Origin of the sequence: Sphingobacterium sp. 2149, from assembly GCF_031455655.1 — a bacterium.
Taxonomy (GTDB): Bacteria; Bacteroidota; Bacteroidia; order Sphingobacteriales; family Sphingobacteriaceae; genus Sphingobacterium.
This window is the reverse complement of record NZ_JAVDTD010000004.1, coordinates 1-115,343: the sequence shown is the minus strand read 5'-3', so window position 1 is coordinate 115,343 and position 115,343 is coordinate 1. Positions and strand designations below refer to the sequence as shown.

At 38.8% G+C, this 115,343-nt stretch carries 103 protein-coding genes and 3 tRNA genes (1 of these 106 running past the window's edge); 43 read left to right on the top strand and 63 right to left on the bottom strand.

From position 1 onward, the window contains the following. Positions 1–952, bottom strand: the 5' portion of a protein-coding gene (locus J2X77_RS07020; protein WP_209579216.1) for an MFS transporter. Its footprint begins 233 nt before the window's first position; only the first 952 of its 1,185 coding nucleotides appear in the window; it begins with the start codon at positions 950–952; the stop codon falls past the left edge of the window. Positions 953–1,004: 52 nt separating this feature from the next. Next, positions 1,005–1,256 carry a hypothetical protein gene (locus tag J2X77_RS07015; RefSeq protein WP_209579217.1) on the bottom strand — a complete coding sequence of 84 codons (252 nt, stop codon included), beginning with the start codon at positions 1,254–1,256 and terminating at the stop codon, positions 1,005–1,007. Between the two features lie 179 nt (positions 1,257–1,435). Here J2X77_RS07015 and J2X77_RS07010 point away from each other — a divergent pair, with 179 nt between their 5' ends. Together J2X77_RS07010 and J2X77_RS07005 are read left to right on the top strand one after the other, a co-directional pair. Continuing rightward, positions 1,436–1,846 carry an OsmC family protein gene (locus tag J2X77_RS07010; protein ID WP_209579218.1) on the top strand — a complete coding sequence of 137 codons (411 nt, stop codon included), beginning with the start codon at positions 1,436–1,438 and terminating at the stop codon, positions 1,844–1,846. Positions 1,847–1,959: 113 nt separating this feature from the next. Then, positions 1,960–2,397 carry an FKBP-type peptidyl-prolyl cis-trans isomerase gene (locus tag J2X77_RS07005; protein ID WP_310079858.1) on the top strand — a complete coding sequence of 146 codons (438 nt, stop codon included), beginning with the start codon at positions 1,960–1,962 and terminating at the stop codon, positions 2,395–2,397. Between the two features lie 69 nt (positions 2,398–2,466). Here J2X77_RS07005 and J2X77_RS07000 read toward each other — a convergent pair whose 3' ends face one another. The 4 genes from J2X77_RS07000 to J2X77_RS06985 form a co-directional block, all read right to left on the bottom strand. Further along, on the bottom strand, positions 2,467–3,639 hold the full coding sequence (locus J2X77_RS07000; RefSeq protein WP_310079856.1) for a tetratricopeptide repeat protein: 1,173 nt from the start codon (positions 3,637–3,639) through the stop codon (positions 2,467–2,469). Positions 3,640–3,641: 2 nt separating this feature from the next. Next, positions 3,642–4,742: a tetratricopeptide repeat protein gene (locus J2X77_RS06995; protein WP_310079855.1), complete on the bottom strand. Its 1,101-nt coding sequence runs from the start codon at positions 4,740–4,742 to the stop codon at positions 3,642–3,644. A gap of 7 nt (positions 4,743–4,749) precedes the next feature. Next, a complete protein-coding gene (gyrA, locus tag J2X77_RS06990; protein ID WP_209579221.1) occupies positions 4,750–7,335 on the bottom strand; it encodes a DNA gyrase subunit A in 2,586 nt (861 codons plus the stop codon). A gap of 157 nt (positions 7,336–7,492) precedes the next feature. Beyond that, positions 7,493–9,598 (bottom strand): cation-translocating P-type ATPase, encoded by a 2,106-nt coding sequence (locus tag J2X77_RS06985; RefSeq protein ID WP_310079852.1) that lies wholly within the window; start codon positions 9,596–9,598, stop codon positions 7,493–7,495. A gap of 181 nt (positions 9,599–9,779) precedes the next feature. Between J2X77_RS06985 and J2X77_RS06980 the strand changes: the two genes are divergently transcribed. Next, positions 9,780–10,628, top strand: coding sequence for a mechanosensitive ion channel domain-containing protein (locus J2X77_RS06980; RefSeq protein WP_310079850.1), 849 nt, complete (start codon positions 9,780–9,782; stop codon positions 10,626–10,628). Here J2X77_RS06980 and coaA read toward each other — a convergent pair. From coaA to lysS, 7 genes are all read right to left on the bottom strand, one after another. After that, entirely contained in the window at positions 10,625–11,584 is a 960-nt protein-coding gene (coaA, locus tag J2X77_RS06975) for a type I pantothenate kinase (RefSeq protein ID WP_209579224.1), read from the bottom strand. The genes J2X77_RS06980 and coaA overlap by 4 nt on opposite strands. Positions 11,585–11,715: 131 nt before the next feature. Then, positions 11,716–12,117: an OsmC family protein gene (locus J2X77_RS06970; protein ID WP_209579225.1), complete on the bottom strand. Its 402-nt coding sequence runs from the start codon at positions 12,115–12,117 to the stop codon at positions 11,716–11,718. A gap of 11 nt (positions 12,118–12,128) precedes the next feature. Further along, the gene (locus J2X77_RS06965; protein ID WP_209579226.1) at positions 12,129–12,509 is read right to left on the bottom strand and encodes a methylglyoxal synthase; all 381 of its coding nucleotides are present in this window, start codon (positions 12,507–12,509) and stop codon (positions 12,129–12,131) included. Positions 12,510–12,579: 70 nt separating this feature from the next. Next, entirely contained in the window at positions 12,580–13,812 is a 1,233-nt protein-coding gene (locus tag J2X77_RS06960) for a nucleoside recognition domain-containing protein (RefSeq protein ID WP_293884597.1), read from the bottom strand. 125 nt (positions 13,813–13,937) lie between these two features. Beyond that, positions 13,938–14,648 (bottom strand): patatin-like phospholipase family protein, encoded by a 711-nt coding sequence (locus tag J2X77_RS06955; protein WP_310079847.1) that lies wholly within the window; start codon positions 14,646–14,648, stop codon positions 13,938–13,940. Beyond that, positions 14,581–14,898 carry a patatin-like phospholipase family protein gene (locus J2X77_RS06950; RefSeq protein WP_310079845.1) on the bottom strand — a complete coding sequence of 106 codons (318 nt, stop codon included), beginning with the start codon at positions 14,896–14,898 and terminating at the stop codon, positions 14,581–14,583. The genes J2X77_RS06955 and J2X77_RS06950 overlap by 68 nt, the downstream gene beginning before the upstream one ends. A gap of 447 nt (positions 14,899–15,345) precedes the next feature. Then, the gene (gene lysS / locus J2X77_RS06945; protein WP_293884599.1) at positions 15,346–17,064 is read right to left on the bottom strand and encodes a lysine--tRNA ligase; all 1,719 of its coding nucleotides are present in this window, start codon (positions 17,062–17,064) and stop codon (positions 15,346–15,348) included. A gap of 321 nt (positions 17,065–17,385) precedes the next feature. Here lysS and J2X77_RS06940 point away from each other — a divergent pair, with 321 nt between their 5' ends. Together J2X77_RS06940 and J2X77_RS06935 are read left to right on the top strand one after the other, a co-directional pair. Then, positions 17,386–17,991 carry an RNA polymerase sigma factor gene (locus J2X77_RS06940; protein ID WP_209579230.1) on the top strand — a complete coding sequence of 202 codons (606 nt, stop codon included), beginning with the start codon at positions 17,386–17,388 and terminating at the stop codon, positions 17,989–17,991. A 14-nt stretch (positions 17,992–18,005) separates the two neighbouring features. Then, positions 18,006–19,328, top strand: coding sequence for a hypothetical protein (locus J2X77_RS06935; protein WP_310079840.1), 1,323 nt, complete (start codon positions 18,006–18,008; stop codon positions 19,326–19,328). A gap of 71 nt (positions 19,329–19,399) precedes the next feature. Here the strand turns inward: J2X77_RS06935 and J2X77_RS06930 are convergent, their stop codons facing one another. The 9 genes from J2X77_RS06930 to J2X77_RS06890 all read right to left on the bottom strand — a co-directional run bounded on the left by J2X77_RS06930 (position 19,400) and on the right by J2X77_RS06890 (position 28,867). Continuing rightward, on the bottom strand, positions 19,400–20,011 hold the full coding sequence (locus tag J2X77_RS06930) for an HAD family phosphatase (protein ID WP_209579232.1): 612 nt from the start codon (positions 20,009–20,011) through the stop codon (positions 19,400–19,402). A 133-nt stretch (positions 20,012–20,144) separates the two neighbouring features. Continuing rightward, complete coding sequence (locus J2X77_RS06925) at positions 20,145–23,315, bottom strand: efflux RND transporter permease subunit (protein WP_209579233.1); 3,171 nt, start codon at positions 23,313–23,315, stop codon at positions 20,145–20,147. A 37-nt stretch (positions 23,316–23,352) separates the two neighbouring features. Beyond that, positions 23,353–24,510 (bottom strand): efflux RND transporter periplasmic adaptor subunit, encoded by a 1,158-nt coding sequence (locus J2X77_RS06920; RefSeq protein ID WP_209579234.1) that lies wholly within the window; start codon positions 24,508–24,510, stop codon positions 23,353–23,355. 28 nt (positions 24,511–24,538) lie between these two features. Then, a complete protein-coding gene (locus J2X77_RS06915) occupies positions 24,539–25,864 on the bottom strand; it encodes a TolC family protein (RefSeq protein ID WP_209579235.1) in 1,326 nt (441 codons plus the stop codon). A gap of 8 nt (positions 25,865–25,872) precedes the next feature. Further along, complete coding sequence (locus tag J2X77_RS06910) at positions 25,873–26,460, bottom strand: TetR/AcrR family transcriptional regulator (protein WP_209579236.1); 588 nt, start codon at positions 26,458–26,460, stop codon at positions 25,873–25,875. Between the two features lie 283 nt (positions 26,461–26,743). Continuing rightward, positions 26,744–27,163 carry a cytochrome c gene (locus tag J2X77_RS06905; RefSeq protein ID WP_209579237.1) on the bottom strand — a complete coding sequence of 140 codons (420 nt, stop codon included), beginning with the start codon at positions 27,161–27,163 and terminating at the stop codon, positions 26,744–26,746. Between the two features lies 1 nt (position 27,164). Further along, positions 27,165–27,812 (bottom strand): SCO family protein, encoded by a 648-nt coding sequence (locus tag J2X77_RS06900; RefSeq protein ID WP_209579238.1) that lies wholly within the window; start codon positions 27,810–27,812, stop codon positions 27,165–27,167. A 95-nt stretch (positions 27,813–27,907) separates the two neighbouring features. Further along, the gene (locus J2X77_RS06895) at positions 27,908–28,330 is read right to left on the bottom strand and encodes a transposase (protein ID WP_209579239.1); all 423 of its coding nucleotides are present in this window, start codon (positions 28,328–28,330) and stop codon (positions 27,908–27,910) included. Positions 28,331–28,369: 39 nt separating this feature from the next. Beyond that, entirely contained in the window at positions 28,370–28,867 is a 498-nt protein-coding gene (locus J2X77_RS06890; protein WP_209579240.1) for a PaaI family thioesterase, read from the bottom strand. Between the two features lie 92 nt (positions 28,868–28,959). On the opposite strand from J2X77_RS06890, the gene J2X77_RS06885 reads away from it, so the two are divergent. Further along, entirely contained in the window at positions 28,960–30,192 is a 1,233-nt protein-coding gene (locus tag J2X77_RS06885; RefSeq protein ID WP_209579241.1) for an MFS transporter, read from the top strand. Between the two features lie 245 nt (positions 30,193–30,437). On the opposite strand, the gene purN is transcribed toward J2X77_RS06885, so the two are convergent. Then, a complete protein-coding gene (gene purN, locus J2X77_RS06880; protein WP_209579242.1) occupies positions 30,438–31,010 on the bottom strand; it encodes a phosphoribosylglycinamide formyltransferase in 573 nt (190 codons plus the stop codon). A gap of 158 nt (positions 31,011–31,168) precedes the next feature. On the opposite strand from purN, the gene J2X77_RS06875 reads away from it, so the two are divergent. Then, on the top strand, positions 31,169–31,663 hold the full coding sequence (locus tag J2X77_RS06875; protein WP_209579243.1) for a peroxiredoxin: 495 nt from the start codon (positions 31,169–31,171) through the stop codon (positions 31,661–31,663). A 54-nt stretch (positions 31,664–31,717) separates the two neighbouring features. On the opposite strand, the gene clpB is transcribed toward J2X77_RS06875, so the two are convergent. Continuing rightward, positions 31,718–34,315: an ATP-dependent chaperone ClpB gene (gene clpB / locus J2X77_RS06870; RefSeq protein ID WP_209579244.1), complete on the bottom strand. Its 2,598-nt coding sequence runs from the start codon at positions 34,313–34,315 to the stop codon at positions 31,718–31,720. Between the two features lie 271 nt (positions 34,316–34,586). Here clpB and J2X77_RS06865 point away from each other — a divergent pair. The 3 genes from J2X77_RS06865 to J2X77_RS06855 all read left to right on the top strand — a co-directional run bounded on the left by J2X77_RS06865 (position 34,587) and on the right by J2X77_RS06855 (position 34,875). Further along, a tRNA-Thr gene (locus J2X77_RS06865) sits at positions 34,587–34,659 on the top strand. A gap of 37 nt (positions 34,660–34,696) precedes the next feature. After that, positions 34,697–34,769, top strand: a tRNA-Thr gene (locus tag J2X77_RS06860). A 33-nt stretch (positions 34,770–34,802) separates the two neighbouring features. After that, a tRNA-Thr gene (locus J2X77_RS06855) sits at positions 34,803–34,875 on the top strand. Between the two features lie 96 nt (positions 34,876–34,971). On the opposite strand, the gene J2X77_RS06850 is transcribed toward J2X77_RS06855, so the two are convergent. After that, the gene (locus tag J2X77_RS06850) at positions 34,972–35,628 is read right to left on the bottom strand and encodes a hypothetical protein (protein WP_209579245.1); all 657 of its coding nucleotides are present in this window, start codon (positions 35,626–35,628) and stop codon (positions 34,972–34,974) included. Between the two features lie 79 nt (positions 35,629–35,707). Further along, positions 35,708–35,950, bottom strand: coding sequence for a hypothetical protein (locus tag J2X77_RS06845; RefSeq protein ID WP_209579246.1), 243 nt, complete (start codon positions 35,948–35,950; stop codon positions 35,708–35,710). A gap of 192 nt (positions 35,951–36,142) precedes the next feature. On the opposite strand from J2X77_RS06845, the gene J2X77_RS06840 reads away from it, so the two are divergent. After that, positions 36,143–36,328, top strand: coding sequence for a hypothetical protein (locus tag J2X77_RS06840; protein WP_209579247.1), 186 nt, complete (start codon positions 36,143–36,145; stop codon positions 36,326–36,328). 51 nt (positions 36,329–36,379) lie between these two features. Here J2X77_RS06840 and J2X77_RS06835 read toward each other — a convergent pair whose 3' ends face one another. Next, complete coding sequence (locus J2X77_RS06835; protein WP_209579248.1) at positions 36,380–36,832, bottom strand: Lrp/AsnC family transcriptional regulator; 453 nt, start codon at positions 36,830–36,832, stop codon at positions 36,380–36,382. Between the two features lie 120 nt (positions 36,833–36,952). On the opposite strand from J2X77_RS06835, the gene rocD reads away from it, so the two are divergent. From rocD to J2X77_RS06800, 7 genes are all read left to right on the top strand, one after another. Further along, entirely contained in the window at positions 36,953–38,212 is a 1,260-nt protein-coding gene (gene rocD / locus J2X77_RS06830; RefSeq protein ID WP_209579249.1) for an ornithine--oxo-acid transaminase, read from the top strand. A gap of 3 nt (positions 38,213–38,215) precedes the next feature. Further along, positions 38,216–39,181: an arginase gene (locus J2X77_RS06825; protein ID WP_209579250.1), complete on the top strand. Its 966-nt coding sequence runs from the start codon at positions 38,216–38,218 to the stop codon at positions 39,179–39,181. A 255-nt stretch (positions 39,182–39,436) separates the two neighbouring features. Beyond that, positions 39,437–41,005, top strand: a complete 1,569-nt coding sequence (locus J2X77_RS06820) for a tetratricopeptide repeat protein (protein WP_209579251.1) — start codon at positions 39,437–39,439, stop codon at positions 41,003–41,005. A gap of 205 nt (positions 41,006–41,210) precedes the next feature. Next, positions 41,211–43,997 (top strand): TonB-dependent receptor domain-containing protein, encoded by a 2,787-nt coding sequence (locus J2X77_RS06815; protein ID WP_209579252.1) that lies wholly within the window; start codon positions 41,211–41,213, stop codon positions 43,995–43,997. Between the two features lie 152 nt (positions 43,998–44,149). After that, positions 44,150–45,412 (top strand): right-handed parallel beta-helix repeat-containing protein, encoded by a 1,263-nt coding sequence (locus tag J2X77_RS06810; RefSeq protein WP_209579253.1) that lies wholly within the window; start codon positions 44,150–44,152, stop codon positions 45,410–45,412. A 13-nt stretch (positions 45,413–45,425) separates the two neighbouring features. Continuing rightward, entirely contained in the window at positions 45,426–46,496 is a 1,071-nt protein-coding gene (locus tag J2X77_RS06805; protein ID WP_209579254.1) for a phytase, read from the top strand. 212 nt (positions 46,497–46,708) lie between these two features. Further along, on the top strand, positions 46,709–47,377 hold the full coding sequence (locus J2X77_RS06800; RefSeq protein ID WP_209579255.1) for a response regulator transcription factor: 669 nt from the start codon (positions 46,709–46,711) through the stop codon (positions 47,375–47,377). Between the two features lie 46 nt (positions 47,378–47,423). Here the strand turns inward: J2X77_RS06800 and lgt are convergent, their stop codons facing one another. Next, positions 47,424–48,239, bottom strand: a complete 816-nt coding sequence (gene lgt / locus J2X77_RS06795) for a prolipoprotein diacylglyceryl transferase (protein WP_209579256.1) — start codon at positions 48,237–48,239, stop codon at positions 47,424–47,426. 113 nt (positions 48,240–48,352) lie between these two features. Between lgt and J2X77_RS06790 the strand changes: the two genes are divergently transcribed. The 6 genes from J2X77_RS06790 to J2X77_RS06765 all read left to right on the top strand — a co-directional run bounded on the left by J2X77_RS06790 (position 48,353) and on the right by J2X77_RS06765 (position 56,853). Further along, entirely contained in the window at positions 48,353–50,275 is a 1,923-nt protein-coding gene (locus J2X77_RS06790; RefSeq protein ID WP_209579257.1) for a sensor histidine kinase, read from the top strand. A gap of 13 nt (positions 50,276–50,288) precedes the next feature. Next, complete coding sequence (locus J2X77_RS06785) at positions 50,289–51,026, top strand: LytTR family DNA-binding domain-containing protein (RefSeq protein ID WP_209579258.1); 738 nt, start codon at positions 50,289–50,291, stop codon at positions 51,024–51,026. A gap of 114 nt (positions 51,027–51,140) precedes the next feature. Next, positions 51,141–51,881, top strand: coding sequence for an ImuA family protein (locus J2X77_RS06780; protein WP_209579259.1), 741 nt, complete (start codon positions 51,141–51,143; stop codon positions 51,879–51,881). Positions 51,882–51,883: 2 nt separating this feature from the next. Beyond that, entirely contained in the window at positions 51,884–53,383 is a 1,500-nt protein-coding gene (locus J2X77_RS06775) for a DNA polymerase Y family protein (protein WP_209579260.1), read from the top strand. 2 nt (positions 53,384–53,385) lie between these two features. Then, a complete protein-coding gene (locus J2X77_RS06770; RefSeq protein WP_209579261.1) occupies positions 53,386–56,526 on the top strand; it encodes an error-prone DNA polymerase in 3,141 nt (1,046 codons plus the stop codon). Between the two features lie 87 nt (positions 56,527–56,613). Continuing rightward, positions 56,614–56,853, top strand: a complete 240-nt coding sequence (locus J2X77_RS06765) for a hypothetical protein (protein WP_209579262.1) — start codon at positions 56,614–56,616, stop codon at positions 56,851–56,853. A gap of 103 nt (positions 56,854–56,956) precedes the next feature. Here the strand turns inward: J2X77_RS06765 and J2X77_RS06760 are convergent, their stop codons facing one another. Then, positions 56,957–58,354, bottom strand: coding sequence for an MFS transporter (locus tag J2X77_RS06760; protein ID WP_209579263.1), 1,398 nt, complete (start codon positions 58,352–58,354; stop codon positions 56,957–56,959). A 118-nt stretch (positions 58,355–58,472) separates the two neighbouring features. Here J2X77_RS06760 and J2X77_RS06755 point away from each other — a divergent pair, with 118 nt between their 5' ends. After that, entirely contained in the window at positions 58,473–58,811 is a 339-nt protein-coding gene (locus J2X77_RS06755) for a helix-turn-helix domain-containing protein (RefSeq protein ID WP_209579264.1), read from the top strand. Between the two features lie 91 nt (positions 58,812–58,902). Here J2X77_RS06755 and J2X77_RS06750 read toward each other — a convergent pair whose 3' ends face one another. Further along, entirely contained in the window at positions 58,903–59,895 is a 993-nt protein-coding gene (locus J2X77_RS06750; protein WP_209579265.1) for a 2-hydroxyacid dehydrogenase, read from the bottom strand. Between the two features lie 488 nt (positions 59,896–60,383). Here J2X77_RS06750 and J2X77_RS06745 point away from each other — a divergent pair, with 488 nt between their 5' ends. Both J2X77_RS06745 and J2X77_RS06740 read left to right on the top strand, forming a co-directional pair. Beyond that, positions 60,384–62,600 (top strand): DUF4838 domain-containing protein, encoded by a 2,217-nt coding sequence (locus tag J2X77_RS06745; RefSeq protein ID WP_310079816.1) that lies wholly within the window; start codon positions 60,384–60,386, stop codon positions 62,598–62,600. 125 nt (positions 62,601–62,725) lie between these two features. Next, complete coding sequence (locus J2X77_RS06740; protein WP_209579267.1) at positions 62,726–63,442, top strand: MIP family channel protein; 717 nt, start codon at positions 62,726–62,728, stop codon at positions 63,440–63,442. An 89-nt stretch (positions 63,443–63,531) separates the two neighbouring features. Here J2X77_RS06740 and J2X77_RS06735 read toward each other — a convergent pair whose 3' ends face one another. Beyond that, entirely contained in the window at positions 63,532–64,560 is a 1,029-nt protein-coding gene (locus J2X77_RS06735; protein ID WP_209579268.1) for a low specificity L-threonine aldolase, read from the bottom strand. Between the two features lie 220 nt (positions 64,561–64,780). Here J2X77_RS06735 and J2X77_RS06730 point away from each other — a divergent pair, with 220 nt between their 5' ends. Beyond that, a complete protein-coding gene (locus J2X77_RS06730; protein WP_209579269.1) occupies positions 64,781–65,299 on the top strand; it encodes a VOC family protein in 519 nt (172 codons plus the stop codon). Between the two features lies 1 nt (position 65,300). On the opposite strand, the gene J2X77_RS23695 is transcribed toward J2X77_RS06730, so the two are convergent. The 5 genes from J2X77_RS23695 to J2X77_RS06710 form a co-directional block, all read right to left on the bottom strand. Next, positions 65,301–65,699 (bottom strand): DUF2809 domain-containing protein, encoded by a 399-nt coding sequence (locus J2X77_RS23695; RefSeq protein WP_409050304.1) that lies wholly within the window; start codon positions 65,697–65,699, stop codon positions 65,301–65,303. Between the two features lie 20 nt (positions 65,700–65,719). Then, entirely contained in the window at positions 65,720–66,235 is a 516-nt protein-coding gene (locus tag J2X77_RS06725) for a hypothetical protein (protein ID WP_209579271.1), read from the bottom strand. Between the two features lie 323 nt (positions 66,236–66,558). Beyond that, positions 66,559–67,911: a GH1 family beta-glucosidase gene (locus tag J2X77_RS06720; protein ID WP_209579272.1), complete on the bottom strand. Its 1,353-nt coding sequence runs from the start codon at positions 67,909–67,911 to the stop codon at positions 66,559–66,561. Positions 67,912–68,188: 277 nt separating this feature from the next. Then, positions 68,189–68,911, bottom strand: a complete 723-nt coding sequence (locus J2X77_RS06715) for an SIMPL domain-containing protein (protein ID WP_310079813.1) — start codon at positions 68,909–68,911, stop codon at positions 68,189–68,191. Positions 68,912–69,120: 209 nt separating this feature from the next. After that, a complete protein-coding gene (locus J2X77_RS06710) occupies positions 69,121–69,627 on the bottom strand; it encodes an RNA polymerase sigma factor (protein WP_209579273.1) in 507 nt (168 codons plus the stop codon). A 345-nt stretch (positions 69,628–69,972) separates the two neighbouring features. Between J2X77_RS06710 and J2X77_RS06705 the strand changes: the two genes are divergently transcribed. Together J2X77_RS06705 and J2X77_RS06700 are read left to right on the top strand one after the other, a co-directional pair. Continuing rightward, positions 69,973–70,704, top strand: a complete 732-nt coding sequence (locus tag J2X77_RS06705) for a hypothetical protein (protein WP_310079810.1) — start codon at positions 69,973–69,975, stop codon at positions 70,702–70,704. A 10-nt stretch (positions 70,705–70,714) separates the two neighbouring features. Beyond that, positions 70,715–71,371: a response regulator transcription factor gene (locus J2X77_RS06700; protein WP_209579275.1), complete on the top strand. Its 657-nt coding sequence runs from the start codon at positions 70,715–70,717 to the stop codon at positions 71,369–71,371. 124 nt (positions 71,372–71,495) lie between these two features. Here the strand turns inward: J2X77_RS06700 and J2X77_RS06695 are convergent, their stop codons facing one another. The 7 genes from J2X77_RS06695 to J2X77_RS06665 form a co-directional block, all read right to left on the bottom strand. Continuing rightward, positions 71,496–71,738, bottom strand: a complete 243-nt coding sequence (locus tag J2X77_RS06695; RefSeq protein ID WP_209579276.1) for a hypothetical protein — start codon at positions 71,736–71,738, stop codon at positions 71,496–71,498. A 112-nt stretch (positions 71,739–71,850) separates the two neighbouring features. Continuing rightward, entirely contained in the window at positions 71,851–74,019 is a 2,169-nt protein-coding gene (locus J2X77_RS06690; RefSeq protein WP_310079808.1) for an ATP-binding protein, read from the bottom strand. Positions 74,020–74,171: 152 nt separating this feature from the next. Beyond that, positions 74,172–74,798 (bottom strand): hypothetical protein, encoded by a 627-nt coding sequence (locus J2X77_RS06685; RefSeq protein ID WP_310079806.1) that lies wholly within the window; start codon positions 74,796–74,798, stop codon positions 74,172–74,174. Between the two features lie 173 nt (positions 74,799–74,971). Next, a complete protein-coding gene (locus tag J2X77_RS06680; RefSeq protein WP_209579279.1) occupies positions 74,972–75,727 on the bottom strand; it encodes a Ku protein in 756 nt (251 codons plus the stop codon). Positions 75,728–75,834: 107 nt separating this feature from the next. Further along, positions 75,835–76,818, bottom strand: coding sequence for a hypothetical protein (locus tag J2X77_RS06675; protein ID WP_310079804.1), 984 nt, complete (start codon positions 76,816–76,818; stop codon positions 75,835–75,837). Positions 76,819–77,190: 372 nt separating this feature from the next. Further along, positions 77,191–77,385, bottom strand: coding sequence for a hypothetical protein (locus J2X77_RS06670; RefSeq protein ID WP_209579281.1), 195 nt, complete (start codon positions 77,383–77,385; stop codon positions 77,191–77,193). Positions 77,386–77,486: 101 nt separating this feature from the next. Next, a complete protein-coding gene (locus tag J2X77_RS06665) occupies positions 77,487–77,990 on the bottom strand; it encodes an RNA polymerase sigma factor (protein ID WP_209579282.1) in 504 nt (167 codons plus the stop codon). Positions 77,991–78,383: 393 nt separating this feature from the next. Here J2X77_RS06665 and J2X77_RS06660 point away from each other — a divergent pair, with 393 nt between their 5' ends. After that, a complete protein-coding gene (locus J2X77_RS06660; protein ID WP_209579283.1) occupies positions 78,384–78,623 on the top strand; it encodes a hypothetical protein in 240 nt (79 codons plus the stop codon). A 102-nt stretch (positions 78,624–78,725) separates the two neighbouring features. Here J2X77_RS06660 and J2X77_RS06655 read toward each other — a convergent pair whose 3' ends face one another. Continuing rightward, on the bottom strand, positions 78,726–79,043 hold the full coding sequence (locus J2X77_RS06655) for a hypothetical protein (RefSeq protein WP_310079802.1): 318 nt from the start codon (positions 79,041–79,043) through the stop codon (positions 78,726–78,728). 156 nt (positions 79,044–79,199) lie between these two features. Between J2X77_RS06655 and J2X77_RS06650 the strand changes: the two genes are divergently transcribed. Beyond that, positions 79,200–79,778, top strand: coding sequence for a hypothetical protein (locus J2X77_RS06650; RefSeq protein ID WP_209579285.1), 579 nt, complete (start codon positions 79,200–79,202; stop codon positions 79,776–79,778). Positions 79,779–79,956: 178 nt separating this feature from the next. Further along, complete coding sequence (locus J2X77_RS06645) at positions 79,957–80,226, top strand: hypothetical protein (RefSeq protein WP_209579286.1); 270 nt, start codon at positions 79,957–79,959, stop codon at positions 80,224–80,226. Between the two features lie 122 nt (positions 80,227–80,348). Here the strand turns inward: J2X77_RS06645 and J2X77_RS06640 are convergent, their stop codons facing one another. The 6 genes from J2X77_RS06640 to J2X77_RS06615 all read right to left on the bottom strand — a co-directional run bounded on the left by J2X77_RS06640 (position 80,349) and on the right by J2X77_RS06615 (position 87,203). Next, a complete protein-coding gene (locus J2X77_RS06640; RefSeq protein WP_310079800.1) occupies positions 80,349–82,160 on the bottom strand; it encodes a glycoside hydrolase family 15 protein in 1,812 nt (603 codons plus the stop codon). Then, the gene (locus J2X77_RS06635; protein WP_209579288.1) at positions 82,160–84,343 is read right to left on the bottom strand and encodes a bifunctional alpha,alpha-trehalose-phosphate synthase (UDP-forming)/trehalose-phosphatase; all 2,184 of its coding nucleotides are present in this window, start codon (positions 84,341–84,343) and stop codon (positions 82,160–82,162) included. The genes J2X77_RS06640 and J2X77_RS06635 overlap by 1 nt, the downstream gene beginning before the upstream one ends. A 269-nt stretch (positions 84,344–84,612) precedes the next feature. After that, the gene (locus J2X77_RS06630; protein ID WP_209579289.1) at positions 84,613–85,251 is read right to left on the bottom strand and encodes a hypothetical protein; all 639 of its coding nucleotides are present in this window, start codon (positions 85,249–85,251) and stop codon (positions 84,613–84,615) included. Beyond that, positions 85,252–85,758: an S-ribosylhomocysteine lyase gene (locus J2X77_RS06625; protein WP_209579290.1), complete on the bottom strand. Its 507-nt coding sequence runs from the start codon at positions 85,756–85,758 to the stop codon at positions 85,252–85,254. It abuts the gene before it with no gap. A gap of 109 nt (positions 85,759–85,867) precedes the next feature. Then, positions 85,868–86,158, bottom strand: a complete 291-nt coding sequence (locus tag J2X77_RS06620) for an antibiotic biosynthesis monooxygenase (protein ID WP_293937736.1) — start codon at positions 86,156–86,158, stop codon at positions 85,868–85,870. 145 nt (positions 86,159–86,303) lie between these two features. Then, positions 86,304–87,203: a LysR family transcriptional regulator gene (locus tag J2X77_RS06615; protein WP_209579292.1), complete on the bottom strand. Its 900-nt coding sequence runs from the start codon at positions 87,201–87,203 to the stop codon at positions 86,304–86,306. A 77-nt stretch (positions 87,204–87,280) separates the two neighbouring features. Here J2X77_RS06615 and hutH point away from each other — a divergent pair, with 77 nt between their 5' ends. The 5 genes from hutH (at position 87,281) to J2X77_RS06590 (ending at position 94,730) form a co-directional block, all read left to right on the top strand. Next, positions 87,281–88,840, top strand: coding sequence for a histidine ammonia-lyase (gene hutH, locus J2X77_RS06610; RefSeq protein ID WP_209579293.1), 1,560 nt, complete (start codon positions 87,281–87,283; stop codon positions 88,838–88,840). Between the two features lie 10 nt (positions 88,841–88,850). Beyond that, a complete protein-coding gene (gene hutI, locus J2X77_RS06605) occupies positions 88,851–90,098 on the top strand; it encodes an imidazolonepropionase (RefSeq protein ID WP_310079796.1) in 1,248 nt (415 codons plus the stop codon). A gap of 4 nt (positions 90,099–90,102) precedes the next feature. Next, positions 90,103–92,121, top strand: a complete 2,019-nt coding sequence (locus J2X77_RS06600; protein WP_209579295.1) for a urocanate hydratase — start codon at positions 90,103–90,105, stop codon at positions 92,119–92,121. Beyond that, positions 92,118–93,131, top strand: a complete 1,014-nt coding sequence (gene hutG, locus J2X77_RS06595; protein ID WP_209579296.1) for a formimidoylglutamase — start codon at positions 92,118–92,120, stop codon at positions 93,129–93,131. The genes J2X77_RS06600 and hutG overlap by 4 nt, the downstream gene beginning before the upstream one ends. Positions 93,132–93,269: 138 nt before the next feature. Further along, positions 93,270–94,730 carry an exonuclease domain-containing protein gene (locus tag J2X77_RS06590; protein ID WP_209579297.1) on the top strand — a complete coding sequence of 487 codons (1,461 nt, stop codon included), beginning with the start codon at positions 93,270–93,272 and terminating at the stop codon, positions 94,728–94,730. A 737-nt stretch (positions 94,731–95,467) separates the two neighbouring features. On the opposite strand, the gene J2X77_RS06585 is transcribed toward J2X77_RS06590, so the two are convergent. The 6 genes from J2X77_RS06585 to J2X77_RS06560 all read right to left on the bottom strand — a co-directional run bounded on the left by J2X77_RS06585 (position 95,468) and on the right by J2X77_RS06560 (position 104,220). After that, positions 95,468–96,589 carry an acyltransferase family protein gene (locus J2X77_RS06585; protein WP_209579298.1) on the bottom strand — a complete coding sequence of 374 codons (1,122 nt, stop codon included), beginning with the start codon at positions 96,587–96,589 and terminating at the stop codon, positions 95,468–95,470. A gap of 71 nt (positions 96,590–96,660) precedes the next feature. Beyond that, positions 96,661–98,211 (bottom strand): RagB/SusD family nutrient uptake outer membrane protein, encoded by a 1,551-nt coding sequence (locus J2X77_RS06580; protein ID WP_209579299.1) that lies wholly within the window; start codon positions 98,209–98,211, stop codon positions 96,661–96,663. Positions 98,212–98,229: 18 nt separating this feature from the next. Further along, positions 98,230–101,502, bottom strand: a complete 3,273-nt coding sequence (locus J2X77_RS06575; RefSeq protein WP_209579300.1) for a TonB-dependent receptor — start codon at positions 101,500–101,502, stop codon at positions 98,230–98,232. 35 nt (positions 101,503–101,537) lie between these two features. After that, positions 101,538–102,677 (bottom strand): FecR domain-containing protein, encoded by a 1,140-nt coding sequence (locus J2X77_RS06570; RefSeq protein ID WP_209579301.1) that lies wholly within the window; start codon positions 102,675–102,677, stop codon positions 101,538–101,540. Between the two features lie 67 nt (positions 102,678–102,744). Then, complete coding sequence (locus J2X77_RS06565; RefSeq protein WP_209579302.1) at positions 102,745–103,302, bottom strand: RNA polymerase sigma-70 factor; 558 nt, start codon at positions 103,300–103,302, stop codon at positions 102,745–102,747. Between the two features lie 213 nt (positions 103,303–103,515). Next, positions 103,516–104,220, bottom strand: coding sequence for a TIGR00730 family Rossman fold protein (locus J2X77_RS06560; RefSeq protein ID WP_209579315.1), 705 nt, complete (start codon positions 104,218–104,220; stop codon positions 103,516–103,518). Positions 104,221–104,334: 114 nt separating this feature from the next. Here J2X77_RS06560 and recR point away from each other — a divergent pair, with 114 nt between their 5' ends. Then, a complete protein-coding gene (recR, locus tag J2X77_RS06555; protein WP_209579303.1) occupies positions 104,335–104,949 on the top strand; it encodes a recombination mediator RecR in 615 nt (204 codons plus the stop codon). Here recR and J2X77_RS06550 read toward each other — a convergent pair. Genes J2X77_RS06550 through J2X77_RS06540 form a run of 3 tightly spaced genes read right to left on the bottom strand, consistent with a single transcriptional unit; the run spans position 104,946 to position 107,109 of the window. After that, the gene (locus tag J2X77_RS06550) at positions 104,946–106,121 is read right to left on the bottom strand and encodes an oxygenase MpaB family protein (RefSeq protein WP_209579304.1); all 1,176 of its coding nucleotides are present in this window, start codon (positions 106,119–106,121) and stop codon (positions 104,946–104,948) included. The genes recR and J2X77_RS06550 overlap by 4 nt on opposite strands. 5 nt (positions 106,122–106,126) lie before the next feature. Beyond that, positions 106,127–106,480 carry a hypothetical protein gene (locus J2X77_RS06545; RefSeq protein ID WP_209579305.1) on the bottom strand — a complete coding sequence of 118 codons (354 nt, stop codon included), beginning with the start codon at positions 106,478–106,480 and terminating at the stop codon, positions 106,127–106,129. Continuing rightward, the gene (locus J2X77_RS06540; protein WP_209579306.1) at positions 106,477–107,109 is read right to left on the bottom strand and encodes a DUF45 domain-containing protein; all 633 of its coding nucleotides are present in this window, start codon (positions 107,107–107,109) and stop codon (positions 106,477–106,479) included. Before J2X77_RS06540 ends, J2X77_RS06545 begins: the two co-directional genes overlap by 4 nt. A 424-nt stretch (positions 107,110–107,533) precedes the next feature. On the opposite strand from J2X77_RS06540, the gene J2X77_RS06535 reads away from it, so the two are divergent. After that, positions 107,534–108,775, top strand: coding sequence for an amidohydrolase (locus J2X77_RS06535; RefSeq protein ID WP_209579307.1), 1,242 nt, complete (start codon positions 107,534–107,536; stop codon positions 108,773–108,775). Positions 108,776–108,828: 53 nt separating this feature from the next. Here the strand turns inward: J2X77_RS06535 and J2X77_RS06530 are convergent, their stop codons facing one another. Then, the gene (locus J2X77_RS06530) at positions 108,829–109,416 is read right to left on the bottom strand and encodes a hypothetical protein (RefSeq protein WP_209579308.1); all 588 of its coding nucleotides are present in this window, start codon (positions 109,414–109,416) and stop codon (positions 108,829–108,831) included. 466 nt (positions 109,417–109,882) lie between these two features. Between J2X77_RS06530 and J2X77_RS06525 the strand changes: the two genes are divergently transcribed. Beyond that, positions 109,883–110,011, top strand: a complete 129-nt coding sequence (locus J2X77_RS06525) for a hypothetical protein (protein ID WP_293883173.1) — start codon at positions 109,883–109,885, stop codon at positions 110,009–110,011. Positions 110,012–110,114: 103 nt separating this feature from the next. Beyond that, a complete protein-coding gene (locus J2X77_RS06520) occupies positions 110,115–111,536 on the top strand; it encodes an RtcB family protein (RefSeq protein ID WP_209579309.1) in 1,422 nt (473 codons plus the stop codon). Between the two features lie 81 nt (positions 111,537–111,617). Here the strand turns inward: J2X77_RS06520 and J2X77_RS06515 are convergent, their stop codons facing one another. The 3 genes from J2X77_RS06515 to J2X77_RS06505 form a co-directional block, all read right to left on the bottom strand. After that, the gene (locus tag J2X77_RS06515; protein ID WP_209579310.1) at positions 111,618–112,913 is read right to left on the bottom strand and encodes a chloride channel protein; all 1,296 of its coding nucleotides are present in this window, start codon (positions 112,911–112,913) and stop codon (positions 111,618–111,620) included. A 92-nt stretch (positions 112,914–113,005) separates the two neighbouring features. Further along, a complete protein-coding gene (locus J2X77_RS06510) occupies positions 113,006–113,464 on the bottom strand; it encodes a GyrI-like domain-containing protein (RefSeq protein ID WP_209579311.1) in 459 nt (152 codons plus the stop codon). Positions 113,465–113,629: 165 nt separating this feature from the next. Next, positions 113,630–114,187 carry a DUF4256 domain-containing protein gene (locus J2X77_RS06505; RefSeq protein WP_209579312.1) on the bottom strand — a complete coding sequence of 186 codons (558 nt, stop codon included), beginning with the start codon at positions 114,185–114,187 and terminating at the stop codon, positions 113,630–113,632. Positions 114,188–114,321: 134 nt separating this feature from the next. Between J2X77_RS06505 and J2X77_RS06500 the strand changes: the two genes are divergently transcribed. Beyond that, positions 114,322–115,191: a DUF808 domain-containing protein gene (locus tag J2X77_RS06500; protein WP_209579313.1), complete on the top strand. Its 870-nt coding sequence runs from the start codon at positions 114,322–114,324 to the stop codon at positions 115,189–115,191. Positions 115,192–115,343 lie beyond the last annotated feature (152 nt).

The window sequence follows — 115,343 nt, the reverse complement described above, 5'->3', positions numbered from 1 at the left end:
GAAAGACTAGTGAAAAACCAAGACCGGTCAATGCTGCCCCCAATAAGGTCCAAATAGGGTTAATAACTGTAGCAATCGTTAATAATCCTAATGATTCAACAAAAAGACTCAGCAGTGCAACTTTTAGACCACCATATTGATCAATAACTTTGTTGAATACAAGTCTGGTCAAGATGAAGAAAATTCCAAATACCGTTAAACAGGACGCTCCGTTTTGCCAGTCAAAATGCTCATAATAGAGTGTCATGAAAGTCGAAATGCTTCCGAAGCCAAGTCCACCCAAAGCAAGACAGATTCCAAATGGAGCTACTAAAAGTAATACCCGTTTGAAGCTGACCTTTTCGGTCCTTTTTCGAACAACCCGGTAAGGCGTTTTTGAGCGGCAGTATACATAGCCAAGTATACCAACAACAATTGTTAGCACACCTAAAGCTTCGTAACTGATATGATTTACCATCAGGACACCTAAGGGAGCGCCAATGGCCAATGCGCCATAGCTCGCTATGCCGTTGAACGAGATCGCTTTAGCCGCATGCTCATCACCAAGTTCCATAAGAGCCCAATTTATAGGGCTGGCACCGACCATACCCTCAGCAATTCCGGTCAGTAATCTGGTGATTACCAAAAGTCCTAAACTGATAAAGGGCTGTGATTTAAATAGGAAAACAAGTAGAAGCAGGACACCAGACATGGCAAAAAATAGCATACTGCGCAAAACAGAAACTTTCGGGCCCTTTGTGTCAACTATTTTTCCGGCATAACCGCGAAGTAAAAAAGTAGCAATGTATTGAATGCTAATGACCAATCCGGCGACAATTGTATTAAATCCCAAAGTCTGGTGAATAAAAATGGGTAGGGTAGCAAGTGATAGGCCGATAGTGAAATAACCGAGGAAGGTTAAAGAAACATAGCCTAAAATCTTTTGATTGACCTCCCGAAGAGAAACTGTCATCTTAAAAATTTTAGGCAAAAATACGTCTTTAAGCTTATTTTTTGAAATTAAATCAATAAACAACTGTCTCTTTAATATCACAATTCTTTTCGAGCCATTGTTGATCAAATTGTTTTGGGGAAACTCTTTTACCCTGGTAGATGTAATAAATTTTTTCGACCTCGCCCTTTACTGGGGGGCCAGGGATTTTGTTTACTATTTTTTCTTCGGGGCAGTCTTGTATTAAAACCTGCTGCTCAAGTTGACGAGTTCTGCATGAGAAGAGCATAGATACAACGATAAAAAGAAAGGATAGTTTATTCATGAGTTTAGTTTTTAATAAGATAGTTAACGTATCAATTGCTGGGAGTGCGACACGAATTTGTGAAATGGAATACAACTTTTTGAACAGCCATTTGTTCTATAAAAGTATCTGAAGTGCTAGAACAGCCGACAGGGAAAATTTATGTTATAAAATTAGTTTAAATAATTATCGTAGAAAACATGAAAAGAAAAGCAACAGCCCAATGGAATGGCAATCTTAAAGAAGGAAAAGGTAGCCTGACTACCGATAGTACAGTATTAGATCACACCCAGTATTCATATTCAACGCGGTTTGAAAATGGTGTTGGAACAAATCCTGAAGAGTTATTGGCTGCAGCGCATGCAGGATGTTTTACCATGCAATTGAGCGCCTATCTTTCTGAAGAAGGTTTTGTTCCTGATGAGTTGACAACTGTATCAACAATTGTGATGGAAAATGGCTCGATTGTACGGTCTGAACTGGAGTTGAAAGCGAAAGTTCCTTCAATAGACGAATCTAATTTTCAGACAATAGCGCAGAAGGCTAAAGAGAACTGCCCCGTAAGTAGGGCATTTACGTTTGAAAAAACGTTAAATGCAGAGTTGTTGTAACCGATTTTCTACAATGAACAAAAACGTATTCTTTCTTCGTAAAAAGAACAAAAAGATATTATTTTGGTCGTATAAAGAGTAGGTAATAATATTGAATTTTAATCAATCAAATTTTGGTTCAGAAAAAGAAAAACAAGTTAAATTCCACGGGACTGGCAGAAAGAAATAGTGAGGCGGGAAAGATATTTTTGGAAATGCACGCACATCAAGAAGGTGTCGTTGTATGCGCTTCGGGCTTGCACTATAGGGTATTGACAAAAGGAGGCGGGCAGATACCCAAAAAGTCCGCAAAGGTTATTTGTCATTACAAGGGTGAACTCTTAGACGGAACGGTATTCGATAGTTCCTATAAGCGAAAGCGGCCCGAAACGTTCTACATCAATGAACTGATCGTGGGATGGCAAGAAGCAATTTCAATGATGCCTGTCGGGTCTATTTGGGAGGTATACCTTCCACCAAATTTGGCTTACGGAAAAGAGGAGTTGGTTCCTGGAAAAGGAGGGCAATGTACTTTATTGTTTCAGATTGAGTTAATTGCCATTTTAGCTTAATGCAAATAAACTTTCATAAAAAAAACCCGCATCACATAAGATGCGGGTTTTTTTTATGAAGTTTATTTTTTATTCTACTTCTTTGATTTTAGCATTGATTTCGGCAGTTTTAGCCTCATCCTGCATAAAAATATAATAGTTCTTCAAATTTGTTAATGCATCTACATTTTTAGGCTGCAAAGAAACTGCTTTTTCTAAATAAGGAAGCACTGGCTTTAATTCGGCTTTAATCTTATTTAATTCAGCATCATACTGTGCCTGTGTTAACTTTCTATTATTATTAACAACATTTAATTTTTCACGTGTTTTGTTCATCAGTGTGATGGCCAAATTAGTATTTGCCTCAAAAAAGTTTGGATCAATTTCCAATGCTTTCTTATATGCTGCAACTGCCGCCTCATCATTCTTTGCAGAAGATTGAGCAATACCTAGGTAATAATTTAAGCTTTTATTGTTAGGATCTTTCGCTAACTGCGCTGTAATAGCATCAATTGTTTCCTTTTCATGACCTGTAATTAAATTCAGCTCAATATTCTGGGTCATTGCTGCGTTGTCGTCAGGATAAGCTTCAGCTGCTTTTTTTGCATATTCCAGTGCAGATGTTGTATCCTGCATCGATAGATACAACTTAGGTAAGTCTACCATAATTGTTTTATGCGAAGAGAAATCTTTTCTTGGAATCAATTCTTTGTAGCGTTCAATTGCATTTTTATAATCTTTGTTAGATAATGCCGCAACCCCACTGTAATAGGTCACTAACGTATCGCCAGGAAGATAGGTCAATGCTTTTGTAAAAGAACTATACGAATCAGCATATTTTTGAGCTTGATATTCTTCTGCACCTAAATTGAAGTTATATTGCCCTAAGATTTGTTCTGCAACCGTAATGTTCGCCTTATTGGCACCATCTGTATCCAGTTGTTTTGCTTTAGCAATTCCATCTTCAGCCAATTTTGCCAATTCAGAAGATTTATCAATTGTCGATAGATTAGCATTTACTAACGCATATACTGTCCATGCTTCGGCGTTATCTTTCGTTTTTTCGTTGATTACGGCAGCATCAATAGCTTCCTTTGCAGATTTCAGGTTGGGCAAACCCAACTGCACCGTGCCAGCATCTTTCAATTCCTGAAATTTTGCCAGGCCAGTTTTCGCCTTTTTTATATTACCGGTTTGCGCAAAGGAAACTGAGGTACATACAGTACCCATTGCGGCTAATAATAATAGAGATTTTAAATTCATATCTATTTAACTGTTAATTGATTCAATAATAAATTCACCCTGTCTAATTGCGATGCATCGTCAATGAGCGTATAATATTTAGCCAAGGCTTTGAGCGCATTAACATCATAAGGTTTTATTTCATTTGCTTTCAACAGGTATTCAATAGTTAATTCTTGTATATCCTGATTCGTAGGTTCCTTTAATAAAGTTTCCAGATTGATTAGCCCCAAGGCAAGATTAGACTCGTAATTATTCGGATCCAATCGCAATACGTTATTATAATATTCCTTCGCCTTTTTGATATCATTGGCATTTTCGTAGGAATAGCCGGCGATATAGTTCAATTCCACATTTTCTGGCTCCAAACGGATAGCGTCAGCGATAACATTGAGTATTGCATCATAAGAATGATTAGCCGAGTAGACATCAATCAACCTAAAAAGTATCTGTTTATTTTCAGGAAATGCAACATGTCCTTTTTCAAGAACGTTTAAAACATCCTGTTTAGTACCTCCAAGAGAATAAATATGTGCCAATTCAAGAAAGTAATTGGGCTTAGGTTGTTCACTCTTAATAAGTTCATTATAATACTTGATCGAGTTTATATAATCTTTATTCTTACCCGAGAGTACGGCGAGATTATATTTAAGATCATTATTTTTGAATCCAAGAGAATCTATTCGAAGATATGCTTTATAAGCTTTATCAAATTTACCATCCTTTAAAGCAATGCCCGCTTGATAGGAGATGGCCCCAGCGAGATTTTGACGAATATAGTCCATTTCAGCAGGAAAATTTCGGCGTGCTTTTTTTTGATCCAGAAGCTTAAGTGATTTGATGGATATATCAATAGGATCCATCTTATATTGCTGCTTCCTTGTTGAGTCTGCAACCGCCAAGGAACTATACACCAGTGCTCTTAAGAGATTATTGTTAACAGAAGCAGAATCCTTCCTTGACTGAAAAGCCGCGTCTGCAAATTTCCGTGCGTTTTCAAGATTTTTGAACTCGCCGGTTTTGGTATATAAAGCAAAACTGTTGCTGCCCTCTTTCAAATTGGATTGGGCAACAACAGTTAAACTACTTGCAGATATTAAAAATGATATCAGTAAGTTTTTCATTAGTCAATTATTCTTCGTTTGATTCCGTGCTTTCTTCGGAGTTTGATTCCTTGTTCTCTTCCGAAGTAGAATCGTCGTTATCGGTTAACTCTTCAGTCAAGCCAGACTCTTCTAGTTCTTCTTCACGATCGACTTTAGTAATAGAGGCGATCTCATCGTTATCTTTTAAATTAATGAGCCTTACACCCTGCGTGGCTCGACCCATCACCCTTAATCCTTCAACTGCGATACGGATAACGATGCCAGATTTATTGATAATCATCAAATCTTCAGCGTCTGTTACGCCTTTTATGGCAACGAGCTCGCCTGTTTTATCAGTGACATTGATGGTTTTTACACCTTTACCACCACGATTGGTAACCCGATAATCTTCGATGTCTGTACGTTTTCCATATCCTTTTTCTGAAACGACCAATACAGTTGTTTCAGAATCATTCACACTAATCATGCCAATCACTTCATCACTTTCAGTTGATAATGTGATACCACGTACCCCAGTCGCAGTTCTTCCCATTGGTCGGACGGTAGACTCGTTAAAACGAATGGCTCTACCAGAACGAAGCGCCATAACGATTTCGCTACTTCCAGTAGTTAAACAAGCTTCAATCAACTGGTCTCCTTCATTGATGTTAATTGCGTTTATACCATTCGCTCTTGGACGGGAATAAGCTTCTAACGACGTCTTTTTGATGGTACCTTTCTTAGTACACATAATGATGAAGTTGTTTTCCAGATAATCTTGGTCTTTCAAATTCTTCACTAAAATGAACGCCTTTATTTTCTCCTCTTTTGGAACGTTGATAATATTTTGCAGTGCACGACCTCTCGAGGTGCGGCTTCCTTCCGGAATTTCAAAAGCTCTCAACCAGAAACAACGCCCAGCTTCGGTGAATAGGAGCATATAATTATGTGCAGATGCTGTAATGATGTGCTCCGTAAAATCTTCCTCACGTGTATTCGTACCGATAGATCCACGACCGCCGCGGCCCTGACGCTTGTATTCGGATAGTGGAGTACGTTTGACGTAACTATTGTGGGAGATTGTAATCACGATTTCTTCATCATCGATAAAATCTTCCATACGCATATCTTCAGCAGAGTGTACAATCTGTGATCTACGTTCGTCCCCATATTTTTCTTTGATCTCAATCAACTCATCTTTGATAATCTTCATCCGAAGATCTTCGTCTTCTAAAATTGATTTTAAATAGTCGATTGTTTTCATCAATTCAGCATATTCTTCTTTGATCTTATCCCGTTCCAGACCAGTAAGACGACGTAAAGTCATATCAAGAATTGCACGGGCCTGAAGATCAGAAAGACCAAATTTCTCCATTAATCCAACACGAGCATCTTCAGGTGTTTCGGAGTTACGGATTAATTTGATTACCTCGTCTAAATGATCCAACGCAATCAAATATCCCTCTAAGATATGCGCGCGTTTTTCCGCTTCAGCCAATTCATAGCGTGTACGTCTGACGATGACATCATGCCTATGTTCCACAAATTCATGAATCATATCTTTCAGATTCATGAGGACAGGTCTTCCTTTAACTAAAGCGATGTTATTAACTGAAAAAGAGGTCTGTAGTGCAGTGTATTTAAACAGGTTGTTTAAAACAACGTTTGCGTTTGCATCACGTTTGATATCGTATACAATGCGCATACCTGTCCGATCAGATTCATCACGGATGGCTGATATACCTTCTAATTTCTTTTCGTTCACTAATTCGGCCGTACGCTCGATCATGTTGGCCTTGTTCACTTGATAGGGAATTTCGGTTACGATAATCTGTTCCCGCCCAGATTTAGTTGCTTCTATCTCTGCTTTCGCCCGCATGACAATCCGGCCGCGTCCTGTATTACAGGCATCTTGAACACCCGCATAACCATAGATAAGTGCACCCGTAGGGAAGTCAGGGCCTTTGATATGTTGCATCAGTTCGGCTATCTCGATATCGCGGTTCTCAATGAACGCTACCGTACCATCGATAACCTCGGTAAGGTTATGCGGCGCCATATTCGTAGCCATACCGACTGCAATACCAGATGCCCCATTGACAAGAAGATTGGGAATACGAGTAGGGAGCACGGTCGGCTCTTGTAAAGAGTCATCAAAGTTATTTTGAAAATCAACAGTATCTTTGTTGATATCGGATAGCATTTCTTCAGCAATTTTCTTTAATCTTGCTTCGGTATAACGCATGGCCGCAGGAGGATCACCGTCAATAGAACCGTAGTTACCTTGGCCGTCTACCAACGGATAGCGTAAACTCCAATCTTGAGCCATACGAACCATGGTGTCATAAACGGATGAATCACCATGCGGGTGATACTTACCTAATACGTCACCAACGATACGGGCAGACTTTTTGTAAGGCTTGCCACTGGTAACCCCTAAGTCCAGCATTCCATAAAGAACACGTCTGTGTACTGGTTTCATGCCATCACGTGCATCAGGAAGCGCTCTTGATACAATGACAGACATGGAATAGTCAATGTAAGCAGACTTCATCTGATCCTCGATGTTAATTGGGATAATCCGGTCGTTTGCCGGAACAAGATTGTTGTCGTTTTCTGTTTCTTCAGCCATATGAATTTGGTTTCAATAAAACTAGTAAGCAAGCCCAATAAACTGGCTTGCTACGCATGCGAAGTTACAAAAATTTAACCTCAAAAGCGAAAGATTGAAGCGCTAATATATATAAAAAAGACAATCAACTATGGATTGTCATGGTACTGATGAGCTATCAATTTAATTTCAATTTTTTAAACCGGAGACGGATTGAATTACCGATCACAATTAAGTTTGAAAAGGCCATGCTTAAGGCCGCCACCATAGGGCCAAGAAAACCAAGGGCAGCGAGGGGAATGGCGACAATATTGTAAGCAAAAGCCCAAAAAAGATTTTGTTTTATTGCCAGTAAGGTGTGATGACCGATCTTGAGCAGCTTTTCAATGGACCGGAGATCACTATTCAGTAGGATAACTTTGGCAGACTGAATCGCAACATGAGTTGAATCCCCAAGCGAAATGCCCGCATCCGCTGCAGTAAGTGCGGGCGCATCATTGATACCGTCACCAACCATTGCCGTTGGGCCTTTCTTTTTAAGCTTATACAAGATTTCTAATTTTTCCTCCGGTGATTTATCCCAATATACGTCGGCAATACCAAGCTTCTGCGCTGTGCGCTCACATTTACTTTGACGATCGCCGCTCAACAGAATAGGGCGTATACCCTTATCTTTAAGATATTGGATCAGTTCTTTTGCGTAAGGTTTTAGTTGATCTTCAAGTACAATACCCGCTATAACCACTTCGTTAATTGTTAATGTAAGGTCATAACGGTTCGAATAATCCTTTGATCCAAGTTTGGCATTGCAAATGGAATAACTATTCCCATTAGTATCTGTAGCAAATATTCCCTTTCCTCGTATCTCATTGACTTCCTTAAAGATAATACGGAAGGATTTAATTTCCTTCAGCTGTTTTCGGATCGACTTCGCTATAGGATGGCTAGAATAACTTTCCAACTGTGCTATGATCGATTCGACCTGAGATTGTTCAATACCGAATGTTTGAATTGCTTTGATATTAAAATCGCCAGTTGTTAGGGTGCCAGTTTTGTCAAATACCATTTGTTTGAGTTCGGACATTTCCTCAATAGTGCTTCCACCTCTGATTAGTATACCTTTTTTTGCAGCTCTACCCAAGCCGACCATAACAGCTGTAGGAGTTGCTAGTCCCATTGCACAGGGGCACGATACCACCAGGGTGGATATTGCATTCATCAAAGATTGTTGCAGTGGTAACTGTGCGATAAAATATGTGATAAAAAAAGTGAAGAATGAGATACTGACAACGATCGGTACAAAATATGCGGCTACCTTATCGCCGAATTTTTGAATAGGAGGTTTTTTACTTTGAGCATCTTTGATCAACTGGATGATTTGATAGAGCACACTTTTAGATCCCACTTTGGTTGCGACAATTCTGATATTACCCTCGGTCAGCAATGTACCGCCAATCACAGCATCATGCTTCAGTTTTTCAACGGGCATACTTTCTCCCGTTAACATCGACTCGTCTACCCAGCCTTGCCCTTCCAAAATATCGCCGTCGACCGGGATCTGATTTCCTGTGTTCACTTTTAGAATATCACCAGATTTAATTTCTTTGGCCAATATGGTTATTTCCTGATCCCCATCGATCTTAATTGCATCCACGTTCTGATATTTAATCAGATCTTTGATTGCGGACGTGGTTTTCGTTATAGCCCGTTTTTCCAATACGTTTCCTAAAAAAACCAAAGTAATGATCGTCGCGCAGGTTTCGTAAAATTGATAATCGTGCCCAAGCTTGTAGCATGTGCCAATCAGACTATAGATAAATGCCGCGGTAGATCCGACTAATATGAGCACATCCATATTCGGCATTTTATTCCAAATGGATCGTAACGCACTGATCCCGAAATGGGAAAAGCCAATAAAATATACAGGTATACACAAGCAGAGCTGGATATATGGATCATGGAGTAAAGGATACACCGTAAACATATGGCCCCATAGCGGTACAGTAAAGATCAAACAGCAGAAGAACTTAAATTCAATTGAGTGCCAAAAGCTAGGCTTATCATCCTGATCATCGATTACTTTGTATCCTAAAGACTCAATCCCTTCGACGAGCATTGGTATTTGTTCCTGGGGGATATCGGAAAATTTGACTTCATCAGCGGCAAAATCAACATAGATGTCTTTAGCTCCGTTTTTTTCCAGGTATTTGTGGATTGAAATAGCACAATTTGCGCAGTGCATTCCGGTTACATGTAGTTCAGTATGCACGTTGGATTCCTTCATTTAATCGTAAGTAATGTCTTTACGCAAAGATAGGTATTTCCTGATAATGCTTTTTGCGTAAAGTAAAATTGTTTAGCTTAGCAGGCCGGTTTTATTTCCTTTTTACAAAGATAATCTTGTGTGGAAGGTGTTCAAACGTCAAATTTTGAAGGATTAAAACCGTTTTAAATTTAGGGTAAAAATGAGCAAGTCAATTTCAATTTCTTTTTTTATACGGACGATACTGCTAGTTGCATTGACGGCATCATTCGTTCAATTTGAAAGCTTCTATAAGCAACGGGAGATTATTCGAAATATCGCATACGGATTAAACACATTTTTAACCGCAAGTGTTTTGATCTCAATTGGGCATTTTATACTTGTAAAATTATACAACAGTAGAAATGAACAACAGATTGTCCGTGGTAATTTTGTACTTGGAATTACACGCGTCGCTACTGTCGGTAATGTGTTTTTCATTATCGTCAGCCTAATGATTGCCGTTGGTATTAATCCCAAAGATTTTATTACCAGCATGACAATCGTTGCTATGGCGATCGCTGTTATATTTAGAGAGTATATCACCAATATGATTTCTGGTTTGATCATCATGTTTTCCGATCAATTTTCGGTGGGAGACCGGATAAAAATAGGTGAGTACCAAGGAAAGATTGTCGATATTACATTGGCCAATCTGGTTGTGCGAGATGAAGATGACGACGCAGTAATGATTCCAAATAATTTAGTTTTTACTGCAACGCTGGTCAATAAAACGTCTCAAAAATCAAATAAAATTGTTGTTAAGTTTGAATTACCGATCGATATTGCTGTTGCTGTAGAAGAATTGGAACGCTATTTAACGCCATTATTTCAGCAAAATCCGAATTTGGACCACTCCCAAGGTTTTATTATTAAGGTTGCCGATCTCGCTAAAGATTACATCAAGTACAAAGTTGAAGTTAGTGCAATTTCTTCCAGCAACAAAATACATCAGCAGGTGCAGAGCAGAATTTTGAATGAAATTTTGCAATTTCAGCGCGGCAAAGGTTAAATTTTTCTGACTTTGATATTTTTAACGAAGTGATGGCCCCCTTTTTCCAGAATCAGATCTGCGCGATATCTTGTTGGCAGAATATTCTTAATTAAGTTAGGCTTATTGATTTCATTCCAGATACTTACGGCCATAGACTGGCTTTCTTCAGTGGTCATATTTGCATACTTGTGGAAAAATGACGCTGGATTTTGGAACGCAGTTTCACGAAGGGACTCAAATCGGTTCGTGTACCATTCTATCAAGTTTTTTTCACTGGCGTGCACATAAATCGAGTAATCAAAGAAATCGGAAACGAAGACGCTATGGCCTTTTCTCGGCCGCTGCGAATTGACTTGTAACACATTAATTCCTTCTACAATTAGGATATCGGGCTGTTCGATGATTTGTTGCTCTTCGTCTGGCAACACATCATAGATCAGGTGGCTGTAGACAGGGACTGCTATCCTTGGAGAACCGGACTTCACGGCAGAAAGGAAATGGATCAATCTTTTGGCATCATAACTTTCCGGAAAACCTTTCCGGTTTAGAATCCCGAGTTCAATGAGTTGCTTATTTGGATAAAGAAAGCCGTCTGTGGTCACCAGGTCTACCTTTGGCTTTGAAGGAAGCAGACTGAGTACGCGCTGCAAAACCCTTGCTGTAGTACTTTTCCCCACGGCAACAGATCCGGCAATACCAATGATGTACGGAAGTTTGCTTTCTTCCTTGCCGAAGAAACGATTTGTTCGCTGATGGAGACTTTGGAAACGATCAATATGAATTTCAAGGAAATGACTCAAAGGGACATAGACTTCTTCTATCTCCTGATTTGTGAGGGGTTCATTCAGTGCATGGAGGGTTTCCAAGTCTTCGACACTGAAGTTGTGCAAGACTTTCCCGTTTAAATTTTTCCAGTCTTCACGTTTGATCGATCGAAAAGGCGAGTCTATTGCTATTTGTGGATCCAATTGCATCGTTTGCTTTATTTTTAATACAAATATCTTTATTTCAGCATAAGTAACCTTTCCTATTCGATTTTAACGATTTTAAAGGCCGTTTTTGCGCGGGCAAATATAAATACTGTTATTCGTTATCCCAAGAAACGCTATAAATGATTTGACGTTATTATAATAGGATTTGATAATATTTTATGGACGGGGCACTTCTCAGCAATTTTAAATAGCCGCTGCTTTTGGACTTCGTCTAAATCTCCTTTAAAACTAATATAGCATTGTATATAGGTCGTTTGTTGTTGCTCACTCGTTTGTACTTCATGAGTTAGACGAACCAATACTTCTTCTAGCGGCCAGTCCTTTCTGTCAGCATACATTTTTACGGTAATAGCCTTGCAGCTCCCTAAGGAGGATAGTAGTAAGGGAATGGGATTGATGCCCTCATCTTCACCACCTAAATCTATTGGTTCATCCACTGTTAGCTGATGCTTTCCATAGTGTACTGTAGTTGTATAAGGAATTTTCCCTATTGAAACGATTACTTCATTATCCATACAATTTGAAATTAAGCTTCAACATCTTCCAATAAGCCTTCAATAATCAGGCTTCCTGTTGCCGGATTTGTTGCCAATGGCACATTATAAAGATCACATACACGCATAAGCATCTGAATATCCGGTTCATGTGCGTGTTTTCCTAGTGGATCGCGAAAGAAAATGATTCCATCAACTTTTCCTTCAGCCGCTAATGCCGCAATCTGTGCATCGCCACCCATTGGGCCACTTAGTTTCAATTCTACAGGGAGGCCAGTTTGTCTAACATATGAACCCGTAGTTCCTGTGGCGATGATATCGGCGCGTTCTAATAAATCTTGGTGATCTTTGACAAATGCAACCATTTCTGGTTTCTTGCCGTCATGGGCTATCAATGCAATTGTTTTCTTCATCAGTATGTAATTATGTGTTGAGCGATTGGCTTATATATGGAAAAGAACCGTTCTGATCCTATTTTGCAAGCTATTTAAAAAATATATAGGATATAATTATTGCAGCGATCACTCCGGCCAATTCAGCTAGTAGAGCGCATGGAAGTGCATGTCTAGTGCGTTTAATTCCTACCGCTCCAAAATATACTGCAAGTACATAAAAAGTGGTCTCCGTAGATCCTTGAATAACACACGCAACCCGAGCCGCGAAATCCATTGGACCTTTTGCATTCATCAAATCAACCATCAGTCCACGTGCGCCAGAGCCACTCAAAGGTTTCATAAAAGCAACAGGTAAGGCGTCCACAAAGGACGTATCCAAACCGCATAAGGCAATGCCTTTAGCAATTCCCGCTACCATATAATCCATTGTCCCAGACGCTCTAAAGACGGCAATTCCAACAAGCATGGCAACCAGATAAGGTATTATTTTAACGGAAACCTCAAAGCCTTCTTTGGCTCCTTCAATAAAAGAGTCATAGACATTTACCTTACGGAAAAGAGCCAACCCTATAAAAGAAGTAAATAAGCTAAATAAGATAACATTTCCAAATACTTTGCTGAATATTTCGATCTCCGATTGTTGTAGTCCAGAAAAGTAATAAAGCAGGCCTCCGATAAACAGGCACATCGCACCCAAATAGCCCAAAACTACACGATTCAACAGATTGATTTTTTGATAAATAGCTACAAGTATCAACGCAACCAGAGTGGAGAAGAATGTCGCTATTAAAATCGGTAAGAATACATCTGAAGGATCTGGTGCTCCCGCTTCTTTTCGATAGGCCATGATAGAAATCGGCAAGAGTGTCAAACTTGATGCATTGAGCACAATAAACATGATTTGGGCATTGGATGCAGTTTCTTTGTTTGGATTTAATTCCTGTAGCTCTTTCATCGCTTTAAGTCCCAAAGGCGTTGCAGCATTATCTAAACCAAGCGCATTGGCCGAGAAATTCATAAGAATAGAACCAAGCGCAGGGTGATTTTTTGGTATTTCAGGAAATAATTTATGAAAAAAAGGGCCTACGATTTTCGCGAAAATATTAATCATTCCACCTTTTTCACCAATTTTCATGATGCCAAGGGCAAAACTCATCATGCCGATCAGTCCCAAGGAAATTTCGGCACCTGTTTTCGCACTATCAAAGATTGAGTTTACAATTTGCTGGAAAATTTCAGTATCCCCAAAAAAAATGAGTTTTACAAGGGCTACGGCAAATGTGATTAAAAAAAATGCAACCCAAACGTAGTTTAATGCCATATCGATTTAAAATATGCGTAAAAGTAATCTTTTAGAATTTATTCATCAACCTGCTCCATGGATTTTTCTTCTCATTTTGATTCTTTTCTTTAATTAAATGAGCAACAATATAATCTAGCGTATCTTCATTTTCTAATCATTTTATCCGATAAGGAGATCAATTTCTGTATATTATTAGTCGAGGCCGCGTCCAGTGCTGCATTGATGCTAGAAAGATTAGCAGGTTCTATGCGAAGATAATTTTGCTGCTTGCCGTTACTTCTAAATAATTGCCTTATAAAAAATTCAGTGCTTTCAGATGACGCACTTGTCATAATATCCAATAATGCTGGACCGATTTGAATGGCAAGATTTTTCTTAAAATGCTCGTAGTTATAGGCGGTTTTTGAGACACCTGTTCCCAGAGATAGCATAAACATATCATTTATCTGCGTGCTATTAAATGCCTTTAGGACTTCGAGTAAAGCGCATATGGAAGGATTTTGGGCAAAGACGCCACCGTCAATCAAGGGGTATCTGGTTTTTGAAAGGGAGTAGATCTCAGCGACAGGGAAAAATGTGGGCGCGGCAGAAGTCGCTCTACAGACATCCTTGAGGTAGAAATCTCTCGCTTCACCATGTGTAATTGCTTTCTGTTGTCTGAAAAAATGATTTTTTCGTAATTCGATATTATATGCTGTGATAATACAAGGCTTGATTAAATGGCTCAATCTCGCATTTTGAAAATATTTTTCCAGTACGTTTGATAAAGGAATGGGGGAATATAGTTCACTGACCAATCCAAAACCACCTAAAAAAATGCCGCCATTTGGAAGCATTGAAAATTTCAGTACCATGATTGACAAATAAATTTAACGCGTCTCGCGCAGAGAATTTTGGTTGGGCCGGATTTCCTTCTTCCGGATAGAGAAGAATACTGGTCAGAATTCCACCGCTACTTGTGCCTGCTATGAAGTCAAAATATGAGGCGATACGTGCATTTGTATCCATCGTCTGCTTTTGTAGTTTTTCTTCTAGAGCTACAAGTACCATTGCGGGAATGATGCCTCGTATACCACCAGCGTCAAGCGCGAGAATATTCTTCATACTAAAAGCTGATTTAGTTTATGCTATGTAAATATAATAAATGTATACAATTGGCCGAGCTATTTTCTTGGCGGTAATCAGGTCATAGCCACTGTTTTCAAAAGCTTTATCTGTGTTTTTGGTCATATCCGCTCAATTCATCTTATTGATTACTCAATACCAACTTTTAGTTTAAGAGGGAGTCGACACTATTTTTAAAGGGGTATAGCAGGGGTATAACAGGGATTTACCCCTGCTATACCCCTGTTAACCCCCTGTAATTCCCCTGTTATTGGCAGAGGTGGTTGCGTGTTGGTAGCATTGTGTCATTAATAAAAACGGGGGCTATATCAATTAAAGATTTTGCGGTTCACGATCACAGGGGGTAATTCTTTATCAGTTTTTACAAAATAAAAAAAGCTGTCTCAAAATTTATTGAGACAGCTTTTTTGTTTAGATTGGATCGATTCAATTGAACCAAGCAAATACCTCGTCTTTTGTCGGCATATTGATATCTAGTTTAAGCTTTTTACGCATACCGCCAAGGTCATTAAAGACCTTATTTGGATTTGCCTCTTTTAAAGCTTCAATCGTAGTAAAACCCATTTTTTGCAGTGCTGGTACCCATACCGCAGGAATTCCTTGCTGCTCATAATCTTGTGTTTCTGCTACTCGAGCAACTTTTTCTGGCCGCATTTGCGGAAAGAAAAGAACTTCTTGAATGGAGGCATTGTCTGTCAGGAACATAATCAAACGATCCATTCCAATACCAAGTCCAGAAGTAGGCGGCATACCATATTCGAGTGAACGTAAGAAGTCTTGGTCAATAAACATGGCCTCGTCATCCCCCTTTTCGGAAAGCCGCAATTGATCTTCAAAACGTTCACGTTGATCAATCGGATCATTTAACTCCGAATAAGCATTGGCAATCTCTTTTCCGCAGACCATAAGTTCAAAACGCTCTGTTAAATCGGGATTATCTCGATGTTTTTTGGTTAAAGGAGACATTTCTTTAGGATAATCCGTGATGAAAGTAGGTTGAATGTAGTTGCCTTCACACTTCGCACCAAAAATTTCGTCTATTAATTTACCTTTTCCCATTGTTTCATTCACATCAATACCCATTCCTTTGGCAGCGATACGAATTTCATCTTCAGATTTTCCAGTGATATCGAATCCAGTAAATTCTTTGATAGAATCTGTCATCGAGATACGTTTATATGGGGCTTTAAAGTCAATTTTATGTGAGCCGAACGTAACCTCAGTTGTTCCATTTACCGCTGACGCACAGTGTTCCAAAAGACGTTCGGTAAAATCCATCATCCAATTGTAGTCTTTATACGCTACATAAATCTCCATCGCTGTGAATTCGGGATTATGTGTACGGTCCATTCCTTCGTTGCGGAAGTTTTTAGAAAATTCATACACGCCGTCAAATCCTCCTACGATCAATCTTTTTAGATACAACTCGTTAGCAATGCGAAGATATAATGGAATGTCCAACGCATTGTGATGGGTAATAAATGGACGTGCTGCTGCTCCACCGGGAATAGACTGTAAAACTGGTGTCTCTACTTCCATGTAACCTGCATCGTTAAAGAACTGACGCATTGCATTGAAAAGTTTGGTACGTTTGATAAATATATCTTTATTACCTGGATTGACAATCAAATCAACATAGCGCATTCTATAGCGTTGTTCAGGATCTGTAAAGGCATCGAAAGTCTTTCCTTCAGCAGATTTGACAACAGGTAGCGGACGTAGCGATTTAGATAAAACAGTAAGTTGTTCTACGTGCACTGCAATCGCTTCAGTTTGCGTTGTGAAGACATAGCCTTTGATTCCGACGATATCACCAATATCCAACAGTTTTTTAAAGACTACGTTGTATAAATCCTTATTCTCGTCCGGGCAAATGTCATCCCGCTTAATATAAGCTTGAATACGGCCAGTAGAATCTTGAATTTCAAAAAATGAAGCACTTCCCATGACACGACGGCTCATAATCCGGCCAGCTAGGGTAATGTTCTTATAATTCAATTTATCTCTATCGTAATTTTCTAAAATATCAGCAGCATGTGCATTAACGACAAATTCATTCGCTGGAAATGGGTCAATTCCCATATCCAACAATGATTGCATCGCTTGTCTTCTAAGTTGTTCCTGTTCGGATAATACAGTACTCATTCGGTATGAATAATATTTAAAATGTGAAAATCAAGCAAAAATAGCCATTTTTTTCAATTCTTTTTATTGATTTTTTCATGAAATCGCTGTAGCGAAAATGCTTAGCGTATCGTTAAAGAGTAAAAAATAGTTAAATAGTGATATTACAAGGGGACAATTGGCTATTTATTTTTAAGTTTTATGATTTTAATTCGGTTATTTCGTCAAAAAAAGATTTTGGTTACCGGAGGAAATTTGATGAATTGTTGCATAGATAATGTAATTCATTGCATATCAAAGGCAATTTGTCTAAGTTTGAAACTTGATAATTAAATAGTTTAAGTGGGTATAATTCGATCATATTTTTATAACAAGAAGTTATCGTCTTTAGATGATGCCTTAGCACGTTGCTTGCTAGATCGTGAGGACGGAAAGGCCTTCGTTTATAAGAAATATTATGGATATCTCATGGCAATTATTATCCGTTATGTAAAACAGGATGTGGATGCTGAAGAACTTGTGAATGAAAGTTTTGTTAGGGTGTTTCGAAAATTAGCGTCTTTTAATCGGAATATTGACGATGAGAATCTGGAAAAATCTTTTCGAGCTTGGATAGGTCGAATAGCGGCGAATATTTCCATTGATTTTTTACGGAGTAAGAAGCAACTTTATTCGGTTGAAGATCTCGGAGAAGGTGATATGCACACACCATCGGTTCAGCTGGACAGTCGTTTGGAGGTCAATGAGATTATGCGGCTTTTGGATCAGCTTCCTGAAATCCAAAAAACAATTTTTAATCTCTATGAAATTGAGGGTTATTCGCACGATGAAATTGCCCAAATGCTCAATATACCTGACAGTACGTCACGTACTTATTTGACGCGAGCGAAGCAAAAACTTAGGAAATTATACTTGGATTATACAGGCGTAGTTCAAGAAATAAGATAAATATTGTTGTTACGATGAAAGACAATAAGAAAACGGAATTGATAGAAGAGATCATTGGACAATTAAAAGACCATGAGCTTCCTTATAAAGAAGGTTCCTGGGAAAAATTTGCCTCAACGTATGACGCAGTACCACGTAGTCCCTCGAATTGGAGGTATTGGAGCGCAGCAGCTGCCTTACTCGTGTTTGCTGGTGTTGGCTACTGGGGCTTAAATAACGATACGCCTAAGGATGCACCGTCTATGGTCACAATCAAGAAGCAGACAAGTGATGATGTGATCGGAAATAATAAGGATTTGAAAGAGTCCATTAAACGCTCGCTATCGGATATTATTCATGATGAAGATTTAGTTAGCGAGAAATCATTCCAAACGAGACCGTTTACCTACGCAGGAGTGACAAACCATTCAGTTCAACATAGCGACAATAACCGTGTGGTATTAAATGCTGGACGGGTAATGCGAGCGACTGATTTAACTTTTTCGAAGGAGATTGCCAGCCTACAATCGATCCCATTGAAGAATAATAAGTTCTCAGCGAATATTCATTGGGGCGAAGATGAAGTGGAAGGTGCTGCAGCTCAATCTAATTCAGTTGCAGTTTCTTCTGGTAATTTGACACAGCGTGATGCGGCAAAGCTTTCACAGCTCTACGCTATGCAACAAGGGAATACGAGAACCAGCATTATGCAGAATGAAACCAGTCGGGAGAAAAAGTGGGAGATGGGGGCTTTTGTTTCTCCAGCTTCAACTTCGGAGAGTATAACACTTGGCGGTGGCGTTGCACTGGCTTACAATATTTCTAGCAAAATAAGTCTCCGATCCGGAGCCTCTATTCAACATTATGGTTCTGTTTCTGGGAATACCCCTATTACTCCAGCTATGGCTTCAAACTCATTTAGTTTAGATGCTCCAAATTATATTTCACAATCAACTATCAGTAATTCATTTATTACGCGGACCGCGGATGCAAAAGATGCGAAGAGCAATGAGCGAGTTTCTGGTAAAATCTTAACAGTGGACATTCCTGTGGATGTGAGGTATGCAATTACGAAGAACTTTTACACGTCTGTGGGCGTGTCTTATGTAGGTGTATTGGATCAGGAACGCGCAATGATTTATGAGACTAATAATACGGAATATAAACAAAAATCTACAGATAAAAATGTGGATGATAAAGGTGTAAATGGCTTTGTTAATTTTTCAGTTGGCAGGAAACAGAAAATTGGTAAACTATCGATTTCTGTAGAGCCTTATTATAAAGCCCCGATTGGAGGACTAAAATCCTCCGATTTAAACTACAGTAATGGGGGAGTGAAAATAATTACGAGTTTTTAACCCAACCTGGTAATCAAAAGCCGCAATAAGTGTTTAATTTATTGCGGCTTTTTTTATCGCATTCAATAGTATTAAATTTCATCTACGCGAACCCAACCCATTCCTGCGGCTTTAGCACCCTCAACACCCGGAATACCATCTTCGTACACCAAGCATCTTTTGGGATCAATATTTAATTGTGAGGCTGCCAAAAGAAAAGGCTGCGGAGAGGGTTTCCCTTCGGGAGTATCGCCTGCACACACTAATGTTTCCAAATCATCCCATACACCAATGGTATTCAATGTCATCGATAAAGTCGATCTCGTTCCTCCAGATACAGCTGCAATATGTTTTTTGCCTTTTTGATATTTTAGATGTTCAACAACATAATCTACTGGTTGGGTTTTAAATACATACTCATCGCGAAATATAGTAGATTTAAGCTTGGAAAATTCTTGATAATCGAAATCCACTTCATAGCGTTTGCTGATTTCTTCTGCAACAGCAACAGTTGGCCATCCAGCAGTTTCGTCGATCAAATTAACATCTAATTCAATTCCATAGTGTTCTGCCGCAGCTTTGTATGCTTGTTTATGCGCGTGCATATTATCTGCCAAAGTACCATCGACATCAAACAATAGCGCATCGTAGGACTCGGCGAGAAGGTTTAGTAATTCAAATTTACGTTGTGATTCAGGTGACATATATTTTTAATAGTGAATGATAAAAATAAAGAAATATAATTGGACAAGCAAAAAAGAAGCCTTTCCTGAATTTTAGGAAAGGCTTCTTTGCGTTTAGCTCGGCATTGATTTTAACGCCGGGGGCAACATATAACTAGTGCGCACTTAAATTTTTAGCTTTTTCCGCATCGAAATTAGCCTCCAATTCCGCTAGTTTTTTCTTACCATAGGCCATACGTGTAATCACAACGAACAGGACCGGAACGATAAATATCGCAAGGAGCGTAGCGGCAGTCATACCGCCAAATACGGTCCAACCAATTGTTTGGCGAGATATAGCACCAGCACCATGCGATAGCATCAATGGTATAATCCCCAAAATAAATGCAAAAGATGTCATGATAATTGGACGCAAACGCAATTTTACTGCATCTAATGTTGCCTCATATAGGTTCATTCCAATATCCACCCTTTCCTTCGCAAACTCTACAATCAGGATCGCATTTTTGGCTGCTAGACCAATAATTGTTACCAAACCGATTTGTGCATAGATGTTATTATCCAAGGTTGGAATCAGCGTCAATGTTAGGATTGCTCCAAATACTCCCAAAGGCACAGATAATAAAATAGAGAATGGTACAGACCAGCTTTCGTACAATGCCGCTAAAAGTAGGAACACAAATAGAATACACAGTGCAAAAATTTGAATGGTCTTGGATCCCGATTGCATTTCTTGTAGCGATAGACCGGAGAACTGATAGTCAAAACCTTCTGGCAAAGTTTGTGCAGCTACTTCCTGTAAAGCTTTCAGCGCATCCCCTGACGAATAACCCGGGGCGGAACTACCGTTGACCTCAATACTTCTAAAGATATTGTAGTGATTGATGATTGAAGGCATTGTCGTCAATTCATAGGTAACCAGGGTACCCATAGGTACAGGGTTTCCAGAGATATTGTTGACATACAACTTGTTGATATCTTCAATATTCATGCGGTATGGTATATCGGCTTGGGTAACAACGCGATAACTACGGCCATACTTTGTGAAGTCATTGACATAGCTACTACCTAAATAGGATGATATTGTTGAATAGATACTTGAGATCGGCACACCCATACGTTTTGCCTGTTCACGGTTTACCTCCAATTTGTAGTTTGGCGAATTGGTGTTAAACAATGTGTAAGCCATTCCAATTTCCGGGCGTTGGTTGGCGGCCATTAAGAATTTACCGACTGTTGCTTCAAAGTCTTTGATGTTGACAGTTTGTAAATCCTGTACCTGCATAGAGAAACCTCCAGATGTACCTAAACCTGGAATTGCCGGTGGCGTTACCGCCAATACTCTGGCCTTCGTATAGCCTGCATACTTGCCCATAATCATGCCTGCAATATCGTTTGCAGTACGTGTACGCGTTTCCCAAGGTTTAAGCGAAACGAATACTGTCGCTCCATTGGATTTAAACGCACGGTTCAAGATATTGATACCGGAGATTGCAGTAACATATTTGATTTCGGGGAAAGTCTTATGCAGATCAGCTTCAATTTCTTTTAGCACTTCATTTGTACGCGCAGAGGACGAACCTTCTGGCAACGTAATACCTGCAAAAAATGCACCACCATCCTCAGAAGGAATAAATCCAGTGGGTTTGGTTGTAAACATCCAGCCTGTCCCAATAAAAATACACAAGAGAATAATTAACACCAAGGGTGCTTTTTTGATTGCCTGTTTTACACCATTTGAGTATTTAATGGTTACTTTTTCAAACCATACATTAAATTTGTAGAAAAACTTGTTCAATCCTCTTGCGCCCTCATGTACTGCTGTGGGCTTTAATAAAATTGAACATAATGCTGGGGTCAAAGAAAGCGCTATAAATGCAGATAACATGACGGATACGGCAATCGTGATGGCAAATTGTTGGTACAACTTACCCACCATGCCTGGTATAAAACCTACTGGGACAAATACGGCTGCCAAAATTAATGCAATTGCAATAACCGGAGCGGTAATATCGCCCATAGCGCGCCGTGTCGCTTCCTTTGCATCCAGCTTATAGTGGTCGATGTAATGCTGTACTGCTTCCACAACAACAATGGCATCATCCACCACAATACCGATGGCTAATACAAAAGCAAGCATCGTCAGGTTGTTGATTGAAAAACCAAACATGAGGAAGAAGATGAAGGTACCAATGATGGACACTGGAATCGCCAGTACGGGAATTAATGTTGCCCTCCAACTTTGAAGAAAGAAAAACACCACAACCGTAACTAGGATTAACGCTTCAACTAGCGTGTGTATAACTGAAGAAATTGAGGCATTTACAACAGATACAGTTTCATAGCTGATCGTATAATCGACATCGGTTGGAAAAGATTTCTTCAATTTTTCCAAAGCATTAACAATACCCTCAGCCGACTCTACTGCATTACCACCAGGCGTTTGGTTGATCATCATGGCAGAGGAGGTCATACCGTTTACGGTAGATGACGTACCATAATTGAACTGACCCAATTCTACACGTGCAACATCTTTTAAAAGTACAATAGATCCATCCTTATTGGTTTTCACAATGATGTTTTCAAAATCCTCTGGATTGGAAAGGTCACTATCGGTAATAATCGGATACTCAAATACTGTTGAGGACTCTTGCGGACGTCCGCCAACACTACCGCCAGGTATACGGGAATTTTGTTCCGCAATTGCAGTCGATATATCGGCAGGAGTCATACTCAAATTGGCTAATTTGTTCGCATCGAGCCATACCCGCATGGAGAATGGCTGGCCAAAGGCGGTTACGTCACCGACACCTTTTACACGTAAGAGTGCGTCTTTTACGTATAAGTTGTTGTAATTAGCTAAGAAATTTTCGCTTCTCGTTCCTTTCGGAGAAGTTAGCGCAACCAACATGAGGATATCGTTATTGGCTTTACGCGTCGTAATCCCGAGACGTCTAACAGCTTCAGGAAGGGCTGGCTCAGCAATTCCCACACGGTTTTGTACATCTAGGGTAGCAATATCAATATCCGTACCTACTTCAAATGTCACCGTAATTGTTGCTTGGCCATTGGATGTGCTATTAGACGACATATAAATCATGCCAGGTGTACCATTGATCTGACTCTCAATAAGAGTTGTCACGGTTTGTTCAACCGTCTGTGCATCCGCTCCAGTGTAATTTGCTGTAACAGTTACAGTTGGAGGTGCAATAGAAGGATACTGGCTAATTGGCAACGTAGATACTGCAATAATCCCGATGATTGAAATCAAAATCGAAATAACGATTGCGGTAACTGGCCTCTTAATAAATACTTCTGAAATCATTCTATATTTTTTAGATTCTCTTTAAAAATTAGTGGTGTTATTTTCCCTGAGGAGCTCCTTTCGCAGCCTGTTGAGCTGCCACGGCAGCATCCACTACTTTAACTCCATTTTGGACATTCATAGTGCCATCGACGATAATTTTCTCGCCGTCTTTGACACCTTCTTTGATCACGATTTTGTCGCCAGCTTTGATACCCAGTTTTACTTGATGTATCTCCGCTTTACTGCTGTCGTTGACGGTATATATATTGAAAACACCTAACTGCTCAAACACAGCTTTGTAGGGCACAACAATTTCTTCTTTGGAAGAGGTTGTTGATACATTCATGGTGATATTCATACCTGCACGCAGTTCGTTGGCATTGTTCGGAAATGTCGCACGTACTTTGATTGTTCCAGTTGCAGGATCGACTGCACGGTCAATTGTTGTGATCGTTCCTTTGCCCTCATAAGTGCTTCCATTTGGTAGCAGAAGAGAAAGATCTGAAGAGGAACGGCTACTTTGTAATTGGGTAAATTTGTTAATATCCTTTTCGTTTACCTGAAATTCTACAGCAATTGGGCTGGTAGAAGATAAGGTGTTCAATAGGGTAGTACCAGGACTCACTAACGCCCCCAACCGTACCTGTGATATTCCTACAGTTCCACTAAAGGGAGCCCGAATAGTCGATCGCGATAAATTGGTATTTGCTGTTACTAGAGCTGCGCGAGCAGACTCCACCTGTGCTTGAGCAGCAGCAACGCTTGATTGAGCATTATCAAAAGTCTGTTTTGCTATCGCATCCTTATCTGCCAATGTTTGATATCTCCCTAAATCTCTTTTTTGGCGGTCCAACTCTGTCTGTGCTACTTGGAGGCTAGCTTTGGCCTGCTGAACCGCAGCATTATAGCGTGTGCCATCAATTTCATAAAGGGCCTGTCCTTTAGTGACTGCTGCGCCGTCTGAAACATATATTTTGGTGATATAACCGCTTACTTCTGCAAATAGATCTGCTTCATTCAGCGGTTTAACTGTCGCAGGATAGCTTATTGTACCTGTTACAATCTCATGCGATGCTACACCGAAAGTAACTGGAACGACTTTCTCGGCTTGCGCCTGTGGCGGTCCTTGCTTTTTAGCATCTTTATTTCCACAAGAGGTCCATACTAAAGCTGTCCCTAGAAAGAAAGCGAATAATAATTGTCTTTTATTCATGATTTGTATTAGTTTCCTTTTTAATTGATTAATTTGTTTGAATTGATCCGATAGCTTTTTGTACATCAAGCTTACTCGCCAACAAGGCATAGAGCGCATTCAAATAATTCAGTTGTGTTGTTTTTAAATCGGTCTCAGCAGTCATCAAATCCAGATATGTTTTGATCCCCTCGTCATATTGTAGTTTGATTGTCTCATAAACTTCTTTGGAGAGTGTAACGTTTTCCTGGGCCGTTTTCCAGTCGCTTAGATTGGCATTATAAGTGGCACGTGCCATGGAATATTGCGTATTGACCGAAGTTTCTAAGTTCTTAATATCCCAATCGATGCGCTCTTCCTGAAGTCTGGATTTATTGATTTGATTTTTACGCTTAAACCCTTGAAAAATAGGGAGGGATAGATTTAAACCTGCGATTGAACTTGGAATATTATCATTGTACAATTTTCCAAAACTATTGTTTCTGTAGTTAAATGCGTAATTATAGAATGCACTGATGTTTGGCAGATAGGTCCACTTGTAATACTGCGTGTTTAACTCTTGAATCTTTTTGGAAGTCTGTAATTGTTGAAATTCAATGCGATTGGTCACATTCAATCCGGAGGTTGTATCCAATAAGATTTGACTTTCCATATCAGCGTTATTGAAAGATAAGGTCAAGTTTTGACTTTTATCTAATGCCAAGAGCTGTTTTAAATAGTCATATTTATATTTTCGCATCTCTACGGTACGCTTCTCGTCAGCTCTGGCATTTGCCAAGGCGATCTGTGCACGCTTGTAATCGGTCTTATCCACCACACCAACTTCATAACGTACATGTGAATCATTGTATTGCTTTTGAAGACGGGCGATGTTTTCCTGAACAATTTTGATTTGTTCCTCGGAAGTCAAGATGTCGTAATAAGCTTTGCTGACATCGACAACGGCGTCGATTTTCTGACTTTCGGTATTTTGTCTGTTACTTAACCGAAGCAGGTCAGCCCCTTTTTTGGCTTGCATTAACGCCGGGTTTAGAATTTGTTGGTCAGCCTGCAACGTTAATGCACTACTATTTTTAGTTCCCATAGGGATATTAGCACCATTGAAGAACATCGTTGGCAATTTGACGTTGTGATTGAAATTCCCGGTTAAACCCAGCTGCGGATACCAGCCAGAAAGTGAAATATCAATATCTCTTTCCCCGATGGATTCATCAAGCTCGGCTTGCTTAATCGAAATTTTATTCCGTAAAGCATAATCTATCAGCTGCTGAAGTGTCGCATTTGGCGGCAAGCTTTCAGATTGCTGTTGTGCAAATCCTGTATTACTCAGAAGCGAAAGGGTCGCTAAAGAATAAACGATTTTATTAAACTTCATATATGTAATTAATTATTATTTTCTTTATTAATAGCTCCGTCCCAAATAATCCCAACCAGTACCTCTACATTTTGTTCGGAAAAACTGACATCTTTAAATTTGATACTATGAACTGTCGATAATGCCACTCCGATATAGCTGGCCACTAACAGATGGACATCTACTTGCTTTAAAATTTTCCGATCGATACCCTCTTGCAGAAAATCGACAACTTTATTTTGCCCGCCCAAAGGCTCTTGTATCTCCGCTTTATTTTTTTCGTAGTAAGGGGACGAGAAAAATTGCTCAAAAAAACTGAAGATATGTCCATTTTCAAGATAGAACTTGACAAAATTGCGCCAAATATGAAAAAATGAATCTTTATACTCGAAATCATCTTTTATACCATCAAAAATATAATCATTTAATAGTGTTCTACAGTGTTTGAACAGCGCAAAAATCAGATCATCTTTTGAAGGGAAATAATGGTAGATAGTTCCTATAGCTACATCAGAGTCTTGTGCGATTTTGCTCATCGGCGTTCCATGGAAGCCGTTGGTCTGTATCAGCTTTAGCGTGCTCGCAAGTACAGCCGCAATTTTTTCATTATAATTCATCAATCGAACGTTCATTCGGTTGCAAAATTAGCGATTAATTTGATTCCAAAATGTCAGAATATTGTTATAAATCAATAAATCAAAAATCTTGAAATATTGGATCAATAATACAATAAGAGAAAATAAATAAAATTGTTTTTTATTTTTTTAGGGCAGCTTTATGGGCTGTGTCCAACAACAGCAAATTAATGGTTAATATCAGCCTAGTGTATAGGCACTAGCTGGATTGGGGATGGCGTAGAAAAAAGACGAAGCGGCGTGTTTCATCTAACGGCCGCTTCTTCTAATTGCATTTTTTTAAGTTCTTTTCGACCTTTTCTAGAGAATAAATCTGTTTCCCTTTGTTGATTTTAGTATTAATGTAGGTCAACACATAAGCAATATCTATTGAAGAAAGATTTGAGGCAGGCATCGAATTGTTAAACTTCTTACCTGCAACTTCGAGGTCCCCTGAAATTCCGTACTTGATGATACAGGCCAGTTGATCGCTATTTTTTTGAAGAAATGTAGTGTCAGTTAATGGAGGATAGAGATTGCCCAATCCTTCACCCTTATCCCCGTGACAATTTTGGCAATGTGTCCGATATACTTTTTGACCATTGACCGCATATTGTGCAGTTTTGATATCAACTTCATGCTGACAGCCTATCAATATTGATAAGATAACACCAATTGTTCCGACGGTTGTTAAAAAGATACGCATGTCACTTTTTACCCTCGCTCAATAGTAGCGGTAAGTCATTCATTAGTTTTTTCACTTGTTCATCGTTGGTGCCGTCATAGGCTCCTCGAATTCTTTTGTCTTTATCTATTAAAACCAGATATCCCTGATGATCATAACCTCCAGGTGCGTTCTTATCTTCGGCTGTATAGACTAGGTATTGATTGGCTAGACCATATATCTCTGCTTTAGTTCCTGAAACAAATTGCCAGTGATTATTGGTTATGCCCAATTTCGTTGCGTAATCTTTCAACACATAAGGTTGATCGTATTTAAAGTCAATACTGTGAGATAAAAAGCGAACTTCCTCATTATCCTTATATTGTTGATATATTTTTAACAGGTTGCGATTCATCGTCGGACAGATACTTGGACAATGGGTAAAGAAAAAATTGGCAATATATATCTTTCCTTCAAAATCCTTATCCGAGATCATTACACTGTCCTGATTAAGCAGATTAAATGTCGGAATAGTATGATAAAGTGTATCTACAATTTTTTTTCCGTCAACTGTTTTTTCTATAGCTTCCCTTTCGCCATAGATGGGTAAGGTGGTCTGGTTATTGTTTTTGCAGGAAAATAAACCGAGTAAAAGGCAAGCTGCGGAGTAAAATTTAGTTATGGATCTCATGAGTCTACTATTTTTTTAAGCCTGATCCTTTTTTTGCTCAGACGTTAATGTGAACGTTGTAAAATGTCGGGCTTAGTCAAATTGAATGAATTCGTTTAAAAACTCTTTAATTTTTCGTGGCTTTCCTTCGAAACATTATCAAATATCTTTTTCATGTCACTTACCTTTTGAAGTTCAGTTTCAAAATATTTAACATCCGTGGAATCAGGATTATATCCTTTCATCCAGTCCATCATATGTTCTGTAGCACTCTCTAAATTAGCTTTCAATATACTGAGCTCTTTTCTCGTTGAACTAGTATCTAAATCAGCCTTAGCTGTTTTCATATTTTTTAAATTGTCCAAAATGGAATCTATCTTGACAGCATCGCGGTCGAAATGAGCAATTTGAGGCATGATCTCATCATGTATTTTAATTGTTGAATCCTGTAAGGCTTTTACGGGCGTTGCACCATTCCCCTGAGTTCCACATGCTGCTATTGCTAAGGATGCGATAGCTACAAACGCGATTTTATTCATGTTATTATCTTTTGGTAATTTGACAAATATATTAATTTCTTACGGCTCAACATTTCGATTTCTCGACGGGAATGTAAAATTCAAGTCACGAATATAGGTTTCGCAACGTACAGTAGCGCACAGGTCGCCCGATTTGTCTTTGATTTCTAATGAAAAGTCTTTTACTACCCGCCCTTTTGTTCGGATGATATGTGCACATTCTTCGAGAATTTCATCGGAAAGCTCCACACTATACTCTACACTAGTTTTACCTGGTTTTTTAAAAACAATTTGTGATGATTTTAACCAAGCTACAGTTTTCTTAAAGCCGATTTTTTGAAGATATTGATCAATTAGGATAGGGAAGATCGGGTCGGCTGCAGAAAATATCGTCCCTCCAAATAATGTTTTATTGGTATTAATATTGAAAGGTGTCTTATATATTTTTACTTTGGCACCCTGAAAGCCAGGGCTAATTTTTTTAACCCAGATTCCCTGAAATAGAAAAGGGGGGTAAATGCGTAATAGCCATGTTAAGGCAAGTGGACTATATCTCATGATACAAAAATAGAACAATGTGTCGGATTATTGTGCGAAATCTTGGTTTTATAGCTCCACTATGGTATTTTTACAACTTAAAGAAACCTAAAATGTCCGAAATAAAAGGAAAACAAGCCAACAGAAAAGTATGGTCACTCATTATGATCGCTTCATTGGGCTACTTCGTCGATATTTATGATTTAGTAATTTTCTCCATCGTCCGTATTCAGTCCTTTACTGATATTGGTGTTCCAGCAGCGGATATGCGTGTTCAAGGTGAATTTGTATTAAACATGCAAATGGGAGGGTTGTTATTGGGGGGAATTATCTGGGGGATTATCGGCGATAAATTTGGGCGTTTAAAAGTACTATTCGGATCGATTCTTTTGTATTCCTTAGCAAATATTGCAAATGGCTTCGTACAGGATGTACTGATCTATGGTATTATTCGTTTTATAGCGGGTATTGGTTTGGCTGGGGAATTAGGTGCCGGAATTACGCTGGTTTCCGAAAGCATGCATAAATCAAAACGTGGTTATGGCACTATGTTGGTTGCTGCTGTGGGTGTTATAGGAGCGGTATTAGCCTATTTTGTTTCGGAAGAGTTCGATTGGCGGACAGCCTACTTTGTCGGTGGAGGAATGGGCCTGCTGTTATTACTGTTGCGTATTGGATCTTTTGAGTCGGGCTTGTTTAAAGAGCAAAATGAATCGGATACCACAAAAGGAGATATCCGGATGCTTTTTACCGACAGAAGCCGTTTAAAAAGATATATCAATTGCCTATGCATCGGTCTTCCTATTTGGTTTGTTGTAGGTGTTTTGGTTACACAAGCTCCTGAAATAGGGGCTGCTTTAGGGGCTATCGATACACTAAGTGCCGGCCAGGGGGTGATGTTTACCTATATTGGTATTTCTATCGGTGACGTATTGGCCGGAGTATTTGCACAAGTTTTAAAATCCCGTAAAAAAGTGGTCTTTATTTGTCAGTTAGTTATCATCGGAAGTTCACTTGTGTATTTGCTGAGTGATGGTATCACTGCTACGAAGTTCTTAACTCTTGCCTTTATCATGGGATTAGGAGTGGGGTATTGGGCTACGTTTGTAACGATCTCAGCGGAACAATTTGGCACAAATCTCCGGGCTACTGTTGCAACAACGGCACCAAATTTTGTCCGAGGTGCACTCATTCCCTCCACTATGCTCTATGGATATTTGGTAAACGCATTTGGAATTGCACCAGCAGCAATTACAATGGTTTTACTTCTTTCGGGAATAGCAATTTATTCGCTAACCCAGTTAGAAGAAAGTTTTGATAAAGATTTAGATTATCAGGAGAAATAATGGCTCAATACACTATTTTTTCCGGCCGGGACATTTCTTACAGCGCTTACCTTCTTTGTATTTCTTGCAGCACTTTTTAAAGCAAGCACAGGAAAAATCAGAAAATGGGTTCATTGCAGTATTTCTAAACTGGAACAAACCACCTTTGTTGTCTGACTCATCCATCTCTATCACAGTTTCAATAATTTCGTTCATGTCACGAAGTTACGATTTGTTTAAAACAATTCTAAACAATGGCGTAGTTTTTACATTTTTTTGATCAGATTCTCAATGACTTTGGGGAAGTGTTGATGTTCCAGTTGCTGCCCTTTGAATTTTATTGTGTCGAGGGTATCATTTGGATCCACTTTGAACCGTGCTTGATAGATGATTTCTCCTTCATCGAAATGCTCATTCGCGAAGTGAATCGTAATCCCGTGCTCTTCTTCTTTATTTGCTAGAACAGCCCGATGAACATGGTCGCCATACATTCCTTTACCACCGTATTTTGGTAGCAGAGCAGGATGAATATTAATGATTTGATTCGGAAAAGCTTTCAGAAGATTATTGGGTACAAGCCATAAAAAACCAGCCAAAACGATCAGATCAATATTTAAGTTTTTAAGAATATTGACAACATTGTCGGTGTTGTAAAATTCCTCACGATCAAAAATATGTGCAGGTATTTCGAAATTGTCAGCTCGTTGAATAACGTAAGCATCTGGGTTATTGGATAAAATCAAGGCGACCTCAGCTTCGTCCGAATACTTGAAATGTTCCATTATTTTTTGCGCATTGGAGCCTGAACCTGAAGCAAAAATAGCAATTCTTTTTTTCACGATTGATGAGTATTAATTAGATTTGATCGATTTAAAAATTAGCCCAAACTTACGGAATTTTTGTAAAAAAACTAAAACAATAGTCGAATAAACCATATTTTTAGGTATTATTAATCGAAATTAATTGAACGGTTACTATTGGTTTAAAATTTTTTAACATGAAATTCCTCTATTCCCTAATTTTTGTCAGTATTTATTTTTTGTTTCAACCGGTCTTTGCACAGGCTCCTAAAACACTTCCGCCGTTTACATTCGACGAGGTCTATCAGACCGGCAAATTTGATTCTGGTAAACTCCCGAAATCTGGATTTATTGTTTTGAATTTCTATGACCCTGGTTGTGGACACTGTCAGAAAATGGGCGCTGGAATTGCGACGAACTTGACGAAATTAAAGAATACATCATTTTACTTTATCTCGATGAATGATAAACAATATGTCGATGGCTTCATTAACATGCACGCAAAGGCATTGAAAAATGCAGCAAATGTTAAATTCTTATTTGATAGCGGTACGCAGTTTATCGAAAAGTTTAAGCCTACCAACTACCCTTCATTGTATATTTATGATGCGAAGACGAAGGTACTCATGCAGCATTTAGATGGCGAAGAAGACGTAAATAAACTGCTAAAGGTGTTAGGTGCGAAAATTTAAATCGCAAATAATAAAAGAGAACGTCCGATACATGTATCGGACGTTCTCTTTTTGTTATTCATTTTTGTTTATAAAGACAAATTTACCATCGAATACATCCAAGCGAATGATTGAATCGCGACTTACTTTTCCGGATAAAATCTCCTTTGACAGTTCGTTTAGAATCCTTTTTTGAATGACACGTTTTAACGGTCTTGCCCCATAAATAGGATCATAGCCGAGTTGCGCTAACCAATCCATAGCTTCATCAGAAGCTGTGATAAATATATTTTGTTCGGCCAGCTGTCTTTGCACATGGGCAAATTGTAAACGGACAATGTCTGCAATTTCGGTGCGGCTTAACGGTGTAAACATGATCACCTCATCAATTCGGTTCAGAAACTCGGGGCGAATCGATTGTTTCAAAACATCAAATACCTCAGTTCGTGTTTTAGCAATAATCTCCTCCCTGTTATCATCGGTCAAGTGACTGAAATTTTCTTGTATAATGGTCGAACCTGTATTTGAAGTCATGATAATAATCGTATTTTTAAAATTTACCGTACGACCCTTATTGTCTGTCAGGTGCCCGTCATCCAATACCTGCAATAGGATATTAAATACATCCGGATGTGCCTTTTCAATTTCATCTAGTAATACCACAGAGTAGGGCCTTCTTCGCACGGCCTCCGTCAATTGTCCGCCTTCATCATAGCCTACATATCCCGGAGGCGCACCTATTAGACGTGACACGGCATGCCTTTCTTGATATTCCGACATATCAATACGAACCATTGATTGCTCATCGTCAAATAGAAATTCGGCAAGCGCTTTGGCAAGCTCGGTCTTTCCGACTCCAGTAGTACCAAGAAATATAAAAGATCCTATTGGTCGTTTTGCATCATTGAGACCTGCGCGTGACCTGCGAATCGCATCGGAAATAGCTTCAATAGCCTCATCTTGACCTGCAACACGTTTATGAAGTTCTTCTTCTAGATTTAGTAGCTTCTCACGCTCCGACTGAATCATCTTACTAACCGGTATTCCAGTCCATTTGGCGACCACATCTGCGATATCCTCCGCGGTAACTTCTTCTTTAAGCATCCGCTTGCTTTCTTGTTTTTCCGCAAGTTCAGCCTTTAATCTGTCCACTTTTTCTTGTGCTTCTTTGATCCGACCATAGCGAAGTTCGGCCACCTTCCCATAGTCGCCAGAGCGTTCTGCCTGTTCAGCTTCGAGCTTATAATTCTCAATGTTCTCGATCTCTTGGTTTACATTGTCAACAAGGCTTTTTTCTTCTTGCCACGAAGCTCTTAAGGTATCTCGCTCTGCAGATAGATTGGCGATACTTTCCGAAAGCTCTGCAACTTTTTTGTCGTCATTTTCACGCTTCAAAGCTTCCCGTTCAATTTCCAACTGCATAATTCGGCGTTCAAGCTCGTCTACTGCTTCCGGTACGGAGTCCATTTCAAGCCTTAGTTTAGATGCAGCTTCATCAATTAAGTCAATTGCCTTATCCGGTAAAAAGCGATCGGCAATATAGCGCTGTGATAATTCCACCGCTGCGATAATTGATTCATCCAGGATGCGCACTTTATGGTGTGTTTCGTATCGTTCTTTTAAACCCCTGAGGATCGAAATTGCATCTTGCGTGTCAGGTTCTTCCACCATAACTTTTTGGAATCTACGCTCCAATGCTTTATCTTTCTCAAAGTATTTTTGGTATTCATTTAGCGTTGTAGCACCAATAGCACGTAATTCACCTCTTGCCAATGCTGGTTTAAGGATATTGGCTGCATCCATCGCCCCTTCACCGCCTCCTGCGCCTACCAACGTATGGATCTCATCGATAAATAGGATAATGTCTCCATTGGAATCTGTAACTTCTTTTACAACCGCTTTTAAACGTTCCTCAAATTCTCCTTTGTATTTGGCACCGGCAACCAAAGCACCCATATCCAACGAAAAAACAGTTTTAGATTTTAAATTTTCGGGTGCATCGCCTTTGATAATTCTGTAAGCGATACCTTCTGCAATAGCCGTTTTACCGACCCCAGGTTCACCGACAAGTATTGGGTTGTTTTTGGTGCGACGCGAGAGGATCTGCATCACCCGTCTGATTTCCTCATCACGACCGATAACTGGGTCCAGCTTTCCCGACTCCGCATATTCATTTAAATTTCGTGCATATTTTCCGAGAGCATTGTATGTTGCCTCAGCATTCTGATCGGTTACTCGACTATTTCCACGCAACTCTTTGATAGCCGTCTTTAGATCTTTCTCCGTCACTCCCTGTGATTTTAATAATGTCGACGTCTTGCTGGAACTTGCCAAGATACCTAGCAATAGATGTTCAACAGACACAAATTCATCATTAAATTCCTTTAAATAACCTTGTGCTTTTTGCAGCGCATTATTTGCATCACTACTTAAATAAATATTACTACCGCTAACCTTAGGAAAACCCTCCACTTGTTTATCAAGTTCAGTTCCGAGATAGCTGATGTTAACATTTAATTTTTTCAATAAGTGGCTGACAACATTTTCATCGACGGAGAGTAAAGCTTTTAAAATATGAGCTGTCTCAATCGCCTGTTGCTGATGGCCAGCAGCAATTTCGGACGCCTTTTGTATGGCCTCTTGCGCTTTAATTGTATAATTGTTAAAATTCATTTTATTGTCTTAATTAAAGTTTTGTTGATATGTTGGATTATAACAATTGAAGTGCCATTTGGGTTTTTAGCTGGATTTCGGAAAAAATGGCAATATTATTTATTGAATCATGACAAATTTGCAGTCCTTGAAGATAATGTGCTTGATTTTTAAATATTTGCCTTATTGCTGTAGAAAATTCTTGTTTTTGACTTGCAATATTGCTGTAAGGTTTCGATATTTGCAACATCTTAAAAACGGTGAGCCGTGATTAAGATTGAAAAGAAGTAACGCCTCTTTAGCTCAGCTGGTAGAGCAACTGACTTGTAATCAGTAGGTCATTGGTTCGATCCCGATAAGAGGCTCTTTTTTATGCCACAAGCATCTAAACTTCTTTAAAAAGCCTCTTTAGCTCAGCTGGTAGAGCAACTGACTTGTAATCAGTAGGTCATTGGTTCGATTCCGATAAGAGGCTCATTGAGCGACACTCATTAAAATTCAATTGAAAGCCTCTTTAGCTCAGCTGGTAGAGCAACTGACTTGTAATCAGTAGGTCATTGGTTCGATCCCGATAAGAGGCTCAGACAATCCCCAAGATTTTCTTGGGGATTGTTTTGTTTAGCCCCTTTTGTAATTTATCAAGCTTTTTCAGTTCGCAGAAATCACGTGTATTCTAACTATGCAATGGTTTCTGCCGATAATTTTTTAATTTCTTCTACGGTTAGTGTATGATTGCCCTCCATATAGTGAATGATCGCCTGTAACATGGCGTTTGCGACCTGCGCCACAGACAGTGCTTGGTATGCTTTTAACAATCCTATCTTATTGAAGATACGAAGCGCAGTTATCGCAGCTTTTTCACCAAGGCGATCGGTATTCGGCCGGATGAGTGCGCCGGGCTGTACTATGATGAGTCTATTGAAATCAAGCGCTTTCACATCCTGCTCAAGGCTCCCTTTCATGCGGTTGTAGAAAATTTTCGATTCGGGATCAGCATGGACAGCCGACAACAGCATAAAGGTAGGAAGATCATTTTTCTTTGCCAATGCTGCAAATTGCAAATTAAGATCGTGATCGATTTTCCATTGTGCCTCTTTACTTCCTGCATCCTTTAACGTAGTGCCAAGGCAGGAAATAGCAATATCGCCCTGAATATGTTGTTCAAAGTCAGTTAAATGATCAAAATCGACGATGACCTGTTTCAATTTAGTATGCTCCTCGAAAGAGATACGCCGTAATAAAACAATAATTTCTGTAATTTTGTCACATTTCAGCATCAATTGAACAAGCGCCCTTCCTGTAGCACCTGAACCCCCAATTAAAACTGCCTTCATTGTTTCTTTTACTTATTTCGTTGATAATTAAGTTGAATGAATTGTCTTGCTCAGCGCGATTTGCTCTGATGATCCAGTATCAATCTTTATAATTCGGTTTTCCAGGAGTAAAACGAACAATAGATTGATCAAATCGGAGTGTATCTGCAACTGTAATCAGATCCTCCTCGACAATAAAATTTTGATCAATAGCGGTCTTTATCGTTGTAAAATCCTCTTGATCTGCATCCTGGAAATATAGAAGGGATTGGATAGTCGATACAGCTACCAGTTCGAGTAATTCATCTTCACCTTCGCGTCCAACATAAAAAAAATCTGCCATAATTATTATATATGATGTTATACGAAGATACTTTTTATTTTTGAAATTCGTCAATTAAGCGACAACTTCTTGAGTTACGAAAACAAGTATATAAAAAGTTAACTGAAATTTTAGTTTCCTTGGTAGCCATAGTAAAATACATTATATTTGATAGAGACATTTTAAGATAACTAACAATAAGTTTTTATAAAGATGGATAAAGAGCAGATACAAAATTGGTTGGATAATGGATATGACCTCATTCATCATGGAAGGCCAGTAAAGGTTGAAGGTGATTTGTGGGAGTACATTGATGGGTTGGGAAGTTATGAAAATGTATATGTTTTGCGAGAATTGATCTACTGGACAGAAGAAGAATTGGCGAATATTGGTAGATAACGTGGAGACCCTGAAACACACATTCAGGATCCCGTAGCTATCTCTTCGTAATTAGAATATCATGTTACGTTTGAAAGCACAGCCTAATTCAATGATCGAATCCGTTTTTGCAATTCCCGGAATGCTATCGATTTTTTCATACAGCAATTGTCGCATATGTTCGTGGTTTTTAGCAATAATTTTCACATACAGCGTGTAGTTACCCGTGATATAATAGCATTCTGTAACTTCTGGTATTTTCTTAAGTTCTTCAATTATTCGGTTTGAGTCATGATCTTTTTCTAAACTTAGCCCAGTAAAAGCTCCCCAATCATAACCTAGCTTTTTTTCATTCAATAGCGGCTTTATTCCTGTCAATATTCCTTGCTCTGTCAAACGGATGATTCTTTGATGGATCATGGTATTGGAAACTCCCATAGCAGTTGCTATTGCAGAGTAGGCCATTCGTCCATCTTGTTCTAAATATTTCAAAATCTGCCGGTCGAATTCATCGATACTATTCATTTTTATATACGATTAAAAAGGTAATTTTAATATTATAGTGCTAATTTAGTGTAAAATTTATTTTTTTTAATAATAAATTAGTGAATTTGTATATTTGTTTTTATTTAAAAAGTCTGAATTATGAGTACAGTTGTTAAACACGGTAAGGGCGAGTTATTCATTGCCAAAGAAGAAAAATACGGAGCGCACAATTATCACCCTCTTCCAGTTGTATTGGAACGCGCTGAAGGCGTAATGGTATGGGATGTTGATGGAAAGGCCTATTTTGATTTCCTTTCCGCATATTCTGCAGTCAATCAGGGACACTGTCATCCAAGAATAATTCAAGCCTTAAAAGAGCAGGCTGAGAAATTGACACTTACTTCGAGAGCATTCTATAATAATAAATTGGGTGATTTTGAGGAAATGCTTTGTCTGCTATTTGGATTTGATAAGGCGCTAGTGATGAATTCGGGAGTAGAAGCGGTAGAAACAGCGATGAAGCTTTGTCGTAAATGGGCGTACCAAGTAAAGGGTGTAGAACCTAATCAAGCGAAAATTGTCTTTGCGAAAGACAATTTCCATGGTAGAACCATCTCTGTGATATCGGCTTCTGATGATCGTGCAGCGACCCATGAGTTTGGTCCCTTTTTAGACGGGATAGTGCTTGTTCCCTATAATGATGTTGATGCTTTGGAACAGCTATTCAAAACAGACAGCGATATTTCTGGTTTTATTGTTGAGCCTATTCAAGGGGAAGCTGGTATTGTTGTTCCTGACGAACAGTATTTGAAGCGTGTCAGACAATTATGTACGGCATATAATATTTTATTTATTGCAGACGAAATTCAGACGGGCATTGCTCGTACTGGAAGTATGTTGGCGTCTTATAATATTGAAGATGAGCATAGCGACAGTAAACCGGATGTTTTGATTTTAGGTAAAGCTTTATCGGGCGGGGTATTGCCTGTTTCGGCTGTATTGGCAGACGATTCAATTATGCTGTGCATTAAGCCAGGGGAGCATGGATCTACCTATGGGGGAAATCCCCTTGCCTGTGCAGTGGCGAAGGAAGCGCTGCAAGTTGTAATGGATGAAAATTTAACCCAACGGGCGCTTCAAATGGGTAACTTATTTTTGGATGGGCTACGCAGGATTGCTGCGAATTGTGAGTTAATTAAAGAAGTGCGCGGAAAGGGACTTCTAACTGCTATTGTCATTGATGCGGATGAAACAAGTGATTTGGCTTGGAACATTTGTCTCAAATTTAAAGAAAATGGACTATTAGCGAAGCCGACACATGGGAACAAAATTAGGTTAGCTCCACCATTGGTGATTACAAAAGAACAGGTCGAAACTTGTTTAGAGATCATTGAGCGATCGTTGACTAATTTTAAATAGTGTATGGAGAGAATGATTGAATTGATCAAAAATAGGTCGGATATCGGAGCCGGAACTAGGGGCTCAGATTTGGGGATAGACGCAATTGAAATTGCGGCAATTAATAAGGGAAGTCAATATTTCATTAATTACCCGTTTGTTGATGTACCGACTCGAAATAGTTCTATTTACCAAAACGATCATCATCCTTTTGGTAAGCATATTCAGCAAATTTATGAGCAATGCAAGCAGGTAGCTTCTACCGTCGAGGATAGTCTTTCTTCAGGCAATTTTCCATTGGTTTTTTCTGGTGACCACTCCTCGGCAATGGGAACTATCAGTGGTATAAAATCTGCTTATCCGGACAGGAAACTAGGAGTGATATGGGTAGATGCGCATGCTGATATTCATTCTCCGTATACAACACCATCTGGAAATATGCATGGAATGCCTCTAGCGGCTATGTTAGACGAGGATAATATGCAATGCAAGATCAATCAAATCGACCAATCGACAGAAGAATTCTGGAATAAACTAAAGCGAATAGCCGGTCCGGCAGGTAAAATAGCATCCAGTCATTTGATTTATTTTGGTGTAAGAGATACCGAAGAGCCAGAGGATATATTAATTGACCGTCTTGGAATTAAGAATTACCGTGTTGAAGATATTAGGCAAAGGGGCATAAAAGGTTGTGTCGCGGAATCACTGACCTGCCTTGGAGACTGTGATATGATCTATGTTTCTTTTGATGTGGATAGTATGGATAGTGAACTGATATCGGACGGTACAGGAACACCGGTTCCGAAGGGTTTTTTGCCACAAGAAATTGTAGTGATTTTAGAAGAAATTATTCGATCCGGTAAAGTGGTTTGTTTTGAAATTGTTGAAGTTAATCCGTTATTGGACAATAAAGGTAATAAAATGGCAGAGGTGGCATTTGATATATTAGAACGGATCACCCCGCTAATTGAATTGAAATCGGGTAATTAACTGGTTTTGGCATCGTCTATTTTCAAAGCCCTTTTATTGCTAATATAGAGCAATAAAAGGGCTTTTTTAATTGCTTATCATTTTGCTTGTTGGATAAAATAAGTCAGTCTTCCTTATGTTAAAACTCGTTTTGCTTGATGTGATTTAATATTGTGTTAACATGTTTCATGTACATTTGCAAATCGATTATTTACGTTAAATATGAGGATTTCTGATAAAATTATTTTGTTTCTACTTTTTTTTATACAGCTTTTTTTGTGGCACCCAGGTACTGCTCAGGTTGAATCCTTTAACGATATTCGGGCTCTGAGTCAAAATCATCCTGATTCTGCGATTGCACTAGTGAAAAAACGTTATGCAAAAGCTGTGACCGATAAAGACCTATTATTACAAGCAAATTGTTTGCAGGCAATTGGGTGGTTATGCGTCAATCAAGGACATTATGGGCAAGCACAGGATTACTATTTTCAAGCGGATCAAATTTATAGGCAATTGGATTCAAAGCATCATCTTGCTTCAAATTGGAGTGATATTGGTGTGCTCAATATTTTCAACAAACAACATGCTGTAGCGAAACTTTATTTTAACAAGGCGCTAGATTCTTTCCGGGCAGAAGGGGATAAAATTGGAGAGGCGGGAACACTAGGAAATATCGGTCATTTATTTGAAAAAGAAGGGAATTACGACGCTGCTTTTATTTATCAAAAACGTGCGTTATCCATCTATAGTAGTGTGGGAAATAGAAATGGAGAAGCGAAGATTCATGAAAATTTAGGTAGTATTTATGAAGACCTTGCTAGGTATGATAGTGCTTTTTTTCATTTTGAAAAAGCAAGTAAGTTATACACCGAGACAAAAGACAATTATGGTAGAATTGTGGTCTTAAATAACATGGGTGACATTTTTAGAAAGACTAACAACTATCCGGAAAGTATCAAATTGACGCAAGTGGCTTATCAGATGGCGGCAAACTTGGGAGATGTATATCAGATGGCTGCCACGACAAAAGATTTGAGTAGAACCTACGCATTGCGTGGCCAAATGGATAGCGCATATTTTTATGCTGAAAAAAGCCGAAAGCTCGTTCTTGAACTGTATAGTGTAGATGGCGCTCGACATACTGCTTTTTTTCAGGCGCTATACGATATGAATCAAAAGGCTGAAGAGATCGAAAGACTGCAGGTGACAAAAAGAATTAATTTGATCATGCTGTGGGGAACGATCGTGGTTTTAATTTTGTTGATCGTATTGTCCTATGTCTTATATAGTCGTCAGAAAATTAAGATTAAAAATCAGATTGCCGAATCCCGAAAGCAGGAAGCCGAACGTGAGTTAACAGAAATAGCACTTAAAAATCAACTGCTTGAAGATAAGCAACTCAAACAAGAGCTATCACTAAAGCAAAAAGAATTGACATCCCATACGCTAAATCTGATTCGCAACAATCAATTCTTGGAAGAACTTCGGGATGAATTGAAAGAAATGGTTAAGGAGGAACGCCGGGATCAAAAGAGACAGATGCAGAAGCTAGTCTTGCAAATCAACGAAAATATTACTCAGGGAATTCACTGGAAAGAATTTATGGGAACTTTCGAAAAGGTACATCATAGCTTTTTTGAAAAGCTTATTCAACAATGCCCAGATTTGACCGCCGCGGATATGCGGTTAGTAGCATTGCTTAAAATCAATTTGAATAATATCGATATCGCCGTTTTATTGGGCATATCGCAAGATAGCCTTCGTGTTGCTCGACACCGCTTAAGAAAGAAATTAAGGTTGGAACAAGGAGAGGACCTGGCGAGCTATCTCTTGAGTGTTTCATAATTTTTTAACACAAGAGTAATGGAAAGTTAATGGTGGTTTGTTCTTTGTTAAACTGTTGTTTATTAATGGTTTAATTTCATTTGTTTCTTCCATGTATCGAGCTTTTTTACCTTGTTTCCCTGTCGTAACGCTCGGGATTTTGTGAGATCAAAATTGGCTGTCATCTTTGCGACAACAATCAAAGATTCATAATAATCTAAGCAAAATGAAAAACTTTTTAACAGTATTACTTGCCTCCACTATTTCGGTTAGCGCTGCCTATGCGACCAAAATCAAAGGTAAGGTATTGGATGGTCAGACCGGTGAAGCGATTGCTGGAGCTACAGTGTTCCTGGAACAGCGTGGGCTATCGACAAAAACACAATTAGATGGTTCATTTGAATTCATGGGATTATCAGCAGGTGTGGATAGGGTTCATATCAAGCATATTGCCTATGCTGTATTAACTAAAGAAATTGAGATTCAAAAAGAAAACACGCCCCAGATTATTTTTCAGCTGACGTCTACAGAACACACATTAATGGAAGTAACTATAAAGGGACGTCGGAATGGGGGAGATGATGATCCCAGCGCGAGGCGTTTAGAAAAGAATGCTTCACAAATTATGAATGTTGTTTCTGCACGTGCAATAGAAATCTCCCCGGATATTACCGTTGCAAATGTTGTACAGCGCGTTTCGGGTGTATCAATAGAAAGAAATTCGAATGGAGAGGGGCAATATGCTATCCTCAGGGGGATGGATAAACGGTACAACACGACTTTAGTGAATGGTGTAAAGGTTCCGAGTCCAGATAATAAATATCGTTATGTGCCCTTGGATTTGTTTCCATCTGATATGCTGGAACGTTTAGAAGTATACAAATCGCTAACACCAAATATGGAAGCCGAGGCAATAGGTGGGGTTGTCAATATGGTTATGAAATCGGCACCGACTAAATTATTCCTTCAAGCAAATTTGGCAACAGGCTACAGCCAGCGTTATTTTAATCGTGATTTTGGAAGTTTTTCGACAAATGGAACCTGGACAAAATCTCCTTACGAACTGAATGGCAAGGGTTACAATGCAACTGCTGCTGACTTTAATAGGGGAGCGTTAGCGTATACCTATAGTAAGCCGCTACCAGATTTTGTCGGCAATCTGACAATAGGTAATCGGTATTTGGCGGATAAATTGGGCGTTATTTTAGGTGCAAGTTATCAAAACTTACATCGAGGTAGCCGTTCTATTTTCTATAAATCTTCTGTTGTTGGCGTAAATCCCAATGCGGTGATTACTGAGCAGAGTGATCGTCAATATGACGAACAGCAACAACGCTTAGGTTTGCATAATAAGATCGATTACCGATTTAGTCCAAGTCATCGTATTAGCTTTTATCAAATGTATGTGAATTTAAATAACCTACAATTGCGTGATGCGGTTAACACGATATACAATGGCCAGTACGATCCCAGTATTGGTAAAGCCGAGCTGACTTATGTGACAAGAAGCCGAAAAACACAGCAAGAGATCTACAGTGGTACCTTACAGGGGGATCATCGATTTTTAGATAATCGGCTAAATGTCCGGTGGTCAGGGGTTCTTTCTTCTGCCCGCAACCAATTGCCACAAAATACGATGATTAGTTTAGATGGAGTAGAAGAAAATTTTCAACGTAAACGTACTTCTCTCGTCAACAAATCTCCTGTAACCTACCGTTGGGAACGGAATACGGATAATGATCGAGCAGGCTATTGGGATTTAGCCTATAAGGTCCCTATGGAAAATAGTAAGTTGGAATTGTCCACCGGTGGTTTGTATCGGGATAAACAGCGTAGTAGCTTCTACAACAACTACAACTTATCTCCCGCTTCAGCGGAGGAAGCAAAGTATAGCTATGGCTTTGATTTTCAGTGGTATACTTATCTCAATCTGACCGTTACCAATTCTACCGGAGCTGTCGCAAATCCGTTAACGTATGATGCTGGAGAGAAGACGACAGCAGTGTATGGTATGTTTAATTATGAGAATGACAAATGGCAAATGATCGGTGGTGTTAGACTCGAACATACGAACCAGCATTATAAATTATTGTTTCCGGCTGGAGAAAAAAGGCCTACGGGATCACAAATTTATACTGAATGGCTGCCAAGTTTGACCATGAAATATCATTTGAACGGAAAACAGCAGCTTCATGCCGCTTATTACCGTGCGTTAAACCGTCCAGGATTTTACGAGATTGTTCCCTCAAGCGTGGTGAATGAAGAGTTTCTGGAAAAAGGAAATCCTGATTTAAAACATGCCTTGGCGGATAACTTTGATTTAAGGTATGAAGTATTTCCAGAAGCTTCTTCTCAGTTTCTTGTAGGTATGTTTTACAAGAAAATCAAAAACCCAATTGAATATACCTTTCAACCGGATGAGATTCGTAAGCAAGATGTATACTATACACCTGGAAATTTCGGTCAGGCCAACAACTTTGGTATTGAGGTTGATTATATCAAGTATATAAAGAAATTTGGTGTCAAGGCCAATTACACCTATACACATTCACGTATAACGACGGCAAAGATGTCGCGTCGAATCAATGAGACAACACAAGACCCTGAAGCGATTATTGTGGATCAAACGAGACCGTTATATGGGCAAGCTGCACATGTGGCCAATCTATCGCTACTTTACAAAGATACTAATAATGGCTGGGAAGGACAGTTAGCTGGATCTTATACGGGTTCACGCATCAGTACAGTGTCGCAATTTTTGAACGATGATTTGTGGCAAAAAGGATTTGTTCAGGTAGATGCTTCTATTGAAAAGAAATTTAAAGCTGGTTGGGCTGTTTTCGCCAAAGCCAACAACATCTTGAATACACCGGTGGAATTGTATGTGAAAGGAACAAATCCTGAAAATGAGAAGATCGCTGAAAAGCTTATTGAAGGCGGAAATACATTGATTAGAAAGGATTTGTATGGACAGAACTATATCCTTGGTTTACGGTATTCGTTTGATAAATAATAGACCCGCATAAAACAGGGCATGTTATAATCTGAACATGTGCGGGGGTGCAATAACAACAGTTTGTTTCGGTGAAGCTTTCACTTTTTTGGAAAGCCCAATGTTTTGGATAAGTGAAATCTGCTTCATCATTAAAAATTAAATATATATAGATGAAAAATAAATGTATTTTATCGTTTCTAGCGTTTTTTATCGTGGTGCTAAGTGCCTGTGAAAAAGCAAATATTGATGTGGATACTTCTGATGCTGATGGAAGTGCTATTGGTGAGGTCTCCGGTGTGTGGAGCAAAGGGAGTGTGCAGCATATCAAGGGAGACATTATTATTCCCCAAGGCAAGAATCTGACGATTGAGGAAGGTGTAACCGTATTGATGGATTCCGTTAATAAGCCTGAAATTGTTGTTTTGGGTAATTTGTATGCACTAGGTACAGCTGAAAATCCTGTAAAGTTTACGGTTGAGGAAGCCTATAAGACAAAGACGAATGAGTTTGGAAAGTTATGGGGAGGAATTTTAGCCGCTCCAAGCTGCCAGGAACTTGTTTTGGACAATACCGTTGTTGAGTATGGTGGTGCAATTACATCGGATGCGTCGACTTCTGTAAAAATGGGTTTATATAAAAAGGTGTCCGGTGAAGCTTTGCCAGCTTTATGGTTTTCAAATCCAGACGGAAAGCTAGTGGTACAAAATAGTACCATAAGTCATTTTCACGAAGACTGCACGTATATTGAAGGCGGGAAAATTATTTTTGCAAATAATCGTTTCTTTTCTAATGGGGTGACAGGTGGAGAAGCGATGAACTTCAAGTCGGGAAGTCTTGCAGACGTTGCCTATAATCTGGTGTACAGTGTAAATACAAATGCATTAAAATTATCCAACTCGGGAGACCGTACGCCTCAGGCTTATGTGATTGTTTATAACAATACCATGCTCAATACAGGGTGGCGAAGACCTACAGCAAAAGGAGGTTCTATATGGTTAGAAGCCTCTGTAAGAGCCGAAATTTATAATAATCTCTTTGCCAATACGCGATTTGGCGTGAAACGTGACCCTAAAAAACCAGAAGATAACCGTTCGATTTCCAGCAATAATTGGTATTATGGTTATAGTCAATTGACTGTAGATCAATTTCAGGTTGGTAAAAATGATATTGTAGCTGGCAGTAATGATGTGAGAGGCAAATTAGCCGGGGAAAACAACCCTAAATTTAGCTTTTATTCTTTAGAAACATCGGTGGACAATTACCTATTTGATTCAACCTGGGATTTTCATCTCCAAGGAAATTCACCGGCATTAAAGGCAGGTATTTTAACTTTCAAACCTCATTTTGCGAGTGGCCTGGTGATGGCAAACGGCCTAACATATCATTCTCCCCAACCGGCAGCATATGTTGGAGCATTTGGATCCAAATTCTAATTTATTTCATATCATGACACATTCAAAAACAATATTAACGTTAACCTTAGCAGCATCAAGCTTCCTTCAAACGGCATGCAAAAATGCGCAAACAAATACTGTAAACGCAGTTAAACCAGTTATTGTAACTGATGCAGTACGTTATGACTCGGATGATCCTGCAATTTGGATCAATAAGAGCGATCCAAGTAAGAGTCTGGTCATCGCAACGGACAAAGATGCCAACGGCGCATTATTTGTGTACGATTTACAGGGCAAAACGGTCGAAGAAAAAGTGGTTTCAAACTTGAAACGACCTAATAATGTTGATGTGGCGTACGGTTTGGTATTGGGTGGCAAACCTATTGATATCGCCGTTACGACAGAGCGTATGACCCATAAATTGCGTGTCTTTTCACTACCCGATATGAAACCTATTGACCAAGGGGGATTAGATATGTTTGTTGGTGAAACCGGGCCTGAATTTAGAGATCTTATGGGGATTGCTTTATATACTTCTCCAAAAGGAGAGATTTATGCGATCGTGGGGCGGAAAAATGGACCAAAGGATGGTTATCTAGGACAATATTTATTGGAGGATAACGGTTCTGGTAAACTCAGGGCTACCTTGGTTCGCAAGTTTGGTTCATTTAGTGGAAAGAAAGAGATTGAGGCGATAGCAGTAGACAACGAACTTGGGTATATTTACTATTCCGATGAACAAGTTGGGGTAAAACAGTATTATGCGGATCCAGCAAAGGGAAGCCAACAATTGGCATTATTCGCTACAGGAGGTTTTAAAGAAGATCATGAGGGTATTTCGATTTACAAACTAACCGATAGTACCGGCTATATTTTGGTGTCTGACCAAGGCGCAAATCGTTTTCAGGTTTTTAGTCGGGAAGGAACCAAAAGCAACCCATTCGAACATAGCTATTTGAAAACTGTGCCGGTCATGGCGACACAAAGTGACGGTTCAGAAACAACCTCTTTTAGGTTAAACGAAACCTTTAAACATGGCCTGTTTGTCGCGATGAGTGACGATAAAACATTTCATTATTACCGATGGGAAGATATTGCCGGAGCGGATTTGAAAAAGAAATAGTTACGGAATAAGTGGGTTTGCAACAGTTGTGATTTGATTTGCAGCTGTTGCTCTTTTTTGTTCGAAACGATCAGTGAACAGAAATTTGTATCTTTATTCTGTTTATGTATTTTGTTTCTTTTTTATTCCAAATCATGAAATATTGTAAACCGTCATTTTGATATAGGTTTGGAAGTGGGGAGAATCGAATTTTTATTTAAAAGCTTTAGAAAATGAATACGGTTAAAATACTATTGGTTGAAGATCATATGGTCGTACGTAATGGTATTAAACTACTTTTGGAATCTCAGGGAGAATTTAAAGTAATAGGAGAAGCGTCCGATGGCACGGAAGCATTGTCTCAGTTGGCGGACGGAGTAGTGCCAGATATTGTTTTAACGGATGTAAGCATGGAATTAATGGATGGGATGGAGCTGTTAAAGAATATTAGGCAAAAATATCCGTTTGTCAAAGTTGTGATATTGTCTATGCTCAGTCAAATTCGTTATGTTGTTGAGGGGTTTAAAAATGGATTGTCAGGATACTTGCTAAAAAATATTGATTATAATGAATTACTTTTTGGATTAAAGCATGTCGCCGAAGGTGGTCGGTATATAAGTGAAGAAATTAGCTTAGCTCTGCTTGAGCAAGTGTCTTCGGATCGACTGTATAATGATGATGGTGCTAATATCATTCTGGAGCTGGATCTAAATGAGCGAGAGCTAGAAGTGCTCAAATTGATTGCGGATGGTTTTACAAATCTAGAAATTGCCGATAAAATCTTTTTGAGTAAGCGTACTGTTGAAGGGTATCGTCAGAACTTGCTCGATAAAACAAAAGTGAAAAATACAGCAGAACTGGTGAAATATGCTTTTCAGCATGGTTTATTAAAAAAATCATAAATCATATTTTTCAAATGTATTTCACATGGGAACGTATGGGATTGTATTAATTTACTTTTAATGATTTCTTAAAACGATTGTAAATAAATACACATAGTCCAATAACAATAAAGGGTAGGCTAAGTATTTGCCCCATATTGATGAATAAGGAGTCTTCAAAATGTTCTTGATTTACTTTCAAAAATTCATCCAAAAACCGGAATGAAAACAGCAATATCAACAATAGGGAAAAATAGTTGCCGTCGTTAATTCGAAACTGTTTTTCTTTCCACAATCGATATAACACTGTAAATAGCAAGAAACAGAACAATGCTTCATAAAGCTGTGCTGGGTGTCTAGGTATGGCATCAATATGGGTAAACACAAAAGCCCAAGGTAAGTCAGTGGCTATCCCGATCATTTCGGAGTTAAATAAGTTGCCGAGACGGATACAGGCTCCTGCTAAAGGCACAACCAAAGCAATACGGTCTGCAACATGAAGAAATGGTAGTTGCTGTTTTTTTGCGAATAAATAGATTGCAATAACGATGCCTATGCCTCCACCATGGCTTGCTAGACCACCTTCCCATATCGCAAATATTTTTAAGGGATTATTTAAGTAATAGCTCGGATCGTAAAAAATTACATGCCCCAGTCTAGCGCCAATAATGGTACCCAAGACAATGTACATGCTGAGCTGATCTAAAAATTCGATTGTACGGCCTTCATTTTTTAATATTGATCTTAATACCCTATAACATAAGATAATACCCAATAGCCAAAATATACCATACCAGCGAATTGGATGGTCAATAATTGGAATGACGAAGATCTCAGGATCTATCTTCCAAGTTATATCATTCAATGTGAGATTACTTACCATATGGTGATTTATCGTGATGTTTTAGGAGATAAGTGTGTGATAAAGCTTTTTCGTTACATTTATCATAAAAAAATAAATATAATTGTAAACAGATCGTTATATAAAGAATACTGATGACACAGAATTTGGAAAGATTTATTTTTTGTTTTCTATTGTTCCTATTGATGGTACAGTTATTTTCCTGCCATCAAAATGGCTCCCAGACATCTAAAAATAATAAAGAACAGGAAGATAATTCACTTACTTTAACCTATCAGGATACGTTACTAAAATATCTCTCTTTACAGGATTTTAAGGATCAGACTATCATCACTAAGAAAGTAAATGAATTTGGGAAAGATCAGTATTTCAATAAATCTGGCTATAACTGGATTTTTTTGGCGTATAACTACCTCTTGCAAGATAAAATTGATTCTATTGAAATTGCATTGGATAACTTGGATGGGAAAGTGTCACCAGATTTGCGTGTTCTGAAAGATTATTTTAAAATTAGGGCTAATTTTAGTTTTAATGATGTGACCAATATTGGTACGATGGAAAAAATGATTGATGCTAAGGAATATGCATTAGAAAATAAAAGTAGGTTTAGCTTTCTTTTTTTCAATCTATTGGCCAACGCAAACTATCGTCGGGCAGATTATAGGCAAGCATTAAAAGATAATGAATCATGGTACTCTTATCACCCTAATAAATACGATCCACATGTTGCGCAAGCGTATCAGGAAATCAAATTTATGCAGCACATCGAATTACATGATGATAACAAATTAAAAGAAACATTGGATAGCTGTAAATATTACGCTAACAAGACAGCGGATTCAGCGATAATCATGCGTATGTATAATCTGCAGTCACAATATTTCTTTAGCATCGGTAATAATCGAAAAGCTGTTGAGGCATCCCAAAAGTATTTTAATTATTTATCTTCGAGCAAGATGCTCAATTCCTATGCTTATGCTAATTTGGCAAAAAATTTCTTAAATAATCGTCAAATTGATTCGGCCATATATTATTTTAATGCGGGATTACAGTTTATACGAACGCATAAAAGCAAGCAAAATAAATTATTCTATTATCAAAATTTGCAATTAGCCTATGCATTAAAAGGAGATTATGAGCGGGCTTATTTTACATTGGATTCTGCTTATCAAGATTACAAAAATAGTATAAAAAACATTGAAAATGATCGGATAAACGAGATTAATACGCGATATGAAACCGAGAAAAAAGACCAGGCTATAAAACTTCTGAAAACAACCAATGCTTTTAACTATCAGATTATGGTTCAACAGCGGTGGATATTTGTCATTTTATTTGCCCTTATCTTTAGCCTTGCATTTTTCATCTATTATCGAAATAAGCAGAAATTATTGACAAATATAAATCAGCGTATAATTGCAGAAAATAGACAATTGATTTTAGAACAAAAGACACGGCAAAATCAGTTAAATCCACATTTTATTTATAATGCAATTGCTAATTTGCAAGGTTTGATTAGTAGCGAGCAAAAATCAAAAGCAAATCAATACCTCCTTCTCTTATCCCGTCAAATTCGAGATATACTCGAATTAAATAGAGAAGAGTATATTTCTTTGGATCAAGAAATTAAGTCATTAAAGAATTATATACTTTTACAGCAGATGCGTTATCAAGATCTATTTGATTTTGAAATCGAGAGCGGTAATATTGATATCGATGATGTCATGATTCCACCCATGTTAGTACAGCCGTTTGTTGAAAACGCTATTGAACATGCTTTTAAAAATTTAGATTATCGTGGTTACTTACAGATTCTTTTCAGTGAGACGTCAGATCAATTACATATTGTTGTCAGTGACAACGGCAGGGGAGTGCAGTCTGATAAGATAAATACTGGGCATAAGACTTCTTTATCACAGATTATCACTAAGGAGCGTCTTGAGCTTATGTTTAATGATCCGATGCAAAAAGCAACGATTGAAATAAAACCCAATTATAGGGAAGATAATAGAGGATATCGTGTAGAAATCCATATCCCACTTGTTTTTACATTTTAATTAAATACGTGAAATGATGAAAGTTTATATTCTTGAAGATGAGCATAATATCTATTTGTATATTAAGTCTTTATTAGATGCGATACCCTATGTTCAAATAGTAGGGTATAGTCCATCCATTGCTCAGGCAGAGCGCGAATTGCCCATATCCAATCCGGATCTTATTTTAGCTGATATTCAATTGAAAGACGGATCAAGTCTATCCTTCCTTTCAGAGCTGAAATTGGACATTAATACCATTTTTATAACGGCTTTTAATCAGTATGCCATAGAAGCACTCAACATAGGTGCAATTGCGTATTTATTAAAGCCTCTTGTTCCGGAGCAATTTATCGAAGCAATTGAAAAATGTTATAAGAAAAATACAGAATTTAGATTCAACAGTATGCAGTTAAGCATGGCTGAAAGCTATCTAAAGTCTCCTAGCAGACCTCGGAAAATAGCGTTGCGTACATTTGAATATACCCAGATCGTCAGTATTGATGATATTCTATATTGCCATGGCGACAAAGGTTATACCACATTCTATATCAAAGACAACAAACCTATGATGGTTTCAAAAGTCCTCAAACATTTTGAAACCATGCTTCCAGAATCAGATTTTATCCGTTGTCATCAATCTTATTTAGTAAATGCAAACTATATAAAAAAGTATTATAAAGATGGGCAGATTGAAATGGCTGATGGTAAGATGATCCCCGTTGCGACAAGAAAAAAAGATGTTATCCAACAATTCCTGAATGAAATATAAGCCCTAAACCAGCACATACCTTTTACATCAGCTTTATTACTAAAAAATGTAGTAGTATTCTTTATTGCTAAAATATTTAGTATTATATTTGTTTGTTATTAAATAGGAGGGGCTATGATGTTAGAAGATAAACAGGCTTTGATCAGCAAGCTTAAAAGGGATCTGCTTGCCTGGCAGGGGGTACCTGAAAGGTCAAGTGATGAAATTGCTATGGATTTGGGACCTTTGGAAAAAGCTTTTCCAAATGGTACTTTTCCCAAAGGTGTAATACATGAATTTGTTAGTTTTAGCCGTATGGATAGTGCTGCATCCTGTGGATTTATCGTTGGTATCCTTGGAAAACTGATGCAAAATGCCGGGATTTGTATTTGGATAAGCTCGGTACAAACCGTATTTCCTTCTGCAATCAGCACATTTGGAGCCGACCCTGCATCGATTATTTTTGTTTCCATGAAGCAGCAAAAAGATGTTTTATGGGCGATGGAAGAAGCGTTGAAATGTCCTGGTATAACAGCAGTATTAGCCGAAATACACCAACTGGATTTTGTTCAGTCAAGGCGGCTTCAACTTGCTGTAGAAAAAAGTAAAGTTACGGGTTTTATCCTCCAACATAATCCAAAGCTATTGTTGGCCACCACTTGTGCGGCACGTTGGAAAGTCACTTCTTTGCCTAGTCAATCGGATGAAGGGTTACCCGGTATTGGCAACCCCTGTTGGAATGTCGAGCTGCTTAAAGTAAGAAATGGTACAGCAGCCAAAGGAAAAATAGTTTGGACTCCGAAGGGCTTTAAAATATTCTCCAACAAGGATGTCGGGTCAAAAAATTGGAACTATAATTATCAAAATCTTGGTTAGTCATGAAAAAAAGATTTGCGTCATTATGGTTTCGTTACTTAAAAACAGATTGGTTTACTGTGTGTAAACCACATTTGCAAGATATTCCCTTTGTTTTGTCGATCGCAGTTCAAGGAAAACTGATCGTTAGTGCGCATAATTTACTTGCAGAGCAAGCGGGCGTATATTCAGGTATGGCCATAGCGGATGCGCGGGCATTTATTCCATCACTTAAAATTATTCATGAACAAGCAGGACTGTCTGATAAATTACTCCATTTTATAGCTGGTTGGTGCATAAGGTATACACCGCAGGTTTCAATAGATGAACCCGATGGGATTATATTAGACATTAGTGGTTGTGCCCATCTTTGGGGCGGAGAATTTGCTTATTTAACACATATTGCCTCTACATTTAAATACCATGGTTATACTGTCCGCATAGGTATTGCTGATACCATTGGTGCCGCCTGGGCGATAGCGCATTTTGGATCTGATGATAGTATTATAAAAGAACAGGGCCAATTGGAGGCTCTTCTACCTTTACATCCAGCAGCATTACGATTGGAAGATATTCAATTGAAGAGGTTGCAAGCGCTTGGATTGCAGTCTATAGGGAGTTTTGCTCACATGCCCCGGGCAGTTTTGCGCAGGAGATTTGGCGCTAGTTTGCTGCTTCGACTAGATCAGGCCATGGGATTAGAGGACGAATTTATTATTCCTATAAAGTCTATTTTACCATATGAAGAGCATTTACCTTGTCTTGAACCAATATGTACACCAAATGGTATTGCATTGGCTTTAGAAGATTTAATAAATAAGTTGTGCAAACGATTGTCGGGTGAAGGTAAAGGATTACGGGCAGCCGAATTGGACTGTCATCGGGTAGATGGAAAAATAGAGACAATTACTATTGAAACAAGTCGTGCTACAGCTCAGGGAAACCATATTCTTCAGTTATTTGAAATAAAAATTCCACAAATTGAACCCGCATTGGGCATTGAATTATTTACGCTGGGTGCATCCAAAGTAGAGGCAGCAGATCCTGTTCAGGAAAATCTTTGGGACAATCGAATTGGACTCAAAAGTCCATTGGTTACCGAACTTTTAGATCGTTTAAAAAGCAGAGATTCCAGTTGTGAAATACTACGATATGTTCCATCTGCACACTATTGGCCTGAACGATCCATGAAAATAGCTGCTTCTATGGATGAGGTTGTAACTGCTGAATGGCAAACCGAGCGTCCACGTCCGACACGACTATTAAAGGTTCCCGAGCGTATTATAGTCACAGCACCTATACCCGATTATCCTCCCTTACTGTTCCGTTATAAGGGAGATACCTATAATATCAGAAAAGCAGATGGTCCCGAACGTATTGAGCGTGAATGGTGGATTGATCCAGGTGAACATCGGGATTACTATGCCGTGGAAGATCTACAAGGCCGGCGGTTTTGGCTGTATCGATCTGGACATTACGGCGGACAGGCAGATGAATGGTTTTTACATGGCTTTTTTGCATAAAGATGAATTATTGTGAATTACAGATAACAAGTAATTTCAGTTTTCTCGAAGGTGCCTCACACCCCGAAGAATTGATTGAACAAGCGGCTCAATTGGGCTATCATGCTGTAGCAGTAACTGACCGTAATAGCCTTGCTGGTATTGTTCGCGCACATATAGCGGCCAAAAAAGCCGGTATACGACTTATTCCTGCCTGTCGCTTGGACTTACAAGATGGCCCTAGCTTACTCGCATACCCGACAGATAAAGAGGCTTATGGTCGACTTTCAACATTGTTAACCGTTGGGAACTTAAGGACTGAAAAAGGCAGATGTGCGTTGTATAAAAAAGATGTGTTTCAATATGCTGAGGGAATTATGTTTATTATTTGTCCACCTGAAAAATTGGTGGCTGGTTTTGAGCTAGATCCTTTTTTTATTGAATTTGTACAGCAATGTCAACAGTTCCTCCAGGGCTTTCTTAGTCTAGGTATTAAAAAACTCTATCGTGGAGATGATTCAAAACTATTGTTTAGAATAAATCAACTGGGTAAACAATGCGATATTCCACTTGTTGTTCTCGGCGATGTATATTATCATATACCCGAAAGACGTGAATTGCAGGATATTTTAACATGTATCCGTCAAAAATGTACGATACAAACTGCTGGGTTTAATTTGCATCCCAATGCAGAGCGCTATCTAAAGTCAATCACTGAAGTTGAACGCTTGTTTAGAGGGTACCCAGAGGCTATCGAACAGAGTGTAAAAATTGCCAATGCTTGTCATTTTTCCTTAGATGATTTGAAATATGTATATCCCGATGAGTTATCTTCTAATGGGCGAACGACGCAGGAGGAATTAACCTATCTAACTTGGGAAGGAGCCAAGAAAAAATTTGACGGTGATATCCCCGATAGCATTCGGGAAACGATTCAAATGGAACTTGATTTTATCGAGCGTAAAAATTATGCTTCTTATTTTTTGACGGTATATGATTATGTTCGATTTGCCAAAGAAAAAGGAATTTTATGTCAGGGGCGAGGTTCAGCGGCAAATTCTACGGTTTGTTACTGTTTAGGAATTACTTCGGTGGATCCTTCTAAATATAGGCTTCTTTTTGCACGATTTATGTCCGATGCCCGCGATGAACCACCAGATATAGATGTCGACTTTGAGCATGAGCGTCGTGAGGAAGTAATCCAATATATTTATGAGAAATATGGACGCAATCGAGCTGCCATTGTGGCTACAGTCACACAAGTACGTTCAAAAGGAGCTATACGTGATGTTGGTAAGGCCATGGGACTATCTTTAGATGCTGTAGGGCGCTTAGCAGGCATAGTAAGTAGTCATTGGGATGATGTTATCAATTTGGAGCGTTTGGTTGAACAGGGCTTTAATCCCGATGACCAGCATCTGAGAAAAGTGCTGGAGTTGACGCATCAATATATTGGATTTCCGAGGCAATTGGGCCAGCATACTGGTGGGTTTGTAATTACACAAGGTAATTTACATGAACTGTGTCCTTTAATAAATGCTCGAATGGATAATCGGACCAATCTCGAATGGAATAAAGATGATCTGGAAGCACTCGGTTTTCTGAAAGTAGATGTACTGGCTTTGGGAATGCTGACCTGTATCCGTAAGGCTTTTGAACTCGCAAAAAAACATTACGGAAAAGAGCTTACACTCGCCGATATTGGGGCAAATGACGATGAAGCAGTTTACGATATGATCTGCCATGCGGATACCTTAGGTGTATTTCAGATCGAAAGCCGGGCCCAGATGTCGATGTTACCACGATTAAAACCACGAAAATTTTATGATTTGGTCATTGAAGTGGCTATAGTACGCCCGGGACCTATACAAGGGGATATGGTGCATCCCTATTTACGTCGTCGAAATAAAGAAGAAGATGTTGATTATCCTAGTCAAGAGATCGAAGCTATTCTTAAAAAAACCTTAGGAGTCCCTCTTTTTCAGGAGCAGGCCATGGAAATTGCTATCGTTGCAGCGGGATTTACACCTGCAGAAGCCGACGAGTTGAGGCGTAGTATGGCAACATTCAAATCTAAAGGGCAGGTATCTTCTTTTCACAAAAAAATGGTCGATGGCATGGTCAAAAAAAACTATTCAGAAGAATTTGCCAATCGAGTCTTTAAGCAACTGGAAGGATTCGGTAGTTATGGTTTTCCAGAGAGCCATGCCGCATCTTTTGCATTATTAGTATATGTGTCCTCATGGCTTAAGTATTATTATCCCGATATTTTTGCTGCATCCTTATTGAATAGTCAGCCGATGGGCTTTTATCAGCCCGCTCAAATTGTTATTGATGCAAAGAAACATGGTGTAATGGTACATCCTATTGATGTAAATTATTCAACCTGGGACAATACTTTAAAGGGTGAGATGGGTAAACCGCATGCCCTTCAATTGGGGTTACGTCAAATCAAAGGATTTTCCATGGAAGAGGCTGTTGTGCTAACTACTGGTCGGCACAACGGATTTTCATCCATTATAGGAATGATGGACGTCGGATTATCGCTTGCGACCTTAGAAAAGTTAGCGCATGCAGATGCGTTTAGGTCGCTGCATATGGATCGCCGACAAGCACTTTGGGAGATTACAGCATTAGGTGATCGGCCAATTGAATTATTTAAAGGGCAAGCTTCTGAAAGTATAACCGAGGGACAGATCCAGTTACCATTGCTTACGGAAAGTCAGCATGTAGTTGCAGACTATGCAAAAACATCGCTATCCATTAAAGCACATCCGGTGAGCTTCTTGCGTGGAAAGCTAGATCTTCTCCATGTAGTGCCGACAGCAAAATTGGGAGGGATAAAAAATGATATGCCGGTAAAGATATGTGGATTAATTACCGTTAGGCAACGCCCAGGAACCTCTAAAGGTGTTTTATTTATCACTATTGAAGATGATACAGGTTTTGCAAATATTGTGGTTTGGAGTACTGTGTTTGAAAAATATCGGAAAGAGATCCTTCGGGCAAAGCTCCTTATGATCGCTGGTAAAATTCAAACTGAAGGAGAAGTTATTCATGTCATTGCTCAGCGCTGCTTTGATATGTCTGGATTGTTAAAGGATCTAACAGCAGAAAATGATAATGCTGCAGGCATTTTTCATAAAGGAAGAAATTTTCATTGATCTCTCCCTTATTAATCTCATTTTTGAAGTAAAAGCATTTACTCCGCGTAGGTAGCAAGCATTCTAATCTATAGGAAATTAAAAGATATGACCAAAAATATTCTCGTAAATACGATCGAAATTGATAAAGCCACTATTCGGGAATTCATTAAACAGGGCGATGTAAATAGTGCTATTGATCTGATTGCCATACAAGCGAATGTAACGTATAAAACTGCCCGCGATATTGTAGAGATGTTTAAAGAAGACCAGATTGATCTTTTTGATGGTAAAGACCTATTTCTGGTGGATTACGATCTAGTAGCTCATAGCAATGATATTAAATGAGACCGGCTAAGCATTCACCAAAGGATGAAAATGCGCAACTTGCTTTAATTCAACTAATAAATGGACATTTGGCCGATGTTGCTGAACTAAATTATGTTCTATTTTACTTTTTAGAAGGTAAACATGCTACTACACACACGACACTCAACAGCAATATGACCGATAGTGACATTGAGTAGCCATAGGATGAGGAGATATGCTGCCAACCAAAAAAATTGCTTTCTTTTTGATGGAGAAATACACCAACAATACAAGCAATACCTAGGCAGATCGATAATTGTTGTATGGTAAGATAAACAGCAGTGCCGTCAGCAATTAATCTCTCATTGAGATCTTTTAAAGCAAGTGTCATTAATGCGGGCAATACACTTCCACAGCCAATACCATAAAGAAAGAAGAGCACATGTAATTGATCATTATCTAAAAACTGTGTATTAAAAATAAAAAGATGAGACAACAAACCCAAAATCATAATTCCTAATCCAGTAAGTATAACTATTTTTCCATAACGCTGTATTAATCTACTTACAATAACGCTAGCGAGTACATAACCCATGCCTTGGTAAATAAAGGCAATTCCAGTCATTGTAGACGTATAATTTTTTTGATTTTGAAGGTAATTGGAATTAATGATAAAGTAGGCATCCTGAACCATATAATAAGCTAATGCAGCGAGAAGCCCTATGTTGAAAATCCTATTTTTGAATAGCAAGAAATTTAGTAGGGTAGGATAACCTTTTTGTTGTAGTTTTCGTTGCTTTTTTAGAAACAATAAAACGAAAAAAAGTGTTCCTCCCAACAGGAATTGTGACCACAATGGCCATTTCAACTCCGGCCCCATGATTAATGGAAAAATTATCCCCATTAAAAGCGCAAACAATGTGAGCATTGGCATAAAAGAGATCGAAGATTTTACACTGCGATCATCTTTAGGCGTATACCGATAAACAGCAAAGAAGGCAAGGAATCCAATAGGTACATTGATTAAAAAGATAAGGCGCCAGCTTTCGTTTATCCAGGTTTGATCGGGGAGTATTCCACCCAATAACTGACCTATCACCGAAGCAATACCCGCTATACTTCCATAGATGCCCAATGCCATGGATCTCTTTTCTGGATTTTCAAATAGTAAAGTAATCAGTGCAATACCTTGTGGAACCATCAATGCAGCACTAATTCCCTGGGCCAGCCTTCCGAGCAATAAGGCGTAGAGATTGCTTGAAACACCACATAAAAAAGAAGCGAGGGTAAAACCAGCCATTCCAACTAAATATAACTTTTTCTTTCCATAACGATTTCCGGCAATGCCGGCATAAATCAAAATACTTGCGTAACCAACAATATAAAGTACAATAATCCATTGCGTATCACTATTACTTAAGTGTAGCGCATGTTGAATGTTCGGAAGGGAAACATTCAAAATAAAAAGGTCGATGACGAAAAGAAATACAGCAGTTGAAAGAAACAAAATATGAAGTAGATCTTTAATTTGAAAGCTCATATAGAAAGTTTTTAATATTTTTACGGTTAAAAATAGTTTGGATATTTTTTTAAGTCAAGTAGTTACAAATTATGTACTTGGTATGTTTTTATGAACTAATGGTTAGTATCAGGTGATTATGAATGAAAAAAAAAGTGAAAATTTTGGCGCTTGTTGTGATGTCAATGGCATATTTAAGATAATAGGTGGAAAATGGAAGGTATTGCTCATTAAAGCTATAGCGAAACAATGTCCCAAAAGATTTGGTGAGCTTAGGCGTGAAATGGAAGATTTGGCGCAAACGACATTGACTGTTCAGCTGCGCGAGCTCGAACGTGACGGAATTTTATGTAGACAGATTTATGCCGAATCTCCGCCACGGGTAGAATACAAACTCAGCGAGTTGGGAAAAACTTTATTGCCGGTCATCGAACGTCTTGATGAGTGGTGGGCAAGTTACCAGGGCGAAAGGGGATAGATGGAAAACGAATACAATAATCGAATTAATTCCAACTGCCTTTTTGGGCACGTATATACCGGAATGATTTGAAATGCTTACGACGTCTTGCTTATAGCAAGACGTCTTCATCAGTGATTCCTTTAGACAATAAGTCGGAAATACTTCGCAGTGTTCTTTGAGAAATTTCTGTTAACGCTTCAGTGGTGAAGAAAGCCTGATGTGCGGTTACCAAAACATTAGGATAACTCATTAATAGTTGTATGGTCTCATCTTCAATAATTGTCGTTGATAAATCTTTAAAAAACAATTTTTCCTCCTGTTCATACACATCAATACCCAGTAGTCCAATCTTACGCTCTTTAAGCGCTTTGATAACATCATTGGTATTAATTAAGTTACCTCTACTTGTATTAATGATTGTAACGCCATGCTTCATCTTATCCAATGATTCCTTATTAATCAGATAGTGGTTTTCGGGAGTGAGCGGACAATGAAGAGAAATGATGTCTGATTCCTTAAAGACCTCATCCAACGATTTATAATCGACGCCTTTTGCTGCAAGCTCAGGATCTGGATATAAATCATAGGCAATTACATTCGCGCCAAATCCTAAGGCGATTTTGATAAAAGCCTTTCCAATTTTTCCAGTGCCAATTACCCCAATTTTTTTCTGATAAAGATTGAAGCCCAAAAGTCCATGCAATGCGAAATTTTGCTCCCTAACCCGATTATAAGCTTTATGCGTTTTACGATTTAATGTCAATAACATGGCCATTGTATGTTCTGCAACTGCTTCGGGAGAATAAGCAGGAACTCGACACACTTTTATTCCAAACTCCCGTGCCGCCTCTAAATCAACATTATTAAAGCCCGCACAGCGCAAGGCAATCAACTCAACGCTTTTTTCAGCAAGTACTTCGATAACTTGTCGGTTTAGTTTATCATTGACAAATGCACAGATTACCTTCTCGTCTTCAATAGCATTCACAATGTGTGGCCCTAGATGCGTCTCATAAAAATTAAACTGAAAGCCATACGTACTGTTTTCTTTTTCAAAGAATAACTTGTCATATGGTTTTGTGGAAAAGAAGGCGATTTTCATAAATTGTTTGCTACGTATTAGTATACTATAAATATACAGTATAAATTAGTTAATTGGGGGATATACCAGCGGTTTAATTTTGTCCAATCACATTAAACTATCGCAGTAGAGTCTTACGATTATTAAATAATAAGTTGAACAATATCGTGGTGAATACATGAAACCAACATACTAACGCATGCTATGAATTGAAATCAATGCTAATTAATTTTTGCAGTCTTGTAGTTGTGCGTCTACAACGACTTCAGTTTTTTTTTCTAAACTTTGTCGTACTATGAAGTACTAAAATTAAATCCCCTATGAAGAACGAAAAGAAGAGAATGACGATAATAGTATTTTAGAAGGATTTAAGGTAGGCGCCAATGATTATATTAAAAAGCCTATTTCTCCGTATGAGCTTATATCGCGTGTACGGTTAAGGATAGGTCATGCTTAATCAACGGTTGTGAGCTATTTTGCTCGTATCTATCCGTATGATAAATTTTTATATGATGTGGAAGTGTATGTTCGGTCTATTGTCATTGGTAACGATAGTGCAAGCACAAGAGCGAATTACATTAGTTGAGTATGGGAAAACAGGTTATATCATTCAAGCGGAGATAGACAATCCTGTTTCAATGCAAGCCGCGGGTGTTATCAAATCTTACACAAAAGAAAGTACGGGTGCAGACTATGCTATACAAGCTAAAGTTGATGTTTCGGATGCTATTATCCTAGAAAGCTTACCCATAACGGAATCCTTTCCTGAGGATAGTTATTCTATTGATGTTGTGGGAAAGACGATTTGGATTAAGGGGAGTGGTAAAGGAGTGCTATTTGCGGCATACCGTTATGTAAGGGATATCATTGGCGGAAGAAAATGGTATGCAGGTAATGAAAATACCTATATTCCTAAGTCTACTAGTTTATATGTAGCTGCAGATCTAAAAATTTTTTCAAAACCAAGTTTTCAATATAGAGAGGTCTATTTCCCAATAGAACTGGATCAGGAATACATGGATTGGTATGGTCTACATTATTTGGAAGACAAGTGGGGGGATTGGGGACACACGGCCAGTAAAATATTGCCACCATCGATTTATTTTAAAAGTCATCCCGAGTATTATTCCCTATTTGATGGGAAGCGGCAGCCGGCTCAGCTTTGCCTCTCTAATGAAGATGTCTTTACACATGCTGTTGCTTACTTTAAGCGCAGGATGGTTGAAAATCCGAAGGCTATTTATTGGTCTATTGCGGCTAATGATGATAGGGGAAGCTGTACTTGCGATCATTGTCAGGCTATAGATAAGCGCGAAGGGGGACCGCAGGGCTCATTGATACACTTTGTGAACCGGGTAGCCGCAATCTTTCCAGATAAGAAATTCACGACATTGGCTTATCTTGAAACGGCCAATCCACCTGCACATTTACGTGTTGCAGATAATGTGTCAGTTATACTAAGTAATATTGATGCTTTCCGGAAAAATGATATCACTGTTGAAGTCTCGGCTGCAACTTTCAGAAGGCAATTGAGCGCTTGGAAATCCAAAGCTAAACATGTCTTTGTATGGGATTATTTGACCCAGTTTACCAATTATCTTGCACCATTTCCAATTCAAGGAACGATGCAGAAAAGTCTACATTATTTGAAAACACAAGGGGTAGAAGGCATCTTTTTACAGGGCGGTGGAGCGACTTATAGTGATATGGCGGAGCTAAATGCCTATGTTTTGGCCAATCTTTCCTGGGATACGAACGTTCGCTCAGAAGATCAATTGATGAATGAATTTATTGAGGGCTATTACGGTAAAGTCGGACCTTTTGTGAAAGCATACCTTAAACAGCGAAGAGGTCGTTTGCCGGGGCCGTCCTCTGCTTTGTCGATTTATGGAAATCCAATTGATAATAGAATTGATTTTTTAAGTCCAGAGGCCATGGATCAATATAGGATGTTATTAGAAAAGGCAGAAGCTACCAGTAAGGATAATCCCTTATTGGCATCACGCGTTAGACGTATCCAATTGGGACTGGATTATACCTATTTGCAGCAAGCAAGATTTTACGGCTCCCATGATCGTGGTATATTTGTGCGGGATGGTAATCGGTGGGTAGCGAAACCTAGTCTAACGCGCAGGGTCGCTCAATTCGTTGAAGATGCCAAAAGGCTAGGGGTAATAGAACTCGCCGAAGCTGGAGCATCGCCTGATAGTTATGCAAAAGAATGGACAGACATCTTCAATGCCGGAGTTAGAATAAATAAAGCTTCAGAAGCAAGTATTACATCGAAAAATCCATTTGACCCATCATTCCCAGCAAATGGGTTAAAGACACTAACGGATAGCGTTCCGGGCTATTTGGATTATAGTTACAATTGGCTATTGTGGAATGGTAAGCCAATGGATATTACTTTCGACTTTAAACAACCAACACAAATAGATACAATCGAACTCGATTTTCTGAAAGATGCCCGGCATTGGATATTTCCACCAAAGGAATTACATATTTCTGTCTCTATAAATGGGAAAGATTTTCAAGAAGTATCCGTTCAGAAGCATGCATCCATGAAAGAAGATTATAAGGTGGATAAAGTCCGATATCAAACATCAATAAATAGCAAGGTTACTGCTATTCATATTTATGCTGTCCCATTTAGAAAATTACCGCTATGGCGTAATCATCCCACAAAGCATCCACTGATGGCGTGTGATGAAATTTGGTTATACTGATCGGATGAAATACTTTATTTAATTTCCAATTGTTGTAGATATTGTTCTACAATAAATATTTTGCGACTTTAACTTTATATGGATAGTGGTTAAATTAGAGTTAACTAAGTTATAAATAGAATGCTATGGAAATTAAGACATCTTTAAAATTTTTCGCTGAACTAATTGGGACATTTGGTTTAGTGCTTTTTGGTTGCGGTGCCGCAGCGATTGCAGGAGCCAATACCACGGGGGGGCTCTCTGGTCTTGGTCTGTTGGGCATCTCCGTGGCTTTCGGTCTTTCTGTAGTCGTTTTTGCTTATGCGATTGGAGGGCTATCGGGATGCCACATCAATCCAGCCGTGACTGTTGGTGTGTTATTGGCAGGACGTCTGTCTGCCAAACATGCGGTTGTGTATATTGTTGCTCAATTTAGTGGTGCGCTTTTGGCCGCTTTGGTTTTGCAACAGATTTTATTGGGGCAGTTGGCTGGATTTACAGCAGGTGAATGGGCCTTTGGCGCTAATGGTTGGGGGAAGGGATATCAAAATGAATATGGTACACCTTCAGCCTTTCTAATTGAATCCGTGTTAACCTTTCTCTTTGTATTTATTATATTGGTAACGACATCGAAACTTGGCAACAGCACCATGGCTGGACTTGCCATCGGTTTTACACTTTTATTAATTCACTTAGTTGCTATTCCAGTGACGGGAACATCCGTTAACCCAGCCCGTTCGTTTGGTCCAGCTGTTTTAGCTGGAGGGCAAGCATTGTCTCAACTATGGCTGTTTATTGTTGCACCACTCGTAGGGGCCATCGCTGCAGCTGCAGTATGGCGAGTTTTGGAGCCCAAAGATTAGTTTATTCCACTTTCATTTAACGAGTTTTATAGGCAGGCATCTACGTATTAAACTCGTTAAATGAAAGTAGAACGTTGCTGCCAACAAACCTATCTGAAATTCGATAGGTCAGTAATAAAGTTCACCACCTGTTCCTCTTCGGTAGCCCAAGACGTAATTAGGCGAATAGCAGCATTATCATGATCTATTTCTTTCCAAATGTAAAACTGATATTTTTGACTCAATACCTGAATGAGAGACTTTGGTAAAATAGGGAATAGCTGGTTTGTAGTGGAATCAGTTAAAAACGAGTAGCCCTTTTCTTTAATTGCTTTGGTGATTTGCATTGCATATGAATTTGCTTTTTGCGCTAGTTGAAAATACAAATTATCTTTAAACAATTCGAGAAACTGAACGGATAACACACGACCTTTGGCTAGTAAAGCACCTTTTTGTTTGATCGCATAATCGAAATCCATCGCCAATTCGGACTTATTGAAAATGACAGCCTCTCCTAAAAGCGCACCGTTTTTTGTACCTCCAATATAGAATACATCACAATATTTTCCAAGATCTGATAACGCTAAATCATTGTTTTCCGCTGTCAATGCATGTCCTAAACGGGCACCATCCAGATAGAGTAGCAAGTGATGTTGCTGACAACATCCGAATAACGCCTGTAGTTCTACCAAGGTATAAATTGTTCCAATTTCGGTAGAATTTGAAATATAAACTATTCGTGGTTTTACCACGTGTGGCGCCAAAGCATGCTCTTTCAATGTTCTTATGATATCGTCAGGAGTTAATTTTCCATTTATAGTTTCTATGGCAATAACTTTATGCCCAGTTGCTTCAATAGCACCAGTTTCATTGGCAGATATATGTCCAGTCTTTGCACTAATGACGGCTTCATGAACGCGTAAGAGAAACGATAGTACCAATAGATTGGTCTGTGTGCCCCCAGATAAAAAATAAACGGAGGCTAGTTCATTAGCTATCTTTCTCTTTAAAATGGCTTTTGCTTCTTTAGCATATTCATCCTCTCCATACCCAGGTTGCTGTATGAGATTCGTTTCAATAAGTTTATCTAAGATGCGGGGATGCGCCCCTTCTGAATAATCGTTTTTAAAACTATACATAAATTTATTTTTTAGTTGACCTGCTCTTAACTATTTTGTTCTAATTGTTACTAGTATTAGCAATGAATCTTGACCGAATCAAATGTATAAATACAATACCGTTTTTTTATAATCTTAACCTTGAAAAAGATTTCTTTTTGAACCACTATAGCTGCATTTTTGAAAACGAATGACTAAATTGGCTAGTGATTGTAAATCAATTGTTTATCTATATTAAATTATGAAAAGAGTTGTATTTGTTGGAAGTATCCTGCTGGCATTTGGAATGGGCTATGCTTTCAATACCGTTAAGCATTTAAGCCAGTCTGCCGAACTTAAAAGAGTAACTGGTATAGGTGGATTTTTCTTTAAGAGTAAAGATCCAAAAAAACTGAGAGCATGGTACGCGCAACATTTAGGTATAACTACCAATTCCTATGGCGGTGTATTTGAATGGTATCAAGGAGCAGATAGTACAAAAAAAGTATTTACTCAATGGAGCCCTTTTAAGGAAAGCACAGCCTATTTTGACCCTTCGGAAAAGGATTTTATGATTAATTACCGCGTGGAAGATATTGAACTTTTAGTCGAAGAATTGAAGAAGGAGGGGGTTACCGTTCTTGATAATATCGAAGCATTTGACTATGGCAAATTTGTTCATATCATGGACATTGAAGGAAACAAAATAGAGCTTTGGCAACCGAATGATATGGTTTACGAAAAGATGGGAATTGATATGGGAGTCACAACTATAAAATAAGTTATTTTTCACGTACAGTAAGAACGGATTTTAACATGAGATGCTTAACGCAATCGAGAGAGGTAGCTGCGATAGCTCCCAAACAATAAGCGACTAGATCTGACCATACGAATCCCTGGCCAAATACAAGACGTAACAGCACATTGGTTCTTATCCATAAAAAGAACGGAGATTGTATGAGTTGTAAAAATTCGATCGTAAAACAGAATAAGACAGTGATGATGCTGGAAAAGAGTACTGATTTTTTAATAAATATAAAGCGTGATAGCCAGTACACCATCACAGCATAGAGGACATCACCGCATATCGGTGGTATTGCCACTATTTTTCGGGACAACAGACCGAGAATGATAGTTGCTATGGCTAGAACAAGGTACTGAATATTTGTAATTTTTTTCATCACGATAATAGGGGCCTAGTTTATTGCCTTAAATAGGAGACCGTTGGAACAGCATTCCCGAAAATCTTCTTGTCTCCTTTTGTCGCTACAAATTCACCGTGTTGTGCTATCGTACTGGCAATTGAAAAAATCACATTGGTGTCGGTTTGAGGATGTATTGTAGCGAGTAGTTGTTTGTTTTGATCAAATATCTGAAGCTGGTTGACCAGCTTCTGGTTGATTTCCAGGGAATGTATTGTCGCTAGTGGAATAGTTTTGGGACTTTTTTTCGAGCTCTGAATGGATAAATTCTTACTGTCGACCTGTATATCGATTTTAGGATTAATGAATTGCAAGAGGATAATCAGTGGTCCAATTACAACTACCGCGACCAATATGCCTAAACCTTTCGCGGAACCGAAATTATTTGCCGCATCGGCAAGCCCATTTATACCACCAAAAAAGACATAAAGGACCACAAATACTACTGCTAAATAACCTAATCCGAACATTAAGCCCTTTTTTACATTATGTGATTTAAATTGAAAAGTCTTCATAAAATGCGCCTTTAATTTTTCGATGTTTTTTATTAAAGATATTTATATTTATGTAATCAGACAGATTAGTTATACATATTTTTTAATTTTATTATAGGCAACATTGGAGAGTATCATTGAGATTAAGCGAACTAACGTGTTAAAGAAGTCGGATTATTTTCTATTATTGAATTATACAGTATGCTCAACGCTCGGGATTGTCAGTATATTTTGGGATTGGCAAGCGAGCATTGGTCCTTTGATAGGTACGATTTTGGTCGTTGTTTTAGCAATACTTTTTTCAGTAATTTTATTAAAAGTTACTAATCGGTCTTATCACCATACTAAGAATGACTAGAATTGTTATTTAAGAAATTTGCGTACCATTGCCCAGAAGATTTTATAATACGCTGTTGATTTTTGAAATCAACATATACAAGTCCAAATCTTGGACGATAGCCCTCTGCCCACTCAAAATTGTCAAGAAAAGTCCATACAAAATATCCTTTGATATTTACATTTTCCTGTTTTGCAAGATAAATTTGTTGTAAAGCGTCCTGTAAATAGGTAACTCTTTTTGGATCATGAACGATACCATTTTCTACTTGATCGGCAAACGCAGCTCCATTCTCCGTGACTATTAAAGGGGGCATATTAGGATATGTACTAAATTTTTTAAGCATATAGTAGATGGAAGCTGGGTAAACCTCCCAATTCATTTCGGTCATTTCAACTTTACGCTCTTTCGCGGATACTATTTTCGCTCGAAGATAAGGAACAAACATTGCGTATCGTATAACTTCCCGTGTATAATTTTGTACCCCTATGAAGTCCATGTTAAATTTCAAATCTTTTTCATCATTCACTTGAATGTACTTTTCAATTCTATTCAGGATTTTAATCTCTTCTGTCGGATAGCCCATACCTAAAAGCGGCTCTATAAAGAGACGATTCAGCAATACATCTGCTTTTTTTGCCGCTACGATATCCTTATCTCTTGAAGAAAAAGGTTCTACATGAGAACAGGAGAATGTGGTGCCAACATAACTATCAGCTTGTATTGATTTAATGATTCGCCCTCCCTGTGCCTGTGCTAAAGCAGCATGATGGACTGCAGCCAAAAAATTGCCCAAGCCTCTTCTTTCCGGCGCATGTACACCAAAGAAATAGCCCGCGGCAGTGAAGACAGTAGGCTCATTGAGCACCATCCAGTTCTTGACACGATCGCCATAGGTTTGCACACATTTGGAAACGAATTCTCCAAACCAATCTTTCACCTCACGGTTTACCCACCCACCTTTTTTCTCTAATGCATGCGGTAGATCCCAATGATACAATGTAATCCATGGAGTAATTCCAAGTTCAAGAGATAGATCAATTAGGCGGTCATAAAAATCCAGTCCTCTTTGATTTACTTCGCCTATTCCGTTTGGAAATATACGGCTCCATGATAAAGAAAATCTGTAATTAGGAATATGCATTCCCTTCATCAGATATAAATCATGGACATACCGATTGTAAAAATCACAGGCTTCATTACCATGTTGATTTTGGAATACGCGATTCTTTTTTTGTACGAACACATCCCATATTGACGGCCCTTTCCCGTGCAAGTCGTGAGCCCCTTCAATCTGGTAGGCAGCTGTGGAAACTCCCCATATAAAATCTTCGCCAAAGGCGTCTTTGGTTAAAAGCATGTATGATAATATAATTATTGGACCTTAATGTCAATTCTTTTAAACCATTAAGTTTTATAAAATCTTAACGGTGAATAAAATGAACTGAATTGACCCAAAAAGATTCTAAATAAAATCCGCCCGACAAAATAGCTTATTGTTTTCATAATACATAGGTTAATCTCTTTTAACTTCAGTAACTATCGTACTATAAAATAACAAAACTTATATGAATGCGATGTGAACGAAAGATTAAATATCAAGACAATAAGTGATTCGATCAGCTGGCAGAAAAGAACTATTTGATTTCAAATTCCGTAAATATCGTTCTCTTGAATTCTAAAACTTCTGGTGTAATTTTGAAGCCATCACCACCATATCCCTTATTGAATGTCTCTAAAGCCATTCCTGTTCGATATTGGTTTGATTCGTTTGACGCGCTTCCATCATTGGACAAATACAACAGTTTCCCGATTTTAATATCAGCCCGAGAAGCAAGTTTTTTTGCAGATTTTAAAGCGTCATCATACGCAATGAGGTCGGCTTCTCTCAAAATACTGTCTGCTTTAGAGTGACCAAAAGAAATAGATCCAATTCCACTTATTTTAGTTTCTAACAGTTTTCCTGTCAATTCTGTGAATTTAGATAAATCATGTAAAACGAAATCGATTGTTTGCTGCGCCTGGTAACCTACAAATTTATTGGTATTAGCAACATATTGATAGTCTTTGTTGGCCGAAACACTACTTGTTTTAATATCTTCTTTCTCATTCCCATATTTTTGTAGCAAAGCTATTACAGTGTCGACAGTGGCCTGTGTCTCTCGTACAGCATCTACCATCCTTGGTTTTGTAAAAGCCGTATTGATTGTTAAGGTTACTTGATCTGGCATGATTCTGATCTTTCCCTCACCACTGACACGAATTCTATTCTGATTGTCATTGGATATCTTACCGCAGGAAGATAAAAATATGGTTCCGCTTAAGCCGATTAGAAAAATATAAATGAATTGCTTTTTCATATATTATGATGTTCAATATGATATTGATAGTTAAGTAATCTCTTAAATATAATAAATATATAGGAGATACCTATTAGCAAACATCACTTGGAGGAATTGGTTGCAAGAATAAACTTAATAGGCTATTTGAATAGTTTGAATAAAAATGGCCAGAATTTCTTCTGGCCATGACTGCTTTGTAAACTGTCTTTTTTAGGGTATCGAATATACTAATCAACGCTCTTTGAATATATCTTAAGCTGCTTTTGCAATGACTTTCTAGCCATATGTATCCGTGTTTTGACGGTACCCTCAGGAATTTGCAGATGCTCAGCGATCTCATAATATTTAAATCCCTCTAAGAACATTACAAAAGCATTGTAATAGTCTTTTGAGAGACTATTTAAGGCATGTTGGATATCCGATGCCACAAAATTACTCTCTCCACGATTTGTTGTCATGTCGTTTCGATAGCCAGTGCTGATATATTCACTTCTATAATTCTCCAGTCGTTTATTACGCGTATATTGATTGATATACGTATTTTTCATAATGATATAGAGCCATGACATCAACTTAGGATGTTTCACGAACTTTTCGATAGATGCTAGTGACCTAACCATGGTTTCCTGCACCAAGTCCTCCCGCTCATCCGGATCATTTGTAAATTGCGCTGCCAAATATTTTAATGTAGGTCTTTTTTCCTTAAACAGTTGATCGATTGTTGTATTTTCCATTTTATCAAATTTTAAGTGTCTATCTTGGTGCATTTACTGCAATTAGGATGCTAGAAAACAGTAATGAAAATAGTAGCTGTACTGATTTTTAAGTCATGGGTATGGTATGGTTTATTTTTAAATAGTTGTAAATCAGATTTTTAAATTTTTTTTTTGTATTGCCAAAGTTTTTTAGTTGCTCAATTTTGCTTAAACAATGAGTGTTTTCCTGTGTAATTTCCCCTTTTTATCTATCGCTTATACGTATTTATACGCGGTACATTAATTTGTACATTTTATTTACAGAAATAGATATTAATTTTTAAAACTGTTGCCCTATTTTAATGGTTATAAGTACAACATGACGTGGAAAGCAATATGGGGAACGACAACAAAAAAATATATTTTGACGTATCGGAAGGAGCGAAAGAACAGTGCGAAAGTTTGGAAGATCATTCGGAATTGAAGCAGGCGTGGGATGGTAGTCAGGAGGACTTCTATAAATCGATTATCAAAAATCAACAGGATGATCTTGGAAAAATAGGACGATATTTCCGTGACGAATTGGCTCAGGAGCTTTATGGAATGCGTATATCACTTCAAAATTTTACGAATCGCTATGGTGATTTTGAAGAATTACGTTGTTTACGTGATTCATTGGGGACTTTAGTTATAGAAATTCGCAATAAAGCAGTTTTACTTTACAATCCGATTTTAAATGACTTAGGAATTTTTCATGCGGTAGATGAATTGGTAGGGAGTTATAAAAATCAATCAGGTTTTACAATTGATACGTTACTTGATCCGCATTTGAGCGAGTTGCATCGGGAGACACAAGTCCATCTATTTAAATTCATAACGGCATTATTTCAATATTTAAATGACGAGGTATCTGCACAGGCTATTGCGATTTCAGTACAGGTGATTGAATGCGAGATCTTAATTAAAATTTCTCCCTTTTTTAGACAGGGAGATGCACTCTCAAAAACACCGTCTGTAAATAATCCTATGCGCTTAACAAAGATTGCTGAACTATCCAATGCACGCATTATGAATGATTCGCTGGCGACCGGTATTTTAATTAAATTGACTATTTAAACAGATAATAATGATAAAAATCCTATTGGTTGAAGACCACATGGTTGTTCGTAACGGAATAAAATTACTATTGGAATCGCAAGATGGATTTGAAGTTATAGGGGAGGCATCTAATGGAAAAGAGGCTCTTCATTTCTTAGCTTCGAATCCTCTCCCGGATATTGTATTGACCGATATCAGTATGGATGAAATGGATGGGATGGAACTACTGCAGGTGATAAAAAAGCAGTATGAAACAGTTAAAGTGGTTATATTATCCATGCTGAACCAAATTAATTATGTTATTGAAGCTTTCGAATCTGGACTATCTGGCTATTTGGTTAAAAATGTGGGGTATAGCGAATTACTATTTGGATTAAATCATATTGCTGGTGGTGGTCGGTATCTGAGTGAGGAAATCGCCATGATACTATTGGATCAAGTCAGCTCCGGACAGAGCTATACACAGCTGCGAGGAGAAATGTATGAAGATTTCGACATCTCGGATCGAGAGCTTGAAGTATTGAAACTCATCGCTGAGGGGTATACCAATGTGGAAATTGCAGATAAGATTTTTTTAAGTAAGCGTACAGTTGAAGGCCATAGGCAAAACCTAATTGATAAAGCAGGAGTGAAAAATACCGCACATTTGGTTAAATTTGCTTTCGAAAGAGGTATTTTAAATTAATAGGTTTATCAATTCAACCCTTTATTGATGACTTGTCATATCCAATACAGATTGACGTAACCGTCAATCTGTATTTTCCAGTATAGTTGGATCTTCGATATGTTCAACACAGTATGGATTTGTTTTAACCTATTTTTTTATTATCGTCTTCCACCGATAAATTCCGATGTTTATAATTGATGCTTTCCTCTTCGTCGGGATCGATTTCGTCTAAGTCTGGTTGAAGATGCTCGCTAGGATCAGTGTCATTCGGATCCGGTGCTGTATGTTTACCAAGCAGCCCTTTTCCGTACCATATGTTACTAAAATAGTAGGCAATAATAATACCTCGTTTTACTACTGCACTTTGTGATAATATTTCTTCCATTTCGATTTTCCTTAGTTGATTACAACCCATTTTTAGGGATGCTATTCTTTTTATAAATAAACAATGTCTAGTGGAGAATAGTTTGACAGATTTAAGTATTCAAGATCAGGGATCAATCGACCAACATTTGTTCAGGGAACGGTTTAACAATAGGGAAATACAGGTGGACGGTAGTACCTTGGCCGACTTCAGATTCAATTTCTATTCTTCCGCTTAACCGTTCCATTATTCTTTTTACAAGTGAAAGACCAATGCCAGTACCAGGTATTGAACCTACATTATCGGCCCTGGTAAACATTTCATAAATATGTGGCAATTGCTCGCTCGGAATTCCAATACCGTTATCCTCAATTCGATAATGCGTATGGTCATTTTCATGGCAGCTATCAATTATTACTATTGGCGTATCTGATTGCGCTGAATATTTTATTGCATTAATAATTAAGTTTGAAAAAATTTGATAAGCTGCACTTTTCTCGCCCCAGATAGGTAATAGCGTTCCAAAGCGGGGCTGACAATTATTAACATTGTACAGCATGCTGTTTTCTTGAAAAATACGCTGTATCGTGTATGCCATCGGAATTGGTTCTTTGTTCAAAATGCTAGAGCGGTGTTGGCTTATTTGAACCATATTATTTATGATATCTTCTATGTTTGTAACACTTCGGTTGAAATTCTGATACCATCTGTTGATTTTTGTTAAGTCAATATTGTCCGGGTGCTGTTGTAGGAATTGTATTCCCATTTTTAAGATGGACAATGGATTCTTTAAATCGTGTGATAAGGTATGGGTAAACATTTCCAACTCATTATTTAAACTGAGAAGCTCCTCATTCAGTAATTGGCGTTCTTTTAATTTGGTAAAAATAGATTCTTTGATGATTTGGTTTAGGCGAAGAACGAAATTGATTTCAGCATCATTCCAGGGTTTGGCGACATCGTAACGTATGTCCTCCCAAATTTTGAGTCGTTTGTTTTCAGATTTTGTATTTTGCAACATCATCTGCATCACCTGACTACGGTTTTCTATTCTAAACCACACGATATAATAGTCATTTTCCAAACCGACTTTTAAATACATTAAACCTGCAAATTCAAGTTTATCGTTAAACTTATCCTGATGATTCAGACGAAAATTGTAATCTTTAAAGACTGCCTTATCGGTATGATTTTGGAGAAATTGGATGATTTCATAAAATTGTGATTTATGGGGGGCATGTCCATAGTTAAAAATATCACCATGATTAAATATAGCCAAACCATCTGCATGTACTAATTTGGTTAAGATATCCATATGCTGAATGAGAGCACAATTTACCATCTTATTTTCAGCTAGGCTTCTCTTCAGTTCTTCTTCAGCATTCTTAAGAAGTTCCGTTCTTTCCAAAAGATTCTGTTTAATATAGCTTTCATATTTGCTAGCTGCAGCCTGGATGGCGAATGTACATAGTTTTCGTTGTTGCAGATCAACTAAACATTTTTCTTTGTTTTGCGCCACTACAAGTCCCCAAAAGTCGTCATCGATACAAATGCGAAAAAACAAGGCGCTTTGCACATCTATTTTTTTTAAAAAGAGACGATGAAGTTCTGGTAATGGAGATAACAAACTCGAAAGAGAATCAACCCTATTGTCCGCATAATAAAACTCTTGCCCCTCGATTTCAATATGTGGGGCATATCGATATGAATAGCTTCTATAGTATTCCAAAGCTTCTTCGGGCATAAAATCTTTTGAGAATTCCTTTCCTTTGAAATGAGATTTTCCATTTGTAGTATGCTCGGCAACCACTGTGCTATAGCCTGTTTCCTGGATGTGTAGAACAAAAACCCGATCATAATTCAATAATTTGCTCATTGCAGCACAAACACGATCCCAATTATTGGGTTGAATACTATCAAGGAGGAAATTAAGTTCATTAATTTTTTTAGCAGCGATGTTTTTTTTGTGTTGTCTTTCCCATTCTAAATAAATGAATTGATCATGTTTTCGCAGTTTTACATAGATACGTTCTTTATTTACTTTAATGGTTAAAATATGGCTTGATTGTTGGTCATCAATAAAATCAGTCACTGCATTTTTGACCTTTACGCATGCTTCGCCAAATAGATTGCTTACACTATGAAAAAAATTTGTTCCTAATATATTTTCTTTTAAACAATCCACATGTAAAGCAGATTCTGATATTCCGACAACAATAAAATCCCGGTTTAGAACCACGAGACTTCCAAAAGATTGAAGCTTATTGAGTAATTGGCTGTTAGATTGATTTGTATGATTCATGCTACCCCAAGATTCCTTATGATATAGCTAAATATACGGATAAATTACTGTAATACAGTTAAAAATTACGAGTGTAAGTTTATAAAAAGCAAGTTTTGGAGTCCTTTACAACACCAATAGAAAGCACAGCAGACTCTGTTTCGAAAAAACAACTAAATTCGCACATCAAATTTTTTTGCTACGGCGTTAGCCATACCTTTGATCAGTGACTTCCACTGTGGATAGGAAGCACCCAATTTAGCCGCTAAACCAACTAGATAATTTCGGATGTTGTCACTTAATTTCTCGTTGTCTACGTTGATGATTTCATTTCTCCCAGCATATTGGAACAGCAAGCTGTTTCTACGTTGTTCGATCAGAAAAGTTGATGAAGAAATTCCTTCAAAAAAGTGAGCTGTATTTTTATCTTCTGGATGACTTGGATCGGGGCAAGGCTTTAGTGTGATTGCGAATACCTTGTAATCCGCAGTTTTCTCGGACATCAGATTAACTACGTTTACCCAGTCGTAACCGCCGCTAGTTGGAAGTCCGGGGCCAGGAATGTCCAATCTGATGTAATCATGCAATTCCAAGGAGCGTTCGATGGGCGTACCGTAACCGGAAGTGAGCTGAAATACTGCAGCCGGAAGCTCTGCTAATTCATACCAATGATTAACGTTTTTTAGATTATCTACCGCCAAATCAAAAGCCATACTGGCAATCGCCTCGCTTGGAAACTCCAGCGACTCAAAGCAATCTAAGCGTTTGCCATCTTTCTGTTCTGGAATGATATTTTTCATAATTCCTCCTTTTCTTTGACTAATTATACCTTACTGTTATTTGTAACCTTTTTGATATTATACTTTCAATTGAACGTGTAACGCTATTTAATGCTCAATGGAGTTAATCGGAATTTATCCTATACTTGAACTTACTTTGACGATTACGGTTCTATGCTACCTACCTGCTTCGATTAACCTAAACTAGCTTTAAGTTTTGCAAGTAAATCATCCGCTTTTGTATGCTCTACTTTCATTTTTCGAATGGTTGGTCGCTTACCCTTATCTTTTTGTTTAATTATTTTTAAAAGATCATCCATATACTCATTTTTATAGCTACTGATATCAAAAGATTTGCTATGTTGCTCAATTAGCTGTGTTGCCATGTCCATCTCTGCTTTTTGAATTTTTATTTTGTTCGGTAGTTTTAGCTCATCAAGTGTTCTGATCTCTTGTTGATAACGAATTTTATTCAATACTAATGCATTTTCATAAGGCTTTATAATAGCTAGGTGTTCAACGTTCCGCATAACAAAAGATCCTAAACCAGCCATCTTTGTTTTTTCCAGCGCTTTGATCAAGAGTTGGTACGCTTTTTCACCACCTTTCTGCGGTTCTAAATAATAGGGTGTTTCAAAATATACACTATCAACATCTGCTACCTTTACAAACGCATGCAAATTGATCAATTTTGTTTTTTCCGGACTTGCATCTTCAAAATCTGCATCTTCCAAAACAACATAATGGTCTTTTATAAAATACCCTTTGACAATATTGTCCCATTTCACCTCTTTACCAGTGTTTTCATTTACACGCTTGAATTTGATATTGGCTAAATCTTTCCGATCGAGCATATCCAAATCTAAGGAAGCGCTTTCTGTTGCACTGTATAATTTAATTGGAATATTGACCAATCCAAAACCAATAGCTCCAGTCCAAATTGCACGCATAAATAATCTCTTTTGTGTTATTAGCAGAACCTTGATGCGCATGAAATGGTTTGAAATTTTTACGAAATAGCCTTCTTAAATCAACTGCTTAGAAAGACGATCACATATTAGTTCGCTGCTGCAACGCCTGCTTGACTATTCTTCCGCAGAAAACGGAATAATTTATCTTCCAGTTTAGCTAAAGGTAATTTATTTTTAATCGTTGGGAACTGTCCCTCCATAAAAACGCGCTGTATTGCAGGATGGACATAATATTTTTGTGAAACGGTCTTTGTATTACCAAGTTGTTCAGCAACATTTTTAATGACGTTATTGAGCTGTCTTTTGCGCGCATTGATAGCCTCCGCCGGTTTGATTTGCGCAAGCTGATAAAACGCTTCTCGGCTAGCTCCCCAAATACGGATACTTTTGCAGCTGATTTGGCCTTTCGAATTTTCCCGTAAATAGTGATTAAAAGCGGAACCACAGAAGCTGCTTTCGCAATCTGCGCTATCAATCTGAAATATCCTTTTCCCTTTCATTTTTAGCAGTTCCGTAAGTAGCTTTGCCTGTTGACTATTTGACCATGATTTTTGTTGAAAAACTCCCTTTTTTCCTTTGTATGCTAACGATATCGTATTATTCGCAATAGTAACGTGTCTTTTTTCCAACGTGCTCAGGCCGTAAGACTTATTGGTGAGGGTGTAGCGCTTGTTGCCGATACGTATCAGTGTACTATCCATAATTTTAAAAGCGATCGCACACAATTTATTCATGTCCCACTGTTCGCTCTTAATATGTTTCGTGCTGATTTTTCTCAGTTCCTGCAAGTATTTCCCCATAAAGAGGATGTTGCTAAATTTTGCTGCTTGCCTTTCGTCAACAAATTTCGGATGATAGATATACTGTTTACGCTCTTTCTGGTCGAACCCAAAAGCTTGTAAGTCGCTTTTGGCACTTTTGGCAATCCACACATCCTTCCAATTGGGTGGAATTACTAACTTCGTAATTCTATCTAAAATCTTTTGATCCGAAATTTCCATTCCGGATATATCGAAATATTTAAAAGACTTGCCTATTTTCTTTCTGCTATATCCAGCCTTTATTTTCATATTGCTCTTCAAAGTCGACGTGATCCAATGTTTAAGATAGCTTAGCCCTGTTTGCAAGCATCTTGATTATATTCCTGCACTGCTCTATGGTATGTTAAGAGGATAGATTCGCAATGCTATCTTTATTAACCCGTATATGATCGCCTGTTCGATTAATGTCCTTTATAGTGTTGTGTTCCATTTAATTTCTTGGTGAGTGAATAATTATTTTTGCTTAGAAGAACGAAATAAACATTAGTTCCGTTTTAGAAAAGCAACAATATTATTCTAACAAGTTAGCGGTGGTGCAAACGTCGGTATATCCCGTATGGTCAATCCTAGAAAAATTCCATTAAAAAGGCCGCTTTAAAGCAGCCTTTTGATGGAATTTTTCTATCTATTTTCTCGATCAGCATAGGAGTTCTTTTTGCCTTTCTCATGATCCGTTTTGATCGGTTTGTTCCCTGATGCATTCAAAACTTCTCCCTGTTCGACGGTTTTAACAGTTCCTTTTCCAATAGGACCACCGCAAATAATGAGCATAATGACCATATTTTGCTGATTTGTAATTTTAACTCGTGATTTCATACCTTTTATTTCTATTAATTTGCGCATCATTATATCTAGTTAGGATCTTCGTAATAAGATAACCTTAGAATATTTAATTTGTTTCAGTTTAATTTTGAGTCTTAAGCCGCTTTTTTATACACCTTGAGTTGCTTTTGCAGTTTCTTCCTTGTCATGTGTATTCTCGTTTTGATTGTACCTTCTGGAATACCAAAATAGGACGCTATTTCATGATATTTATACCCTTCAAGAAACATCTGGAACACCTGGTAGTTCTCTTCTGATAAACTGCACATAGCTTTTTCAATGTCGTCAGCAATAAATTTATTCTCGCTTTTATTGGCTTCTACCGTATTGCTGCTCTCCAGACCGATATACGTGTCGTGGATATCGGTAATTCGTTTAGCCTTGCGATATTGGTTGATATATACATTTTTCATGATAACATATAGCCAAGACATTAATTTGGGATGGCGGATAAAATCATCAATCGATTTTAATGCACGAATAAGTGTTTCTTGAATTAAATCCTCTTTTTCATCTGGATCATTCGTAAATTTACCAGCAAAATGTTTCAAAAGGCTTCTCTTTTCTTCGACTAATAAATTTAAATTGTAATTGCTCATAGTACCGTTTGTTAAATTGATGGATGTTTTATTTGGGGAAGTAAGTACAATTAGAGTGCTAATTTTTCGATTTTAATTCTTCTAGAACTTTGTTCAAACAGCTATATGGGAAAAATACGTATAACCAGAATAATTGCTTTTGTAGCAGAAAAACTACAATAAGGCGAACTGCACTCGATCTTAATCGTCAATCAGCATAAATTGATGTGATTTTGAAAGGGTATTTGTTCCCTAAAGAAATGTCTAAATTACGGGGTGCCACGTTTTTATTTAAATGTAATGAATGTCTATTTTCATCCACAGGCATCTAAAAGTCTTTTTTGTCTTTTTGTTAAACTAATTAGTTTTGATTGTGGTTCTTAGATAAATATTTAATATAAAAACAATTAGACTATGAAGAAGACTAGAAAATTTGCATTAGTTGCATCGACATTAATGATGGGGGGCGTAATGTTATTCTCCTGTCAAAATTCCAAAAACAATACATCTGAGGGAGCGGGGCAATCGGACAACATTGCGCCGACTGACGCCGATGAGACACGGTATAATTTAAGCGAGCAGCAAAAGATGAGCATGCAGAAAGATACGAGTCTAGCAGATACACTAAGAAAAGATAGTATTAGCGGTAAGTAGTATTGTTGATAACGGCGATTCGGCTTATAAAGGATAAGCCCTATAAATTTGTTAAAGCGTTTGTCTAAAAAAACTCCCTCAATCGAGGAAGTTTTTTTGTTTTTAAATTGATTCCAAATCATCATCATCTTGTTCAGAACGATTTGGTTGTGCTCCGTCATGATCTTCTTCTGTTTGGATTTTTTCCTCATTGTTGCGATCACGTTGTTCTTCCTCACTTGGATCAGGCCCATCGGCATTTTCTGGATAGTACAGATCAGGAGTTACATCATCAAGATCGGGCACCTTGGGTGGGGTATATGTACGGCTACCATCATGTGTAGATGGATCGCTGTCTGAGGGATCTATTCCATTTTGGAATAGCGCATTGTTGTTGAGATACTGTGAATAGGTATCATTAAATCGAATCGTTGCATTCATAATTTTTTTTAAAAGAGAACACTCTTCAACTCTTATTGGTTGATTCTTTTTTACAAAATGTATCCTGTAAAGTTTAATAACAAATTCAAAACTTTTCATTAATCGATCTTGTTATTAGTTCAATTAAAGTTATTTATAAATTATAATAGAGATACGATGAGAAAATTTACACTTCTTTTATTAATAACAGCGGGTATTGGCTATCAAGCGCAAGCCCAGAAGATTGAGACAACTCCTCAAATGTCTTCAGAGGTCGGCATTGAACCTATACGCCAGGGCAACTGGATGGTTGGTGGATCGATCGGTAATTTGGGTTATAGTTTTGAAGGAAAATCGTTTAATATAGCACTTCAACCTAGAGCAGGTTATTTTGTTTCGGATGGTTTAGCTATTGGAGCGCAGGCTAATCTTGGTTTAACTACTATCAAGGATGCCGATAACGATTGGACGTATGGGATCGCACCGTTTGTGCGATATTATTTTCCAAATGCTGGTTCAACCACAGGAAGGTTTTTTGGGCAGGGTGATATCGGTATTTCGGGAAGCTCTAAGGGTAAAGATGTTGCTCTTGCGGTAGGTGCAAATGTTGGTTATGCTCATTTTATAACTCGAACAGTCGCATTGGAAACGACTTTCGGTTATAACTATAGTAAAGCCAATATAAATACCGGTAGCGGTGCAAGTGGATTAGGTTTTGGCGTAGGTTTTCAAATCTATTTACCTGGTAAGCGCTAAGTAGCGAAAATTAATTACGACCTCAAAAAAGCATGGCTCCAAAAGAATTGGGACCATGCTTTTTTTTCGAACGTATTACTACGTGCTCTTTGGTAAGAAAGACCCTTTCTTTTTAAAAGCATTCAATTCATAAAACAATTGAGGTGCAGTTGATGTTTCTTCAAAAAGAAGTGAGACGATGAAAGCAACAAAAAATATTGGATTGGTACTTAAAGATAGAATGGGTAAATGGTCTTCTTATAATATTCCATTACTCAACGAGTGCCATCTTAACAACAAGCTAGTGAAGAGCAATGAATTTGAGGGCATTTTTATTGTAGGAAGTTTGGCAACAGGACTTTATATTTTTTCATTGTACAAAAATCGGTTTATCGATTTGATGGGTAAGCGAATTGAGACGGAGGAGATTTGTGAACATTTTAATCAATATAAACAGGCATTCATTTAAGTAGCTACTTTATCGAAACAAGCACAATTCAAAAACGGTGATCTGTCCTAAATACTATAGATGTAAAAAATACAGGATATGCAAAATGTGCGATCAACTTTTATTGATCGCACATTTTTGTGTTAATGAAAAATTGGCTTATCTAACTTTATTGCTAAACGATAAACAGCGTTCATCAATCCAACATGACTGTATGCTTGAGGAAAGTTACCCCACTGACTGCCATTTTCTTCGGTTACATCTTCACTGAATAAGCCGAGGTGATTACTATAGGTCAGTAAACGTTCTAAAATTTCTTTCGCCTCATCGACCCTTCCGACACAGGCCAGCGCTTCTACATACCAAAATGCACAGACCAAAAAAGTCGATTTGGGTCTTCCGAAATCATCTTGATGTTTATATCGATAGAAAAGGCCATTTTCTCCCTTTAATTCTTTCTCAAGCATTTCTAGATGATGTAGCGCCTTTTTCGATTTCGGATCTAAGTAGTCCATTACGATCAGCTGCAAGGTGCTGGCATCCAAATTACTGCTATTTATTGCATTTTGATAGACCTTACGATCATCATCATAGCAAGCCTCAATATATGCTTCTGCCTTTTTTAGGAGGATATTTGCGCGATCCTCCATGTCTTGATAACCGTTTTGGCGCGCAATTAGTAGTGCCGCTTTACATCCGACCCATTGAAATAAGTTAGAATAGCAATGGTGGTTTGCAAAGTTTCTGAATTCCCAGATGCCCGCATCCTTTTCCTCGATCGTAGCCTCAATCTTTTCTAGGATGAAATTCACCCATCCCAAAACGTTTTTATTCTCATGAATTTTAAAGCGCTGATCAGTGAAGAGCGGTAGTAATGCAATCATCGCCTGACCATAAACATCATTTTGAATATGTTCGAAAGCTTGATTTCCAATTCTAACCGGACCACTTCCCTGATAGCCTTCTAAGTACGGTAAGATCTGTTCGGTAAGCTCTGTGGTACCAAGAATACCGTACAGCGGTTGAAGTCTTCCGGGATTACGATGAGTGATGCCAGCAATGTAATTTGCGAAGCTTTCCATTTCTTCAAATTGACCAATATGTGTTAGAGCGGTCAGTACATAATAACTGTCGCGTACCCAGCAATAGCGGTAGTCCCAGTTTCTTCCAGAGCCTGGATATTCAGGTAAACTAGTGGTTGAGGCGGCGATAATTGCTCCCGTGTCCTCATATTGGTGAAGCTTAAGCACTAACGCTGATCGGATAACCTCTTTTTGGTAAATGTTGGGAATACTGCATCGTTTAATCCAACTTTGCCAATAACTGATTGTCTTTTGCAGAAAATCTTCACAAGTACTCTCAATGGCCGATTCAAAGGCCGAATCATAGGTGAGTACAAGATATCTGTTCTCACTTATGATGGTCCAGCTCTCATCCTGAAAGAAGTGAGAAATGGGCAAGTCAGTAGTCAGCCGAATTCGTTCTCCGATCTGGTCACTCGTATAAAGAATATGATTGCTTCCGCGTGTCGGCTTTAGCGCCACACGGCCATAGTCGCCAGTTGGTTGACACTTGATGTTGACGCTCGGAGCTCCGTAGAGCGGCTCTATTTTCCGTATCAACATTAGCGGCTTAAAGTACCGCCCAAATTGTTCGAACCGCGGTGCAAAATCTGTGATACGATAACCATAGGAGTCGGTATGTATTTCTGTGCAGAGTACATTTGAATTTTTGATGTAATACTGCTTCGTTTCGACAATAGGCTCTTCAGAACTAATCCTGAATGTTCCCCCTTGATTTTTGTCAATCAAGCTGCCGAATACAAAGCTGTCCTCAAACGAAGGCCAGCACAACCAGGATATGTTTGTGTCAATGCCGACGTGCGCGATATAGGAACAGTTACCAATGATTCCAGATTGATAGGTATGTCTTTTTTCAGTAGTGTTTTCGCTCATTATTTTATAATAAGTTGATTCAAAAATTGAAGAACATCTTCTTGTTCATCTAAATAATATTTTGCTGCAGATTTGTTACTGCCTACTTTGATACTTATGGTTGACTGAGGTAAGTACCGAAATAAATCCTCATCGGTAATATCGTCACCAATTGCCAACATAAAATCGGGCTTTATATGGCCAGCGATTTCCAATGCAGCCTTACCTTTATTAACTTCTGTATTTTTAACTTCAATGACAGCATTTCCATCCAATAACTGTAGTCCATATTCGTTCAACATTGGATTTAATACCTCTTTAAGTTCTGTTGCCTTTAGTTCGCCCAACCCGAGTTCGACTTTGCGATAATGCCACGCTAAAGAATATGGCTTAACTTCCATGAAGGCACCAGGGGTTTGATCGGCTAATTTTTCCATCAGCTTTTTTACTTCGGGCATCCAATGTAGTGCTAATCCTTTTTTATATGACCAGCTGAAATTGGGGAAATTAGACCATATGCCATGTTCTGCAACAAGATAGTAGGACCGGCCATCAAACCAGGATGATAAACTTTCCTGTGAACGGCCGCTTATGATAACTAACGTATTCAGTGGATCTGAAATAATGTTGTCCAAAAGATTATAGAGTAGCGTTGTTGGCGTTGCCTTTTGCGCATGGTTCTGAAATTTGACCAGCGTACCGTCATAATCCAGAAAGAAAAGTCTATTGCTACTTTTGCTATAGCGTTCAGAAATACTGTTAAATACTTTGTCCGAAATTCGTCTTGCCCATTCGTCACGCTGTATAGCCTTAGTTTCAGCTAAGCGATTGGTAAAGAGCTGGACCCAATGCTGTACATTAAATTTCTGTATAATTTGCATATTGGCATCGGCCCTTTCCTGAATCTCTTCAGGAGCCATTTTTAGCGCCTGATAAATACTGTCTGCAGTTTCCATACGATTAAATGGATTGATAATCAAGGCATCAACGAGTTCTTTTGACGCGCCTGCAAATTCGCTTAATATCAATACACCTTTCGATAACGTCTTACTGGCGATGTATTCTTTACTCACCAAATTCATTCCATCGCGAGTGGAAGTAATCATACAGATATCCGATGCAACATATAATGCAACCAACTCTTCGAATGGAAGCGATTTGTAGAAATACAATACCGGTGTCCAGCTGAGGTTTCCATAAATAGAATTGATTTCACTTACTGTTCGATTAATCTCATCTTTCAATTTTTTGTATTGCGATACCTTATCTCTAGATGGCACGATTAGCATATATAAAACAACCTTTGTGTGCCATTCAGGATATTTTTGGAGGAAGGTCAGGTAAGCGCGCAGTCTTTCTAAAATTCCTTTACTATAATCGAGCCGGTCGACTGAGATAATAATTTTTTGATCAGGAAAGTGACTTCTAAATTGGGTAGCTACAGCCTGAATTTTAGGTTGGGTGCTGACTTCAACAAATTTGTGAAAGTCAATGCCCATGGGAAAAGATTCGATAAATATATGTCGGTCTTTATATTTTAACTGATTATAGCCCGACGAAACGTGCAGAATTTTTTTGCAGGCATTTAAAAAGTTTTGGCTGTCAGCAAAGGTATGAAATCCGATAAGATCTGCTCCAAGCAAGCCTTCAACTAACTCTTTACGTTGTGGGATGTTCATAAACAGTTCCTCTGAAGGGAAGGGAATATGATGAAAATAACCAACGTTGAGTTCTTGATTTTCTGAGCGTAACAACTGGGGGAGTAGCATAAGCTGATAATCCTGAACCCAGATGAAATCAGAAAGCTCATCGATAGAAAGAGCCGCTTCACAAAACTTTTTATTCACTGCTACATAGGTAGACCAATATTCGGGATCAAAATGGATGTAGCTCGGTTGATAGTGACAGATAGGCCAAAGCACCTCATTCGAATAACCTTCATAGAAATTGCGAATTTCGTCTTTTGATAAGAAGACAGGAAGTAAGTTCATCGGCTTTAGGAGCTCAACAATTTTTTCCTTTTCCTCTTCATCTTTAGGCACTATTCCGGGCCATCCAACCCATAAGATCGCATCTGTATCAAAGGCTGAATTTAAACCAGTTGCCAGTCCTCCTGCACTGGGTTTGATGATTAATTTTTCTTTTTTTCGTTCTATTTGTATCGGCAGTCTATTTGAAATTATTATTTTCTTCTTTTTTTTCATAAGAATATTAGATCGATTTATTTGTCGTGTAGAAGAGTTATATTGAATATAACGGTGGGTATTTAATCCAATATTTTAACAACCTTGGGGGAAAATAGTTTGGATAAATTCAAATTACAAGGACCAATCGGATCGAAGGCGAAGAATATTTCTTCTTTTTTTAAAATCTAACGGACAACCTTTGGGGCAGTTGTATTCAGAATAGCAAAGAAATAGCAACAAAAAGGCCTGTATTTTTTACAGGCCCTAATATGTTATATTCAGTTGGATTACGATAGGCTGGCTGGAGCTCTTTCTGCATCCAGCTTTTTCATGAATTGATCGAGTATGTTACCTAATCTACCTGAAATTTCTCCTAGAATACTTTCCCAATCTTTCACTGTACCATCGCAGTTGTCTGAAACGATTTTAATACTATGAAAGGCAAGATTCTTTTGGAAACAGAAATTCGCTAGCGCATAAGATTCCATGTCAAAAGCCATAGGGTTTAAATGTTTAATATCCTGATAAAAAGATGAATTTACATGGATAAAACGATCCGATGTCAAAAGTGCATCTTCGTAACGAAACTCATCAGCCGATATCGATTCCAATACTCCCTGCCCCTTAAAAAATAACGTGTTCTCTAGAAAAAATCCATCCGTATAAGCGTCTCCTTGCGCGTAATAGGACGGATAAAGAACATGTCCTATCGGATGCCGTGTACAGCCCACTGTGCCAACATTGAGAACAATTGGATTAATTCCCAGTGTTTTAATGTCCTCGTAAAGTCTGGCGACAGACAAGATCGCATTCACTTTGCCAACACCAATTTCATAGATGTAAGTGGATTTACTTGGTGAATGAAAAGATAGTTCGTTCTTATTTGCTACCAAGATTATCGTTTCAATATCTTTATTCAGGATCATTTAATTTTCTTCAATATATGGGTATTCGAATTCCAATTCTCCAGCAGCTATTAAATTTAAGAAGTTAACACAAGCTTGTTTTGACGAATCAAAATCCATGAATGTGTAATTTCCACAGCTAATAGGATTTTGGAAAGGAACTTCATATCCTGCTGTAAGAATTATTTCGAGCACCTCCTTCATCAACTCCGCTACGTTTTGAGGAGTTCGCGCTGTTCCGGCCAATACAACATAAAATCCTGTACAGCATCCCATCGGGCCCACATAAATGACTTCATCACCTAAAATCGTTCTAATTTCCGTTGCAAAACAGTGCTCCAGTGTATGCATTACTTCAGGAGACAACATACGCTCAGGAGAATTCGGCCTAATCATGCGAATGTCGTAAGTTGTATAATTTTCGACATTGCTGTTATTGGTCGTAGAAGCCTTTGCGTAGATCCCTTGTTTCAATTTGGTATGATCTACCGTAAAACTATTTACTTTTGCTTTTTCTTTTGTGTACATCTTAATCTGTTCAGTGCTACAAAGCTTGTGGCCTCATAGGGGTTAAAAGTTGAATATTAAAAATTTCTACAAAGATACTAGATTATTATAGAAAAGGGTTAAAAAACGACTATTTTAACACTTCGTAATGTTCGACTGTTGGGAATGGATCGTAGTAATGATGTAAAAGTTTCTCCCATTCCTTAAATAATGCAGACTCCTTGAAACCGATGGTATGGTCCTCTAAAGTTTCCCATTCCACCAACAGGATGTACTGGTTATCCTTTTCGATGCATTTACGGAGAGAATGCGTGATATAACCTTTACTTGCACTGATATACTGGCAAGCTGTTTTATAATCTCTCTCAAAATTGGATTGTTGCCCTTCAATAATTTGTAATACAGCTACTTCTAAAATCATAATTTCGTTTTTTATTTAAATTTAGTAATATATCAAACTTAGAGAATTTGTTTTTTATATGCAATACAGTGACAATCTTATCCAGGTAATTTATTCTATATGCAGTTTAAGAAGGATTTAGGTCTTATCACTGTATCAAATGTAGTTATGCATTGTTAATTTGTAAATCCATAAGCTGCACGACTAAAGGAATTCCAGGATTACGATTTTGAGCGTTCCAAACTAATGAAAGAGTTGTTCGCTGTGGTAAAGCATCCAATTCGAAAAATGAGACATCAACATGATATCCATTTTTTAACGAAGATGGAACAATAGCAACACCGAGCCCCTGAGCCACCATATTAAATATGGTCAATGCATTGACTGTACGAAGCGTTACTTTGGGAATAAACTTATGATCACTGAAAATACTCATGACCAGATCGTAATAGGAGTGACTATAGTTTTTGGAAAATAAGATAAATGATTCGTCTTTTAAGGCATTCAGACTTGGATTTTGAGACATCAAAAGCGGATGATTATTGGGTAATACAAGACTGAAATGCTCCGTATATATCGGTTGGCTCCTCAGCCCAAGCGGGGTTTCGGAAAGACGGACGAATCCCAAGTCCAATTCTTTTTTTTCCAGCAGATCCAGCTGCGTTTCATTCGCCAATTCATGAAGAGATAACTCAATGTCGGGCTGCTGCTTTTTTAGATTAATAAGTAATTCCGGAAGAATAGTCTGAACAGCCGATCCGATAAAACCGAGCTTTAAGGTGCTTATTTTACCATTGGCATAACTCTGAAGTTGAGTTTCAATTTGTGCTAAATGTCTAAATAACTCCTGCGCCTCTTTAAAGAGATACATTCCGGCCTCCGTTAACATGACATTCCGCTTAGTACGTTCAAAAAGTAATACCCCATAATATTCCTCCAACTGCTTAATTTGCCTGCTCAAGCCCGGTTGTGCAATAAACAATCTTTCCGCCGCCCTTCGGAAATGCAATTCTTCGGCCAATACTTTGAAGTACAATAAGTGTCTAAACTCTATTTGATAATTCATGGTTATCAATTGATGATCAAAATGGTATTTCTGCTTATCAAATATAGCAAGTACTTTTGAGTAAAGCAGATCGTAAGATGGATATATTTTTATACGGCAGTGGGCATTTGACTTGTTCCACAGCCTTAGCAATAGCGAAAGGATTGGTTCGGGGAGCGATATCATCCGACGTCAGGAACAAGATCGATCAAAGCGCTAGTTACGTCAGCAAAATAGTTGGACGCGGCGAGGTCGTCTATGGGATCAACACGGGTTTCGGTCCGCTGTGTACCACCCGCATTGATGCTGGTCAAACGCAATTATTACAGGAAAATATCCTTAAAAGCCATGCTGTCGGTGTGGGTGAACCTATAAGCGATGATTTAGCTAAGTTGATGCTTATCCTTAAAGTTCACGCGCTTTCTAAAGGATTCTCGGGTGTTCAATACAGTACAATTGAGCGGATGATTTGGCATATTGAGAACGATATCATTCCTGTTGTGCCAAAACAAGGGTCTGTCGGAGCGTCGGGTGATTTAGCGCCTTTGTCTCATTTATTTTTGCCATTAATTGGTTTAGGGAAAGTAAAGGTAGAAGGGAATGTTGTGCATACAGCCGCCATTTTGAAAAAATACGGTATGGCACCGATTCACTTAGGAGCAAAAGAAGGGTTGGCGCTGATCAATGGGACTCAATTTATGGCGGCACATGGCGTTATGGGCGTTATTGAACTGAATCGTATGCTTCAAAGTGCCGATATTATTGCCTCTTTAATGATTGAAGGCTTAAATGGTTCGATAAAACCCTTCTTTTCGGAGCTACATGAATTACGACCACATAAGGGAAATCGTTATGTCGCTGCAAGCATCTTTAATATGCTTCATGGATCGGCTATTCTAGAAAGTCACAAACACTGTTCCCGTGTGCAGGATCCTTATTCTTTGCGTTGTATTCCTCAAGTTCATGGCGCATCACGCAACGCTTGGTTTCATTTAAAGGATACCATCGAAATTGAAATAAATGCGGTGACTGATAACCCTGTGATCATTAACGACGAACTAACCATTAGCGGTGGTAGCTTTCATGGGCAATCCATTGCATTACCTTTGGACTATGCCACGCTGGCAGCGTCTGAAATTGGGAATATTTCTGACCGAAGGGTCTATCTGTCTTTAGAAGGCCAAACCAACGGTGTACCCAAATTGTTGATGAAATCAACTGGACTCAATTCAGGATTTATGATCTTACAATATAGCACGGCTGCTCTAGCAAGTGAGAATAAAGGACTTTGTTTTCCGGCGAGTGCCGATAGTATTCCAACCTCTTTAGGCCAAGAAGACCATGTGAGTATGGGATCTATCGCTGGACGAAAACTGTTGCAGGTGATTGACAATGTCGACAAAATATTGAGCATTGAACTGTTGTGCGCAGCCCAAGCCAAAGATTATCATCAACCGTTAACATCAACTGCTGCACTGGAAGCTATCCACGGGAGAATCCGTCAGTCCATTCCACATATTGAATCGGACCAGCCGATGGAAGAGCTGCTGACCGAAGCATTAAAAATGGTGAAATCAGGCGAGCTTATTGCATTGCATGTTCAATATGCTGCTGGAGAGATTGCTGAAGAGCTAAAACAGCAGTTTGAGGTATTTTAAACAAGGAATGATGAAAAAGGAGGTAAAATTAGTTGGGCCTTTTAGGCAAATATTAACGATGTCAAATATGCCTATAAAAGGTCCAATCGACGATAGCCAATTGTCTATTATTGAAGAGGGTGGGATTTTAATTGCAGGAAACACGATAATGGATGTGGCCGCTTTTGATCAATTACAACAGCAATGGGGGGAGCAGGCGGTTCTGATACATGTTGAGGGAGATCAGGTCGTTTTGCCAGGCTTTATTGACTGCCATACACATATTGCTTTCGCAGGCAGTCGTGCAAATGATTTTGCCCTTCGAAATGCCGGTTCAAGCTACTTGGAGATCGCGGCGGCAGGTGGGGGGATCTGGAGTACCGTATCTCATACAAGGGATTGTGATGCCCGAGAATTGGTAGAGCTCACCATAAGGAGAGCACATTTACTATTGAAACAGGGAATTACAACGATCGAAGTTAAAAGCGGTTATGGGCTTAACGTTGAACAAGAACTTAAATTATTGCGTGTCATCCGCGAATCAGATCGACGAACACAACCAGACCTTATCCCAACTTGTTTGGCAGCACATATGCTTCCGCGGGACTTCAATGGGTCGGCAAAAGATTATCTTCATATGATGGCTGAAGTTCTTTTTCCAGCATTAAAATCCGAAAGGCTATCAAATCGGATAGATGCATTTATCGAAAAGACAGCTTTTCAGGGAGAGGACATTGTAGCTTATTTACAAAAAGCAAAAAATATGGGTTTTGATCTGACAATTCATGCCGATCAGTTTACGACTTCTGGAAGCCAGATTGCGGTAGAACTCGGTGCTATATCTGCGGATCATCTTGAAGCATCAACAGCTTTTGAAATTGAACTTATCGCACAGTCGGACACTGTCGCGGTAGCTTTACCTGCCGCTTCTATCGGATTGGGTTGCGGTTTTACACCCGCTAGAAAACTGTTAGATGCAGGTGCATGCCTAGCCATAGGTAGTGATTGGAATCCGGGATCTGCTCCAATGGGACAGTTAGTGACAAGTGCGACGATTTTGGCAGCGGCAGAAAAGTTGACCAATGCTGAACTACTTGCGGCATTAACCTACCGTGGGGCAAAGGCATTGAACTTGTCTGACCGGGGGATTTTGGCGAAGGGAATGCGTGCAGATTTTAGTTTATTTAAAACCGACAATTATCAGGATATTACTTACTTCCAAGGAAGTTTGCAGCCTACAGCTGTATGGAAAAATGGTACCAAAGTATTATCAATATAACACCATGAAAGATACATTTAAGCGAGAGGTTGCAGAAGGTATTCCTACCACATTACCTCCAACAGTAGAACGCGATCATACAATCAGCCACGCTCCCCGACGAAAGAATATTCTTACAAAGTCAGAAGAGAAGCTAGCTATACGGAATGCATTACGCTATTTTCCTAATCCCTGGCATGGCATTTTAGCGCCTGAATTTTTACAGGAGCTTCGCGACTATGGCCGAATTTATATGTACCGTTTTAGACCACAATACACAATGCATGCTCGACCAATAGCCGATTATCCGGCGTTAAGTAAGCAGGCGGCGGCAATTATGTTGATGATTCAGAACAACCTCGATCCTGCAGTCGCACAGCATCCGCACGAATTGATTACTTATGGTGGGAATGGAGCCGTATTTCAAAATTGGGCTCAATATCGGCTTACTATGCAATATCTATCGCAAATGACCGATGAACAAACATTACATCTTTACAGTGGTCATCCGATGGGACTTTTTCCATCTTCAAAAGATGCTCCTCGTGTTGTGGTGACAAATGGCATGATGATTCCAAATTATTCGAAACCGGATGACTGGGAACGTTTCAACGCGTTGGGCGTTACGCAATATGGACAGATGACAGCCGGCTCATACATGTATATCGGTCCGCAGGGTATTGTGCATGGAACGACTATTACGGTTATGAATGCATTCCGGAAACATTTGGCGGTAGATGATACAATACAAGGCAAGGTGTTTTTGACTTCCGGCCTGGGGGGAATGAGTGGAGCACAGCCTAAAGCGGGTAATATTGCGGGATGCATAACGGTATGCGCTGAAATAAACCCCGGCGCAGCAAGAAAACGACATGAGCAGGGATGGGTTGACCGATTGATAGTGAGCATACAGGAGCTTGTTAGACAGGTAAAGCGGGCAGTGGAACAAAAGGAAATAGTATCCTTTGCTTATATCGGTAACATAGTCGAAGTATGGGAGGCTTTCGATCGTGAAAATATCCACATTACGGTAGGGGCTGATCAGACATCATTGCATAATCCGTGGTCCGGAGGATATTATCCCATGGGATTAACCTTTGATGAAGCAAATGTTTTATTGGCGAGTGACCCGGACAAATTTAAGCAATGTGTGCGAGAAAGCTTGGTACGACATGTTGATGCGATCAATAAGCATGTGTCCAAGGGAACGTATTTCTTCGACTACGGAAATGCATTTCTTTTGGAAAGTAGCCGTGCCGGCGCAGCAGTCTGGAATGATAAAAAGGACCAATTCCGCTATCCGTCGTATGTACAGGATATTCTTGGTCCCATGTGCTTTGATTATGGTTTTGGACCATTCCGTTGGGTTTGCACCTCTGGAAGGGCTTCGGACCTGAAAAAATCTGACGAAATAGCCATGACCGTTTTAGAGGATCTTCGATCAGAAGCCCCCTTAGAAATTCAGCAGCAGCTGCAAGATAATATACAATGGATTAAAGAAGCTGAGAAAAATAGACTCGTCGTAGGTTCTCAGGCGCGCATCTTATATGCCGATTCCATTGGACGTATTTCAATTGCAAAGGCCTTTAACGAAGCAGTAAAAACTGGTTTATTTGAAGGGCCGATTGTTTTGGGTAGAGACCACCACGACGTTAGCGGAACAGACTCACCTTATCGGGAAACTAGCAATATTTATGATGGAAGTCAATACACGGCGGATATGGCTATTCATAACGTCATTGGAGATAGCTTTCGCGGGGCGACTTGGGTTTCTATCCACAATGGCGGTGGCGTCGGGTGGGGAGAAGTAATCAACGGCGGCTTTGGCCTACTCTTAGATGGTTCAGACGAAGCAGTTGTTAAATTGGAAAAAATGTTATTTTTTGACGTAAATAATGGAATTGCTAGACGTGCCTGGGCTAGAAATAGGGAGGCAAACCAGGCGCTAGGCCGTGCGATGGAAGGGAATGCTAAATTACTAGTCACTCGTGCACATCTTGTTGATGACCAAATTATTGAACAATTATTTGATGTGAACGAATGAAGCGCTTGTTGAATGATCCCGAAATATATAGCAAAGGCGACCAAGCTGTTTGGAAAGGACGTGTGGATGGTCAGAGTCGCGAATGGATGCGCTGGCATCAATTAATGAATTGTGTTGACCTTCGTGAACCATCCGATTTGCGGCAAGCCATCGCTTTTCTTGGATGCTGTAGTGATGAAGGCGTTGCCCGAAATCAGGGACGACTAGGAGCCAAAGAAGGGCCTGCCGCACTCCGGAATGTATTGGCCAACCTTCCTGTTCATTTTCCAGATAAACTTAAACTTAAAGATTGCGGCGACATCCTATTAAAAGGCAATGATTTAGAATCATGTCAAGCATACTTGGGAACAGCTTTGAAAATTATTCTGGAACAAGAAGGGTTCCCCGTCATATTAGGGGGAGGCCATGAAATCACCTACGGCCATTATCTAGGGGTTAGCCAATATCTAAAAAACGATAATAAACGTTTAGGTATCATTAATTTGGATGCGCATTTAGATATTCGTGCCTTGCAGGATGGCCAAGGGAATTCTGGAACGGGATTCTATCAAATTGAACAGGATCAATCGGCAGCTGGCTTACCCTTTCATTACTTAGCAATCGGAATTCAGGAAATAAGCAATACCAAGGGATTACTTAACTATGCTCGCGAGAAGAATGTAAAGATTATAGAACGTGATAGTTTGATCAATGAACAGCTTGATCAGATTCGGGAAAAAATAATTGGTTTTTCCAAATTAGTGGATTATGTGTATTTAACCATAGATCTTGATGCCTTTGCTTCGGCCTATGCCCCGGGAGTCAGTGCGTTGGCATTTAACGGTATAGTCCCAGATCAGCAGTTTTTTATGATCTACGATTTTCTTTTGGATCTACCTAATCTGAGATCTGTCGATTTGGCTGAATTAAATCCGTATTTTGATATCGATTCGAGGACAGCCAAATTAGCGGCTGATCTACTATTTAGGCTGGTCAATAAATTAGCAGCAAAAATTCAATTACCGTCGTAAAGTAAGTTACACGCTGAGCCTCACTTTAGTCTATTGAATGAGAGGGTCATAAGGATATATCCGGTTTCATCCTGTTTTGCAAAAGTTTAAAGATATTGCTTTTAATAACTAATATTTTTAGTATATTTGCTGTGTGTTATGGGTGTAAATCAAAGCAAAAAACAAGAGTATGCCATCGTGGATATAGAGACTACAGGTGGCCACGCAAAATCGAGTCGGATCACGGAGGTTGCTATTGTAATTCATGATGGTAACCAAGTTCTAGAGCGCTGGGAAACATTAGTAAATCCAGGAAAGGAAATTCCTAACTCCATTTTTGCGCTTACTGGCATCGATAATGACATGGTAAAGGATGCTCCAACATTTGAGGAAGTTGCCGAGCGCATTTATGCAATGCTTAAAGACCGTATTTTTGTTGCGCATAATGTCAATTTTGATTACTCATTCATCCGTTTTCAGTTGCAGGAATCGGGATTCGAATGGTCAGCAATAAAATTATGTACAGTACGCTATGCGCGAAAAATAAAGCCGGGGTTGTTATCCTATAGTTTGGGACGTCTATGTGATTATTTAGATATACCGATAGAAAATAGGCATCGTGCGGGTGGCGACGCCGATGCAACTGCTATTCTTTTTGCTTATTTGAAAGTTCTGGATACTGAACAGATCTTTCAGGATATGATTAAACACAAGGCGATAGATCAACGTTTTCCGCCGCACTTAAATCCGTTAGCGTATGAACAATTGCCAAGTGAGGCTGGGGTCTACTATTTTCACGACAAAGATGGAAAAGTAATTTATGTTGGAAAGGCTGTAAATATCAAAAAACGGGTATTGTCCCATTTCACTGGAAATAACATTCAAGCACAAAGGCAAAATTTTTTAAAGGAAATTCATCATATCAGTTACGAATGCTGTGGTACAGAGCTTATAGCGCTTCTTTTGGAATGTGCGGAGATTAAACGGTTTTGGCCAAAATACAATAGGGCACTGAAACGGTATGAACCTAAGTTCGGATTGTTTTCGTATGAAGATCAAAACGGATACCTTCATCTTGCCATTGGTAAGACAAATGGGGGACAGGCATGTATTCAAGTCTTCCAGCGCGAATACGATGCAATACAGTTGCTCCAGACATTTATCCAACAAGATGCTATTAATCCGCAATTCTGTCAGTTTGGGCAAGCCAGTTTGTCAACAAAGTCCATAGAAAAGGATGTCTTGCCCGATCGCGACTTACACAATACCAGAATTGAACGCTGTATTGAGGAGTGGCTGGTACAACGTCCATCGTATGTACTGATCGATAAAGGACGCCATTCTGAAGAGAAAAGCTGTATTGTTATTGAAAATGGTGCTTTCTATGGTATGGGCTATATTGATCAATTCTACCAGAATTATGGTTTTGAAGATATAAAAGCACATGTTAAAAGGTATCCGAGTAATTATTACATGATGGAATTAGTCAAAATGGCGGCAGCAAGACATCCTGGTAAAATACATTTTTTAACAGAATCGACTTTTTTACCAAATACTGCTGCAGAACCAGATTTCCATTATGAAAAATTAGAGCCAAATAGTCTTTTCAACTTGAGCTAATTGCCTATAACTTGGCATTCTATTCATTTTCTTAGATTTTGGTCATCCGGATCTCAGTAATTTGTTAAAGAAATGTGAAATAGCAAATTGTAGAAATAGTATGGTACGATAATTGAAATTTACTTGGTATACATAGTAAAAAAGACTTTTCATAATTTAGGTTAATAATTGGTTAGTTAAAAACCTGAGGCTCCCAACCTCAGGTTTTCTTTTTTTAGTCCTTTTGAAACTTGCATTTATTTGAAACATACAGGAGGATACAAGCTATCAAATTCGACCTATCGACACTACTTGTCTAGTGCTTATTCAGTGATCACTCAGTACCCACTGTATAATCATTGACTGATTACTTTCTAAAAATTGAATGAAAAACGAGATAAGGGATAAGTTGGTAATAGCCATTATACGCTCAAAAATACAGTTTGATCCAAGTTTTTTATTTAAAGTTTTTTTGCGTAAAACACTTTTTTTTAATAAAAAGATTGTTTTAATCATTTGTATTTCAGTTAAATAACATTTGTCCCCCTTTTTGTCCCCCTAAGTTTTTTCTCTGTATAGTTAGTTTAAGCTACTTTAGTATTTGTATACTGTAAAGGGCGAAATAGTAAAACAAAAAATGGGGCGTTTTCTAAAAGTAGCTGCGGTATATCTTATCCATATCTTTATATAAAAAGGGCTTAGGCCCTTTTTTTTTGTAAAATTATACCTAACTGGCTGCTTTGAAAAAGTTGCCTGACTTATATTTTGATGTAGATATTTTTTTTTCTTAGATAATAGGCAATTATCCAATTCAATCCAATAAATAACAGCGAAAACAGGGCCGACGACAACTGTTGATTCTGCCAATTGCCAAAAAGGATATGGTAGCTAAAGTCCCAAAGATTTTGCTGGGCACTCCCTATGAGGATAAATGAGCAAATCGTAGGGATTAGCCCACTAAGACAATAAATAAATAGTGTATTCTTGCCGAAATCGTCACAGACAGTATGGAATAATCCGCTGACTTTTTGAAATTCAATAAGGTATATTAATATACATAGAAAAGATAGTGCAATACCAGTCGTAAATAGGCAATAACTACTTGTCCAGATTTTCTTATTGATTGGGAAAGCGAACGACCAGATATAGCCGACGAAAATAAAAGATAGACCGACCAACAGTAGCAGAATCAGCTCCCTCTTGCTCCTCAATTTTTGAATAATGTATTTACCTGCGATATAACCGAATAAGGTTTGACTTATGGCTGGAAATACGCTCCAAATGTCTTCAGGATCAAACGCCGTTCCTTCGCCATGATAGAGATGGGACGCTCCGAACATTTGAATATCAAGTTTGGTCCCGAACCATCCTTCCAAACTATAGGGGTCTGATGGATTACTATAATAGCAAATCAGCCAATAGCACAAAAGAAATACTGCGCTGACTATTATTGCACCTTTATCTTTAAAATAATATACTAACATAGCGCAACTGAAATAACAGATAGCAATACGTTGCAACACGCCGAAATATCTATACCTTGAAAAGGGAATCCATTCCAGCTTGTGAAGACTATTCCATTCAATAAAGGGGAAAACATTTAAAAAGATACCCAACATAAAAAGGATGACTGTTCTTTTCGCAATTTTTTTCCAATAGATAGACGGAGCCTGTTGTTCCCTATTTTTTAATGAAAAAGCCATCGAGTTTCCGACTGCAAATAGAAAGAATGGGAATAGGAGATCTGTAAAAGTACAACCGTGCCAGGTGGAATGCTCCAGCTGGGGGAATATATGATGATAGTTGCCAGGATTATTAACCAAGATCATGGCCGCGAGCGTAAACCCGCGAAAAATATCCAGCGATTTGAAACGGTTCATAATAAAGTTGATTAGTAAAAGATGGCTGTCCTGAAAGATTCTGCTTACCAGAACAGCCAATAGCTGGTCTCTTAGTAGCCTGGGTTTTGAATCAGGCTAGGGTTTGCCTGCATTTCCAATAATGGTATCGGAAGGAGCAGGCTATTTTGGTTAAAATTATACTTAATTTGTGTGGCATTACGCTGTGTGCCATTATCGCATGTGAATTTGATTTCATTCAATTTATTCATGACATCCACTGTAACACCATAGCGATTCAGATCGTCCCAACGTTGGCCTTCGAAAGCGAGCTCCAAGCGGCGCTCATTGAGAATAATAGACTTTAGTGCACTTGAGCTGACACCTGATAGCTTGGCAAGCCCTGCACGTTGACGGATAAGATTAATAGTGTTTAGAGCATCTACAGTATTCCCCAACGCATGTTGAGCCTCCGCCTTTAGGAGTATAATGTCTGCAAGCCGTAAAAGGTAAAAATGGTCGCCACTTTGAAAGCTGTTGGCATGTTTCTGTTTGACGTTGAATGGGATTTCCGTGTCGGCATCCCCACAAGGGTTCCAGAACTCATCTGCCCATGGAACAGAGAAGAACCAAATGTTGGCATTTTTTCGTTCGGTGTCGCCAGCATTGTCATAAGCTTCGACAAGATCTTTGGATGGTGTTCCATATCGGCGCCATTCGTTTTCGTTGATTTTGCCATTTTCATCAAGATCCGGGAAAAAGAATGCGCCACCCCAACAGCTTAGATTGGGACTGCCGGCTATGTAAGGAATCTCAATGATAGATTCACTGTTATAGTTATGTTTACCATCAAAAAGATCCGAATAGTTTTGAAGGAGCTGGTAACCACCTTTTCCAGTGATCACTGCATTGGCGTATTGTAATACCTTATTGTAATCCCGATCAGGGCGTTGTGCCCATATCTTGGTCAGTAAGGCATTTGCAGCACCTTTTGTCGCTCTAACCTTGTCGATGGAGGGTTGTCCAAATCCATCGGGGAGATTGTTCACCGCAACTTGTAGGTCAGAATCAATAAAATCATAAACCTCCTCTACAGTTGATCGCTTGATTCGTAATACTTCGGCATCTGTACTGTTGGAGTGTTTTTCCAAGGGTACACCACCATAAAGTTTGACCAATTGATAATAATGGAAGGCTCTTAAAAATGAAGCTTCTCCAAGAATTTGTTTGCGTCTTTCATCCGAAAAAGTAGGATCTGTGACCTTATCAACGTTGTCAATAACGATATTGCATTTTGAGATTGCTCCATACAGTTCTTCCCAATCCCTGCGTACCATTTCATTGGTATTGGTAATAGTATTATAGTCAATTTGTGCAAAATCTATTTCGCCACCGCCGGCTGCATGCGCATTATCCGAACGGATGTCGGTTTGTAAAATCATTTCCCATTGATAATAATTGGCATTGCTTCCTGGACGGGTGCCATTGCCTATAAAAGAATTATAAGCTCCGTTTAATGCTTTCTCAATATTGTCTCCGGTGAGATAGGCATTTTCACTCGTTACCGTGGAGGTAGGCTGAAGATCTAAAAACTTTTTGCAGGAATTTAGAGTAAGCGATGTCAATAAGGCTATGGCCAAGAACGTATATCTAGTTGATTTCATTTTTTGTAAACTAAAAGGTTAAAAAGTTAGGTTTAAACCAACAATAAAGGTGCGTGCCTGGGGCGAAGTACCGAAATCGATACCCGGCGACATATTGGAACTCACGGTTTCCTGATTAGTTCCCCCATACATGCTTACCTCAGGATCTAGACCTGAGTATTTTGTGAATGTTAACAGATTCTCGCCTGTCACATAAAGACGGACCTTATTGAGCTTCCATCTTTCAAGCACTTGTTTAGGTAGGGTATAGGCCAAGGTCATCGATTTTACCCTGAGGTAGGAACCTTTCTCTACAAAACGGGAAGAAATCTGTGAATTGTAGTTGTCATCTGTATTATTTAGATCCGGACGCGGCATAGTACTATTTTTGTTATTGACTGTCCATCTGTTTAATACGGCAGTACTTTGGTTTCTCGGTTCCCACATACCCTCTGTATAAATACGTGTCGCATTAAGGATATCATTTCCCTGTACACCCTGTAAGAAAAAAGAAAAGCTGAAGTTCTTATAACTAAAATCATTTGTCATGCCATAAGAGAATTTAGGTGTAGCATTACCAATGATAGCCATATCACTCGTTTGAAGACCTGCTTCCGGATCGGCCATCTGATAGATCATGTCGCCGGTCTCTGGATTGACGCCTTTTGCAACATAGCCCCAGAATGATCCCAATGCAACGCCTTCTTTTGCAATCGTACTATTGCCTCGGCCATCTATATTTCCGTCATAGTAGGTTCCGCCATCAATATTCAGGACTTTATTGCGATTGAGTCCAAAGGTTACTGTTGTATTCCATTTGAAATCGTGAACGAAATTTCGGCTACTCAATTCGAATTCGAAACCTCTATTTTGTAGGTCGCCGAGGTTTTTCAGTGCAGTTCTATAGCCCGAACTATACGGAACTCTTGAGCTTAGAAGTAGGCCTACAGTCCTTTTTGCATAATAATCTGCTCCAAATATCAATCTCGAATTAAAGAAACTGGCATCCACACCAATATCGGTCTGGTTTGTTGTTTCCCATTTTAGATTGGGGTTGTCCAAGGTAGCAGGTGTATACCCCGGTACAACCTGATCGCCGATATTGTACGATCCCGTGACGTCAACTAAACCAAGATAGGAAAAGGCAGGGATTTGGCTATTTCCAACCTTACCCCAACTAGCGCGGATTTTCAAATCGTTTACCGTGTTTTTCAGCGAACTAAAGAAATCTTCATTGGATAAACGCCAGCCGGCAGAGAAAGAAGGGAAGTAACCCCAACGGTTATTAGGCCCGAATACAGATGACGCGTCAGCTCTCAGATTGGCTGTAAATAAGTACTTGTCGTTATAATCATAACCGATTTTTGCAATGCCGGAGACAGTGGATACAGCAGCATCTATCGCTGTTGGCATCGCCGTAATCATTGAACCTCCATTGACGGTATGAATTGCTGGATTAGCAAAATTCTGGGTAGCGATATTTGAGATTGTTGTTTGTGTTTTAGTGGTGATATAACCTAGTAAACCTGTGAAGTGGTGCTTATCACTAAAAGTTCTGTCATAGTTTAATGTATTTTCGGACATCCAATACTGATTATCCTGCTGCTGGAGCGTCGCCATTCCTTTATATTTTCTACCCTCTGTCGTGCGGAACGGATCCACAAAAGTGCGGTACTGGTTGTTAAATTTCTCATACCCAAACAGCGATTTGAATTTTAGTCCCGGTAGGATATTGGCTTCCACAAAGGCATTTCCTGTAAATCTGTTGTTGATATAGCTGTGCTCGTTGCCTGTTGCCAATGCAACGGGGTTGTCAAGATCTGTATAGAATGGATCCACTGTGAAAGCACCTTTATCGCCATATATGCCGATTACTGGAGAGCCCAGGTAAGCATTCATGATGACTCCATTTCGGGAGTTCTCGGTAATGTCCACGTCGTACCAACGGTTGTAAGATAAGCTTGTTCCAACTTTAAAGATTTTATTGATCTGATGATCCAAATTAACCTTGAAATTGACCTTGTTTACTGTATTTGTGATGACTGTACCATTATCTTTTTGATAAGATCCAGAGATGTAAAACCCTGTCTTTTCATCTCCACCGCGTACTGAAGCCTGGTATTTTTGGCTGTGACCGGTGCGGAATAGCTGATCTGGCCAGTTCGTATCAGCGGTATATTTCGACCAATCCAAGGCTTCTCCCATCTCAGTCATTAATTCTCTATATTGTACCGCATTTAGAACGCTAGGCTTTTTTCTGATGGCTGAAAATCCTTGATAGGTTTCGAAATTTACCTGTGTCTTACCGTTTGTTCCTCTTTTGGTCGTAATCAACACCACGCCATTGGCTCCTGACGATCCGTAGACAGCGGCAGAAGCAGCGTCTTTTAAGACCGAAATGCTTTGAATATCTGATGGATTGAGCTCCGATATATTTTCTGTAGGGACACCATCTACAATGTATAATGGGTTGCTACCTGCAGTAATTGTAGAGGTTCCACGAACACGAATGGAGAAGCCAGCTTGCGGTTGTCCGGAAGATTTTACAATTTCCACCCCCGCCATTTTACCTTCCATGGCACTCGCCAATTGGGTCACAGGGCGATCTTCAATATCCTTTGTGCTCATGGTTGCAATGGCTCCCGTGATGTCCTTTTTTTTCTGTGTTCCAAAACCGACCACAACGATCTGCTCCAGTTGGTTGTTGGCAGTTTTCATCTGTATATTGAGGTAAATATTGGAACCTACCGTACTACTGATAGTCTCATAACCTATCGAACTAAAGCTCAGTTGATGTGTAGAGGTTGCTTCAATCGAGAATTCACCTTTACTGTCTGTTTCCGTTTGTTTACCTGTTGTTGTATTGCGGATTGTGACCCCTGTTAATGCTTTACCATCGCTATCGGAAACGCGCCCTTTGACAAGCTGTTGTACATTGATCGTGTTTCTTAAGGGCATATCATCTGTTTTCCTTTTTAGGACAATGGTGTTGTTGACAATTTTATAAGAATACGATAGCTCTTTCAGGTTGTCATCCAGAATTTCAACAATAGAACCATCTTTATGGTTTATTCGGATTTTTTGGTTATCATTAATCTGCGAGTTATCGTACAGAAACACATAAGAACTCTGACGCTCGATCTCTTTAGCAAACTTTGCCAAAGTGTATTCCTTGTCTTGTAACTTGATTTTAGTTTGGTTTACATTCGCCATCGCCAAATTATTTGCATGGGAAACGCATTGGATAGCGAGTAAAGCAGCAAATAGTTTTGCCTTTTTACCAGCCCCTTGGATGGTTTTAAGTTTATACATAATTAGTTGGGTAAGTTTGTTTTATATTAAATAATTTAGAGTTCAACTTCAATTTTATTGTTTTGCAATCGACATTTTATATCCAGAAAGTTAAGGGTCTCAACCAGTTGCTGGGCCGTTGAATTACGTTTTATTTTTCCTGTCAGTTCACGCTTTTCATTTGTTTCCTTATAGACAATATCTACATTATACCAGCGTTTTATGGCAGCGAGTGCATCTTTTATTGGTGTCGATTCAAAATAGAAAAAGCCATTTTTCCAGGCCATTGCTTCTTCGATATTGGCTTCTGCTACGATAAGATTCCCGCCTGCGGTAAATGCTGCTTGACCAGGTTTCAGCATTTTTGACTTGCCGAATTGCGAGACTTGTACAGAGCCTGCTATAAGTGTGGTTTTATTGTTTTCATTTGGATAGGAGCTTACATTAAAATGTGTTCCGAATACGCGAATGGTTTGTTCATTCGATCGCACATAGAATGGTCGCTTACTATCGTGGCTGACTTCAAAATAGGCTTCACCAGATAATTTTACTTCACGGCTATTTGACGCAAAAGATTCAGGAAATGTCAGCACGGAGCCAGCGTTTAGCCATACCTTACTGCCATCGGCCAAAATGATCGTATACTCTGTTCCAATCGGCGTTTCAATGGTATTGGTACGGCTAGCAGCAGTATTCTTACTGGCCGTAAATTGATATTGCACGGTTCCGGAAGCAGTTGTAACAATTTTCACCTGTTCATCCTGATGGAGAACGCTCTGTTGGTGGGCAGAAAGGTCAATTTTAGTTCCATCAGCTAAAGTTAATGCAGCTGCCTTAATACCCGGATGAACTTGCTGTAGCGGCTTCACAGCTACCAGCGGGGTGTCTCCAGTTGTCCTTTTGACAAGGTAGAGTGGCAATACAAATAACAGCGCAAGCGCTGCAGCTATTCCACCCAATTTTGCCCACTGTGGAATACGTTTAATTTTGGATCTTTGGATTTGCTGCTGTATCTGGGATAGGAGTAGCTCTTTAAGCTGTTGCTCGTCTGTTGCAATTTCTTCGGGAATATTGAGAGGCTCATCATCATTTGCTTTATACCATTCTTGGAGCTCTGTCTCCTCTTCTGGTGTAGATGTGCCTTTCAGCCATTTGTAAGCTAATTGCTTTATCCGGAATTGATTGTTGTCAGCCATGTTTAGAGGGTATTTGTTTATATAGTCCCTAAATTGGAGTGATACCCTGACAAGAAAAGAAGAAAAATTATAAGGTGATCAGAAAACGCTGAATACCAGCGCGGATTTTTTTTAATGCACGGCTTAATTGGGTTTCGACAGTCTTCACCGAGATGTTCATGCGTTCAGCAATCTGCTTGTAGGTGAGCCCTTCTTCGCGGGATAATTTAAAAATAAGTTGGCATTTTTCAGGCAGTTCGGAAACAAGCTGTTCCAACCGGACGCGTAATTCTTCGAATTGGAGCCAATCTTGCGTAGAATTGTCAAAATCTATCCACTCTGTATCCTTTCTAAATGCTTCTTTCTTGTATTGCTGAGCTAGATATTTAAATATCTTGTATTTAACTGCCACAGCGAGGTAGGAAGCAAGATTGCTTTCAATTTGGAGTTGATGACGGCGTAGCCACAGTGAAGCAAATATATTCTGTACGATTTCCTGTGCATCTTCCAGCGAATTTGTTTTGCGGGCAGCCTGATAATAGAGCTTTTTCCAATAGCGATCATACAGGGCTTCGAAAGCTATGGAATCGTCCTGTTGAATCAATACGATCAGCTCCTCGTCTGAATGGGCTCCAAAATCTTTCATGCACGACAATTCTATGTTTTTCTACGGTTACGCTACCCAAATAGCGGAGTAAATGTAATGACTAAATGGTGAATAATACAACTTTAATAAATAAATATCGCTGTTTACGAACGAATATCATGCTTTCCTAAAGCCTTATCTGCGGCGATAGACACAAAAAAAGAGCATCTGTTAATCTCAGATACTCTTTTTTTTTGCGAAAGCAATTACTTCTTAGAAGTTTGGCTTCAATAGGTACTTATCGTAGAATCGGAAAATATGGTCCGCAGCCTCCTCCGCAGTATCTACAATTCGATACAGCTTTAAATCCTCCTCACTGATATATTTATTGGAAATCATAGTATTTTGAACCCAGTCCATTAATCCTTTCCAATAATCAGAGCCGACCAATACGATTGGAAAACGTGCAATTTTACCCGTTTGGATCAATGTGATTGCTTCAAAAAGTTCGTCCATTGTTCCGAAGCCTCCCGGCATAACAATATAGCCCTGAGAATACTTCATAAACATCACTTTTCTCACGAAGAAGTACTTAAATTCTAGTAGCTTATCTCGGTCAATATATTTGTTGTGGAATTGTTCGAAGGGTAGTTCAATATTCAATCCAACAGATTTACCCCCCGACTCATAAGCACCTTTATTGGCTGCTTCCATGATACCTGGTCCACCGCCCGAAATAATACCGTAACCACGTGCTGTCAATAAACTTGCAATTTCTACCGCCATTTGATAATATTTGTGTTCACGCGGGGTACGCGCAGATCCAAATATTGAAACACAGGGGCCAATTTTTGCTAGTTTCTCAAATCCATCCACGAACTCTGACATCACTTTAAAAATCTGCCAAGAGTCTTTTACTTTAATTTCCTGCCATGTTTTGTTCTCAAATGCACGGATAATTTTATCTTCTTTTGTAATGTCCATATATAACGTTATACATTTAATTTCTAAATTAAATTTTCCAAAAAGGAATACAATATAGGTATTTTTTTAATAGTAGCTACTTTTTCTGATTATTCTTACATTTGCATTATGAATTTTTCTTCTAAGCTTCTCGAGAACGCCGTTGCTGAATTTGGAAAACTGCCGGGCGTAGGACAAAAGACATCATTGAGGTTAGTTTTGCATCTACTGAAGCAATCGGATGCGGATGTAGCTCGTTTTACCGCTGCTATCGACCGTTTGAAAGAAGACATTCAGTATTGTCAGGAATGTTTTAATATTTCAGATCATACAATTTGTGAAATATGTGCTTCATTCAAACGTGATAAAAGTTTGATCTGTGTCGTTGAAGACACGCGTGACGTAATGGCAATTGAGAATACGAACTCCTATCAGGGTGTATATCACGTATTGGGCGGATTAATTTCGCCGATGGACGGCATCGGTCCTGCTGATCTAAAAATTGAAGGGTTAATCAATCGAATCCAGAGAGGTGAGGTTGAAGAAGTTATTTTAGCGCTGTCAGCAACGATGGAGGGAGATACAACCATTTTTTATTTATACCGTAAATTGCGGGAGTTTGATGTCAAAATTACAACCATCGCGCGCGGGATCGCATTTGGCGGAGAATTGGAATATGTTGATGAGTTGACTTTGGGTCGCTCCATTGCCACACGCGTTCCTTACGAGCGCAGCGTCGGTTAATTGTACTTTAGATAGATTTGTTTAACCCCTTCGTGTATTTTTCTGCCTTTATCAATTTGCTTTTTTTGCCATAAAGAATTGTCTATCCTATAATTCGACGTCTTATTCTTTAAGATATTCATGTAGGCAATACGACCAACTACTGTTTTTTCTAAACCTAATAGCGCGCAGGAATAGTCGCCCAATAGATACTGATTGTAATAGAGGTGAATTTCGCGCATGAGCTTTCGTCCCCATTTATTTATAGGGTAAGCAGCTTTAACGGGTTCTTCCATAAGTGCCTTTGCCAAAGCAAGGCTATCTTGGTCTCCAGACTGCTGTGTCATTGTCCAATAATATAAAGCTTCAATTGCTTCCTCTTCCGTGTCAGGGAGAAGGTGAAGGGGGATGCCTAATAAGGTCCCTACAAATTTCCATAAATGGAATAGACCTTCAATTTCGCTTTTTAATATATTGAATTTCATTCGTTTAAGCCCTGTTAGATAAACAAGGGAGAATCCTAAGTTTGTGGCAAGCATATCCCAGGTATTTAATGGAATACCCCATTTTTCAGTTTCCCACTGACCCTGCTTTAAAATGTTTAACCGCGCATACGAATGGATACATCGGGTGAGTAAAATGGCTTCAATACCAATATGTCCCTTTCTTAGGGCATTATTACCTGTAATATCAACCCAAAAGGTAACGGTTTCAGTAAGTCGCTTTACGGCGCCTTTTTTTAGCGCTCCCGTAAAGATCAAAGGTTTGTTTATAGCGCTGGATTCATAGCCACCCATGAGCACATAATCACGTAATACAATTAATCCAGATAAGCCCGATCGTTGACTGAGTTCAATTCCTTGTACAATTTTATCCCAATCCAACCAAGATGGAGCAAAATCCACGGTATGGAGAAACTCGATCAATACCTGCTCGTAGGCAGGTTCAATAGATCTACCAGCAAGCGCATCTTTGAGTAACTGTTGGCCTTGATAAAAACCAATTTTTAGGTGTAGTTGTTCTACAAGTTGGTCGCAAGACATGTCGTATTGATACAGTAAAGGTGCAAATTGACCAGCATCGGTTATCACTGGTTTCTTGGGCAGTTTGCGAAGCAGAGCAACACCAGGGCCCTTTGACCAATAGAAAGAGAATGAGCTCGTATTAATTTGAAAACGTTCGGGTATACGCATAGGTTCTATTGAATTGTCCAATCTACATAGGATCCATGAATCGCGATGGTATCGTTGGAAATATTGAATTTAAAGTCGATATAATCCATTTGACAGGATAAGAGATCGCTGCAGCAGAACTGACGGTCAATTTTAAAATGCATTCTGAAATTACCGCTGGTATGATCAGTATAAAAAGACAGCCTGCTAATACTAAAGTCGCTTAAACGTGGTGCACCATCTTTATTCTCTAAGCAGTCAACAACATAGTCGTTGATATCTTTCATGTGTGCGTTCATGGACTGGAGAAGATCTTGGATATTGAAAGGGATGCTGAGGTGATCTTTTTCTATTGAAATTTTTATGTTTATCGCTGTCATTGTATTATCGAATCTTTACAAAGCTCTTTCCAATTTGGAATAAATATGTCGAAAATAGCCTCTGTTTCCATACGGGATTTCTGAGCAAATTTACAGAATGCCTTGAGTACAATTCGATTTATATGTTCTTTTTCTAAATCGATGAGTCGATTTGAAAAATAAATTCCACTGTCAACAATCGTAAATTCGCTTTTTGGTAACTTTTTGATTGCAACGCTGGAGATATTGTAGATGTCCAGCTGTTCTTCCCAGTAGGACATCTGCTTTATAACTTCATTATAAAGTAGTTCTTTGCTCCACTTGGAGAGTAATTTCAATGTATTTGTGCTCTCGTTTTGATAAACAGCTATGCTGGTTGCTGTTAGATTAACTTTTGTTGAGGTTGAGTTAGAATAAATTTTAACCAAATAAGGTTTTCCAAATAGGATATAAGGATTGTCCAGATATGCATACGATTGAAGATCGGCTTCGATTGTTGGCGGATTCAACTTAAGATATTCTTTAACGGAAGCCATATCCCAATGAGCCGGAGCATATACACGATAAGGAGATAGGCTGCCTAAAACTTGAATATAATCTTTATTCCAAGGAATTATTTCGTAAAATGTATTAGCGATTTCGATTTGCATTGCTCGATTTTAAATTACAAATGGTGAGTTCGACGTTAAGAGTGCACGATACCCCATAAGTTGCGTTAAAGTAACGTTTTTTATAGTATACTACAGCTATAATGGTAATAATTTCTTTTATATAATGAGCCGCATCGTTGAGGCTTTCGTTCGACCAAATGATGCTTTCCTGGTAACCCACTTCTAACTGTAAGTAAGATGTTCCCAAGGTGGACGCATTGTGAAAGTACATGTATAAAGGTGGACTTAACGTGGACTCATGGTGTACTCACTGTACATACAGTTGGAAGTTGCTCCAGAATTGGTAATAACTTTTTAGCATTCTTATCAGCTATCAATACCGTATGATATCTACAAAAGCCATGATAATTCTTACAAAGAAAATTACCTCAAATCACTTAGTTTTGTTAAAAATGATATCGGCATGAATGGAATTACGCAAAATCAAGATACATATTTGTTAAAGAATGTATTGTTAGAAACAGGCTTTATTTATGAAAACGCGGAAGTTGTTGCTACAAAAACAGCATTATTTGATATACAAATTGAGGGAAAAAAAATAAAAAGTGTTGAGTCTGCGCAATCTACAACGGATGTAAAAGGCTTTGACATCAAAGGTAAATTGGCATTACCACCATTTCGTGATATGCACATTCATTTGGACAAAACCTTATTTGGCCTTCCTTGGAAGGCAGTATTTCCAAAAAATAGGACCGTGAAAGATATGATTGCCAAAGAGCAGATGATCATCCCGGAGCTATTGAAAACCTCGGCTGAACGGGCCGAAAAGCTAATTTCACTCTTGCAGGGCTACGGAACCAATTTTGCGCGCACGCATTTTAATATTGATCCGACGTCTGGCACAGCGTCATTGGAGCACTTGTTACAGGCTCTTGAATATTTAAAGGATTCATTTTCTGCCGAATTGGTCGCATTCCCGCAGCATGGGCTATTTTATACAAAATCTGCAGAGCTGATGGAGGAGGTGGCCAAATGGGAGCAGGTGGACTTTATCGGTGGCCTAGACCCCTTTAGCATTGACGGTAGTATTGAGAAGCCGGTGGACTTGACCATTCAACTTGCATTGGACAATAACAAAGGTATCGATATCCACTTGCATGAAGGCGGACAATCTGGCGTTAAAACGATTCATTATTTAATTGATAAAACTTTCGAAAATCCAGCGTTGCAAGGTCGTACCTTTATCAGACATGCTTTCGCTTTGGGCTACATGGCAAAAAGGGAATTAGAATATACGGCCGAACGCCTCGCGGCAGCGAAAGTTGGTATTTGTAGTTCGGTGCCTTTCCGCAACATGTTAATGCCACTTCCGGAACTGGAAAAGGCAGGAGTGGAAGTTTTTATAGGGAATGACAACGTTCAAGATCACTGGAGTACTTTTGGTAGCGGTAATATGCTTCAAAAGGCCAATTTGGTTGCACAATTATACGGTTATGAAACCGAATTTGAGCTATCCCGCAGCCTCCGTTACGCGACTAATGGTAGCATTCCACTTGATGACCATGGGAAAATCGTGTGGCCAAAAGTGGGAGATGATGCTAGCCTTATTTTTGTTGATGCAAGTTGTTCTGCAGAGGCGGTCTCCCGCATCTCGACCGTAAATGGATTTGTTTATCAGGGAAATAGCTCATCAATCATAGCATAGAAATGCCAATTTATGGTTTATAAAATTGGCGTTTTTTATTTTGATGTATTCGTTTAATGTAGGAAAGTGGTTTTGCAGTAATCTATTTTATAGGATCCTCCGTTGTGTACCAGTTGAACCTCATTTTTGGTCCTTACATCATGGCCGTAATCGACAAATACGATAAATTTACTGTCTGATACTTTTTCAATTTTAACATCCTGAATATCCAACGCATCATCATTCCCGCGTCCAAATAGCCATGTCTCCTGGGTATACAGTGGATAGATTTTTCTCCATTTGGCTTTGTAAGCTGCCTCGGCCATGGGTAGTTCCTCATCGGAAAGGTTTGATGGCCCGTAAATTTCATTGGCCTCTTGTAAAAATGCACGAAATCGCGGGGTACATAATGCATCTTCTTTGTCTAGGTAGTAGCAATATTTTCCAGTTGAGGAGCTTTCGCACTGAAAAATGCCTTCCAGCCAAGATTCTGCTGGATGGCTATCGTTTAAAGTTGAGTCCCGTTTTTCTGCCATCTCCTTATTTTGAGGTGTAGTTTGCTGCATGGCAGCTGTTATAGAATTGCTTTTATCCTCTTGAACTTCATTTGTACAACTTGCTAAAATACAAGATAGAACAATTGCTGCATATGAACTCTTCATTTGTTGATATCATCTTAGTTGGTATAAAATTAAGCTATTAAAAGCATATTACCTTCATTGATTACAGCGACATCGAAAATCGTATTGGCTAAAAAAATATGCTATTCGATATGGTTTCTACAATTTTCCTCATTCACTATTGGATTATTATTTATGTTATATGCGCAATACATCTGCGTAATTGATAGGTGCTGTCTGCTTTCTAACATTTTTTTTTATTCTTTATAGCTGTATATCAGTTTTTTATTTTGATTTAAAGGACTTTTTAATTCCTTTTTATTACTACGCAAATTGGCCGCGTGGTGCCCCAGCGATATTTGTAACGTCAGCAATGACAAACATTCTTTGATGGAAAGGATAGCAGTAGAATTCGAATCCCACTTCCATCTTCGGATGGAATAGCATAACGATACAGCATAGCGCATTGCTATTTGTGAACATCATTTTACTAAATACCGTTAGGCTGATGGAAGAAAACAGTATGGAGTTCAAATTAAAGGAAATGGAATATATTAAGAAGATCGTTGAAAAGATCAATACGATTTCGCTTGTTGGAAACGGACAGATTGTCGATCAACTTAAACAATATGTGTGAAATAAAAGATACTACATGTGAAGAGGTGCAGGCAACAACGTAAAGAGGTGTTGTTGCCTGCTTTAGAGGAGTTGTAAAGTTTATTATATTAGAAAGTCAGAAAATGGAAAATAAAAGAATAAATGGCAATGATTTAATTGCATTAGGATTTAAAGAAAATCATACGTTGGGTGTTGCGTTGAAAATCAACAGTAAAAGACACGGTTATACACGCGAAGAAATGTTGGAAAAGTTTAGATCTGTCTTGGAAGACCCGAAGAGCTATTCAGAAGACGCTGTGTTTGGTATTTTGTCCAGTGCTATACTCGGGCAAGACGCGGTTGATAAGTCATTAATAGTGTTGAATGAAACACCGGTAGATTATGCGATCTATGGCGCTTCTGAAATAGAAAACGGGGCGAAAGCACAAATGAATGTTGCCATGAAATTGCCTGTTGCAGTTGCCGGTGCATTAATGCCGGACGCGCATCAAGGCTACGGATTACCAATCGGAGGCGTATTGGCGACCAGTAATGCGGTAATCCCTTATGGGGTTGGTGTAGATATTGGATGTCGTATGGCTTTGTCCATCTTCGATTTACCAGCCTCATTTTTGGAAGAAAATGTAATGATGCTCAAAGATGTTATTCTACGTAACAGCAAGTTTGGAGCTGGTAATGGATATCTGAGACACGAACGTATAGATCATGGGGTGTTAGATAATAAATTGTTTACGGAGAATAGCTTGCTTTCGTCCTTGAAGGATAAAGCATGGACACAATTGGGATCTTCAGGTGGCGGAAATCACTTTGTGGAATTTGGTGTCGTCGAATTTGAGGATAAAGATGAGGTTTTAAATATTGAACGTGGGACTTATTTGGGCTTATTAACACATTCAGGTTCAAGGGGAATGGGCGCTACCATTGCTGGACATTACACAAAATTAGCCAAATCTTTGTGTAAGTTGCCTTACCAAGCTGAAAATTTGGCTTATTTAGATCTGGACACCCATGAAGGGCAAGAGTATTGGCTGGCCATGAATCTCGCCGGTGATTATGCGTCAGCTTGCCATGAGGTCATTCATAAAAAAATTAAGTTGGCTTTAGGGGCAGAGTTGTTAGCGCAGGTGGAAAATCATCACAATTTTGCATGGAAGGAAACCTGGAACGACCAAGAGGTTATAGTCCATCGAAAAGGTGCGACACCCGCGGCGAAAGGAGTGATGGGCATTATCCCTGGATCAATGGCCACACCGGGTTTTTTGGTGCGTGGAAAAGGGGAGGTGAAGGCTATTCAGTCGGCCTCTCATGGAGCAGGACGATTGATGAGCCGTACACAAGCAATCAAAACATTATCTCCTCATAACCTTAAAAAGATGCTTACTGATAAAGGTATTATGCTGCTTGGGGCAGGCATGGATGAAGCGCCAATGGCCTATAAAGACATTCATGCCGTGATGGCTTCGCAAAAGGATCTCGTTGACGTCGTAGCAAAGTTTTCTCCAAAGATTGTACGCATGGCAGACGATGGAAGCCGAGAAGACTAATGGTCAAAAAGCACCTTGACAATACGTTTGAGGCGCTTTTTGACTACTAGTTTGTTCAATTATGTCAATCAATAAGAGCGATTAAATCGGTTTGGCCGTCGCAACCTCTTTGTAGGTGTATACGTTATATGGATATAGTTTTTTTGCTAATACCTTTGCTATAGAACTACTGATAAGTAGGGGCGCTAATAATAGATATCCTGAAGGAACGAGGCTTGCAATAATAAAAATAGCCGTAAAAGGTGCGTGTATGGCTGCAGAAAGCATTGCCGCGGCACCAAAAAGAGCAAAATTAATGACGATTAGCTGTGTTCCGAGGTAACGATTGCAAAGCTGCGCAAATAAAACGCCTAATAAAGCTCCTGTTACAATGCTTGGCGCAAAAACACCACCATCGCCACCCGCGCCGAGGGTCAAAGATGCCACTAGTGGTTTTAGAAGAACGAGCAGAATCAATGGAAGAAAGTAGCTCAAATTTACGGAGTCATGAAGACTGCCTTTTAGAATCTCACCAAGTCCGTGATAACTATCGCCATAAAGTGCTGGTAGGAAAAAGATAAATATTCCTACAGTGATGGCCCCTAAATTGACTCGTATAAAATTACTTTTTATACCTGCAAAATAGGATTTTGCATAAATAACAATCTTCGTAAAATATAAAGCTAAAATCCCGCCAATCAATCCTAAAAGGATGACAAACGGGACTGTCTGCCACCGCCATGCCTTTGCCTCAACTATAAATAATGGACTGGCGTCAACGTAATAAACAAATACATATGCCACCGCCATGGAAGTGATTCCGCTAATGAGCAAAGTTTTATTATATTTCCGTGCAATGACTTCAAAAGCAAATAGAAAGCCACCTAGGGCGCTTCCAAACAAGAGCGTCACTCCGGCGATTACACCGGCGCAAATCAGTTCGGTTTTATAGGCCCAAGCGGCATGTAATCGTTTATATGCCTGGTTCCCTACTGTCGCTGTAGCAACAACGGTAGAAACCTCAACGCCCGTTGATCCCCCGAAAATGACGGTTAGAAAACCGTTGATGTAGTGAGATGGAATTTTAAAAAAAGGCAAATAGTCTTTTCTTGTTTCTAAGGTTGTATAGATTTCTTTTATCCCTTTGTTTTTTCTGTTTTTAAAAGCATGCTTTCGTAAGAAGTAAATAGCTGTTATACCTATACTAGGTAAAATAATAAGCAGTCTAGGATCCCAAGAGGATACGCTTTCAAACAACTCTTCCTGTACATAGCCCGTGCTGTGCTTGAGGCTGAACGCCAATAGGCAACAAAGAATGCTGACGACAGCTGAAGTTCCAATTAATTTTAAATAGCTATATCGAACAACTTTTTTTCTATATGCCGTATTGATTTGCATGATGTTCTTTTTTTAATCGGCACAAAGGTAAGGGATATTTAATTTAAAATAAACGGCAATACTGAATGACATATGTTTTGTTACGATACACCCTAATAGATACCGATGAAAATATCTACTTTTGCATTTGCTGGATCCTGTGCTTTTTCTCCGTAGATTTCGAAGTCTGCTGCAAATGTTCTTGATAGATCAGAATTCCAAATCTCTTGCCAAGCTTGATAAACAATGCCATCTTCCAGATTTCCTTCTGCCGTAAAGTGCTGATATTGATTTTCAGCGATATGAATACCGTCCATGTCTTCCGGTACTTCTTCAAGACTTCTTACTTTGCAGCCCAGTAACGTTGTATAAGGCAAGGTATGATCTCTTTCATATTCTGTATAAATACAATAGAGGTCGTTGGATATCTTATTGGGGATACGGCTCAATACGTCTTCTTTAAAAAAACGGCTCCAAAGTTCGGGAATGTCCTTAGCAGCCTGTCCATTTTGATTGCTTGTCCGAACAGCTAGACCAATTATACTGAATGAAGGAATTGTCTTATTTTTCATGAGTCTTAGTTTTCCTCAAAGTTAGGTTAGCGAATGACAGCTGTATGTCACGAAAGAGAAAATAATGCTTTTTTTTTGCGATGGATGTATAGGGTATTTAAAAATAGCGGAGTTTATATTTGTTTTCCGCTAGGCCTTATATTTTTGGTAATTGAGTGCTTTTATTTAAAGAAAAAGTATGGTGCGAAAACCGCGTGCTGCGTAATAGGTGATGGCTCCATTATGATACGTGAAAACTCGGTTGTAGCGTCGATCACAGAATAAAGCGCCACCAAGTTTGCGGATAGCTTCTGGCGTTTGTATCCAGCTAGAAGTTTTCAAATCAAATTCACCGAACATCTGTAGCTGGCGATACTGTTCTTCAGAAAGGAGCTCAGTCCCCATCTTTTTAGCCTCTTCCAATGCACTTCCAATAGGCTTGTTTTCTTTCCGATCATTTAGGGCCTTTTGGTCAAAACAAAGACTTCTCCTTCCTTTGGGGCTTTCCTCCGCACAGTCTACGTAAGCATATAGCTTTGCTTTTGGATCAATAATAACGATATCGGGTTCACCGGCACTCTTTTCCATCTGGAAGAGGCTCCACAGTTTTTGGGGATTGTCACGTAATTTGTCGGCCACCTCATTCCAACTGATCTGTGGATGCCTATTGGGGAATTTATTAAATCTTTTTTCTAAAGTCTCCAGCAGTAATGACTGCTCCTCTTGTGCAAGTGAATGTTTCATAAATGGTTATCCTTGTTTAATTAAAAGTAAGCATTTAATTCAATAATCGTGAAGCTTCGCGCATGTATTGAATTAAATATCTTACTCCAAAATTGAATTAAATTTATATTTTTACGTTCAATTTTTATATAAATATGGCTTCAGGAATATTTGCAATATTAGATGATATTGCAGCTTTGATGGATGATGTAGCAGTAGCGAGCAAAATCGCGACTAAAAAAACTGCTGGAATCTTAGGTGATGATTTAGCAGTTAATGCCGAGAAAGCAACTGGCTTTTTGGCGTCGCGTGAGCTCCCTGTTCTATGGGCGATTACCAAGGGATCATTGCTTAATAAACTGATTATTGTTCCAATCGCCTTATTATTGAATGTATTTTTTCCAATCGCTATTAAGTACATTTTAATCTTGGGCGGTTTCTATCTTGCTTTCGAAGGGGTAGAGAAGATTATGGAATACCTATTCCATCGAAAGGATACCACCAATGAGGCCAAAGTGGAGGCGGTAGTTGCTGAAGACTCGGTTGCCGCGGAAAAGGCTAAGGTCAAATCGGCTATCACAACAGATTTCATTCTTTCTGTGGAAATTGTCATTATCGCCTTGGGAACAGTTTTAGGAAAGAGCTTATCCCTACAGATCATTACGGTGTCTGTTGTGGCTTTTCTAGCCACTGTTGGAGTTTATGGAATTGTAGCACTTATTGTTAGGATGGATGATGCGGGATATAAGTTGATTAAAACATCACGTGAGAAGGGTCCTATTGCAGGTTTAGGCCGATTTTTAGTACGTGCACTGCCGTTTGTCATCAAACTACTGGCCATCGTTGGTACATTTGCTTTAATTTTGGTTTCGGGTGGAATATTTGCTCATTATATTGATTTTTTACACCACGCGCTTCCAACGCTGCCGGGGATAGTAAAGGAACTATTATTCGGTCTAGCAGGCGGGATTATTGTTGTAATTCTATTTACAATTGGAAAGAAACTGTTTAAAAAGAAAAAATAAAGTAGATCCCTAAGCAAGGGATCAGTACTTAATAACAAAAAAGACCGGTATCTGCAGGAGGGCACTGAAAAAGTCCCGTTTTAGATTGGGCAAAAAAAAGGAGTGGGAAATAACAGTTTTCTGCTCCTTTTTTCGTATCTTAAATTAGTCTT

What these genes read in the sequence shown, in the direction of transcription:
- J2X77_RS06670 (WP_209579281.1), bottom strand. Translation starts at nt 77,385, where the DNA reads ATGAAATCACGAGTTAAAATTACAAATCAGCAAAATATGGTCATTATG.
- J2X77_RS06675 (WP_310079804.1), bottom strand. Translation starts at nt 76,818, where the DNA reads ATGAAAATAAAGGCTGGATATAGCAGAAAGAAAATAGGCAAGTCTTTT.
- J2X77_RS06915 (WP_209579235.1), bottom strand. Translation starts at nt 25,864, where the DNA reads ATGAAGTTTAATAAAATCGTTTATTCTTTAGCGACCCTTTCGCTTCTG.
- J2X77_RS06700 (WP_209579275.1), top strand. Translation starts at nt 70,715, where the DNA reads ATGATAAAAATCCTATTGGTTGAAGACCACATGGTTGTTCGTAACGGA.
- J2X77_RS06790 (WP_209579257.1), top strand. Translation starts at nt 48,353, where the DNA reads ATGACACAGAATTTGGAAAGATTTATTTTTTGTTTTCTATTGTTCCTA.
- J2X77_RS06660 (WP_209579283.1), top strand. Translation starts at nt 78,384, where the DNA reads ATGAAGAAGACTAGAAAATTTGCATTAGTTGCATCGACATTAATGATG.
- J2X77_RS06510 (WP_209579311.1), bottom strand. Translation starts at nt 113,464, where the DNA reads ATGAAAAATAAGACAATTCCTTCATTCAGTATAATTGGTCTAGCTGTT.
- J2X77_RS06980 (WP_310079850.1), top strand. Translation starts at nt 9,780, where the DNA reads ATGAGCAAGTCAATTTCAATTTCTTTTTTTATACGGACGATACTGCTA.
- J2X77_RS07010 (WP_209579218.1), top strand. Translation starts at nt 1,436, where the DNA reads ATGAAAAGAAAAGCAACAGCCCAATGGAATGGCAATCTTAAAGAAGGA.
- J2X77_RS06500 (WP_209579313.1), top strand. Translation starts at nt 114,322, where the DNA reads ATGGCTTCAGGAATATTTGCAATATTAGATGATATTGCAGCTTTGATG.
- J2X77_RS06545 (WP_209579305.1), bottom strand. Translation starts at nt 106,480, where the DNA reads ATGACAGCGATAAACATAAAAATTTCAATAGAAAAAGATCACCTCAGC.
- coaA (WP_209579224.1), bottom strand. Translation starts at nt 11,584, where the DNA reads ATGCAATTGGATCCACAAATAGCAATAGACTCGCCTTTTCGATCGATC.
- J2X77_RS06680 (WP_209579279.1), bottom strand. Translation starts at nt 75,727, where the DNA reads ATGCGTGCAATTTGGACTGGAGCTATTGGTTTTGGATTGGTCAATATT.
- J2X77_RS06935 (WP_310079840.1), top strand. Translation starts at nt 18,006, where the DNA reads ATGAAAGACAATAAGAAAACGGAATTGATAGAAGAGATCATTGGACAA.
- J2X77_RS06665 (WP_209579282.1), bottom strand. Translation starts at nt 77,990, where the DNA reads ATGAGCAATTACAATTTAAATTTATTAGTCGAAGAAAAGAGAAGCCTT.
- J2X77_RS06835 (WP_209579248.1), bottom strand. Translation starts at nt 36,832, where the DNA reads ATGAATAGTATCGATGAATTCGACCGGCAGATTTTGAAATATTTAGAA.
- J2X77_RS06875 (WP_209579243.1), top strand. Translation starts at nt 31,169, where the DNA reads ATGAAATTCCTCTATTCCCTAATTTTTGTCAGTATTTATTTTTTGTTT.
- J2X77_RS06920 (WP_209579234.1), bottom strand. Translation starts at nt 24,510, where the DNA reads ATGAATAAAAGACAATTATTATTCGCTTTCTTTCTAGGGACAGCTTTA.
- J2X77_RS06890 (WP_209579240.1), bottom strand. Translation starts at nt 28,867, where the DNA reads ATGAGATATAGTCCACTTGCCTTAACATGGCTATTACGCATTTACCCC.
- J2X77_RS06760 (WP_209579263.1), bottom strand. Translation starts at nt 58,354, where the DNA reads ATGAGCTTTCAAATTAAAGATCTACTTCATATTTTGTTTCTTTCAACT.
- J2X77_RS06925 (WP_209579233.1), bottom strand. Translation starts at nt 23,315, where the DNA reads ATGATTTCAGAAGTATTTATTAAGAGGCCAGTTACCGCAATCGTTATT.
- J2X77_RS06645 (WP_209579286.1), top strand. Translation starts at nt 79,957, where the DNA reads ATGAAAGCAACAAAAAATATTGGATTGGTACTTAAAGATAGAATGGGT.
- J2X77_RS06590 (WP_209579297.1), top strand. Translation starts at nt 93,270, where the DNA reads ATGGGTGTAAATCAAAGCAAAAAACAAGAGTATGCCATCGTGGATATA.
- recR (WP_209579303.1), top strand. Translation starts at nt 104,335, where the DNA reads ATGAATTTTTCTTCTAAGCTTCTCGAGAACGCCGTTGCTGAATTTGGA.
- J2X77_RS06730 (WP_209579269.1), top strand. Translation starts at nt 64,781, where the DNA reads ATGAAAAGAGTTGTATTTGTTGGAAGTATCCTGCTGGCATTTGGAATG.
- J2X77_RS06640 (WP_310079800.1), bottom strand. Translation starts at nt 82,160, where the DNA reads ATGAGCGAAAACACTACTGAAAAAAGACATACCTATCAATCTGGAATC.
- J2X77_RS06575 (WP_209579300.1), bottom strand. Translation starts at nt 101,502, where the DNA reads ATGTATAAACTTAAAACCATCCAAGGGGCTGGTAAAAAGGCAAAACTA.
- J2X77_RS06775 (WP_209579260.1), top strand. Translation starts at nt 51,884, where the DNA reads ATGAAAAAAAGATTTGCGTCATTATGGTTTCGTTACTTAAAAACAGAT.
- J2X77_RS06770 (WP_209579261.1), top strand. Translation starts at nt 53,386, where the DNA reads ATGAATTATTGTGAATTACAGATAACAAGTAATTTCAGTTTTCTCGAA.
- J2X77_RS06655 (WP_310079802.1), bottom strand. Translation starts at nt 79,043, where the DNA reads ATGAATGCAACGATTCGATTTAATGATACCTATTCACAGTATCTCAAC.
- J2X77_RS06505 (WP_209579312.1), bottom strand. Translation starts at nt 114,187, where the DNA reads ATGAAACATTCACTTGCACAAGAGGAGCAGTCATTACTGCTGGAGACT.
- J2X77_RS06955 (WP_310079847.1), bottom strand. Translation starts at nt 14,648, where the DNA reads ATGGTACTGAAATTTTCAATGCTTCCAAATGGCGGCATTTTTTTAGGT.
- J2X77_RS06805 (WP_209579254.1), top strand. Translation starts at nt 45,426, where the DNA reads ATGACACATTCAAAAACAATATTAACGTTAACCTTAGCAGCATCAAGC.
- J2X77_RS06570 (WP_209579301.1), bottom strand. Translation starts at nt 102,677, where the DNA reads ATGGCTGACAACAATCAATTCCGGATAAAGCAATTAGCTTACAAATGG.
- J2X77_RS07015 (WP_209579217.1), bottom strand. Translation starts at nt 1,256, where the DNA reads ATGAATAAACTATCCTTTCTTTTTATCGTTGTATCTATGCTCTTCTCA.
- hutG (WP_209579296.1), top strand. Translation starts at nt 92,118, where the DNA reads ATGAAGCGCTTGTTGAATGATCCCGAAATATATAGCAAAGGCGACCAA.
- J2X77_RS06650 (WP_209579285.1), top strand. Translation starts at nt 79,200, where the DNA reads ATGAGAAAATTTACACTTCTTTTATTAATAACAGCGGGTATTGGCTAT.
- J2X77_RS06580 (WP_209579299.1), bottom strand. Translation starts at nt 98,211, where the DNA reads ATGAAATCAACTAGATATACGTTCTTGGCCATAGCCTTATTGACATCG.
- J2X77_RS06625 (WP_209579290.1), bottom strand. Translation starts at nt 85,758, where the DNA reads ATGTACACAAAAGAAAAAGCAAAAGTAAATAGTTTTACGGTAGATCAT.
- J2X77_RS06710 (WP_209579273.1), bottom strand. Translation starts at nt 69,627, where the DNA reads ATGGAAAATACAACAATCGATCAACTGTTTAAGGAAAAAAGACCTACA.
- J2X77_RS06840 (WP_209579247.1), top strand. Translation starts at nt 36,143, where the DNA reads ATGGATAAAGAGCAGATACAAAATTGGTTGGATAATGGATATGACCTC.
- J2X77_RS06600 (WP_209579295.1), top strand. Translation starts at nt 90,103, where the DNA reads ATGAAAGATACATTTAAGCGAGAGGTTGCAGAAGGTATTCCTACCACA.
- J2X77_RS06690 (WP_310079808.1), bottom strand. Translation starts at nt 74,019, where the DNA reads ATGAATCATACAAATCAATCTAACAGCCAATTACTCAATAAGCTTCAA.
- J2X77_RS06995 (WP_310079855.1), bottom strand. Translation starts at nt 4,742, where the DNA reads ATGAAAAACTTACTGATATCATTTTTAATATCTGCAAGTAGTTTAACT.
- clpB (WP_209579244.1), bottom strand. Translation starts at nt 34,315, where the DNA reads ATGAATTTTAACAATTATACAATTAAAGCGCAAGAGGCCATACAAAAG.
- lysS (WP_293884599.1), bottom strand. Translation starts at nt 17,064, where the DNA reads ATGAGTACTGTATTATCCGAACAGGAACAACTTAGAAGACAAGCGATG.
- J2X77_RS06755 (WP_209579264.1), top strand. Translation starts at nt 58,473, where the DNA reads ATGAATGAAAAAAAAAGTGAAAATTTTGGCGCTTGTTGTGATGTCAAT.
- J2X77_RS06615 (WP_209579292.1), bottom strand. Translation starts at nt 87,203, where the DNA reads ATGAATTATCAAATAGAGTTTAGACACTTATTGTACTTCAAAGTATTG.
- J2X77_RS06910 (WP_209579236.1), bottom strand. Translation starts at nt 26,460, where the DNA reads ATGAATTATAATGAAAAAATTGCGGCTGTACTTGCGAGCACGCTAAAG.
- J2X77_RS06535 (WP_209579307.1), top strand. Translation starts at nt 107,534, where the DNA reads ATGAATGGAATTACGCAAAATCAAGATACATATTTGTTAAAGAATGTA.
- J2X77_RS23695 (WP_409050304.1), bottom strand. Translation starts at nt 65,699, where the DNA reads ATGAAAAAAATTACAAATATTCAGTACCTTGTTCTAGCCATAGCAACT.
- J2X77_RS06845 (WP_209579246.1), bottom strand. Translation starts at nt 35,950, where the DNA reads ATGGCAGATTTTTTTTATGTTGGACGCGAAGGTGAAGATGAATTACTC.
- J2X77_RS06720 (WP_209579272.1), bottom strand. Translation starts at nt 67,911, where the DNA reads ATGCTTTTAACCAAAGACGCCTTTGGCGAAGATTTTATATGGGGAGTT.
- J2X77_RS06930 (WP_209579232.1), bottom strand. Translation starts at nt 20,011, where the DNA reads ATGTCACCTGAATCACAACGTAAATTTGAATTACTAAACCTTCTCGCC.
- J2X77_RS06885 (WP_209579241.1), top strand. Translation starts at nt 28,960, where the DNA reads ATGTCCGAAATAAAAGGAAAACAAGCCAACAGAAAAGTATGGTCACTC.
- J2X77_RS06800 (WP_209579255.1), top strand. Translation starts at nt 46,709, where the DNA reads ATGAATACGGTTAAAATACTATTGGTTGAAGATCATATGGTCGTACGT.
- J2X77_RS06530 (WP_209579308.1), bottom strand. Translation starts at nt 109,416, where the DNA reads ATGAAGAGTTCATATGCAGCAATTGTTCTATCTTGTATTTTAGCAAGT.
- J2X77_RS06850 (WP_209579245.1), bottom strand. Translation starts at nt 35,628, where the DNA reads ATGAAGGCAGTTTTAATTGGGGGTTCAGGTGCTACAGGAAGGGCGCTT.
- J2X77_RS06815 (WP_209579252.1), top strand. Translation starts at nt 41,211, where the DNA reads ATGAAAAACTTTTTAACAGTATTACTTGCCTCCACTATTTCGGTTAGC.
- lgt (WP_209579256.1), bottom strand. Translation starts at nt 48,239, where the DNA reads ATGGTAAGTAATCTCACATTGAATGATATAACTTGGAAGATAGATCCT.
- J2X77_RS06715 (WP_310079813.1), bottom strand. Translation starts at nt 68,911, where the DNA reads ATGAAAAAGCAATTCATTTATATTTTTCTAATCGGCTTAAGCGGAACC.
- J2X77_RS06900 (WP_209579238.1), bottom strand. Translation starts at nt 27,812, where the DNA reads ATGAGATCCATAACTAAATTTTACTCCGCAGCTTGCCTTTTACTCGGT.
- J2X77_RS06950 (WP_310079845.1), bottom strand. Translation starts at nt 14,898, where the DNA reads ATGAAGAATATTCTCGCGCTTGACGCTGGTGGTATACGAGGCATCATT.
- J2X77_RS06765 (WP_209579262.1), top strand. Translation starts at nt 56,614, where the DNA reads ATGACCAAAAATATTCTCGTAAATACGATCGAAATTGATAAAGCCACT.
- J2X77_RS06965 (WP_209579226.1), bottom strand. Translation starts at nt 12,509, where the DNA reads ATGAAGAAAACAATTGCATTGATAGCCCATGACGGCAAGAAACCAGAA.
- J2X77_RS06685 (WP_310079806.1), bottom strand. Translation starts at nt 74,798, where the DNA reads ATGAAAAATATCATTCCAGAACAGAAAGATGGCAAACGCTTAGATTGC.
- J2X77_RS06620 (WP_293937736.1), bottom strand. Translation starts at nt 86,158, where the DNA reads ATGATTTTAGAAGTAGCTGTATTACAAATTATTGAAGGGCAACAATCC.
- J2X77_RS06740 (WP_209579267.1), top strand. Translation starts at nt 62,726, where the DNA reads ATGGAAATTAAGACATCTTTAAAATTTTTCGCTGAACTAATTGGGACA.
- J2X77_RS06895 (WP_209579239.1), bottom strand. Translation starts at nt 28,330, where the DNA reads ATGAATAAAATCGCGTTTGTAGCTATCGCATCCTTAGCAATAGCAGCA.
- J2X77_RS06735 (WP_209579268.1), bottom strand. Translation starts at nt 64,560, where the DNA reads ATGTATAGTTTTAAAAACGATTATTCAGAAGGGGCGCATCCCCGCATC.
- hutI (WP_310079796.1), top strand. Translation starts at nt 88,851, where the DNA reads ATGAAAAAGGAGGTAAAATTAGTTGGGCCTTTTAGGCAAATATTAACG.
- J2X77_RS06520 (WP_209579309.1), top strand. Translation starts at nt 110,115, where the DNA reads ATGGAAAATAAAAGAATAAATGGCAATGATTTAATTGCATTAGGATTT.
- J2X77_RS06635 (WP_209579288.1), bottom strand. Translation starts at nt 84,343, where the DNA reads ATGAAAAAAAAGAAGAAAATAATAATTTCAAATAGACTGCCGATACAA.
- J2X77_RS06810 (WP_209579253.1), top strand. Translation starts at nt 44,150, where the DNA reads ATGAAAAATAAATGTATTTTATCGTTTCTAGCGTTTTTTATCGTGGTG.
- J2X77_RS06785 (WP_209579258.1), top strand. Translation starts at nt 50,289, where the DNA reads ATGATGAAAGTTTATATTCTTGAAGATGAGCATAATATCTATTTGTAT.
- J2X77_RS06750 (WP_209579265.1), bottom strand. Translation starts at nt 59,895, where the DNA reads ATGAAAATCGCCTTCTTTTCCACAAAACCATATGACAAGTTATTCTTT.
- J2X77_RS06905 (WP_209579237.1), bottom strand. Translation starts at nt 27,163, where the DNA reads ATGCGTATCTTTTTAACAACCGTCGGAACAATTGGTGTTATCTTATCA.
- J2X77_RS06565 (WP_209579302.1), bottom strand. Translation starts at nt 103,302, where the DNA reads ATGAAAGATTTTGGAGCCCATTCAGACGAGGAGCTGATCGTATTGATT.
- J2X77_RS06695 (WP_209579276.1), bottom strand. Translation starts at nt 71,738, where the DNA reads ATGGAAGAAATATTATCACAAAGTGCAGTAGTAAAACGAGGTATTATT.
- rocD (WP_209579249.1), top strand. Translation starts at nt 36,953, where the DNA reads ATGAGTACAGTTGTTAAACACGGTAAGGGCGAGTTATTCATTGCCAAA.
- J2X77_RS06985 (WP_310079852.1), bottom strand. Translation starts at nt 9,598, where the DNA reads ATGAAGGAATCCAACGTGCATACTGAACTACATGTAACCGGAATGCAC.
- J2X77_RS06725 (WP_209579271.1), bottom strand. Translation starts at nt 66,235, where the DNA reads ATGAAGACTTTTCAATTTAAATCACATAATGTAAAAAAGGGCTTAATG.
- J2X77_RS07000 (WP_310079856.1), bottom strand. Translation starts at nt 3,639, where the DNA reads ATGAATTTAAAATCTCTATTATTATTAGCCGCAATGGGTACTGTATGT.
- J2X77_RS06550 (WP_209579304.1), bottom strand. Translation starts at nt 106,121, where the DNA reads ATGCGTATACCCGAACGTTTTCAAATTAATACGAGCTCATTCTCTTTC.
- J2X77_RS06960 (WP_293884597.1), bottom strand. Translation starts at nt 13,812, where the DNA reads ATGGCATTAAACTACGTTTGGGTTGCATTTTTTTTAATCACATTTGCC.
- J2X77_RS06515 (WP_209579310.1), bottom strand. Translation starts at nt 112,913, where the DNA reads ATGCAAATCAATACGGCATATAGAAAAAAAGTTGTTCGATATAGCTAT.
- J2X77_RS06825 (WP_209579250.1), top strand. Translation starts at nt 38,216, where the DNA reads ATGGAGAGAATGATTGAATTGATCAAAAATAGGTCGGATATCGGAGCC.
- J2X77_RS06525 (WP_293883173.1), top strand. Translation starts at nt 109,883, where the DNA reads ATGGAAGAAAACAGTATGGAGTTCAAATTAAAGGAAATGGAATATATT.
- hutH (WP_209579293.1), top strand. Translation starts at nt 87,281, where the DNA reads ATGGATATATTTTTATACGGCAGTGGGCATTTGACTTGTTCCACAGCC.
- J2X77_RS06630 (WP_209579289.1), bottom strand. Translation starts at nt 85,251, where the DNA reads ATGATCCTGAATAAAGATATTGAAACGATAATCTTGGTAGCAAATAAG.
- J2X77_RS06970 (WP_209579225.1), bottom strand. Translation starts at nt 12,117, where the DNA reads ATGGATAATGAAGTAATCGTTTCAATAGGGAAAATTCCTTATACAACT.
- J2X77_RS06585 (WP_209579298.1), bottom strand. Translation starts at nt 96,589, where the DNA reads ATGAACCGTTTCAAATCGCTGGATATTTTTCGCGGGTTTACGCTCGCG.
- J2X77_RS06745 (WP_310079816.1), top strand. Translation starts at nt 60,384, where the DNA reads ATGATGTGGAAGTGTATGTTCGGTCTATTGTCATTGGTAACGATAGTG.
- J2X77_RS06540 (WP_209579306.1), bottom strand. Translation starts at nt 107,109, where the DNA reads ATGCAAATCGAAATCGCTAATACATTTTACGAAATAATTCCTTGGAAT.
- gyrA (WP_209579221.1), bottom strand. Translation starts at nt 7,335, where the DNA reads ATGGCTGAAGAAACAGAAAACGACAACAATCTTGTTCCGGCAAACGAC.
- J2X77_RS06780 (WP_209579259.1), top strand. Translation starts at nt 51,141, where the DNA reads ATGATGTTAGAAGATAAACAGGCTTTGATCAGCAAGCTTAAAAGGGAT.